General features: G+C 61.0%; 106 protein-coding genes, 1 pseudogene and 1 riboswitch (2 of these 108 running past the window's edge). Of the genes and pseudogenes, 56 read left to right on the top strand and 51 right to left on the bottom strand.

The features are described from left to right. Together KVQ82_RS03190 and KVQ82_RS03185 are read right to left on the bottom strand one after the other, a co-directional pair. Window positions 1-420, bottom strand: partial view of a GlxA family transcriptional regulator gene (locus KVQ82_RS03190; RefSeq protein ID WP_007949927.1) — the 5' end (the start) only. 684 nt of this gene lie to the left of the window's left edge; the window shows 420 of its 1,104 coding nt (coding positions 1-420); its start codon is at window positions 418-420; its stop codon lies off the left edge, out of view. A 601-nt stretch (window positions 421-1,021) separates the two neighbouring features. Next, window positions 1,022-2,398, bottom strand: a complete 1,377-nt coding sequence (locus tag KVQ82_RS03185; RefSeq protein ID WP_041063379.1) for an L-serine ammonia-lyase — start codon at window positions 2,396-2,398, stop codon at window positions 1,022-1,024. Between the two features lie 436 nt (window positions 2,399-2,834). Between KVQ82_RS03185 and KVQ82_RS03180 the strand changes: the two genes are divergently transcribed. The 3 genes from KVQ82_RS03180 to choV all read left to right on the top strand — a co-directional run bounded on the left by KVQ82_RS03180 (window position 2,835) and on the right by choV (window position 5,869). Further along, window positions 2,835-3,782, top strand: coding sequence for a choline ABC transporter substrate-binding protein (locus KVQ82_RS03180; RefSeq protein ID WP_041063381.1), 948 nt, complete (start codon window positions 2,835-2,837; stop codon window positions 3,780-3,782). A 66-nt stretch (window positions 3,783-3,848) separates the two neighbouring features. Continuing rightward, a complete protein-coding gene (gene choW, locus KVQ82_RS03175; RefSeq protein ID WP_041063383.1) occupies window positions 3,849-4,694 on the top strand; it encodes a choline ABC transporter permease subunit in 846 nt (281 codons plus the stop codon). After that, window positions 4,691-5,869 carry a choline ABC transporter ATP-binding protein gene (choV, locus tag KVQ82_RS03170; protein ID WP_041063385.1) on the top strand — a complete coding sequence of 393 codons (1,179 nt, stop codon included), beginning with the start codon at window positions 4,691-4,693 and terminating at the stop codon, window positions 5,867-5,869. Before choW ends, choV begins: the two co-directional genes overlap by 4 nt. A gap of 178 nt (window positions 5,870-6,047) precedes the next feature. Here the strand turns inward: choV and KVQ82_RS03165 are convergent, their stop codons facing one another. Beyond that, a complete protein-coding gene (locus KVQ82_RS03165; RefSeq protein ID WP_260688110.1) occupies window positions 6,048-7,988 on the bottom strand; it encodes a BCCT family transporter in 1,941 nt (646 codons plus the stop codon). Window positions 7,989-8,473: 485 nt separating this feature from the next. Between KVQ82_RS03165 and betI the strand changes: the two genes are divergently transcribed. From betI to yccS, 9 genes are all read left to right on the top strand, one after another. Then, on the top strand, window positions 8,474-9,094 hold the full coding sequence (gene betI / locus KVQ82_RS03160) for a transcriptional regulator BetI (RefSeq protein WP_041063389.1): 621 nt from the start codon (window positions 8,474-8,476) through the stop codon (window positions 9,092-9,094). Window positions 9,095-9,156: 62 nt separating this feature from the next. Next, window positions 9,157-10,629 (top strand): betaine-aldehyde dehydrogenase, encoded by a 1,473-nt coding sequence (gene betB / locus KVQ82_RS03155; protein ID WP_027610639.1) that lies wholly within the window; start codon window positions 9,157-9,159, stop codon window positions 10,627-10,629. A gap of 236 nt (window positions 10,630-10,865) precedes the next feature. Beyond that, window positions 10,866-12,569, top strand: a complete 1,704-nt coding sequence (gene betA, locus KVQ82_RS03150) for a choline dehydrogenase (RefSeq protein WP_086793597.1) — start codon at window positions 10,866-10,868, stop codon at window positions 12,567-12,569. A gap of 283 nt (window positions 12,570-12,852) precedes the next feature. Beyond that, window positions 12,853-14,295 (top strand): TldD/PmbA family protein, encoded by a 1,443-nt coding sequence (locus tag KVQ82_RS03145; RefSeq protein WP_222017974.1) that lies wholly within the window; start codon window positions 12,853-12,855, stop codon window positions 14,293-14,295. Then, window positions 14,295-15,632, top strand: coding sequence for a TldD/PmbA family protein (locus tag KVQ82_RS03140; RefSeq protein WP_222017973.1), 1,338 nt, complete (start codon window positions 14,295-14,297; stop codon window positions 15,630-15,632). Before KVQ82_RS03145 ends, KVQ82_RS03140 begins: the two co-directional genes overlap by 1 nt. Window positions 15,633-15,833: 201 nt before the next feature. Beyond that, the gene (gene mdtD / locus KVQ82_RS03135; protein ID WP_222017971.1) at window positions 15,834-17,273 is read left to right on the top strand and encodes a multidrug transporter subunit MdtD; all 1,440 of its coding nucleotides are present in this window, start codon (window positions 15,834-15,836) and stop codon (window positions 17,271-17,273) included. A 332-nt stretch (window positions 17,274-17,605) separates the two neighbouring features. Continuing rightward, window positions 17,606-18,943 (top strand): ATP-dependent RNA helicase DbpA, encoded by a 1,338-nt coding sequence (gene dbpA, locus KVQ82_RS03130; RefSeq protein ID WP_260688109.1) that lies wholly within the window; start codon window positions 17,606-17,608, stop codon window positions 18,941-18,943. A 148-nt stretch (window positions 18,944-19,091) separates the two neighbouring features. Continuing rightward, entirely contained in the window at window positions 19,092-20,270 is a 1,179-nt protein-coding gene (locus tag KVQ82_RS03125; RefSeq protein ID WP_222017966.1) for an NAD(P)/FAD-dependent oxidoreductase, read from the top strand. Window positions 20,271-20,417: 147 nt separating this feature from the next. Beyond that, complete coding sequence (gene yccS, locus KVQ82_RS03120) at window positions 20,418-22,601, top strand: YccS family putative transporter (RefSeq protein ID WP_086793607.1); 2,184 nt, start codon at window positions 20,418-20,420, stop codon at window positions 22,599-22,601. 127 nt (window positions 22,602-22,728) lie between these two features. Here yccS and KVQ82_RS03115 read toward each other — a convergent pair whose 3' ends face one another. Then, window positions 22,729-23,466, bottom strand: coding sequence for an ABC transporter substrate-binding protein (locus tag KVQ82_RS03115; RefSeq protein WP_047297090.1), 738 nt, complete (start codon window positions 23,464-23,466; stop codon window positions 22,729-22,731). Window positions 23,467-23,723: 257 nt separating this feature from the next. On the opposite strand from KVQ82_RS03115, the gene KVQ82_RS03110 reads away from it, so the two are divergent. After that, the gene (locus KVQ82_RS03110; RefSeq protein WP_041063410.1) at window positions 23,724-24,176 is read left to right on the top strand and encodes a GNAT family N-acetyltransferase; all 453 of its coding nucleotides are present in this window, start codon (window positions 23,724-23,726) and stop codon (window positions 24,174-24,176) included. A gap of 122 nt (window positions 24,177-24,298) precedes the next feature. Here the strand turns inward: KVQ82_RS03110 and KVQ82_RS03105 are convergent, their stop codons facing one another. From KVQ82_RS03105 to KVQ82_RS03095, 3 genes are all read right to left on the bottom strand, one after another. Continuing rightward, window positions 24,299-24,595 (bottom strand): helix-turn-helix domain-containing protein, encoded by a 297-nt coding sequence (locus tag KVQ82_RS03105; RefSeq protein ID WP_007913779.1) that lies wholly within the window; start codon window positions 24,593-24,595, stop codon window positions 24,299-24,301. Window positions 24,596-24,666: 71 nt separating this feature from the next. Continuing rightward, a complete protein-coding gene (locus tag KVQ82_RS03100; protein ID WP_222017964.1) occupies window positions 24,667-25,158 on the bottom strand; it encodes a M48 family metallopeptidase in 492 nt (163 codons plus the stop codon). A gap of 43 nt (window positions 25,159-25,201) precedes the next feature. After that, a complete protein-coding gene (locus tag KVQ82_RS03095) occupies window positions 25,202-27,325 on the bottom strand; it encodes a bifunctional diguanylate cyclase/phosphodiesterase (protein WP_222017962.1) in 2,124 nt (707 codons plus the stop codon). A gap of 334 nt (window positions 27,326-27,659) precedes the next feature. Here KVQ82_RS03095 and KVQ82_RS03090 point away from each other — a divergent pair, with 334 nt between their 5' ends. The 3 genes from KVQ82_RS03090 (at window position 27,660) to KVQ82_RS03080 (ending at window position 30,143) form a co-directional block, all read left to right on the top strand. Continuing rightward, window positions 27,660-28,328 carry a polysaccharide lyase family 7 protein gene (locus tag KVQ82_RS03090; protein WP_222017959.1) on the top strand — a complete coding sequence of 223 codons (669 nt, stop codon included), beginning with the start codon at window positions 27,660-27,662 and terminating at the stop codon, window positions 28,326-28,328. A 389-nt stretch (window positions 28,329-28,717) separates the two neighbouring features. After that, complete coding sequence (locus KVQ82_RS03085) at window positions 28,718-29,038, top strand: hypothetical protein (RefSeq protein WP_222017957.1); 321 nt, start codon at window positions 28,718-28,720, stop codon at window positions 29,036-29,038. Window positions 29,039-29,528: 490 nt separating this feature from the next. Beyond that, the gene (locus KVQ82_RS03080; protein ID WP_222017955.1) at window positions 29,529-30,143 is read left to right on the top strand and encodes a hypothetical protein; all 615 of its coding nucleotides are present in this window, start codon (window positions 29,529-29,531) and stop codon (window positions 30,141-30,143) included. Window positions 30,144-30,397: 254 nt separating this feature from the next. Here the strand turns inward: KVQ82_RS03080 and KVQ82_RS03075 are convergent. Continuing rightward, a pseudogene (locus KVQ82_RS03075) lies at window positions 30,398-30,736 on the bottom strand (class II fructose-bisphosphate aldolase); the annotation flags it as partial. A 122-nt stretch (window positions 30,737-30,858) separates the two neighbouring features. Between KVQ82_RS03075 and KVQ82_RS03070 the strand changes: the two are divergent. Together KVQ82_RS03070 and KVQ82_RS03065 are read left to right on the top strand one after the other, a co-directional pair. Continuing rightward, window positions 30,859-31,110, top strand: coding sequence for a helix-turn-helix transcriptional regulator (locus tag KVQ82_RS03070; protein ID WP_222017953.1), 252 nt, complete (start codon window positions 30,859-30,861; stop codon window positions 31,108-31,110). After that, the gene (locus KVQ82_RS03065) at window positions 31,107-32,306 is read left to right on the top strand and encodes a type II toxin-antitoxin system HipA family toxin (protein WP_222017951.1); all 1,200 of its coding nucleotides are present in this window, start codon (window positions 31,107-31,109) and stop codon (window positions 32,304-32,306) included. Before KVQ82_RS03070 ends, KVQ82_RS03065 begins: the two co-directional genes overlap by 4 nt. An 80-nt stretch (window positions 32,307-32,386) precedes the next feature. Here KVQ82_RS03065 and fba read toward each other — a convergent pair whose 3' ends face one another. From fba to tkt, 6 genes are all read right to left on the bottom strand, one after another. Then, window positions 32,387-33,451: a class II fructose-bisphosphate aldolase gene (gene fba / locus KVQ82_RS03060; RefSeq protein ID WP_041063423.1), complete on the bottom strand. Its 1,065-nt coding sequence runs from the start codon at window positions 33,449-33,451 to the stop codon at window positions 32,387-32,389. A gap of 269 nt (window positions 33,452-33,720) precedes the next feature. Next, complete coding sequence (locus KVQ82_RS03055) at window positions 33,721-34,053, bottom strand: MliC family protein (RefSeq protein ID WP_041063425.1); 333 nt, start codon at window positions 34,051-34,053, stop codon at window positions 33,721-33,723. Window positions 34,054-34,110: 57 nt separating this feature from the next. Beyond that, on the bottom strand, window positions 34,111-34,332 hold the full coding sequence (locus tag KVQ82_RS03050; RefSeq protein WP_007961876.1) for a hypothetical protein: 222 nt from the start codon (window positions 34,330-34,332) through the stop codon (window positions 34,111-34,113). Between the two features lie 34 nt (window positions 34,333-34,366). After that, entirely contained in the window at window positions 34,367-35,530 is a 1,164-nt protein-coding gene (locus tag KVQ82_RS03045) for a phosphoglycerate kinase (RefSeq protein ID WP_222017948.1), read from the bottom strand. Between the two features lie 26 nt (window positions 35,531-35,556). Beyond that, window positions 35,557-36,615 (bottom strand): erythrose-4-phosphate dehydrogenase, encoded by a 1,059-nt coding sequence (gene epd / locus KVQ82_RS03040; RefSeq protein WP_041063431.1) that lies wholly within the window; start codon window positions 36,613-36,615, stop codon window positions 35,557-35,559. A 154-nt stretch (window positions 36,616-36,769) separates the two neighbouring features. Next, window positions 36,770-38,767 carry a transketolase gene (gene tkt / locus KVQ82_RS03035; RefSeq protein WP_041063434.1) on the bottom strand — a complete coding sequence of 666 codons (1,998 nt, stop codon included), beginning with the start codon at window positions 38,765-38,767 and terminating at the stop codon, window positions 36,770-36,772. A 258-nt stretch (window positions 38,768-39,025) separates the two neighbouring features. On the opposite strand from tkt, the gene KVQ82_RS03030 reads away from it, so the two are divergent. From KVQ82_RS03030 to KVQ82_RS03015, 4 genes are all read left to right on the top strand, one after another. After that, a complete protein-coding gene (locus KVQ82_RS03030; RefSeq protein WP_041063436.1) occupies window positions 39,026-40,021 on the top strand; it encodes a metalloregulator ArsR/SmtB family transcription factor in 996 nt (331 codons plus the stop codon). 18 nt (window positions 40,022-40,039) lie between these two features. Continuing rightward, entirely contained in the window at window positions 40,040-41,230 is a 1,191-nt protein-coding gene (gene metK, locus KVQ82_RS03025) for a methionine adenosyltransferase (RefSeq protein WP_027610621.1), read from the top strand. A 243-nt stretch (window positions 41,231-41,473) separates the two neighbouring features. After that, window positions 41,474-43,150, top strand: a complete 1,677-nt coding sequence (gene ligB, locus KVQ82_RS03020) for an NAD-dependent DNA ligase LigB (protein WP_222017946.1) — start codon at window positions 41,474-41,476, stop codon at window positions 43,148-43,150. Between the two features lie 94 nt (window positions 43,151-43,244). Next, complete coding sequence (locus KVQ82_RS03015) at window positions 43,245-43,640, top strand: DUF1090 domain-containing protein (RefSeq protein ID WP_003229029.1); 396 nt, start codon at window positions 43,245-43,247, stop codon at window positions 43,638-43,640. Between the two features lie 180 nt (window positions 43,641-43,820). Here KVQ82_RS03015 and KVQ82_RS03010 read toward each other — a convergent pair whose 3' ends face one another. Beyond that, on the bottom strand, window positions 43,821-44,270 hold the full coding sequence (locus KVQ82_RS03010; protein ID WP_222017944.1) for a cytochrome c: 450 nt from the start codon (window positions 44,268-44,270) through the stop codon (window positions 43,821-43,823). Window positions 44,271-44,398: 128 nt separating this feature from the next. Here KVQ82_RS03010 and KVQ82_RS03005 point away from each other — a divergent pair, with 128 nt between their 5' ends. Further along, complete coding sequence (locus KVQ82_RS03005; protein ID WP_222017942.1) at window positions 44,399-45,571, top strand: murein transglycosylase A; 1,173 nt, start codon at window positions 44,399-44,401, stop codon at window positions 45,569-45,571. A gap of 96 nt (window positions 45,572-45,667) precedes the next feature. On the opposite strand, the gene KVQ82_RS03000 is transcribed toward KVQ82_RS03005, so the two are convergent. Then, window positions 45,668-46,051, bottom strand: coding sequence for an MAPEG family protein (locus KVQ82_RS03000; protein WP_027610617.1), 384 nt, complete (start codon window positions 46,049-46,051; stop codon window positions 45,668-45,670). A 39-nt stretch (window positions 46,052-46,090) separates the two neighbouring features. After that, window positions 46,091-46,924 (bottom strand): EamA family transporter, encoded by an 834-nt coding sequence (locus KVQ82_RS02995; RefSeq protein WP_086793617.1) that lies wholly within the window; start codon window positions 46,922-46,924, stop codon window positions 46,091-46,093. A gap of 151 nt (window positions 46,925-47,075) precedes the next feature. Between KVQ82_RS02995 and KVQ82_RS02990 the strand changes: the two genes are divergently transcribed. Beyond that, window positions 47,076-48,341, top strand: coding sequence for a sodium:proton antiporter (locus tag KVQ82_RS02990; RefSeq protein WP_041063449.1), 1,266 nt, complete (start codon window positions 47,076-47,078; stop codon window positions 48,339-48,341). On the opposite strand, the gene KVQ82_RS02985 is transcribed toward KVQ82_RS02990, so the two are convergent. Further along, window positions 48,342-49,247, bottom strand: coding sequence for a formate/nitrite transporter family protein (locus KVQ82_RS02985; RefSeq protein WP_086793620.1), 906 nt, complete (start codon window positions 49,245-49,247; stop codon window positions 48,342-48,344). 152 nt (window positions 49,248-49,399) lie between these two features. Next, on the bottom strand, window positions 49,400-49,807 hold the full coding sequence (locus tag KVQ82_RS02980) for an acyl-CoA thioesterase (protein WP_003229043.1): 408 nt from the start codon (window positions 49,805-49,807) through the stop codon (window positions 49,400-49,402). Between the two features lie 196 nt (window positions 49,808-50,003). Beyond that, a riboswitch (S-adenosyl-L-homocysteine riboswitch) is annotated at window positions 50,004-50,102 on the top strand. A 23-nt stretch (window positions 50,103-50,125) separates the two neighbouring features. Between KVQ82_RS02980 and ahcY the strand changes: the two genes are divergently transcribed. The 4 genes from ahcY to KVQ82_RS02960 all read left to right on the top strand — a co-directional run bounded on the left by ahcY (window position 50,126) and on the right by KVQ82_RS02960 (window position 55,595). Then, window positions 50,126-51,535: an adenosylhomocysteinase gene (ahcY, locus tag KVQ82_RS02975; RefSeq protein WP_007961892.1), complete on the top strand. Its 1,410-nt coding sequence runs from the start codon at window positions 50,126-50,128 to the stop codon at window positions 51,533-51,535. Between the two features lie 174 nt (window positions 51,536-51,709). After that, window positions 51,710-52,555: a methylenetetrahydrofolate reductase [NAD(P)H] gene (gene metF, locus KVQ82_RS02970; RefSeq protein WP_222017940.1), complete on the top strand. Its 846-nt coding sequence runs from the start codon at window positions 51,710-51,712 to the stop codon at window positions 52,553-52,555. Between the two features lie 148 nt (window positions 52,556-52,703). Next, the gene (locus KVQ82_RS02965) at window positions 52,704-53,516 is read left to right on the top strand and encodes an ABC transporter substrate-binding protein (RefSeq protein ID WP_041063457.1); all 813 of its coding nucleotides are present in this window, start codon (window positions 52,704-52,706) and stop codon (window positions 53,514-53,516) included. Window positions 53,517-53,738: 222 nt separating this feature from the next. Then, a complete protein-coding gene (locus KVQ82_RS02960) occupies window positions 53,739-55,595 on the top strand; it encodes a DEAD/DEAH box helicase (RefSeq protein WP_222017938.1) in 1,857 nt (618 codons plus the stop codon). A gap of 334 nt (window positions 55,596-55,929) precedes the next feature. Here KVQ82_RS02960 and KVQ82_RS02955 read toward each other — a convergent pair whose 3' ends face one another. From KVQ82_RS02955 to KVQ82_RS02945, 3 genes are all read right to left on the bottom strand, one after another. Continuing rightward, window positions 55,930-56,523: a YceI family protein gene (locus KVQ82_RS02955; protein WP_047596554.1), complete on the bottom strand. Its 594-nt coding sequence runs from the start codon at window positions 56,521-56,523 to the stop codon at window positions 55,930-55,932. Window positions 56,524-56,554: 31 nt separating this feature from the next. Further along, window positions 56,555-57,106 (bottom strand): cytochrome b, encoded by a 552-nt coding sequence (locus KVQ82_RS02950; protein ID WP_041063464.1) that lies wholly within the window; start codon window positions 57,104-57,106, stop codon window positions 56,555-56,557. A gap of 346 nt (window positions 57,107-57,452) precedes the next feature. Next, window positions 57,453-59,240, bottom strand: coding sequence for a flavin monoamine oxidase family protein (locus tag KVQ82_RS02945; RefSeq protein ID WP_222017936.1), 1,788 nt, complete (start codon window positions 59,238-59,240; stop codon window positions 57,453-57,455). Between the two features lie 224 nt (window positions 59,241-59,464). Between KVQ82_RS02945 and KVQ82_RS02940 the strand changes: the two genes are divergently transcribed. Together KVQ82_RS02940 and KVQ82_RS02935 are read left to right on the top strand one after the other, a co-directional pair. After that, complete coding sequence (locus KVQ82_RS02940) at window positions 59,465-60,871, top strand: adenosylmethionine--8-amino-7-oxononanoate transaminase (RefSeq protein WP_086793625.1); 1,407 nt, start codon at window positions 59,465-59,467, stop codon at window positions 60,869-60,871. 207 nt (window positions 60,872-61,078) lie between these two features. Continuing rightward, the gene (locus KVQ82_RS02935; protein ID WP_222017934.1) at window positions 61,079-61,798 is read left to right on the top strand and encodes a 16S rRNA (uracil(1498)-N(3))-methyltransferase; all 720 of its coding nucleotides are present in this window, start codon (window positions 61,079-61,081) and stop codon (window positions 61,796-61,798) included. Between the two features lie 4 nt (window positions 61,799-61,802). On the opposite strand, the gene KVQ82_RS02930 is transcribed toward KVQ82_RS02935, so the two are convergent. Continuing rightward, the gene (locus tag KVQ82_RS02930) at window positions 61,803-62,705 is read right to left on the bottom strand and encodes a transporter substrate-binding domain-containing protein (RefSeq protein ID WP_047297116.1); all 903 of its coding nucleotides are present in this window, start codon (window positions 62,703-62,705) and stop codon (window positions 61,803-61,805) included. A 41-nt stretch (window positions 62,706-62,746) separates the two neighbouring features. After that, entirely contained in the window at window positions 62,747-63,988 is a 1,242-nt protein-coding gene (locus tag KVQ82_RS02925) for a D-amino acid dehydrogenase (RefSeq protein ID WP_041063473.1), read from the bottom strand. Between the two features lie 108 nt (window positions 63,989-64,096). On the opposite strand from KVQ82_RS02925, the gene KVQ82_RS02920 reads away from it, so the two are divergent. Then, on the top strand, window positions 64,097-65,053 hold the full coding sequence (locus KVQ82_RS02920; protein WP_222017932.1) for a LysR family transcriptional regulator: 957 nt from the start codon (window positions 64,097-64,099) through the stop codon (window positions 65,051-65,053). Window positions 65,054-65,104: 51 nt separating this feature from the next. Here KVQ82_RS02920 and KVQ82_RS02915 read toward each other — a convergent pair whose 3' ends face one another. Further along, window positions 65,105-65,722, bottom strand: coding sequence for a hemolysin III family protein (locus KVQ82_RS02915; RefSeq protein ID WP_007964065.1), 618 nt, complete (start codon window positions 65,720-65,722; stop codon window positions 65,105-65,107). 167 nt (window positions 65,723-65,889) lie between these two features. On the opposite strand from KVQ82_RS02915, the gene KVQ82_RS02910 reads away from it, so the two are divergent. Then, window positions 65,890-66,804 carry a LysR substrate-binding domain-containing protein gene (locus KVQ82_RS02910; RefSeq protein ID WP_222017930.1) on the top strand — a complete coding sequence of 305 codons (915 nt, stop codon included), beginning with the start codon at window positions 65,890-65,892 and terminating at the stop codon, window positions 66,802-66,804. 137 nt (window positions 66,805-66,941) lie between these two features. On the opposite strand, the gene madM is transcribed toward KVQ82_RS02910, so the two are convergent. The 16 genes from madM to pilG form a co-directional block, all read right to left on the bottom strand. Continuing rightward, window positions 66,942-67,706: a malonate transporter subunit MadM gene (gene madM / locus KVQ82_RS02905; RefSeq protein ID WP_047297120.1), complete on the bottom strand. Its 765-nt coding sequence runs from the start codon at window positions 67,704-67,706 to the stop codon at window positions 66,942-66,944. Between the two features lies 1 nt (window position 67,707). Continuing rightward, window positions 67,708-68,124: a malonate transporter subunit MadL gene (madL, locus tag KVQ82_RS02900; protein WP_027610595.1), complete on the bottom strand. Its 417-nt coding sequence runs from the start codon at window positions 68,122-68,124 to the stop codon at window positions 67,708-67,710. A gap of 66 nt (window positions 68,125-68,190) precedes the next feature. Then, window positions 68,191-69,111 carry a malonate decarboxylase subunit epsilon gene (mdcH, locus tag KVQ82_RS02895; protein ID WP_222017928.1) on the bottom strand — a complete coding sequence of 307 codons (921 nt, stop codon included), beginning with the start codon at window positions 69,109-69,111 and terminating at the stop codon, window positions 68,191-68,193. Beyond that, window positions 69,108-69,728 (bottom strand): malonate decarboxylase holo-ACP synthase, encoded by a 621-nt coding sequence (locus KVQ82_RS02890; RefSeq protein WP_222017926.1) that lies wholly within the window; start codon window positions 69,726-69,728, stop codon window positions 69,108-69,110. Before KVQ82_RS02890 ends, mdcH begins: the two co-directional genes overlap by 4 nt. Then, window positions 69,722-70,507, bottom strand: coding sequence for a biotin-independent malonate decarboxylase subunit gamma (mdcE, locus tag KVQ82_RS02885; RefSeq protein WP_222017924.1), 786 nt, complete (start codon window positions 70,505-70,507; stop codon window positions 69,722-69,724). Before mdcE ends, KVQ82_RS02890 begins: the two co-directional genes overlap by 7 nt. Then, complete coding sequence (locus KVQ82_RS02880) at window positions 70,504-71,355, bottom strand: biotin-independent malonate decarboxylase subunit beta (protein WP_222017922.1); 852 nt, start codon at window positions 71,353-71,355, stop codon at window positions 70,504-70,506. Before KVQ82_RS02880 ends, mdcE begins: the two co-directional genes overlap by 4 nt. After that, window positions 71,348-71,647, bottom strand: coding sequence for a malonate decarboxylase subunit delta (locus KVQ82_RS02875; RefSeq protein WP_222017920.1), 300 nt, complete (start codon window positions 71,645-71,647; stop codon window positions 71,348-71,350). Before KVQ82_RS02875 ends, KVQ82_RS02880 begins: the two co-directional genes overlap by 8 nt. Next, window positions 71,647-72,519 (bottom strand): triphosphoribosyl-dephospho-CoA synthase, encoded by an 873-nt coding sequence (locus KVQ82_RS02870; protein ID WP_222017918.1) that lies wholly within the window; start codon window positions 72,517-72,519, stop codon window positions 71,647-71,649. The genes KVQ82_RS02875 and KVQ82_RS02870 overlap by 1 nt, the downstream gene beginning before the upstream one ends. After that, window positions 72,519-74,189, bottom strand: coding sequence for a malonate decarboxylase subunit alpha (gene mdcA / locus KVQ82_RS02865; RefSeq protein ID WP_222017916.1), 1,671 nt, complete (start codon window positions 74,187-74,189; stop codon window positions 72,519-72,521). Before mdcA ends, KVQ82_RS02870 begins: the two co-directional genes overlap by 1 nt. Window positions 74,190-74,419: 230 nt before the next feature. Then, the gene (locus KVQ82_RS02860) at window positions 74,420-74,785 is read right to left on the bottom strand and encodes a hypothetical protein (protein ID WP_222017914.1); all 366 of its coding nucleotides are present in this window, start codon (window positions 74,783-74,785) and stop codon (window positions 74,420-74,422) included. 532 nt (window positions 74,786-75,317) lie between these two features. Then, window positions 75,318-75,788, bottom strand: a complete 471-nt coding sequence (locus KVQ82_RS02855) for a chemotaxis protein CheW (protein ID WP_108184081.1) — start codon at window positions 75,786-75,788, stop codon at window positions 75,318-75,320. Then, the gene (locus tag KVQ82_RS02850; RefSeq protein WP_222019354.1) at window positions 75,781-81,681 is read right to left on the bottom strand and encodes an Hpt domain-containing protein; all 5,901 of its coding nucleotides are present in this window, start codon (window positions 81,679-81,681) and stop codon (window positions 75,781-75,783) included. The genes KVQ82_RS02855 and KVQ82_RS02850 overlap by 8 nt, the downstream gene beginning before the upstream one ends. A gap of 11 nt (window positions 81,682-81,692) precedes the next feature. Then, window positions 81,693-83,747, bottom strand: a complete 2,055-nt coding sequence (locus KVQ82_RS02845; RefSeq protein ID WP_041063506.1) for a methyl-accepting chemotaxis protein — start codon at window positions 83,745-83,747, stop codon at window positions 81,693-81,695. A gap of 200 nt (window positions 83,748-83,947) precedes the next feature. After that, window positions 83,948-84,487: a chemotaxis protein CheW gene (locus tag KVQ82_RS02840; RefSeq protein ID WP_108184085.1), complete on the bottom strand. Its 540-nt coding sequence runs from the start codon at window positions 84,485-84,487 to the stop codon at window positions 83,948-83,950. 10 nt (window positions 84,488-84,497) lie between these two features. Beyond that, entirely contained in the window at window positions 84,498-84,863 is a 366-nt protein-coding gene (gene pilH, locus KVQ82_RS02835; RefSeq protein ID WP_047297146.1) for a twitching motility response regulator PilH, read from the bottom strand. A 60-nt stretch (window positions 84,864-84,923) separates the two neighbouring features. Beyond that, window positions 84,924-85,328: a twitching motility response regulator PilG gene (pilG, locus tag KVQ82_RS02830; RefSeq protein ID WP_041063509.1), complete on the bottom strand. Its 405-nt coding sequence runs from the start codon at window positions 85,326-85,328 to the stop codon at window positions 84,924-84,926. Window positions 85,329-85,553: 225 nt separating this feature from the next. Between pilG and gshB the strand changes: the two genes are divergently transcribed. From gshB to KVQ82_RS02795, 7 genes are all read left to right on the top strand, one after another. Further along, complete coding sequence (gene gshB, locus KVQ82_RS02825) at window positions 85,554-86,525, top strand: glutathione synthase (protein WP_222017912.1); 972 nt, start codon at window positions 85,554-85,556, stop codon at window positions 86,523-86,525. A gap of 107 nt (window positions 86,526-86,632) precedes the next feature. After that, entirely contained in the window at window positions 86,633-87,532 is a 900-nt protein-coding gene (locus KVQ82_RS02820) for an energy transducer TonB (RefSeq protein ID WP_007964106.1), read from the top strand. A gap of 236 nt (window positions 87,533-87,768) precedes the next feature. After that, a complete protein-coding gene (locus tag KVQ82_RS02815; RefSeq protein ID WP_011336368.1) occupies window positions 87,769-88,341 on the top strand; it encodes a YqgE/AlgH family protein in 573 nt (190 codons plus the stop codon). After that, complete coding sequence (gene ruvX, locus KVQ82_RS02810) at window positions 88,341-88,778, top strand: Holliday junction resolvase RuvX (protein ID WP_003229101.1); 438 nt, start codon at window positions 88,341-88,343, stop codon at window positions 88,776-88,778. Before KVQ82_RS02815 ends, ruvX begins: the two co-directional genes overlap by 1 nt. Before the next feature lie 80 nt (window positions 88,779-88,858). Beyond that, the gene (pyrR, locus tag KVQ82_RS02805; RefSeq protein WP_108184089.1) at window positions 88,859-89,365 is read left to right on the top strand and encodes a bifunctional pyr operon transcriptional regulator/uracil phosphoribosyltransferase PyrR; all 507 of its coding nucleotides are present in this window, start codon (window positions 88,859-88,861) and stop codon (window positions 89,363-89,365) included. 28 nt (window positions 89,366-89,393) lie between these two features. Further along, window positions 89,394-90,398 (top strand): aspartate carbamoyltransferase catalytic subunit, encoded by a 1,005-nt coding sequence (locus tag KVQ82_RS02800; protein ID WP_041063517.1) that lies wholly within the window; start codon window positions 89,394-89,396, stop codon window positions 90,396-90,398. After that, entirely contained in the window at window positions 90,395-91,666 is a 1,272-nt protein-coding gene (locus tag KVQ82_RS02795; protein WP_222017910.1) for a dihydroorotase, read from the top strand. The genes KVQ82_RS02800 and KVQ82_RS02795 overlap by 4 nt, the downstream gene beginning before the upstream one ends. Before the next feature lie 153 nt (window positions 91,667-91,819). On the opposite strand, the gene KVQ82_RS02790 is transcribed toward KVQ82_RS02795, so the two are convergent. Beyond that, entirely contained in the window at window positions 91,820-92,251 is a 432-nt protein-coding gene (locus KVQ82_RS02790) for a TM2 domain-containing protein (RefSeq protein ID WP_041063521.1), read from the bottom strand. Between the two features lie 248 nt (window positions 92,252-92,499). On the opposite strand from KVQ82_RS02790, the gene KVQ82_RS02785 reads away from it, so the two are divergent. Then, a complete protein-coding gene (locus KVQ82_RS02785; RefSeq protein ID WP_108184091.1) occupies window positions 92,500-93,126 on the top strand; it encodes a C40 family peptidase in 627 nt (208 codons plus the stop codon). A 98-nt stretch (window positions 93,127-93,224) separates the two neighbouring features. On the opposite strand, the gene KVQ82_RS02780 is transcribed toward KVQ82_RS02785, so the two are convergent. Beyond that, window positions 93,225-94,259: a type IV pilus twitching motility protein PilT gene (locus KVQ82_RS02780; protein WP_041063525.1), complete on the bottom strand. Its 1,035-nt coding sequence runs from the start codon at window positions 94,257-94,259 to the stop codon at window positions 93,225-93,227. Window positions 94,260-94,315: 56 nt separating this feature from the next. Between KVQ82_RS02780 and KVQ82_RS02775 the strand changes: the two genes are divergently transcribed. The 11 genes from KVQ82_RS02775 to KVQ82_RS02725 all read left to right on the top strand — a co-directional run bounded on the left by KVQ82_RS02775 (window position 94,316) and on the right by KVQ82_RS02725 (window position 102,019). Continuing rightward, window positions 94,316-95,002 carry a YggS family pyridoxal phosphate-dependent enzyme gene (locus KVQ82_RS02775; RefSeq protein WP_222017908.1) on the top strand — a complete coding sequence of 229 codons (687 nt, stop codon included), beginning with the start codon at window positions 94,316-94,318 and terminating at the stop codon, window positions 95,000-95,002. A gap of 28 nt (window positions 95,003-95,030) precedes the next feature. Continuing rightward, a complete protein-coding gene (gene proC / locus KVQ82_RS02770; RefSeq protein ID WP_222017906.1) occupies window positions 95,031-95,849 on the top strand; it encodes a pyrroline-5-carboxylate reductase in 819 nt (272 codons plus the stop codon). Window positions 95,850-95,859: 10 nt separating this feature from the next. Continuing rightward, entirely contained in the window at window positions 95,860-96,450 is a 591-nt protein-coding gene (locus KVQ82_RS02765; protein WP_041063533.1) for a YggT family protein, read from the top strand. Then, a complete protein-coding gene (locus tag KVQ82_RS02760) occupies window positions 96,447-96,740 on the top strand; it encodes a DUF167 domain-containing protein (protein WP_222017905.1) in 294 nt (97 codons plus the stop codon). Before KVQ82_RS02765 ends, KVQ82_RS02760 begins: the two co-directional genes overlap by 4 nt. Window positions 96,741-96,967: 227 nt before the next feature. Then, window positions 96,968-98,107, top strand: a complete 1,140-nt coding sequence (locus KVQ82_RS02755) for a homoserine O-acetyltransferase (protein ID WP_041063539.1) — start codon at window positions 96,968-96,970, stop codon at window positions 98,105-98,107. Between the two features lie 7 nt (window positions 98,108-98,114). Beyond that, window positions 98,115-98,735: a methionine biosynthesis protein MetW gene (metW, locus tag KVQ82_RS02750; protein WP_003229126.1), complete on the top strand. Its 621-nt coding sequence runs from the start codon at window positions 98,115-98,117 to the stop codon at window positions 98,733-98,735. A gap of 26 nt (window positions 98,736-98,761) precedes the next feature. Then, window positions 98,762-99,196: a DUF4426 domain-containing protein gene (locus tag KVQ82_RS02745; protein ID WP_027610575.1), complete on the top strand. Its 435-nt coding sequence runs from the start codon at window positions 98,762-98,764 to the stop codon at window positions 99,194-99,196. Further along, window positions 99,193-99,789 (top strand): RdgB/HAM1 family non-canonical purine NTP pyrophosphatase, encoded by a 597-nt coding sequence (rdgB, locus tag KVQ82_RS02740; RefSeq protein ID WP_041063545.1) that lies wholly within the window; start codon window positions 99,193-99,195, stop codon window positions 99,787-99,789. The genes KVQ82_RS02745 and rdgB overlap by 4 nt, the downstream gene beginning before the upstream one ends. Beyond that, on the top strand, window positions 99,786-100,988 hold the full coding sequence (gene hemW / locus KVQ82_RS02735) for a radical SAM family heme chaperone HemW (RefSeq protein WP_260687982.1): 1,203 nt from the start codon (window positions 99,786-99,788) through the stop codon (window positions 100,986-100,988). The genes rdgB and hemW overlap by 4 nt, the downstream gene beginning before the upstream one ends. Window positions 100,989-101,016: 28 nt before the next feature. Continuing rightward, window positions 101,017-101,340: a DUF3392 domain-containing protein gene (locus KVQ82_RS02730; protein ID WP_003229134.1), complete on the top strand. Its 324-nt coding sequence runs from the start codon at window positions 101,017-101,019 to the stop codon at window positions 101,338-101,340. Between the two features lie 130 nt (window positions 101,341-101,470). Beyond that, window positions 101,471-102,019 carry an RNA 2'-phosphotransferase gene (locus tag KVQ82_RS02725; RefSeq protein ID WP_222017902.1) on the top strand — a complete coding sequence of 183 codons (549 nt, stop codon included), beginning with the start codon at window positions 101,471-101,473 and terminating at the stop codon, window positions 102,017-102,019. Window positions 102,020-102,148: 129 nt separating this feature from the next. Here KVQ82_RS02725 and trmB read toward each other — a convergent pair whose 3' ends face one another. The 4 genes from trmB to KVQ82_RS02705 form a co-directional block, all read right to left on the bottom strand. Continuing rightward, window positions 102,149-102,874, bottom strand: coding sequence for a tRNA (guanosine(46)-N7)-methyltransferase TrmB (trmB, locus tag KVQ82_RS02720; RefSeq protein ID WP_222017900.1), 726 nt, complete (start codon window positions 102,872-102,874; stop codon window positions 102,149-102,151). A 9-nt stretch (window positions 102,875-102,883) separates the two neighbouring features. Continuing rightward, window positions 102,884-103,678, bottom strand: coding sequence for a thiazole synthase (locus KVQ82_RS02715; RefSeq protein ID WP_007964131.1), 795 nt, complete (start codon window positions 103,676-103,678; stop codon window positions 102,884-102,886). A gap of 60 nt (window positions 103,679-103,738) precedes the next feature. Further along, the gene (gene thiS / locus KVQ82_RS02710) at window positions 103,739-103,939 is read right to left on the bottom strand and encodes a sulfur carrier protein ThiS (RefSeq protein ID WP_161794890.1); all 201 of its coding nucleotides are present in this window, start codon (window positions 103,937-103,939) and stop codon (window positions 103,739-103,741) included. Window positions 103,940-104,019: 80 nt separating this feature from the next. After that, a complete protein-coding gene (locus tag KVQ82_RS02705; protein WP_041063556.1) occupies window positions 104,020-104,391 on the bottom strand; it encodes a DUF423 domain-containing protein in 372 nt (123 codons plus the stop codon). 74 nt (window positions 104,392-104,465) lie between these two features. Between KVQ82_RS02705 and mtgA the strand changes: the two genes are divergently transcribed. After that, window positions 104,466-105,188 (top strand): monofunctional biosynthetic peptidoglycan transglycosylase, encoded by a 723-nt coding sequence (mtgA, locus tag KVQ82_RS02700; RefSeq protein WP_108184096.1) that lies wholly within the window; start codon window positions 104,466-104,468, stop codon window positions 105,186-105,188. A gap of 205 nt (window positions 105,189-105,393) precedes the next feature. Here the strand turns inward: mtgA and rpoH are convergent, their stop codons facing one another. From rpoH to ftsY, 4 genes are all read right to left on the bottom strand, one after another. Then, window positions 105,394-106,248, bottom strand: coding sequence for an RNA polymerase sigma factor RpoH (gene rpoH / locus KVQ82_RS02695; protein WP_003229146.1), 855 nt, complete (start codon window positions 106,246-106,248; stop codon window positions 105,394-105,396). Window positions 106,249-106,363: 115 nt separating this feature from the next. Next, the gene (ftsX, locus tag KVQ82_RS02690; protein WP_007964135.1) at window positions 106,364-107,389 is read right to left on the bottom strand and encodes a permease-like cell division protein FtsX; all 1,026 of its coding nucleotides are present in this window, start codon (window positions 107,387-107,389) and stop codon (window positions 106,364-106,366) included. Next, window positions 107,386-108,057 (bottom strand): cell division ATP-binding protein FtsE, encoded by a 672-nt coding sequence (ftsE, locus tag KVQ82_RS02685; RefSeq protein ID WP_003229148.1) that lies wholly within the window; start codon window positions 108,055-108,057, stop codon window positions 107,386-107,388. The genes ftsX and ftsE overlap by 4 nt, the downstream gene beginning before the upstream one ends. Beyond that, entirely contained in the window at window positions 108,054-109,556 is a 1,503-nt protein-coding gene (gene ftsY, locus KVQ82_RS02680) for a signal recognition particle-docking protein FtsY (RefSeq protein ID WP_222017899.1), read from the bottom strand. The genes ftsE and ftsY overlap by 4 nt, the downstream gene beginning before the upstream one ends. Window positions 109,557-109,900: 344 nt before the next feature. On the opposite strand from ftsY, the gene KVQ82_RS02675 reads away from it, so the two are divergent. From KVQ82_RS02675 to KVQ82_RS02660, 4 genes are all read left to right on the top strand, one after another. Next, a complete protein-coding gene (locus KVQ82_RS02675; protein ID WP_098966083.1) occupies window positions 109,901-111,256 on the top strand; it encodes a pitrilysin family protein in 1,356 nt (451 codons plus the stop codon). Continuing rightward, window positions 111,249-112,736: a pitrilysin family protein gene (locus tag KVQ82_RS02670; protein WP_222017897.1), complete on the top strand. Its 1,488-nt coding sequence runs from the start codon at window positions 111,249-111,251 to the stop codon at window positions 112,734-112,736. The genes KVQ82_RS02675 and KVQ82_RS02670 overlap by 8 nt, the downstream gene beginning before the upstream one ends. Then, window positions 112,736-113,341, top strand: a complete 606-nt coding sequence (gene rsmD / locus KVQ82_RS02665; protein WP_041063575.1) for a 16S rRNA (guanine(966)-N(2))-methyltransferase RsmD — start codon at window positions 112,736-112,738, stop codon at window positions 113,339-113,341. The genes KVQ82_RS02670 and rsmD overlap by 1 nt, the downstream gene beginning before the upstream one ends. Before the next feature lie 113 nt (window positions 113,342-113,454). Next, window positions 113,455-113,939: the 5' end (the start) of a hydrolase gene (locus tag KVQ82_RS02660; protein WP_086792276.1), read on the top strand. 514 nt of this gene lie beyond the right edge of the window; the window shows 485 of its 999 coding nt (coding positions 1-485); it begins with the start codon at window positions 113,455-113,457; the stop codon falls past the right edge of the window.

The following is a 113,939-nucleotide window of genomic DNA, read 5'->3' as shown; positions in this document are numbered from 1 at the left end:
CCAGTGCACGCTGCAATCGAAACCGTCGAGCAGCCCGGCGCAAGCCAAGGCCCAGCTGCCGGTGCACACCGCGCCCAGCCGCTTGGACTGACGCGCCTGGCTCTGCAGCCATGACACGTGCTCGCGGGTCACGGTGCGTTGAATGCCGATCCCGCCGCAGACGATCACGGTGTCCAGGGGCGGGGCTTTGTGCATGGAGGCATCGGGGGTGATTTGCAGACCGTCACTGGCCCACACCTGGCCGCCATCGACGGTCAGGGTGCTCCAGCGATACAGCTCACGACCGGACAATTGGTTGGCCATGCGCAGGGGCTCGACTGCGGAGGCCAGAGAAATCAGCGTGAAATTGTCCAGCAGCAGAAAGCCGATGGATTGAGGCGCACGGTTCTGGGGTTGGGCCCCGGAGTTGAACGACGTCATCGCGGTATCTCCTCACACAAAGCGGGTGATGGCCTCAGGCGGAGGCTCTTGTTATTGCCGGCGTTCTCACGTGGGAGACGGGCTTTGTTATGACAGAGCAAATGCCATGCCTAAAATTGAATGGCCGTTCAATAACTCCTGAAAACGACGTCGCGACGTGTCTATTCAAGACGTCGGCCAACAGCTGTTTCGAAGTGCCATCAGCGGCGGTGAGCGCCCTGCCCCGCTGCCTGTGAGCAGATCGGTAGCACTTGTGGGAACTGGCCTGCGCGCAGTTTGTGGGGAGTGTCACCGCAGGCACGGGTGACGGACGGTAGGGAGTGCGAATGGCGCACTGCGAGTGGGAAAAGCTCTTATCTGATTGCGACGCGCTAAAAGGTGGCGTGATTTGATCAGCGTGTGCACTTGGTGAGCAGTTTTGACTGGTCTGGCACTTCCAAATCAAACATAAATCCTGTGGCGAGGGGATTTATCCCCGATCGGCTGCGCAGCAGCCGTAAAACCATTCAGCGCGGTGTGTCAGGCAACACTCGATTGCAGGATTTGGGGCCGCTTCGCAGCCCATCGGGGATAAATCCCCTCGCCACAGGACATCTCGGTCTCAGCACTCAACCGCGCTAACGGCCAAACCACCACGCGAGGTCTCTTTATATTTGTCATGCATATCCGCGCCGGTATCGCGCATGGTGCGGATCACCCGGTCCAGCGAGATGAAGTGCTGACCATCGCCGCGCAAGGCCATCTGCGCCGCGTTGATCGCTTTCACCGCCGCAATCGCATTGCGTTCGATGCACGGCACCTGCACCAGCCCGCCGACCGGATCGCAGGTCAGGCCGAGGTTATGTTCCAGACCGATTTCCGCCGCGTTGCACAGTTGCTCCGGCGTCGCGCCCAAAATCTCTGCCAGACCCGCTGCCGCCATCGCGCAGGCCGAACCCACTTCACCCTGGCAGCCGACTTCGGCACCGGAGATCGAGGCGTTCTTCTTGCACAGAATCCCCACCGCCGCCGCACCCAGAAAGTAGTCGACGACGTTGGCGTCGGTGACCGCTTCGCTGAACTTCATAAAGTAGTGCAACACCGCCGGAATGATCCCCGCCGCGCCATTGGTCGGCGCCGTGACCATACGCCCGCCCGCCGCGTTTTCTTCGTTGACCGCCAGGGCGAACAGATTGACCCATTCCATCGCGCTCAACGTCGAACCGATCACGTTGGGTTTGTTCAATTCCTGCAGGTTGCGATGCAACTTCGCCGCACGCCGACGCACATTCAAACCGCCGGGGAGGATGCCTTCGTGCTTGAGGCCCTGCTCGACGCAATCCTGCATCGCCCGCCACAGTTTCATCAGGCCGGCGCGGATTTCTTCTTCGCTGCGCCAGACCTTTTCGTTGGCCATCATCAATTCGGCGACGCGCAGATTGTTCTTTTGGCACAGCTGTAGCAGTTCCACCGCGCTGGAAAAGTCATAGGGCAATTCAGTGCGATCCAGATCGACCACACCGCTGGATGCCTGCGCCTGATCCACCACGAATCCGCCGCCGACCGAATAGTAGGTGTCGCGATGAATCTCGCCGTGATCGCCTTCGGCAATCAGGGTCATGGCGTTGGGGTGGAACGGCAGGTTCTCGTCGATCAGGCGCATGTCGCGCGCCCAGACAAACGGCACCGACAAACGGCCGTCCAGAAGAAGCGTGTGGGTTTCACGCAGGGCCTGGATTCGCGGGCCAATCTGCGACGGGTCGATTGCGTCCGGCCACTCGCCCATCAGGCCCATGATCACTGCGTTGTCGCTGCCGTGGCCGATACCGGTGGCCGACAGCGAACCGAACAGTTGCACTTCTATACGCCGCACCTGTTCGAGCAGGTGCCGGTCGCGCAGCGATTCGACAAACAGGGCCGCGGCGCGCATCGGGCCGACGGTGTGGGAACTGGACGGGCCGATGCCGATTTTGAACAGGTCGAAAACGCTGATAGCCATTGCTGCAGAGCTCCTGAGGATGCCGTTCCCGGGCGTTAAGCGCCCGCTGGCGGAGCTGCTACGCTCAAGCTGCGATCCGCCGGAATGCCCGCATCATCAGGCTTTTGTCAGGTCGCCCGGCGTCTGACACCGACGCACTCATGCCCACCAACGCCGTGCCGGTTTCCTCCCCTGTTTCCGCCGTTTTTATGCGGTTCAGATGGCCAAACGGGGTAGAAAAAAGCTGTAAACGACGTCACTGACACTGGATGCGACCATCCCTGTACTGGATACGACCCACCCTGTAGGCGTCAGATTTTCACTGGTACATGATCGTTATGACTCGATTGCAAGGCGCCGTGGTAGAGCTGTCTCCAGAACGCCATCCAACCGCAACCTATAAGTGCGGTGGTCCACAGTCGGAACACTGCCAAAAAAAACACCAAGGAGTCCATCCATGAAAGGTTCCCCGTCGTTGTTGTTGGCCGCCATGCTGAGTCTGCCGTTACTGGCTCACGCTGCAGAACCCGCTCAGTGCAGTACCGTGAACTTCTCCGATGTCGGCTGGACCGACATCACCGCCACCACCGCCACCACTTCGGTGGTACTCGACGCCCTCGGCTACAAGACCAAGACCACCATGATCTCCGTGCCCGTGACCTACAAGTCGCTGGCCGACGGCAAGAACATGGACGTGTTCCTCGGTAACTGGATGCCGACCATGGAAAACGACATCAAGGCCTACCGCGATGCCGGCACCGTCGAAGTGGTGCGCACCAACCTCAAGGGTGCCAAGTACACCCTCGCCGTACCGCAAGCCCTGTACGACAAGGGTCTGCATGACTTCGCCGATATCGCCAAATTCAAGAAAGAGCTCGACGGCAAGATCTACGGCATCGAGCCCGGCAATGACGGTAACCGCCTGATCCAGAGCATGATCGACAAGAACGCTTTCGGCCTGAAGGACGCCGGTTTCAAAGTCGTCGAATCCTCCGAAGCGGGCATGCTCTCGCAGGTTGACCGCGCACAGAAACGCGACACCGCCGTGGTCTTCCTCGGCTGGGCGCCGCACCCGATGAACAAGCGCTTCAAGATTCAATACCTGACCGGCGGCGATGACTTCTTCGGCCCCGATTTCGGTGCTGCGACCGTGGCGACCAACACCCGCAAGGGTTACACCACTGAATGCAGCAACGTCGGTCAGTTGCTGAAGAACCTGGAGTTCACCGTCGACATGGAAAGTACCCTGATGGGCAACATCCTCGACGACAAGATGAAGCCTGAAGCGGCCGCCAAGGCCTGGCTGAAAAAGAACCCACAGGTGCTTGATACCTGGCTCGCTGGCGTGACCACCATTGACGGTAAACCTGGCCTGGAAGCCGTGAAAGCCAAGCTCGCACAGTAATTGCCTTACGCCGGGCGAGTTCGCTCGCCCGGGCTGTTTATTCCTTGCATGCGGACGTTCACTACCATGCTGATTGATCAGAAAATCCCTTTAGGCCAGTACATCGCGGGCTTCGTTGAATGGTTGACGCAACACGGCGCCAGCACCTTCGACGCAATCGCCGTGACACTGGAAACGATGATCCACGGCGTGACGTTTGCGCTGACCTGGTTCAACCCGCTGGTGCTGATCGGCCTCATCGCCCTGCTGGCCCACTTCATCCAGCGCAAATGGGGGCTGACGGTGTTCGTCATCGCCTCGTTCCTGCTGATCCTCAATCTGGGTTACTGGCAGGAAACCATGGAAACCCTCGCCCAGGTCATGTTCGCGACCCTGGTCTGCGTGGTCATCGGCGTGCCGCTGGGCATCGTCGCCGCGCACAAGCCGATGTTCTACACTTTAATGCGTCCGGTACTCGATCTGATGCAGACCGTACCGACCTTCGTTTACCTCATTCCTACCCTGACCCTCTTCGGGCTGGGTGTGGTGCCGGGCCTGATCTCCACGGTGGTGTTCGCCATCGCTGCGCCGATCCGCCTGACCTACCTGGGCATCCGCGATGTCCCGCAAGAACTGATGGACGCCGGCAAGGCCTTCGGCTGCTCGCGTCGCCAATTGCTTTCACGGATCGAACTGCCTCACGCCATGCCGAGCATCGCGGCCGGCATCACCCAGTGCATCATGCTGTCGCTGTCGATGGTGGTGATCGCGGCACTGGTAGGCGCCGACGGACTCGGCAAACCGGTGGTCAACGCACTGAACACTGCTGATATCGCCCTGGGCTTCGAAGCGGGCCTTGCGATCGTACTGCTGGCGATCATGCTCGACCGTATCTGCAAACAACCCGACGCCAAAGCAGGGGGTGACGCATGAGCATAATTCGCTTCGATAACGTTGACGTGATCTTCACCAAGGATCCGCGCGAAGCACTGAAACTTCTCGATCAAGGTTTGACCCGCAGCGAGATCCTGAAAAAGACCGGGCAGATCGTCGGCGTGGAAAAGGCCAGCCTGGACATCAACAAGGGCGAGATCTGCGTACTGATGGGCCTGTCCGGCTCCGGCAAGTCGAGCCTGCTGCGCTGCATCAACGGCCTCAACACCGTGAGTCGCGGCAAGCTGTTCGTCGAGCACGAAGGCAAGCAGATCGACATCGCTTCCTGCACCCCCGCCGAACTGAAAATGATGCGCACCAAACGCATCGCCATGGTGTTCCAGAAGTTCGCCCTGATGCCGTGGCTGACGGTGCGCGAGAACATCAGTTTCGGTCTGGAAATGCAGGGCCGACCGGAAAAGGAACGGCGCAAGCTGGTCGACGACAAGCTCGAACTGGTGGGCCTGACCCAATGGCGCAACAAGAAGCCCGATGAACTCTCCGGCGGCATGCAACAGCGTGTCGGACTGGCGCGGGCGCTGGCGATGGACGCCGACATTCTGTTGATGGACGAACCGTTCTCGGCACTCGACCCGCTGATCCGCCAGGGCCTGCAGGACGAACTGCTGGAACTGCAACGCAAGCTGAGCAAGACCATCGTGTTTGTCAGTCACGACCTCGACGAGGCACTGAAACTGGGGAGCCGCATCGCGATCATGAAGGACGGCCGGATCATCCAGTACAGCGTGCCGGAAGAGATCGTGCTGAACCCGGCGGACGACTATGTGCGCACCTTCGTGGCCCACACCAATCCGCTCAACGTACTCTGCGGGCGCAGCCTGATGCGCACGCTGGACAACTGCAAACGCATCAACGGTTCGGTGTGCCTCGACCCGGGCGGCGACTCGTGGCTGGACCTGGCCGAAGGCAACACCATCAAAGGCGCGCGGCAGAACGGTTCGGTGCTGAACCTGCAGAACTGGGCGCCGGGCCAGGCCGTGGAAGGCCTGGAGCGCAAACCGACGCTGGTGGACTCGAACATCGGCATGCGTGACGCGCTGCAGATTCGCTACCAGACCGGCAACAAACTGGTGCTGCACGACAACAACCATGTGGTGGGGATTCTTGGCGACAGTGAGCTGTATCACGCGTTGCTGGGCAAGAACCTGGGGTAAGAACCCCGGACACAAAAACGCCGCGAGAGGATCGCGGCGTTTTTGTTTGAAGAGCAAAAGATCGCAGCCTTCGGCAGCTCCTACAGGGGGAATGCGATCCATGTAGGAGCTGCCGAAGGCTGCGATCTTTCAAAGGAACAACGCGGTGCTTCAGACTGAAACACCGCGCACTTGCTGTTTAGCTATACACCCGGCCAAGGAGCTGCCGATGGCTTTCAAACTGATCGAGCACATCGCGTGTGATCTGATCCTGCGTAAAGCCCATCAGGTCGTAGTCCTGGCTGCCGTTGTGCAGGTACACCTCGGCACGGTAATAGCGCTGGCGCGCCTCATCGGACTGGGCCGATTCGGTCGGGGTCGCCAGATAACCGTCCAGGCTCACTTCGTAGACGAAAGGGTTGCCCTCTTCCATCTCGACGCGCACGCCCATGCAGCGTTTGGACTTGCCCAGCAGCGTCTGCACTTGCAGACCCTGTGCACGCATTTGCGCGGCCGCATCTTCCAGCGCAGGGCTGACCTGCTTGTCCATGAAGCGCTGCACCACCGATTGGCTCGGCTGCAGATCCAGCTGGGTCAGACGCTCGCTGAAACCACGACGACCACGCTCAGCCAATTGCGCCTGCTCCTGTTCGATCTGCACATCCTGACGCATCGCCTTGTGCAGGCCGAACATGAAGAACACCAGCACCACCGAGAACGGCAGACCGGCCAGCACCACCATGGTTTGCATGGCTTCGAAGTTACCGGCGAACAGCAGACCGATAGTCACCAGCGTGATCACCACCGACCAGAAGATCCGCAGCCAGTGCGGCGCATCTTCATCGACGTTGCCGCCCTTGCAGGACAGATTCGCCATCATCACCGCGCCGGAGTCGGCCGGGGTCAGGAACAGCACGAAGCCAACAAAGATCGACACACCGATGACGACTTTCGACGCCGGGTAGTGTTCCAGCAACTGGTAGATCGCCATCGACGGCTGTTCCAGCGCCGTCTTGCCGAGTTCCACCGCGCCCTGGTTCATCACCAGATCCAGTGCCGAGTTACCGAAGATCGACAGCCACGCCAGGGTGAAACCCAGCGGAATCAGCAGCACGCCAGCCACCAGCTCACGCACGGTACGACCACGGGAAATACGCGCGATGAACATGCCGACGAATGGCGCCCAGGAAATCCACCAGGCCCAGTAGAACAGAGTCCACAGGCCCAGCCAGCGGTCGGACTTGGCGCTGTCGCCTTCATAGACGTACAGGTCGAAGGTCTTCAGCACCACGCCGTTGAGGTAATCGCCGATGTTCTGCACGAAGCCGTTGAGCAGGTGCAGGGTCGGGCCGAACAACAGGACGAAAATCAGCAGACCGCTGAACAGCACGATGTTCAGGTTGGACAGACGACGGATGCCGTTTTCCACACCGGACACGGCAGCGATGGTCGCCACGGTGCTCATCACGATGATCACGATCAGCAAGTTGGTGTTGCTGTGTTCCATGCCGAACAGGTTTTCCAGGCCGGAGGACACTTGCAGCGAGCCGATCCCCAGGTTGGTCACCAGACCCAGCAGGGTCACGAACATGCCGAAGCCGTCCACTGCGTGACCGGCCGCGCCTTTGACCCAACGCTCGCCCACCAGCGGATACAGCGCCGAACGCAGGGCCAATGGCTGGTTATGACGGTAAGCGAAGTACGCCACGGCCAGACCGACCAGCGCATAGATCGCCCAGCCGTGCAGGCCCCAGTGCAGGAACGTCAGTTGCACCGCCTGACGCGCAGCCAGATTGGTGGCCGCTGCGCCTTCCGGCGGATTGAAGTAATGGTCCAGCGGCTCGGACGCGCCGAAGTACAGCAGCGAAATACCGATACCCGACGAGAACAGCATCCCCGCCCAGGCGCCGTAACTGAAATCCGGGGTATCGTCCTTGCTGCCCAGTTTGAGTTTGCCGTAGGAGGAAAACGCCAGGCCCACCACAAACACCAGGTAGGCGGCGATCACCACCATGTAGTACCAGCCGAAGCTGCGCGACAACCAGGCCTGAGCCATACCCAACATTCTGCCGGCCTCTTGCGGGGCGATGATCAGAATGGCGGTCAACAACAGAATCAACGCGGTCGAGGTGTAAAACACCCAACCGTTGACCGTCACCTTCTCGGGCGGGGTCTTTATAAGCGAGGCAGAACTCATGGCACAAATGCTCCAGGCAGTGCGAGAGAAGAACACAAGGCAACACGGAACCCGACCAATCGGTTAGTTGGCAGCCGACCGGCGGGTGATATAAAGACACCCCGAAAAAAGCCCGAACCTGCCGAAATGGCGTTGCGAATCGCTTTCGTGGCCAAAGCTGTGCGGACGTTCATCCGAAACCTGGCCCCGAGCGTCTTGCCCATTCAGCACGTCCATCGAATAGCGAACCGCGCCATGCCCCACGCAGGTTTCAAGGATTTCCGGAGGTCGTTTTATCGCCATTTACAAGCAGAAAAAATCTGTAGGCAGCGACGATTTGTCGCAGATCTTATTCTTTGTTGATTGAACGTTCAATCAAAACAAAATAGACTGGCCCTCAATCCGATTGGCGTTTATCGCCCGTCGGAAGGCCTAAGGAGATGTGCAAGATGCCCAAGGTCGGTATGCAACCCATCCGCCGCCAACAACTGATCGAAGCCACGTTGCAGGCGGTCGATCAGGTCGGTATGGGGGACGCCAGCATTGCGCTGATCGCCCGTTTGGCCGGTGTCTCGAATGGCATCATCAGTCACTATTTTCAGGACAAGAACGGCCTGATTGCCGCCACGATGCGGTATCTGATGAATGTCCTCAGCGAGAACGTCACCGCGCGCCGGCAGGCGCTGGCAGACAGCAGCCCACGGGCGCATCTGCAGGTGATCATCGAAGGCAACTTCGACGCCAGCCAGGTCAATGGCCCGGCAATGAAAACATGGCTGGCCTTCTGGGCCACCAGCATGCACCAGCCGTCTTTGCACAGGTTGCAGCGGATCAACGATCACCGTCTGTATTCCAACCTGTGCTGCGAGTTCCGCCGTGTGTTGCCGCTCGAAGATGCGCGCAGCGCTGCGCGTGGACTGGCAGCGTTGATCGACGGTTTGTGGTTGCGCGGCGCGCTGTCGGGAGACGCTTTCGACACCGCGCAGGCGCAACAGATCGCTTACGAATACATGGATTTCCAATTGGCCAAGCAGGTGAGCCAGAGCACACAGAAAACGCTCGGTACCTGAACCGCCACCGCAGTTTCAGCGCGGTGGTCGACGCCAACCACTAATGCACTTGCGAGGACACTATGGCCCGTTTCGAACTGCAAAAACTCTACATCGATGGCGCGTACTCCGACGCTGGCAGCGATGCCACTTTCGAAGCCATCAACCCGGCGAACGGTGAAGTCCTCGCCCAAGTGCAACGCGCGACCAAGGAAGACGTCGAGCGTGCTGTGGTCAGCGCTGAAAAGGGCCAGAAGATCTGGGCCGCGATGACCGCCATGGAGCGTTCGCGCATCCTGCGTCGCGCCGTCGACATCCTGCGCGAGCGCAACGATGAACTGGCTGCTCTGGAAACCCTGGACACCGGCAAAGCCTTCTCCGAAACCAAGTACGTCGACATCGTCACCGGTGCTGACGTGCTGGAATACTACGCAGGCCTGGTGCCGGCGATCGAAGGCGAGCAGATTCCGCTGCGCGACACTTCCTTTGTCTACACCCGTCGCGAACCGCTGGGCGTGGTTGCCGGTATCGGCGCGTGGAACTACCCGATCCAGATCGCGCTGTGGAAATCCGCACCCGCCCTGGCCGCTGGTAACGCGATGATCTTCAAGCCAAGCGAAGTCACTTCGCTGACCACCCTGAAACTGGCCGAGATCTACACCGAAGCCGGCCTGCCAAACGGCGTGTTCAACGTCCTGACCGGCAGCGGCCGTGAAGTCGGCACCTGGCTGACCGAGCACCCGCGCATCGAGAAAGTTTCCTTCACCGGCGGCACCGACACCGGCAAGAAAGTCATGGCCAGCGCTTCGGCTTCCTCGCTCAAAGACGTGACCATGGAACTGGGCGGCAAGTCGCCGCTGATCATCTGCGACGACGCCGACCTGGATCGCGCCGCCGACACCGCAATGATGGCCAACTTCTACAGCTCCGGTCAGGTCTGCACCAACGGTACTCGCGTGTTCGTACCGAGCCACCTGAAAGCCGCGTTCGAAGCCAAGATCGTCGAGCGCGTAGCGCGCATCCGCATCGGCAACCCGGAAGACGAAAACACCAACTTCGGCCCACTGGTTAGCTTCGCCCACATGGAAAGCGTGCTGGGTTACATCGCCAAGGGTAAAGAAGAAGGTGCCCGCGTGCTGTGCGGCGGCGAGCGTCTGACCGACGGCGAATTCGCCAAGGGCGCTTTCGTCGCACCGACCGTGTTCACCGATTGCACCGACGAGATGACCATCGTCCGTGAAGAAATCTTTGGCCCGGTGATGGCGATCCTGTCCTACGAAACCGAAGAAGAAGTGATCCGCCGCGCCAACGACACCGACTTCGGCCTGGCCGCCGGTATCGTCACCAAAGACCTGAACCGCGCACACCGCGTGATTCATCAACTGGAAGCCGGTATCTGCTGGATCAACGCCTGGGGCGAGTCCGACGCAAAAATGCCGGTGGGCGGTTACAAGCAGTCGGGCGTGGGCCGTGAAAACGGCATCAGCTCGCTGACCAACTACACACGCATCAAATCGGTACAGGTCGAGCTGGGCGATTACGTCTCGGTGTTCTGATCTGACTCAGAGTCTGGATGGGGCCTTTGTGGTGAGGGGATTCATCCCCGACGGGCTGCGAAGCAGCCCCCATCCAGACCCTGCAACTCTCCAGACAGAACTCATTCGCTGGCTTTACGACTGCTGCGCAGCCGGTCGGGGATAAATCCCCTCACCACAGAGGATTCTCTCCTCACCACTGGTTTTGCAGCGTCCCGGCGATCTTGACCTGACCAACCTCTAAGAGGGTGCATTCAATGTCCCAAGAATTCGATTACATCATCATCGGTGCCGGCTCGGCCGGTAACACCCTGGCGACCCGTCTGACTGAAGACGAAGGCGTCACCGTGCTGCTGCTCGAAGCAGGCGGCCCGGACTATCGTTTCGACTTCCGCACGCAAATGCCGGCCGCGCTGGCATTCCCGCTGCAGGGTCGTCGCTACAACTGGGCGTACGAAACCGATCCGGAGCCACACATGGACGGTCGCCGGATGGAATGCGGTCGCGGCAAGGGCCTCGGCGGTTCCTCGCTGATCAACGGCATGTGCTACATCCGTGGCAACGCGATGGACTACGACGGCTGGGCGAAACTGCCAGGCCTGGAAGACTGGACCTACCTCGACTGCCTGCCGTACTTCCGTAAAGCGGAAACCCGTGACATCGGCCCGAACGATTACCACGGTGGCGACGGCCCGGTCAGCGTGACCACGCCGAAAGCCGGCAACAACCCGCTGTTCCACGCCATGGTTGAAGCCGGCGTGCAAGCCGGTTACCCGCGCACCGAAGACTTGAACGGCTATCAGCAGGAAGGCTTCGGCCCGATGGACCGCACCGTGACGCCGAACGGCCGTCGTGCTTCCACTGCCCGAGGCTACCTCGACGTCGCCAAAAAACGCTCGACCCTGACCATCGTTACCCACGCCCTGACCGACAAGATTTTGTTCGAAGGCAAGCGTGCGGTCGGTGTACGTTACCTGGTCGGTTCGGCGGAAGAGCGCGTTGAAGCCAAGGCACGCAAGGAAGTTCTGCTGTGCTCCGGCGCCATCGCTTCGCCGCAGATTCTGCAGCGCTCCGGCGTCGGCCCGGCGAAACTGCTGGAAAGCCTCGACATCCCGGTCGTCCATGACCTGCCGGGCGTCGGTGAAAATTTGCAGGATCACCTTGAGCTGTACCTGCAATACGCTTGCACCCAACCGGTCTCGCTGTACCCGTCGCTGCTCTGGTACAACCAGCCAGCCATCGGTGCCGAGTGGCTGTTCAACGGCACCGGCATCGGCGCCAGCAACCAGTTCGAAGCCGGCGGTTTCATCCGTACGCGCGAAGAATTCGAATGGCCGAACATCCAGTACCACTTCCTGCCGGTGGCGATTAACTACAACGGCAGCAACGGTGTGAAAGAGCACGGTTTCCAGGCGCACATGGGTTCCATGCGTTCGCCGAGCCGTGGCCGCATCCAGGTCAAATCCAAGGACCCGCGTCAGCACCCGAGCATCCTGTTCAACTACATGGCCACCGAGCAGGACTGGCAGGAATTCCGTGACGGCATCCGCCTGACCCGCGAAATCATGCAACAGCCTGCGCTGGACGCCTTCCGTGGCCGCGAAATCAGCCCGGGCATCGACGTGCAAACCGATGAGCAGCTGGACAAGTTCATCCGCGAGCACGCCGAAACTGCGTTCCACCCGTCCTGCTCGTGCAAGATGGGCACCGACGAGATGGCGGTTGTGGATGGCGAAGGCCGCGTGCACGGCATGCAGAGCCTGCGTGTGGTCGATGCTTCGATCATGCCGATCATCACCACCGGTAACCTGAACGCGCCGACGATCATGATGGCCGAGAAAATCGCCGACAAGATCCGTGGCCGCAAGCCGCTGCCGCGTAGCAATGCTGCCTACTATGTTGCTGGCGGTGCGCCGGTGAAGGGCAAGCCGATGCGTGATATCACGCCTGTTGCCCAGTAAGACTTGATACCGCGTCACGGCAAATCGCTGGCAAGCCAGCTCCCACAGGGTTTTGCGTCGTTCACAGATATTGTGGTCACCGAGAAACCTGTGGGAGTCTGGCTTGCCAGCGATGAGGCCCTGCAAATCAGCATCCATTTCCCTGCTGCACAGTAAATCCTCCTATACCCCCTCTTCACTTGATCCTACCCCCACGCAGGCCTACTCTAGACCTCGCGCAATCGTTTCACCCCTCCCCGCCGAATCGCGTCACCCCGCAACTCCATAACAAGGAGGTTCCCGAATGTTCGATTTCCACCCCCAGCTCAAGCAGCGCTTCGCTGCCTTGCGCACGGGCGCCGAGTTTTTTTCCTTGCGGTATGTACGCGAGTCCGGCCAGTACCTGTCGGTGCGCAAGAATGTCGCCGAACCGCCGAGCCTGAGCCGCGACGAAGGCGCGATGCTCACCGTCCGCGTCAATGGCGTCGAAGCCTACGCCGCGACCAATGACCTGTCGCAACAAGGCCTGCAAGCCGCCCTGGAGCGCGCCGAACAGCAGGCCCGTCGGCTCAAGCCCCACGCCTTGCTCGACCTGCGCGATCAGCCGGTATCCAGTGACCGCGCTGATTACTTTTCGCCCAATCTCGATCAACCCTTCCCGTCCCTGAGCGAATGCTTCGAGCTGCTCGGCGCGGAATCCGCCGCGGTGCCAAAGGATGAGCGCCTGGTGCATTGGCAAGCGAGCATCGGCATCACCCACGTCGAACAGATTTACCTGAGCAGTGCCGGCGCCGAATTGCGCCAGGCCCAGCGCTTCGTTTATCCAAGTCTCGATGTCACCGCCTACGACGGCAACGACAGCCAGACCCGCTCCCTGGGCCGCGAGAACTTCGGTCAGCAGGGTGGCGCCGACGTGATCAGCCGTTGCGGTCTGGTCGGCGCCGGCCCGCAAGTGGCCGATCAGGCCCTGCAACTGCTGCTCGCGCCAAATACCCCGCAAGGCCCGCGCGATCTGTTGCTGATGCCCGATCAGATGATGCTGCAGATTCACGAGTCGATCGGGCACCCGCTGGAGCTCGACCGGATCCTCGGTGACGAACGCAACTACGCCGGCACCAGCTTCGTCAAAACCAGCGACTTCGGCAGCCTGCAATACGGTTCGAAGCTGCTCAACGTGACCTTCGACCCGGACATTCCCGAAGAGCTGGCCAGTTACGGCCACGATGACGACGGCAGCAAGGCCAGCAAACAATTCCTGATTCGCCAAGGCTTGTTGTTGCGGCCATTGGGCGGCGCACTGTCGCAGTTCCGCGCCGGCCTCGACGGCGTTGCCAACAGCCGCGCCTGCGGCTGGAACCGGCCGCCGATCGACCGCATGGCCAACCTCAACATCGAGCCGGGCGATCAGTCGCTGACGCAACTGATCAGCGGCATCGAGCATGGCATTCTGATGAGCACCAACCGTTCGTGGTCGATTGACGATGCACGTAACAAATTCCAGTTCGGTTGCGAGTGGGGTCAGTTGATCGAGAACGGTGAACTCAAGGGTGTGGTGAAAAATCCGAATTACCGAGGCATTTCCGCGCAGTTCTGGAAGAGTCTGCGCGCGGTCGGCGATGCCGGCACCCGTAAAGTGCTGGGCACGCCAAACTGCGGCAAGGGCGAGCCGAACCAGGTGATCCGCGTCGGCCACGCTTCGCCGGCCTGCGTATTCAGCAACGTTGATGTGTTTGGGGGAGACGCCTGATGAGCATTTCGAAGAGTCAGTCCGACGCCTTCAAGATCATGGTCAATTGGCTGCGCGACAGCGTGCGCGAGCCGGAACAATTCACCCTCAGCTATGCCGCCGAATCTTCGGCGTTCGTGCGCTTCAACCACGCCAAGGTGCGGCAGGCCGGTCAGGTGCAGCAGGCCGATGTCGGGTTGAAGCTGATCAATGACGGCCGCCATGCCGACCTGCACATCACCCTGTCTGGTGATCAGGAAGCCGATCTGCAACGCCTCGCCGAAGGCCTGCAACAACTGCGCGAAACCCTGCCGCTGCTGCCACAGGATCCGTACCTGCTGCTCAACCACAACGGCTGGCAGAGCAACAACGTGCAGCAACATCCGCTGCCGGACACCGAGCAAGTGGTCGAGGAAATCTGCACCGCGGCTGAAGGTCTGGATCTGGTCGGCTTCTATGCTGCCGGCCCGATCAGCCGTGGTTTCGCCAGCTCCTCGGGAGCGTTTGGCTGGCATCAGGCCAACAGCTTCAACTTCGACTTCAGCCTGTTCCACGAAAACGGCGAAGCGGTCAAGGCCAGCTACGCCGGGCACGAATGGAGCAGCGAAGGCTTCGCCCGGCGCTTCCAGCAGGCGCGCGAGCAACTGGCGTTTCTCGGTCGACCGTTGCGCACCCTCGCACCGGGGCAATATCGGGCGTATCTGGCGCCGGCCGCACTGGAAGAAATCATGGGCATGCTTAGCTGGGGCGGTTTTTCCGCACAGTCGATCGCCAGCAAGAGCAGTCCGCTGCAGAAGCTGTATGTCGGTGATCAGGCGTTCAGTCCGCTGGTATCGCTGGATGAGCAAGTCAGCGGATCGTTGAGCCCGGCGTTCTCCGGCGAGGGTTATCCGCGCAGCGATCTGCGGCTGGTCATCGAAGGCAAGGCCGGCGATCAACTGGTCGGCTCGCGCAGTGCCGCCGAATACGGCCTGACCGCCAACGGCGCCAGCGGCGGTGAAATGCCGAGTGCACTGAACATGGCCGCCGGTGATCTGTCACAGGCAGAAATTCTCAAGCAGTTGGGCACCGGGCTTTACATCAGCAACCTGTGGTATCTGAATTACTCCGATCAACCGGCGGCGCGACTGACCGGCATGACCCGCTTCGCGACCTTCTGGGTCGAGAACGGCGAGATTCAGGCGCCGGTCAGCACCATGCGTTTCGACGACAGCGCCTACAGCCTGCTGGGTTCGCAGCTGGAAGCACTGACGGCCGAGCGTGAGTTGCTGCTGTCGGCGAGCACGTATAGCCAGCGCAATACCTCGTCGGCGTTGCTGCCGGGGGCGCTGGTGAGCCGATTGACCTTGACCCTGTAACTGAAAACCTCCAGTACCCCCAAGGATCAAGTGCTGGAGTGGACCCTGTGGCGAGGGGATTTATCCCCGATGGGTCGCGTAGCGGCCCCGCTTTTAAAATCAAATGCAGGGGACTGCTGCGCAGTCCATCGGGGATAAATCCCCTCACCACAGGGTTTCTTCACGACAAGCCATTTGGATTAACCACCCACCCGAGGTTCCATGCCCACACGCCCGCCTCTCGACGCCATCACCGCCCGCTGGTTGCCGTGGGTCGTCGCCATTGCGTTCTTCATGCAGTCCCTCGACGGGACCATCCTCAACACCGCCCTGCCGGCCATGGCCCGGGATCTGGCCGAAGACCCGTTGCGCATGCAAGGCGTGGTCATCGCCTACATGCTCACCGTGGCCTTGCTGATTCCGGCCTCGGGCTGGATCGCCGACCGCTTCGGCACCAAGAAAATCTTCTTCGGCGCGATCCTGCTGTTCAGCATTGGCTCGCTGCTCTGTGCGCTATCGAGCAGCCTGAGCATGCTGGTCGGCGCGCGGGTGATCCAGGGCCTGGGCGGCGCATTGATGTTGCCGGTCGGACGGCTGGTGGTGCTGCGTGCCTATCCGCGCTCGGAACTGGTGCGGATCATGGGTTTCATCACCATTCCCGGCCTGCTCGGCCCGTTGATCGGTCCGACCATGGGCGGCTGGATGGTGCAATACCTGACGTGGCACTGGATCTTCCTGATCAACCTGCCGGTCGGCGCCATCGGCTGCTATGCGGTGTGGAAGTTCATTCCCGACCTGCGCGGCAGCGAACGCACGCGCTTCGACAGCCTCGGTTTCCTGCTGTTCGGCGCAGCAATGATCCTGATCACCATCGCCATGGAAGGTCTGGGCGAACTGCACTTGCCGCACCTGCGGGTGATGTTGCTGCTGTTCGGCGGCCTGGCCTGCCTGGCGGCGTACTGGCTGCGCGCCGGGCGTGTGGAAAATCCGCTGTTCGCCCCTTCGTTGTTCAAGACCCGGACCTTTGCCGTCGGCATTATCGGCAACCTGTTCGCCCGCCTGGGCAGCGGCGCCCTGCCGTTTCTGGTGCCGTTGCTGCTGCAAGTGGCGCTGGGTTATTCGCCATCGCAAGCGGGGATGAGCATGCTGCCGCTGGCGGCGGCCGCGATGTTTGCCAAGTGGATGGCGCGACCGCTGATCGAACGCCTCGGCTATCGCATCGTGCTCACCGGCAACACCCTCGCGCTGGGGATCATGCTGGCGAGCATGGGCCTGGTCAACGAGCAGACGCCGTACTGGCTGCTGCTGTGCCTGCTGGCGGTTCTCGGCGCGATCAACTCGCTGCAATTCACCGCGATGAACACCGTGACGCTGATTGACCTCGACGACGCCAGCGCCAGCAGCGGCAACAGCTTGCTGTCGGTGGTGGCGCAGTTGTCGCTGAGCCTGGGCGTGGCCTGTGCCGGCGCCTTGCTGGGCGGCTTCACGGCGGAGATCGGCAACGACGGCGTCGAGACCGTGCTGGGGGCGTTCCAGCTGACGTTTGTGACCGTCGGAGTGATGGCAATGCTGGCGGCGACGATCTTCTCGCAACTGTCGAAAGAAGACGGTCGCCGGGTCAAACGCCCGGATGAACATCCCGACGAACACATCGAACACTGAGCTTGAATTGAGCAGTGAAGGCCCTGTGGTGAGGGGATTTATCCCCGATGGGGTGCGAAGCGCCCCCTAGAAAGGTTGAATGCGATCAGCCTGATGTACTGAAGTGACAGATTCTGGGGCTGCTGCGCAGCCCATCGGGGATAAATCCCCTCACCACAGAGGAATCCACTCACCACGGTTGAACCCTCTCGCCTCGGGATTCAGGCACTGTTCGTCCAGAACTTTCGAGGAAAGTGGCACGGGGCTGCTACACTGCGCGACATTTTGTTTTGCAGGCCAGTCCCGTGACCACCATCGCCACCGCTTTTAATACTCTGCCGCTGTCCGCCGCCATGCTGGCTAACCTCGACTCCCTCGGTTATGCCCAGATGACGCCGATCCAGGCGCAGAGCTTGCCGGTGATCCTCAAGGGGATGGACCTGATCGCCCAGGCCAAGACCGGCAGCGGCAAGACTGCCGCGTTCGGCATCGGCCTGCTGAACCCGATCAATCCGCGCTACTTCGGTTGCCAGGCGCTGGTGATCTGCCCGACCCGTGAGCTGGCCGACCAGGTCGCCAAGGAAATCCGTCGCCTGGCCCGCGCCGAAGACAACATCAAGGTCCTGACCCTGTGCGGTGGCGTGTCGTTCGGCCCGCAGATCGCCTCGCTGGAGCACGGCGCACACATCATCGTCGGCACCCCGGGGCGTATCCAGCAGCACCTGCGCAAGGGTTCGCTGGTCCTCGACGGCCTGAACACGCTGATCCTCGACGAAGCCGATCGCATGCTCGACATGGGTTTCTACGACGCCATCGAAGACATCATCGAGCAAACCCCGGCCCGTCGTCAGACCCTGCTGTTCTCGGCCACCTACCCGGTGGGCATCAAGCAGCTGGCGTCGAAGTTCATGCGCGATCCGCAAACGGTGAAAGCCGAAGCGTTCCACGACGACACCCAGATCGAGCAGCGCTTCTACGAGATTTCCCCGGAAGAGCGCATGAGTGCGGTGACCAAGGTCCTGCACCACTTCCGCCCGGCCTCCACCGTGGCCTTCTGCTTCACCAAGCAGCAAGTGCAGGAAACCGTTGACCACCTGACCTCCAAAGGCATTTCCGCCGTCGGCCTGCACGGCGATCTGGAACAGCGTGACCGCGATCAGGTACTGGCGATGTTCGCCAACCGCAGTACGTCGGTTCTGGTCGCCACCGACGTGGCCGCTCGTGGTCTGGACATCGATGCGCTGGACATGGTGATCAACGTCGAACTGGCCCGCGACTCGGAAATCCACATTCACCGCGTTGGCCGTACCGGTCGCGCTGGCGAGAAAGGCATCGCGGTCAGCCTCGTCGCACCGTCCGAAGCGCATCGTGCGCAAGCCATCGAACAGTTGCAGAAGGCTCCGCTGAACTGGGATCAGGTCGACAACCTCAAGTCCCAAGGCGGCGCCCCGCTGCAGCCACCGATGAGCACGCTGTGCATCGCTGGCGGGCGCAAGGACAAGGTGCGTCCGGGCGACATCCTCGGCGCACTGACCGGTGACGCCGGCATCCCGGGTGCCCAGGTCGGCAAGATCGCGATCTTCGACTTCCAGTCCTATGTGGCCGTCGAGCGCACCGTGGTCATGCAGGCGCTGCAGCGCTTGAACAACGGCAAGATCAAGGGCCGTTCGCTGCGCGTGCGCGTCCTTTAAGAACAACGCACACCCCCTGTAGGAGCTGCCGCAGGCTGCGATCTTTTGACTTTGTTTTTAAAGAGCAAGATCAAAAGATTGCAGCCTCGTTTCACTCGACAGCTCCTACAACAGTTGGTTTTGTGGTGATATTTCAGAGGACACCGTTTTGCGCTCTACCGAAGTCGTGATCATTGGCGCTGGCGCCGCAGGGTTGATGTGTGCACTGACCGCCGCCGGGCGTGGGCGTCAGGTGCTGCTGCTCGACCATGCGAACAAGGCCGGCAAGAAAATCCTGATGTCCGGCGGTGGCCGCTGCAATTTCACCAACATGTACACCGAGCCGGGCAATTTCCTCTCGGGTAACCCGCATTTCTGCAAATCGGCACTGGCACGTTATACCCAGTGGGATTTCATCGGCATGGTCGCCAAGCATGGCGTGCCCTACCACGAGAAAAAACTCGGCCAGCTGTTCTGCGATAACAAATCCAGCGACATCCTCGGCATGCTGCTCGACGAGTGCGATCAGGTCGGCGTCGAGCTGCACCTGGACACCTCGATCCAGACCATCGAGAAGGTCGAAAGCGGTTACCTGCTCGACACCACCCTCGGCCAGGTTCAGTGCCAATCGCTGGTGATCGCCACCGGCGGGCTGTCGATCCCGACGCTGGGCGCCACCGGCTTCGGGTATCAGGTCGCCAAACAGTTTGGCCATGAACTGCTGCCGACCCGCGCCGGCTTGGTGCCGTTCACCATCACCGATCAGCTCAAGGAACTGTGCACCGAGTTGTCCGGTACGTCGGTGGATTGTCTGGTCAGCTGCAACGAGCAGAGCTTTCGCGAGAACATTCTGTTCACTCACCGCGGCCTCAGTGGCCCGGCGATTCTGCAGATCTCGTCGTTCTGGGAGCCGGGTGACACCGTGGAGATCAACCTGCTGCCGGATCACGACACCGCCGCATGGCTGCAACAGCAAGTGGCCGAACGCCCGAACAGTGAACTGAAAACCCTGCTCGGCGAGATCTTCACCAAGAAGATGGCCAACCTGTTGGCGGACAACTGGTTCGTCTCCAAACCGATGAAGCAGTACACCCACGCCGAACTGGCGCAGATCGCCGACAAGCTCGGCAGCTGGAAAGTTGTCCCGGCCGGCACCGAAGGCTACCGCACCGCCGAGGTCACGCTGGGCGGCGTCGATACCCGCGAAGTGTCGTCCAAGACCATGGAATCGCTGAAAAGCCCGGGCCTGTATTTTGTCGGCGAAGTGCTCGACGTCACCGGGCATCTGGGCGGTTTCAACTTCCAGTGGGCCTGGGCCTCCGGCTACGCGGCTGCGCAGTACGTCTGACTGAAACAACACTCCCCTGTAGGAGCTGCCGAAGGGGTAGCGGGCAATCAAGGAACACTTTTTGCTGTCAGATGTGATCGGCGCCATTGCGTCGGCGTCATTACTGGCTCAATTTAGCGGCATCGCCTCGGAAGGCCTTCGCACTTCATGTCCTCGACCTCGTTTCGTCAGTCTTTGCGGCGCCTGTGGGCGCTGGATAAATTCAGCTACAGCGTGCGGGTGTTCATCGCCCTGACCGGCAGCATGGCGCTGTGTTGGTATCAGGATGAAATGGGCTTGCTGATCCCGTTGTTCCTGGGGATCATCGCCAGCGCCCTGGCCGAGACCGACGACAGCTGGCAAGGCCGCCTCAATGCCCTGGCAGTGACACTGGTGTGTTTCAGTATCGCCGCGCTGTCGGTGGAACTGCTCTTCCCCTACCCCATCGTATTTGCCATCGCCCTGGCATTGGCCAGCTTCGCCCTGACCATGCTCGGTGCGCTCGGCGAGCGTTACGGTGCGATTGCTTCGGCAACGTTGATCCTGTCGGTCTACACCATGATCGGCGTGGATCAGCGCGGCGGCGCGGTCACCGATTTCTGGCACGAACCCATGCTGCTGGTGGCCGGCGCGGCGTGGTACGGCCTGCTCTCGGTGCTGTGGCAGGCGCTGTTTTCCAACCAGCCGGTGCAGCAGAGTCTGGCGCGGCTGTTCCGTGAACTGGGCTTCTATCTGAAGCTGAAAGCCTCGCTGTTCGAGCCGATCCGTCAGCTGGACGTCGAAGCACGACGGCTGGAACTGGCGCAGCAGAACGGTCGGGTGGTGGCGGCGCTGAACAGTGCCAAGGAAATCATCCTGCACCGGGTCGGCAACGGTCGCCCGGGCTCGAAAGTCAGCCGTTATCTGAAGCTGTACTTCCTCGCCCAGGATATTCACGAACGCGCCAGCTCTTCGCACTATCCTTACAACGCGCTGGCCGAGGCGTTCTTCCACAGCGACGTGCTGTTCCGCTGCCAGCGCTTGCTGCGCCAGCAGGGCAAGGCCTGTCGCGCGTTGGCCGAATCGATCCAGATGCGCCAGCCGTTCGTCTACGACGCCAGTTTTGCCGAAGCGCTGACTGACCTCGACGCATCTCTTGAACACCTGCGCATCCAGAGCAACCCGGCGTGGCGCGGCCTCCTGCGTTCGCTGCGTGCTCTGGCCGCCAACCTCGGCACCCTCGACCGCTTGCTCAGCGACGCGAGCAACCCTGACGCGCTGGCAGATGCCACCGACAGCAGCCTGCTCGACCGCTCGCCGCGCAACCTCAAGGACGTGTGGATTCGTCTGCGCACGCAGCTGACACCGACGTCCTTGCTGTTCCGCCACGCCCTGCGTCTGCCGCTGGCATTGAGTATCGGCTACGGCATGGTGCACCTGATTCACCCGTCGCAGGGCTATTGGATCATTCTCACCACACTGTTCGTCTGCCAGCCGAACTACGGCGCAACGCGGCGCAAACTCGGGCAGCGGATTCTCGGCACCGCCATCGGTCTGACCGTGGCCTGGGCGCTGTTCGATCTGTTCCCCAGCCCGCTGGTGCAGTCGTGCTTCGCCATTGCCGCCGGGGTGGTGTTCTTTACCAACCGCACCACGCGTTACACCGTGGCGACGGCGGCGATCACGATCATGGTGCTGTTCTGCTTCAACCAGATCGGTGATGGCTACGGGCTGTTCCTGCCGCGCCTGTTCGATACCCTGCTTGGCAGCCTGATCGCCGGTCTGACGGTGTTCCTGTTCCTGCCGGACTGGCAGGGTCGACGCCTGAACAAAGTGCTGGCCAACACCCTGACCTGCAACAGCATCTACCTGCGCCAAATCATGCAGCAATACGCCGCCGGCAAGAGCGATGACCTCGCCTATCGCCTGGCCCGACGTAACGCGCACAACGCCGACGCGGCACTGTCGACGACGCTGGCGAACATGCTGATGGAGCCGGGGCATTTCCGGAAGGAAGCGGATGTCGGTTTCCGCTTTCTGGTGCTGTCGCACACCTTGCTCAGCTACCTGTCCGGGTTGGGCGCACATCGCGAAACGCAGCTACCGGCGGAAGTCCGCGAACACCTGATCGACGGTGCTGGAGTGAAACTGGCCGCGAGCATCGATGAAATCGCCCAGGGCCTGGCGAACAAGCAGCCAGTGGCGATCCAGAGCGACGACGAGGAAGCGCTGGCCAATGAGCTGGAGCAGATGCCGGACGAGATCGATGAAGGGCAGCGGCTGGTGCAGACGCAACTGGCATTGATCTGCCGGCAGCTGGGGCCGTTGCGCACGTTGGCGGCGCATTTGATCAAAGACACCAGCGAGGCTTAAGGTGACCGGACTGGCCCCATCGCTGGCAAGCCAGCTCCTACATGATTTGTGTACACCGCAATACCTGTGGGAGCTGGCTTGCCAGCGATGAGGGCATCAGCAACAACGCAACTCCGGGATCAGATGCTCACATTCCATGCTGCCTCAGCAACTTGTCATAACTGCCATCCGCCTTCATCGCCGCAATTGCCTTGTCGAACCCGGCCACAATCTGCTCATGCTCGGGGTTCTTCAGGCTCACCAGAATATGCAGGCTGTTCTCGCTCAACGGCTTGGGCAGGAACTCCACGGCGTTGCGTACCTTGGGTGATTCGCGCGCCAGGTAATAGCGTGCGACATACTCATCTTCCAGCGTCAGCTTGACCCGATCCGCCGCCAGCATGCGCACCGCCATTGCAAAGTTGTGCACCGGTACTTTCTGCAACGCCGTGTCGGCATCGAACGCCTGCGAGTAGGCATAACCGCGCACCACCGCCACCGGGTAGGTGTGCAGTTGCTCCAGGCTGTTGTATTCGAGCGGAGTGTCCTTGCGCTTGAGAAAGCGGATGCGGTTGAGCAGGTATTCGCCAGAGAACTGGCCGATCCGGGTGCGCTCGTCGTTGTACCAGGCGTTGACCAGCACGTCGTACCGGCCCTCGCCCACCCCCAACAACGCCCGCGCCCACGGCACCTGCTCATAGTCGCTGGCATAACCGGCCCGCGCCAGCGCGGTGCTGACGATGTCGGTGGCCAGGCCACCGTTGACCAGGGTGTCGTCGGTAAAGGGTGGCCAGATATCAAATACCAGTCGCAGCTTGTCCGCAGCGGCGGGTTGGGCCAGCAAGAGCAGTCCGATCAAGGCAAAGGCTCGATGCAGTCGCGGCATGCTTGAAAATCCTTAGCGGGCGGTTGGCCCGGCGTGTTTTCCAGTCAAAACCCCAAGGCCCCGTACCGGCGAAACCCAGGCCCTAACAGTAGCTCATTGAAGCCAGTGCACAGCGCTTTCCAGCAGATTACACAAAGCGGCCGCCACCGCGAGAAAGGAATGATGGCATTTTGACCTTTGTCACAGACTCTTCCGCCATACAGACATTCAGCGCCTGTGCACTTAGTATCGGGCGACGGAGTTCAAGGAGTCGGAAAATGACAATCGAGTGGATCTGCAAGCATCACAGCGATCTGGGCAAAGAGCAGTTATACGCACTGCTGAAACTGCGCTCGGACGTATTTGTGGTCGAACAGCAATGCGCCTACCCAGACCTCGACGGCCAGGATCTGGACGGCGATACCCACCATTTGATGGGCTGGGAAGACGATCAGTTGATGGCCTATCTGCGCCTGCTCGATCCAGAATCCCAAGGCGGTGACGTGGTGATCGGCCGCGTGATCATTGCGCCACAGGGCCGCGGCAAGGGGCTGGGGCACGAGATGATGGAGCAGGCGCTGAAACAGGCCGAGAAGCATTGGCCGCAGGTGCCGATCTACCTGTCGGCGCAGGCGCATTTGCAGGGGTATTACGGCAGGTACGGGTTTGTGGTGGTGGGTGAGGAGTATCTGGAGGATGACATTCCGCACATAGGCATGCGTCGTCCCTGAGGCCCTCATCGCTGGCAAGCCAGCTCCCACAGGTTCATCCGTTGCTCACAACAACGTGTTGACTGGAGACCCTTGTGGGAGCTGGCTTGCCAGCGATTGCGTCAGCTCAAACACTGCAAAACTCAGGGATATTCCAGCACAGCCTTGATCTGCCGCAGATTGCGCTCGATCCACCCGCGATCAATCGCCCCCCACTCGCGAATCCGATAGCGCCCGGCATGGTTGCGCGCGCCCTCTTCCTGTTCGAATTCGCAGACGATATCCAGATCTGCCAGCGCGGCGATCGTGTCCTGCGCCGTGCGCCGGGGCATGCCGGTCACTTCGGTCAGCGTCGGGACGCTCGGGGCCAGGCCGCTGTCGATCAGGTAGGCCACGTACAGGCGCCGGTAAAAGCTGCTTTTGGTCTTGCTTACGTCCATCTAAACACTCCCAACGTTAAAAGATCGCAGCCTGCGGCAGCTCCTACAGTTGGAATGCGATCTTTTGATCTTCATTGCAAATCCCGCCACGTCAGGTACACCCTCAAGTCGAACTCGACCTGGTGATACCCCGGCAGCATGTGTTCACACAACTTATAGAAGGCCTTGTTGTGATCCGATTCCTTGAAGTGCGCCAGTTCATGCACGACGATCATCTTCAGGAACTCCGGCGCCGCCTCCTTGAACAACGAGGCGATGCGAATCTCTTTCTTGGCTTTGAGCTTGCCGCCCTGCACCCTTGAGACCGTGGTGTGCAGGCCCAGCGCGCGATGCGTCAGGTCGAGGCGGTTGTCGAACAGCACTTTGTCGATGGCCGGCGCGTTACGCAGGTATGCCTGCTTCAGGTCCAGCGCGTAGCTGTACAGCGCCTTGTCGCTCTGCACATCGTGACGCCCCGGATAGCGTTGGCTCAGGTAGTCACCCAGACGCTGTTCGGCGATCAGTTGGCGCACCTGATCCTGCAGTTGCGCGGGATAGGCCTGGAGGTATTTCAACGCAGTCATGGACACGGCAGCACGGTTCGAAAAGAGCGCCAGTGTAGCGAATTCAAACCGGCAGCGCGCTCCAGTCAAAGGGTTTGGCAAAGCTGACGGCGTCCTCGGAGGTCAGCGGACGCGCCACCAGGAAACCCTGCACGTATTCGCAGCCATGCGCCTGCAGCCATTGATACTGTTCAACGGTTTCCACGCCTTCGGCGATCACCAGCAAACCGTACTGTTTGCATAGATTGATCACGTTGCTGACCAGCGCCGCGTCGCGCGTCGAGTCCGGCAGCCGCGCAATCAGGTGTCGATCCAGCTTGAGCGTATCCAGCTCCAGATCACGCAGATACGCCAGCGAACACGGGCCCGAACCAAAGTCATCCAGCGCCACCCGCACCCCGAGATTACGCAGCAGGCGCAACTGTTTGCGGGTCTCGTCAGGGTGGTGCATCAGCGCGTCTTCGGTGACTTCCACCTCCAGTTGCCGCGGCTGCAGCGAATGCCGCTCCAGCACCTGACGCAACTCGGTGACCAGGTTCGGCAGACCGAACTGGGTGTTGCTCAAACTCACGCCAAGCACCAGATCCTCGGCGAACAGGGTTTCCCAGGCTTTGCGCTGGCCGGCGCCACGGTGATAGATCCAGCTACCGAGCCGACTGATCAGCCGTGCTTCCTCCAGCAATGGCAGGAACAACCCCGGCGGCACATCGCCAACGCTCGGGTGCTGCCAGCGCAGCAACGCCTCGAAACCGCGAATCTGCCCGCTGTCGATCGCCACTTGCGGCTGATACACCAGATTGAAATCCCGGTTTTCGATGGCGTTGCGCACGCTCTCTTCGAGCATCAGCCGCGAGCGGGCGCGGCCGTTCATTTCGTGATCATAAAAACGATATTGCTGCCGCCCGGCGCGCTTGGCTTCATACATGGCGATGTCGGAGGCGCGCAGCAAACCGTCGAGGTTCGCGCCGCAGTCCGGGTAAGTGGCAATACCGATACTCGCGCCGAGAGCGATGTCCAGTCCTTCGATCTGCTGACAGATCGACACCCTTTCGATGAGCTTCTCGGCAATTTTTGCTGCCTGCTCGGGAAACTCCAGATCGAGCAACGCGGTGAACTCGTCACCGCCCATGCGCGCGAGAATGTCGAACGGTCGCAGACAGGCTTTCAACTGCTCGGAGACCCAGCGCAGCACCCGGTCGCCGGCATCGTGGCCAAGGGAATCGTTGACCCGTTTGAAGCCATCCAGATCCAGATACAGCAGCACCCAACTGCTGTCGCTGCGTTCACCGCGCAGCAGCAGGTTTTCCACCGTCTGATAAAAGCCCCGGCGATTGAGCAGACCGGTCAGCGGATCGGTGACCGCTTGAAATTCCAGCTGCTGATGCAGGTGACGCACCACCGACATGTCCAGCACCGTCACCACCATCGCCCGCTGCTCGGCGGGCAACGGCGCACAGGACAACGCCACCGGCACCTGCTGCCCCGGTGCCGTGCGCAACAACGCATCGTGCAGACGCAAGGTCTCACCGCGTTTATAGCCGGCCAGCAACTCGGAACCGGCCCATAGCGGGATATGCGGTTTCTGCAGAAAATCGAGAAATTCCTTGCCCTCCAGCTCTTTCACCGGCGCATTCAGCAATCGCGAAATCGCTGGGTTGGCGAAGCGGATCAGGCCGTCCTCGCCGAGCACCAGAATGCCTTCCGCCGCGTTGTCCAGCACCGAGGCATTGAAGGCCCGCGCGACCTCCAGATCATGACTCAGACGCTGCAAGGCGCGGCGGTTGCGCTGGTGTTCGAGCAATGCCTGGACTTTCGGCTTGAGGATCTGCGGATCGAACGGCTTGAACAGGTAATCCACCGCGCCACTGGCGTAACCCTTGATCACGGCGTCCTGTGATTGCTCGTTGGCGGTAAGGAAAATGATCGGTGTGAGACGCGTGCGCTGGCTGCCGCGCATCAGCCGCGCGACTTCGAAGCCGTCCATGCCCGGCATCTGCACGTCCAGCAGCACCAGATCGACGTCGTGTTCGAGCAGCAGATTGAGCGCCTCGAAACCGGAGGCGGCGGTCATGACGTGCCAATCCTGACGCTGCAGCAACGCGCGCATGCTGATCAGGTTTTCAGGGTAGTCATCAACGATCAAAAGGACAGAGCTGCCTTCACCTGGCTGGGGTTGCGCGCATTCCATGCTGCTTCTCTTGTCGGGACATCTCTTGTCGGACTATCGGCCGGTTTTTTGTGAAAACCGTACAGTTACTGAGCCATCACTCTAGTCCCGGATCTGTGAAAGCAGAAGCTGCCACGCCGCCATCATTTAGCCAAAGCTGTAATTTACCGACTAACGGTCACCCCTGCAGCCCCCGAAAACCGGCACAGATGGCATTTCGACAGGATGTTGACGCCAATCATCTGCCAAACGGGCGTTAACAAAAAACACCTCTACGCTTATAACTGCCGCCTGAAAAAGCGCGGGCTAGAGCTTCTGGCACTCGCGTACAGGAAAATTGAGTGGAAGAACCGACATGATCGATCTCGCAACCTGGAACCTCAGCGTTCCCGTCGGCAGTCCGCCGTACACCGTCGAAACCTCCAAACTGGTGAATGGCTTCAAGGATCAGTACTTCCATTCCGACACCGGCACCTTGTTCTTCTGGTCGCCGGTGACCGGGTCAAAAACCGAAAACGCCATTTACCCGCGCACCGAACTGCGCGAAACCTTCAGCAACGGCTCCCTGCGCAACTGGTACTACCCCGACGCCGACAACACCCTGCGCGCGACCCTCGCCGTGAACAAAGTGCCCAGCTCCGGCAAGATCGTCATCGGCCAGATCCATGCTTATGAAAGCCAGCGCCCGATGGTCAAGCTCGAATACCAGTACAAGGAAAAAACCCAGAACGGCAACCTGGTGATCAAAGTCCGCATGCACCCCGACGATCAGGAAAGCCGCGTTATCACCCTCGCCACCGGGATCAAGCTGGATCGCGAATTCAACTACCTGATCCACCTCAGCCCCGGCGGCGCACTCGGCGTGAGCGCGGCGGGTTACCAGTGGGATTCACAGATCAGCGCGACCTGGCGCAACAAGCCGTTGTACTTCAAGGCCGGGGTATATGTGCAGGACAACACCGGCTACACCAGCGAAGGCGGCCAGGTCACCTTCAGCAAACTCGACATCGACCACGATACCTAAGGCGACTCGCCCCCCCCCCTGTAGCAGCTGCCGAGCCCGCGAGGCTGCGTTCGGCCGCAAAGCGGTCGCAATCCGGCGCATACGTTTTACCTGAAATAACGCGGCGTCTGACTTTACGACTGCTGCGCAGCCGAACGCAGCCTCACGGGCTCGATAGCTGCTACAGGCAAGGAACGAACTTGGCATCTACAAAACCCGTAGGGCTGCTCCCTCGCCACAGGTTCTTTATGTCCGACTCCATCTCTTTACTGACCGGCATCAGGCCCCACTTAAACGCCAACGTTTAAAGACACTCAGCGTTACTTCATGAAGCCTACAACGGCTTGCGTCACCGCCTACAGGTACGCCAGAATCCGCCGGCTTGTATGCCTTGACGCCCACGTGCGCGGATGGTTGAACATGCCCAAGATTATCCTTGGTCCAGCTTTCATCTTCGTCTCAACGAAACCACCGGGAACCATTGGCTGGATGAGGACCCATGCTTCAACGAACTCGGCGAGACCGATGCGAAGCGTCGTGCAATCTATAAGTCTTTTGTGGAACAGTGTATTCCAACGCCCGAACTACAATTGATCAGAAACGCCCTTCAACGCAGTCAACTCACCGGAAATAAATTCTTTACGGATGAAGTCGAAGAGATCACCGGCCGACGAATATTGCAGCGAGGACGCGGTAGGCCGCAAAGCGACTCTAAGAAGCCGATTAAATGACGATTAAATAAATCTGTCTCTCATTTACTCTATAGCGTTTCTTAATTTTCGTTATACCAAATAAATCTTAGTAACTGTCAGATTTTACAGGTGACCTCTCATCTTGTATGTCCTAACCTTCTTCTAAGGATCACGAAAAAGGACAGGGCGACAAATTTATCAGTCCCTTTTAGTCCTCTTCTCCTTTTTAAATGGAGCAAACAACATGGCTAAAAACTATATTTTTGCAACATTCAGTATCTGGCGTCCGTATGGCTGTGAATGCAGGCTCGACAAAAATTACGCTCCCTGTGGATGTTTGATACGGGCATGTGGGCTAGTGGGCCTTTGAGTCCAACAAAATACATTGCAGAGTTGGCCAGAGCTAAAACACAGCCTGAGCAACAGGCCATGGACGCTGAGGCTAAGGAGCGAGCCAAACCAGCTAAAACCGCCGAAGAGCTGGACTTTTACAAAGAATTCGGCACGATACTCGCGAAGGGGAAATGGAATGAATAACTCAGACGAAAACGTAGCGGAATCTTTCTTAGCAAGGCTTTGTATTACAAATTTACATGGAAGCGTACCAGTCTCTGCGGCGATAGGTTTTGAAGAAGCATTCATGGATACTTCATCATCGACCATTAACAATGCCGGTGCTGGAAAAGCTAGTGCAGGGGGATACGGAAACGAATACACCCCCTCCCTAGCATTTAAAAAAACCGATTACTTACGCGCCAACACTTATAGAAACTCAACAGCCGTACAATTTTATTTTGCATACAGAATAAAGGAAGACAACTACATAATATACAGCAGAGACAGGAATTTTCACTACGGAAAGTGCCTTACACTTACTAATCTTGGTTACTTCACCATAGGCCCTCCAGCGACTAATAGCCGATTTACAATACGACAGGGTGAAAAAACACTTCACCTCAGCGACTTGACTTCAGACATAGTGAATGTGCAGATTGCTTGTAAAGGAATGCGATTAGAACTTTATGATAAAAAAAATATAACCGAAAGCAATATTAACTATACAGCTTACCTGGTTAGCAGAGGAGGAGACGGAATAGCCACGTTCACTATGCAAATTGACGAAAGGAACTTCGATTGGTTATAAAAATGGCGCCCCTAAGAAAGGTTTTTTTATCAAACAAACCTATACATTCACAGGTGACATCTTTCCGTCAACATCCGCCGGGCGATGGGGGAAATGTCACCCATCTCGGACTCTTTGAGTAAAAATCTAAAAATGTCCGTTTTAGTGGGCATTTTTATGTCGCGAATCGTTAATTTTTCTCAATGAGAAAATCACCACCTATAAGAAACCCGCCTCACGGCGGGTTTCTCAACAGCGCGGTTTGACGCTCAGGCTCAGTTGACCTTAGCGTTCAACTCACCCTTCAGATAACGCTGATACATCGCTTCCAGCGAGATCGGCTTGATCTTCGAAGCGTTACCGGCGGTGCCGAACGCTTCATAACGCGCGATGCACACATCACGCATCGCCGTCACGGTCGCGCCGAAGAATTTACGTGGATCGAATTCGCTCGGGTTGGTGGCCATCAGACGACGCATGGCACCGGTGGATGCCAGGCGCAGGTCGATGTCGATGTTGACCTTGCGCACGCCGTACTTGATGCCTTCGACGATTTCTTCAACCGGTACGCCGTAGGTTTCTTTGATGTCGCCGCCGTACTGGTGGATGAGCGCTTGGCTATTCAGATAGCAACCAAAGGGAACCGTGCTCCATCCGGTGACGGCAGCAAATCACCCACGTAGATAAAATGTCCTGTATACGCTACATTCAACGAAAAATGTAACGGTGACAGAACATGGATCACACCTTGGTAATCAGCCGACTAGGTACCCAGATTCGCGAAAAACGCCTGAGCCGCGGCTTGACGCAAGCACAGCTTGCCGAACTTGCGAGCCTGACGCGCCACAAAGTCATTGCCGTAGAAAAAGGCACCCTGTCCGTCGGGATGATCGCCTATGCGCGAGTCCTGGGTGCTTTGGATTGTGAACTGGCTGTCATTCCAGCAGCAATGCCGACACTTGAAGAGCTAGGGGACTTGTTTGAATGAAAATGACCTCGCTCAAAGTGAGTACACCTGAAGGGGCTAGCGGCAGGCTTTTCAGCGATACCGAGAACTACACCTTCCGTTATCACGAAGATGCGTTACCAGAGATGGCCATCAGCTTGTCGATGCCAGTAAGGCATGAAGAATTCCGACGGCACGAGCTTCATCCTGTTTTTCAGATGAACCTGCCAGAAGGCTACGTGCTGGAACAACTACGCAATCGCTTGGCGAAAACTGTGAATTTCGACCCGATGTTGTTGCTGGCACTGACCGGCAGCACCTCGCCAATTGGCCGGGTTCAGGTGCGATCTGAAACAGTTGATGCCCTGCTGGAGATGCAACAATTTCCGGGCGAAAAACTTGAAGAAATCCTGACTTGGGATGGCACCGAAGATATCTTCGCTGACATGCTTGACCGCTACATCCTGCGAGCAGGGATTTCTGGCGTTCAACCCAAGGTATTGGTGCCTGAGCGACAAGAAACCGCCCAGCCACGAGTGACATCGAAGACCTCGGATCTGATCATCAAAAGTGGCCGCGACGAATTTCCCGGCTTGGCGATCAACGAGTTCATTTGCATGTCCATTGCCAAAGAAGCTGGCATTCCGGTTCCACCGTTTTACCTTTCCGATAATGCCCAGCTGTTTGTCATGCGCCGCTTTGACCGCGACGATCAGCTCAACCCGCTCGGGTTTGAAGACATGGCGGTATTGATGGGGTTATCGACCAGCCAGAAGTACAGCAAGAGTTATGCAGCCATCGCCAAGGCGATTCGTCTGTTCTGCCCGGCAAAAAATCTGCGCAGCTCTCTTGATCAGCTCTTCGATAGCGTCGCCCTAAGTTGCATTGTCGGGAATGGCGACGCTCATTTAAAAAACTTCGGCTTACTCTACTCCGACCCGACAAAACGTGATGCGCACCTCTCTCCGGCGTACGACATCGTCAATACCACCGCCTATATCCCGGAAGATGTTCTAGCGCTGGATCTGCTCGGAAACAAATCAATGTTTGCCTCACGGCAAGGACTCCTGGAGTTCGCACACACCTGTGAGATCGAGCGGCCGAGGGAGCGCATTCAGAACTTGCTCAACGCAGTAGAAACAGTACTTAAGCGCTACTCCCAGTATCGGGAGCAAGCAGCTCATGTGATTTCTGCAATTGAGCAGTCAGCAGCACCATTTTCCCGTACCTTTGGATAGAGGGATTACTCAAAAAATCATCGACCACAAAAAACCCGCCTCTCGGCGGGTTTTTCATAAAAGCAGCTCAACACCCAGGCTTAGTTCACCTTAGCGTTCAACTCACCCTTCAGATAACGCTGGAACATCGCTTCCAGCGAGATCGGCTTGATCTTCGAAGCATTACCGGCAGTACCGAACGCTTCATAACGAGCGATGCACACATCACGCATCGCCGTCACGGTTGCGCCGAAGAATTTACGTGGATCGAATTCGCTCGGGTTGGTGGCCATCAGACGACGCATGGCACCGGTGGATGCCAGGCGCAGGTCGGTGTCGATGTTGACCTTGCGCACGCCGTACTTGATGCCTTCGACGATTTCTTCAACCGGTACGCCGTAGGTTTCTTTGATGTCACCGCCGTACTGGTTGATGATCGCCAGCCACTCTTGTGGCACGGACGAGGAACCGTGCATCACCAGGTGGGTGTTCGGGATGCGCTTGTGGATTTCCTTGATGCGGTCGATCGCCAGCACGTCACCGGTAGGTGGCTTGGTGAACTTGTAGGCGCCGTGGCTGGTGCCGATGGCGATGGCCAGGGCGTCGACCTGAGTCTTCTTGACGAAGTCAGCGGCTTCTTCCGGGTCGGTCAGCATCTGGCTGTGATCCAGAACGCCTTCAGCGCCGATGCCGTCTTCTTCACCGGCCATGCCGGTTTCCAGCGAACCCAGGCAGCCCAGCTCGCCTTCAACCGAAACGCCGCAGGCGTGAGCCATGGCGACGGTTTGTTGGGTCACACGGACGTTGTAGTCGTAGTCGGTCGGGGTCTTGCCGTCTTCGCCGAGGGAGCCGTCCATCATCACCGAGCTGAAGCCCAGTTGAATCGAGCGCTGGCAGACGTCAGGGCTGGTGCCGTGGTCCTGGTGCATGCACACCGGGATGTGCGGGAATTCTTCGATCGCGGCCAGGATCAGGTGACGCAGGAACGGCGCGCCGGCGTATTTGCGAGCGCCGGCCGAAGCCTGGACGATCACCGGGGAGTCAGTCTTGTCAGCGGCTTCCATGATGGCGCGCATCTGCTCAAGGTTGTTGACGTTGAAGGCTGGAACGCCGTAGCCGAACTCGGCTGCGTGGTCCAGCATCTGACGCATGCTGATAAGTGCCATTGTGTGTGTCTCTCCCGGTTGAGGGTCGTTAATCGTGCCAGCCTGCCGGAGCGGCGGCGGCTATTCAAGTGATTGCAGATCGGGGGTTGAGGCCCGGCCTGGTGATTCGATAAAGCAAATTCTGAGAACTACGCAGAACTCTGTGGGAGCGAGCTTGCTCGCGAATGCATTTCAACATTCAACACAACTGCAAGCTGAACCAGTGTTTTCGCGAGCAAGCTCGCTCCCACATTGGGATCCGCTTCCACATCAGATCGGTGGTGTGTCAGTTACTGCGCCTTGCAGCCGCGGCCAATCAGGTCATTGGTGGCGACCCAGTACACCAGGCCTTCGTCACCCTTGACGTGAAACGCCAGCATGCCGTCGCTGTACAGCACGCCCGAGGCGCCCGGCTCTTCTTTCAGGCGATAGACCTGATCACCGCCGCCCAGTCGAACATCGACTTCCTTCTGGCCGGCATCGGCGTAACGCCACAGCACTTTGGCCTGGCTGTCGCAGGTCCAGGTGGTCCAGTTGTCCGCAGGCGCGGACGACTGAAACAGGTTCATCTGCGCGCAACCGCCCAACAATGCCAACGCCGCAATGGCGATCAAGCCTTTCATCCGTGTTCCTCGACTGACAGCGCACGCCGCCAGCCCTGCGTTAAAGAGTCAGACCGGTCAAGGACAACCATGTTCCTTGGCCGGGGTTTGCGTCTCATATTTGTCCAGGCCGTCCGGCCCCGAGCGCTTGTTCAGCACCGGGTTGGTTTCAGCCTGCCAGTCGGCCTGGTAGCAGCCTTTCTGCGCTGCATCCGGCGCGGGCGTGGCCTCGGCCTTCGGGTTACTCCCGCAGGCCGCCAGCGTACCGGTCAGCAACAGCAGCGCTAACGACTTGACCATCTGAACACTCCTTTGCCTGGCCAAACGGGCGGCCTCAGGCCTTGGCCCGGTTTTCCAGGACCTCAACAGCTGGCAGCACCTTGCCTTCGACGAATTCGAGGAACGCGCCACCACCGGTGGAAATGTAGGAGATTTGCTCGGCCACGCCATATTTATCGATGGCCGCCAGGGTGTCGCCACCGCCGGCAATGGAGAACGCGGCGCTGTCAGCGATGGCCTGGGCCAGCACTTTGGTGCCGTTGCCGAACTGGTCGAATTCGAACACGCCGACCGGGCCATTCCACAGAATGGTTTTCGACGATTTCAGCAGTTCGGCGAAGTTGGCCGCGGTTTGCGGGCCGATGTCCAGAATCATGTCGTCAGCGGCAACGTCAGCGATCAGCTTGACGGTGGCTTCTGCGGTTTCGGCGAATTCTTTGGCGACGACTACGTCCACCGGCAGCGGCACGCTGACCTTGTCGGCGATGGCGCGCGCGGTGTCCAGCAGGTCCGGCTCGTACAGCGACTTGCCGACCGGGTGACCGGCGGCCGCCAGGAAGGTGTTGGCGATGCCGCCGCCAACGATCAGTTGATCGCAGATCTGGCTCAGGCTGTTGAGGACGTCGAGTTTGGTCGACACCTTGGAGCCGGCAACGATCGCAGCCATTGGCTTGGCCGGTGCGCCCAGCGCCTTGCCCAGTGCATCCAGCTCAGCGGCCAGCAGCGGGCCAGCCGCGGCGACCTTGGCGAACTTGGCAACACCATGCGTCGAACCTTCAGCGCGGTGAGCAGTGCCGAAGGCGTCCATCACGAACACATCGCACAGGGCGGCGTATTGCTGGGCCAGGTCGTCGGCGTTCTTTTTCTCGCCCTTGTTGAAGCGCACGTTTTCGAACAGCACGATGTCGCCGGCCTTGACGTCAACGCCGCCCAGGTAATCCGCCACCAGCGGCACTTCGCGGCCCAGAGCCTTGCTCAGGTAGTCAGCGACTGGCTTGAGGCTGTTCTCGGCGGAGAACTCGCCTTCGGTCGGACGGCCCAGGTGCGAACACACCATCACCGCCGCGCCTTTTTCCAGGGCCAGCTTGATGGTCGGCAGCGAAGCCAGGATACGCGCATCGCTGGTGACAACACCGTCCTTGACTGGGACGTTGAGGTCTTCGCGGATCAATACGCGCTTACCTTGCAGATCGAGGTCGGACATCTTCAACACGGTCATGGGTCGCACTTCCTGAGTAACTGTTCTTAGAGAGCAGGTTTTTTTGAAATCGCTGTTTGCAGATAGTGGTCTGCAACGTCCAGCATTCGGTTGGCAAAACCCCATTCGTTGTCGAACCAGGCCAGGATGTTCACCAGTTTGGGGCCGGAAACACGGGTCTGACTGGCATCGACGATGGCCGAATGTGGGTCATGGTTGAAATCACAGCTGGCGTGCGGCAACTCGGTGTAGGCCAGCAGTCCCTTGAGCGGGCCGCTGGTGGCGGCTTCACGCAGGATCCGGTTGACCTCGCCCGCATCGGTCGCGGTGGCGGTCTGCATCGTGATGTCGAGGCAGGACACGTTGACCGTCGGCACGCGTACGGCTTTGGCCTGAATTCGCCCGGCAAGTTCCGGCAGCAGGCGCTCGATGCCACGCGCCAGACCAGTGGACACCGGGATCACCGACTGGAACGCCGAACGGGTGCGGCGCAGGTCTTCGTGGTGATAGGCGTCGATCACCGGCTGATCGTTCATCGCCGAGTGAATCGTGGTGATCGACACGTAATCCAGGCCGATCGCCTTGTCCAGCAGACGCAACAGCGGCACACCGCAGTTGGTGGTGCAGGAGGCGTTGGACACCAGCAGTTCATCGCCGGTCAGGCAATCCTGATTGACACCGTAGACGATGGTGGCGTCGACATCCGCCTCGCTGGCCATCGGTTGCGAGAACAGCACGCGGGGCGCGCCGGCGTCGAGGAAACGCTGGCCGTCTTCACGGGTGTGGTAGGCGCCGGAGCATTCGAGCACCAGGTCGACGCCCAGCGCCGCCCAGTCGATGCCTTCGGGGGTGGCACTGCGCAGGACCTTCACGCAGTCGCCATTAATATGCAGACAATCGCCTTCTACACGCACTTCGCCGGGAAACCGGCCGTGAGTGGAATCAAAGCGTGTCAGGTATTCGATGCTGGCCATGTCCGCCAGATCATTGATCGCGACAATTTCAAACCCGGCCTTCTCGCCACGCTCGAACAACGCACGCAAGACGCAACGACCAATCCGGCCGTAGCCGTTGAGTGCAACTTTGTAGGGACGCGGTTGAGGCATGGGGTTCTCGATAGTATTCGCTAACAACACAACCCCATGTAGGAGCTGCCGGAGGCTGCGATCTTTTGATCCTGTTTTTAGATCAAGATCAAAAGATCGCAGCCTCCGGCAGCTCCTACAGGGAACGCGGCGACTTGGGTCGCCGCGCTATGTTTTAGTCTTCCAACAGCTCTTCAGCCTGACCCAGGATGTTGTCCAGGGTGAAACCGAATTCTTCGAACAGTGCCGAAGCCGGCGCCGATTCGCCGTAGGTGGTCATGCCGATCACGCGACCTTCCAGACCCACGTACTTGAACCAGAAGTCGGCGTGAGCCGCTTCGATTGCGATACGTGCGCTGACCTGCAGCGGCAGAACCGATTGCTTGTAGCCGGCGTCCTGCGCATCGAACACGCTGGTGCAAGGCATGGAAACTACGCGCACCTTGCGGCCTTGCCCGGTCAGTTTGTCGTAGGCCTGAACGGCCAGACCGACTTCCGAACCGGTGGCGATCAGGATCAGCTCAGGCTCGCCTGCGCAGTCCTTCAACACGTAACCACCGCGGCTGATGTCGGCGATCTGGCCGGCATCGCGTTCCTGATGCTGCAGGTTCTGACGCGAGAAGATCAGCGCCGATGGGCCGTCCTTGCGCTCCAGCGCGTTTTTCCAGGCCACCGCCGATTCAACGGCATCGGCTGGACGCCAGGTGTCGAGGTTCGGCGTGGAACGCAGGCTGGTCAATTGCTCGATCGGCTGGTGCGTCGGGCCGTCTTCGCCCAGACCGATGGAGTCGTGGGTGTAGACGTGGATCACGCGCTTCTTCATCAACGCCGACATGCGCACCGCGTTGCGCGCATATTCCATGAACATCAGGAAGGTCGCGCCGTAAGGCACCAGACCGCCGTGCAGGGACACGCCGTTCATGATCGCGGTCATGCCGAATTCGCGCACGCCGTAGTACATGTAGTTGCCGCTGGCATCTTCAGCGCTGACGCCTTTGCAACCTTTCCACAGGGTCAGGTTGGAACCGGCCAGGTCAGCCGAACCGCCGAGCAGTTCCGGCAGCAGCGGGCCAAACGCGTTCAGGGTGTTCTGGCTGGCTTTACGGCTGGCGATGGTTTCGCCTTTGGCCGCGACTTCAGCGATGTAAGCCGAGGCTTTTTCCGCGAAGTCAGCCGGCAGTTCGCCGCTCAGACGACGGATCAGTTCGTTGGCTTCGGTCGGGAATGCAGCAGAGTAGGCAGCGAAGCGCTGATCCCATTCGGCTTCGGCGGCACGACCTTTTTCCTTGGCATCCCACTCGGCATAGATGTCGGCCGGGATTTCGAACGGGCCGTGGTTCCAGTTCAGCGCCTGGCGGGTCAGAGCGATTTCCGCGTCACCCAGTGGGGCGCCGTGGCAGTCTTCCTTGCCCTGCTTGTTCGGCGAACCGAAACCGATGGTGGTCTTGCAGCAGATCAGGGTCGGCAGCGGGCTCTTGCGCGCGGTTTCGATGGCGGTCTTGATCTCTTCCGGATCGTGACCGTCGACGTTGCGGATCACCTGCCAGTTGTAGGACTCGAAACGCTTTGGCGTGTCATCGGTGAACCAGCCTTCGACTTCACCATCGATGGAAATACCGTTGTCATCGTAGAAGGCGATCAGCTTGCCCAGGCCCAGCGTACCGGCCAGGGAAGCGACTTCGTGGGAAATGCCTTCCATCATGCAGCCATCACCGAGGAACACGTAGGTGTGGTGATCAACGATGTTATGGCCAGGACGGTTGAACTGCGCGCCCAGAACCTTTTCAGCCAGCGCGAAGCCGACGGCGTTGGCCAGACCCTGACCCAGCGGGCCGGTGGTGGTTTCGACGCCCGGGGTGTAGCCGAATTCCGGGTGACCCGGGGTGCGGCTGTGCAGTTGACGGAACTGCTTGAGGTCATCGATCGACAGGTCGTAACCGGTCAGGTGCAGCAGCGAGTAGATCAACATCGAGCCGTGGCCGTTGGACAGCACGAAGCGGTCACGGTCGGCGAACGACGGGTTGCTCGGGTTGTGCTTGAGGTAGTCGCGCCAAAGTACTTCGGCGATATCTGCCATACCCATAGGGGCACCGGGATGGCCGCTGTTGGCTTTTTGCACGGCATCCATGCTGAGGGCACGAATGGCGTTGGCACGCTCACGACGGCTAGGCATCGCTGATCTCCTGGGTGTGAATAGATTGAAACGGAAAAAAGGAGGGCATTTTCCCTCACCGGAGCGCCTCGGGGCAATGACAGATAGTCATCCGAAGGCGTTTTTCCCGTGCTGGACGGCGGTTTCGTCTGGTGAAACCTTTCCGCTGTTCGTTTGTAGAGTTAACCAGTCAGTGAGAAGTGCCATCTATCGAGCAATATCAAAACTTTTTGATATTGCCCTTGCAGCGATTTCCCACCGTCACTAGACTGCCGCCCCATGAACTTACGCGTGCCTTCCATTCGCCATGACGATTGCGACGAGCTGGCGGCCCTGTGCAAGGCCGGTGGCGACCCGCTGCGCCTGAATGTATTGCGCGCGCTGGCCAACGATTCGTTCGGCGTACTGGAGCTGGCGCAGATTTTCGGCATTGGTCAGTCAGGCATGAGCCACCACCTCAAGGTGCTGGCCCAGGCCGATCTGGTAGCGACGCGCCGCGAGGGCAACGCGATTTTCTATCGTCGCGCCCTGCCCCACACTGAATTGCTGGGCGGCAAGTTGCATGCAGCACTGTTAGAAGAAGTCGACAATCTGGCGCTGCCGGAGGACGTGCAGGCACGGATCGCTCAGGTCCACGGACAACGTGAAGCCGCCAGCCAGGATTTTTTCGCCCGGGTCGCAGAAAAATTCCGCGCCCAGCAAGACTTGATCGCAGGCCTGCCGCAGTACCGCGACAGCGTGCTGGCCCTGCTCGACAAACTGAACTTCAATGGTGCTGCCACGGCCATTGAAGTCGGCCCCGGCGATGGTGCTTTTCTGCCGGAACTGGCCCGCCGCTTCGGCACCGTAACCGCGCTGGACAACAGCCCGGCGATGCTCGAACTGGCGCGTCAGGTATGTGAACGTGAACGGCTGGCTAACGTCAGCCTGCAATTGGCCGATGCATTGAATGGCACAAGCCTGACGGCCGATTGCGTGGTACTGAACATGGTGTTGCACCATTTCGCCGCGCCGGCCGAAGCGCTCAAGCACATGGCCGGCCTGCTGCAACCGGGCGGTAGCCTGCTCGTGACAGAGTTATGTAGCCACAACCAGAGTTGGGCCAGGGAGGCCTGCGGTGATCTGTGGTTGGGGTTTGAACAGGACGATTTGGCCCGTTGGGCCACCGCTGCGGGACTCGTTCCCGGGGACAGCCTCTATGTAGGCTTACGTAATGGTTTCCAGATCCAGGTTCGCCACTTTCAGCGACCGGCTGGCGACACTCACCATCGGTAAATTCAGGAAAACATCGAGATGAGCGAATACTCCCTCTTCACCTCCGAGTCCGTGTCTGAAGGACATCCGGACAAAATCGCCGACCAGATTTCCGATGCGGTGCTGGACGCCATTATCGCCCAGGACAAACACGCACGCGTTGCCGTGGAAACCCTGGTCAAGACTGGCGTTGCCATCGTGGCCGGTGAAGTGACCACCAGCGCCTGGGTTGATCTGGAGCAGATCGTTCGTGACGTGATCTGCGACATCGGCTACACCAGCTCCGAAGTCGGCTTCGACGGCGCTACCTGCGGCGTGATGAACATCATCGGCAAGCAGTCCCCTGACATCAACCAGGGTGTTGACCGCGCCAAGCCTGAAGATCAGGGTGCCGGCGACCAGGGCCTGATGTTCGGCTACGCCAGCAACGAAACCGACGTGCTGATGCCAGCGCCGATCACCTTCTCGCACCAGCTGGTGCAGCGTCAGGCCGAAGCCCGCAAATCGGGTCTGCTGCCGTGGCTGCGTCCAGACGCCAAGTCGCAAGTGACTTGCCGCTACGAAGGCGGCAAGGTTGTCGGTATCGACGCCGTTGTACTGTCGACCCAGCACAATCCTGAAGTGTCGTACAAAGACCTGCGCGAAGGCGTGATGGAGCTGATCGTCAAGCACGTGCTGCCTGCCGAACTGCTGAGCAAAGACACCCAGTTCCACATCAACCCGACCGGCCAGTTCATCATTGGCGGCCCGGTAGGTGACTGCGGCCTGACCGGTCGCAAGATCATCGTCGACAGCTACGGCGGCATGGCCCGTCACGGCGGCGGCGCGTTCTCCGGTAAAGATCCATCGAAGGTTGACCGTTCGGCCGCCTACGCCGGCCGTTACGTTGCCAAGAACATCGTCGCTGCCGGCCTGGCCGAGCGTTGCGAGATCCAGGTGTCCTACGCCATCGGTGTCGCTCAGCCGACTTCGATCTCGCTGAACACCTTCGGCACCGGCAAGATCAGCGATGACAAGATCATCAAACTGGTGCGTGAAGTGTTCGACCTGCGTCCATACGCAATCACCACCATGCTCGATCTGCTGCACCCGATGTACCAGGAAACTGCAGCCTACGGCCACTTCGGTCGTGCTCCGCAGACCAAGACAGTTGGCGAAGACACCTTCTCCACCTTCACCTGGGAAAAAACCGACCGCGCCGACGCTCTGCGTTCCGCTGCTGGTCTGTAAGCCCTCCCCGGCTGCAAAAAAAGCCCCGCACGGTTCACGCCGCGCGGGGCTTTTTCATGCTTGCCAGGATCAAAAGATCGCAGCCTTCGGCAGCTCCTACACAACGCATCCCCCTGTAGGAGCTGCCGAAGGCTGCGATCTTTTGACTTTAACGCTGCGCAACACCCCGCAAAACACCCAGGCTACCCGACCCGCAATCCTCGCCTAGCCTTCAAACATTCCCCCTGAGCAAGGACGCTCAAAATGCTTGCCACGCTGCGCCTGTTTTCCGCTGTTCTGCTGAGCTTCATCACTCTGATCGCTTACTCAGCCTGCCCCGACTGGTCTACCAGCAGGGCAAAAACTGAAATCACCGCCCTGCAACAGCAGATCGACCAATGGGACGACGCCTACCACCGCCAAGGCCGCTCGCTGATTGCCGACGAGCTCTACGATCAATCGCGCCTGCGGCTCAACCAATGGCGACAGTGCTTCCAGCAGCATTCAGCGCCCGAACCTTTGCGCACTGCCTCAGGCGCCATCGCTCATCCAATCGCCCACACCGGTCTGGACAAGCTTCACGAAGCCGTCGCCGTTCAAGCGTGGTTGAAGAATCGGCAGGATGTCTGGGTACAACCCAAGGTCGATGGTGTGGCCGTCACGCTGATCTACCGTCGCGGCCTGTTGCAGCAAGCGATCAGTCGCGGTGACGGCATCAGCGGTCAGGACTGGACAGCATCGGCGCAAAAGATCGGCGCCATTCCGCAACATCTGACTCAACCGCTGGACTTGCTGGTGCAAGGCGAACTCTACTGGCGCCTGCAGCAACATGTGCAAGCCAGCGCCGGCAGCGTCAATGCCCGCGCCACCGTTGCCGGGCTGATGAACCGCAAAACCTTGAATGCAGAACAGGCAGCCGGAATCGGCCTGTTTGTCTGGGACTGGCCACAAGGGCCAGCGAGTCTGCCGGAAAGAATATCGACGCTGGCAACCTTGGGATTCGCCGCAACGGCGCCATTCAGCCAGGCCATCGCCAACTTTGCCGATGCACAAAAATGGCGCGAGCATTGGTATCGATCGCCTCTGCCCTTCGCCACCGACGGCATTGTCCTGCGCCAGAGCCAGCGCCCACTGGCCGAGCGCTGGCAGGCAAGCGCGCCCTACTGGGCCGTCGCCTGGAAATACCCGTTTACCCGAGCGCTGGCCGAGGTGCGCAAAGTGAATTTCAAGGTCGGCCGCAGCGGACGCATCACCCCGGTATTAGAGTTGTCGCCGGTGATGCTCGATGACCGCGAGATCAAACGCGTCAGCGCCGGCTCCCTCAAGCGCTGGCAGACGCTGGATATCCGCCCCGGCGATCAAGTGGCAATCAGCCTGGCCGGCCTGACCATCCCGCGACTCGACAGCGTGGTGCTGCGCACTACCGAACGAGCCGCTCTCGATATTCCTGACAAGCGTGATTTCCACGCCCTGAGCTGCTGGCAACCGACTCCCGGTTGTGAAAGCCAGTTTCTCGCGCGCCTGACCTGGCTCAGTGGCAAACAAGGGCTGGCGCTGCAGAATGTCGGACGCGGCACCTGGGAGAAACTTCTGGAAACAGGCCGCCTGAACAACCTGCTGGATTGGTTGACCCTCGACGAGCCAGAGCTTGCTAACATTGCCGGCTTCGGCGAGCGCAGCAGCGCACGTCTGATCAACAGTTTTCACAGCGCCCGCCAACGGCCGTTCACCCAGTGGCTCAAAGCCTTGGGTTTACCGCCAACCGGTCAGGCACAGCTGGCCGACTCGTGGCAGGCGCTGGCACAACGCGACACCGAACGATGGCAGGCAGAGGCTGGAATCGGCCCGGGCCGCGCGGCGCAATTGAGCGCATTCTTCCGCGATCCGCAGGTGCTGGCCTTGAGTGAAACCTTACGCGCCGCCGGAATCGACGGTTTCTGATCACGCAATCCCCGGCAGCCGGGAACCCAAGGGCCGTCAGACGCTCAAACAGCGCAGTGCCCCCGACCCGACTGCCTTTGCACATGGAGCTTTTATGAAATTTCTTGCACCGCTCGCCTTGCTGACTCTCTGTGGCGTTCTGGCCGCGCCTGTGATGGCTGACGAAGATGCACCGGGCCTGACCGGTTGCGCCGCGAAGAAGCAGGGCATCATCAATCAGCTCGAACAGGCCAAATCCCGGGGCAACACCGATCAGCAGGCCGGTCTGCAAACCGCTCTGGATGAAGTGACCAAGAACTGCACCGATGCCGGCCTGAAGAAAGAACGCGAAAACAAGGTGCTGGAAGCCAAGCACGAAGTCAGCAAACGTCAGGCTGATCTCGACAAGGCGATGAAGAAAGGTGATCCGGAGAAGATCGACAAGCGCAAAAACAAACTCGCCGAGTCGCGCAAAGAACTGCAGGATGCGCTGGACCAGATCGATAAGTAACCGAAGGTTTGGTGAGGGAGATTTATGTGGTGAGGGGATTTATCCCCGATGGGCTGCGCAGCAGCCCCAAAACCATTCAACCGAGTCTTTCAGAAAGAACAGCAGGTTCACGACGGCTGCGCCGCCGATCGGGGCGGTGCGACGTTTCGCTAAATCCCCTCGCCACAATTGCTCAGCAGTTCAATGATCTCGAAACTCTTTATGGCAAGCGCTGCAGGCATCTTCGACTTTCTGCACCGCCGGTCCCAGGTTGCCGGCCTTGTACGGCTGAACCTTGCTGGCGATCACCAGTTCACCGGTGGCCGCCTCAAGGTTACGGGCCAATTCCTGAAAGCGGGCCTGACGCAGCCAGACATCGTCCTTGGCGCTGGTGTGATCTTCTTCGCGCACCTGCGGGAAATGCTTCCACGGTTCATGAGACAACGCATCAAGCTTCACCGCGCCTTCGGCGAATTTCGGCCCGTCGAACGGAATGCGTCCGCGCAACATGCCGCCCAGGTCTTCACCGGTCTTGAGCATCTGCTTGAAGATCGACTTACGTTGACCCAGCGGCGAATTCGGATCGACGCCGCCACAGGCGGACAAGGTCAGACAGGCCAGCAATACAACAGTAATTCTTTTAAGAGTCATGGTGGCTTCAGGTCACGGAATTCGGCGGCCAGTATCCTCGCGTCGCCGTCAAACACCAATAGCCCTATTAAAAATACGGGTTGCCCGAGCGCATGGAGCACTCGGGCAACCGGCACAGGAATCACTCCATGAACAGCCGTTTCAAGGCCTGGCGTCACCCGCTGATCGCAACCCTGCCGCTGCTGGCAATCCTTGCTGGCTGTACGGGCGGCGACAATGCCAAACCGAAAACCCACGCCTTGGCGACTTATTCCAGCGCCACCTGGGAAGCCCTGCCGGCGGTGTCCGACAGCGACCTGGTCGCCGGTTTCGGCTCGTGGCGCAGCGCCTGCACCCGACTCAAGGCTGATCCGATCTGGGGCGGCACCTGCGCGGCAGCTGCCAACGTGCCGCAGAGCGCCGGCGAAATTCGCGCGTTTCTCAAGCAGAACCTGGATGTGTTCGGGTTGCGCGCCGAACACGACAACCCCAACGGCCTGATCACCGGTTACTACGAGCCGGTCTACCCCGGCAGCCTGACCCCCACCGCAACAGCCAACGTGCCGGTCTATGGTGTGCCCGAAGACATGATCATCGTCTCGCTGGACAGCATTTACCCCGAACTCAAGGGCAAGCGCCTGCGCGGTCGCCTCGAAGGTCGGGTGCTCAAGCCGTATGACGACGCCGCAACCATCGAATCCAAAGGCGTCAAAGCCCCGGTGGTGGCGTACCTGACCGATCCGATGAACCTGCAATTCCTGCAGATTCAGGGCTCCGGGCGAATTCAGACGACGGACGGCAAACAACTGCGCATCGCCTACGCCGACCAGAATGGCCACCCGTACCGGCCGATCGGCCGCTGGCTGGTGGAACAGGGCGAGTTGAAGAAAGAAGACGTGACCATGAGCGCGATCAGCAATTGGGCCAAGGCCAACCCGTCGCGCATTCCGGAGCTGTTGGGCAGCAACCCGAGTTATGTGTTCTTCACCCGTAACCCGGACAGCAACGAAGGCCCACGTGGTTCACTGAACGTACCGCTGACCGCCGGGTACAGCGCGGCGGTGGATCGCAAGGTGATTCCGTTGGGCAGTCTGCTGTGGTTGTCGACCACCCGTCCGGATGGCACCGCTCTGGTTCGCCCGGTCGCGGCGCAGGACACTGGCGGCGCGATTGCTGGCGAGGTGCGCGCGGACTTGTTCTGGGGCACCGGCGACGCAGCCGGGCAACTGGCCGGGGACATGAAACAGCAGGGGCAGATCTGGATGCTCTGGCCTAAAGGTGCGGCGTTGCCGCAAGTGCCCCAGGTCGCCGACAAACCTTGAAAAGCAAAAGATCGCAGCCTGCGGCAGCTCCTACAGGGGACATGTATCAACCTTGTAGGAGCTGCCGCAGGCTGCGATCTTTTGATCTTGCTTTACCTATACCGATACAAAGAAGAACGCAGCAATCAGCCCCATCCCGACAAACCACACCAGCGACCGCAAGATCGCCCAGTCCGCCAGGTAGCAGATGATGTACAGCAGCCGACTGGTGATAAACAGCACTGCCAGCACATTCACGGTCACTAGCTGCGCCGTTCCCACCAGATGCGCAACAATCACTGCGGCAGCAAATGCCGGCATCACTTCGAAGCTGTTCAGCTGCGCCGCATGCGCCCGTCGGGCGACGCCGCCCACGCTATCGAGAAAATCCCGAGGATCATGATTGTCACTGAGCCTAAAACCGCCCGAGACCTTGGCCACAATCGTGCACACATACGGCAGGAAAATCGCGATCAATACACACCACAGAGCCACCGTCATAACGCCGTCCTTTTTTCGAGTGTTGGAAATGGCGGGCGGTCAGAACTTCATCACCAGCATGCCGATCAATACCAGCCCACAGGCTAAGAGCCGCGGCCTGCCGAAAGGTTCTTTCAGGTAGCGCATGCCGAACAGCACCACCAGAATCACGCTGATCTCACGCAAGGCCGCCGCTTCGGCAATCGAGCCCAACTGCATTGCCCACAGCACCAGAGCGTAGCTGAACAACACACAGAACCCGACCGCCAGCCCCAGCTTCCACTGCTCGCGCCAGAACACCAGAAATGCCGGGCGTTTGGCGACCCACGCCAGCAACGGAAACGGCCAGGCGCTGAGCAGCGTGACCCAGACCAGGTAATCCAGTGGATGCGACCAGCGCCGCAAGGCCTGGCCATCGATGTAGGTGTAGCAACCAATGCACAGCCCGATCAGCGCCACCACCGGCAGCATCGACCACGGCAAATGTTTACCACCACCGCCCTGCCAGAGCAGACAGACCATGCCCAGCGGAATCAGCATGATCCCGAAGATCTGCTGCGTGGTGAGCACTTCACCGGCGAAGATCAGGGTCAGCGCCAGCACCACCAGCGGCGACAAGCCGCGCATCAAGGGATAGACCAATCCGAGGTCGCCGACCCGATAAGCCTGGATCAGCAGATAGCGATACAGCAGCTCGAATGCTGCCGACGCCAGAATCCACGGCCAGATGTGCGCCGGTGGCAGGCTGATGAATGGAAAGGCCAGCGCCACGAACAACAGCGCCACCGTGTCCATGCACGCCACCACCAACAGCCGTTCGGCACTGAACTTGATCAGGGTATTCCACGTCGCATGCAACAGCGCCGCCATCAACACCAGAACTGTCGCCGCCACGTCCCACTCCTTGATTTTTTGTTGACCCTACACCAATGCGTACCACTGACCAACCGAGGGATGTGATTGTGTCCCCACCCCGAAACAGCCCATCCAACTTTCGCGCCGAAGAATCGGGGCGCTGTCTTTCCCCCCATCCAATGGAGCCCGGATGCTAGAACTTGTAGCCGCTTTTATCTGCCTCACCACCCTTCTCACCTTCGTCAATTACCGCTTCATCGGCCTGCCGCCGACCATCGGCGTCATGGTCACCGCGCTGATGTTCTCCCTGTTGCTGCAAGGCCTGAGCGTGCTCGGCTACCCCGGCCTCGAAGAACGCGTGCAGCAACTGATCGGCCAGATCGACTTCGGCGACCTGCTGATGAACTGGATGCTGTCGTTCCTGCTGTTCGCCGGCGCCCTGCACGTCAACCTCAACGATTTGCGCAGCTATCGCTGGCCCATTGGCCTGCTGGCGACGTTCGGCGTGCTGATTGCCACCGCTGTGATCGGCAGCCTCGCCTATTACATTTTTGCCCTGTTCGGCTGGCACGTGAGCTTCCTCTACTGCCTGCTGTTCGGCGCGCTGATTTCGCCGACCGACCCGATCGCGGTACTCGGCGTACTGCGTACCGCCAATGCCTCGAAACCGCTGAAAACCACCATCGTCGGCGAGTCGTTGTTCAACGACGGCACGGCGGTCGTGGTGTTCACCGTGCTGCTGGGCATCGCTCAGTTGGGTGAGACGCCGACCCTCAGCGCCACGGCCATGCTGTTCGTCCATGAAGCCCTTGGCGGCGTGCTGTTCGGCGGGCTGATCGGTTATGGGGTGTACCGGATGATCAAAAGCGTCCAGCAGCATCAGATCACGGTGATGCTGACCCTGGCGCTGGTGATCGGCGGTTCAGCGATGGCCACCGAGCTGCACGTCTCGGCGCCGATTGCGATGGTGGTGGCCGGCCTGATCATCGGCAACCTGGGGCGCAACCTGGCGATGAACGACATGACCCGCAAGTACCTCGACGGCTTCTGGGAGCTGCTCGATGACATGCTCAACGCCCTGCTGTTCGCGCTGATTGGCATGGAGCTGTTACTGCTGCCGTTCAACTGGGCGCATGTGGCGGCGGCCAGTTTGCTGGCACTGGCGATCCTGCTCTCGCGCCTGCTCACCGTGGCCCCGGCCATCGTCCTGCTGCGGCGTTGGCGCACAGTGCCACGCGGCACCATCCGCATCCTGACCTGGGGCGGTTTGCGCGGTGGTGTTTCGGTGGCACTGGCGCTGGCCCTGCCGCTGGGCCCGGAGCGCGACTTGCTGTTGAGCATCACCTACATCGTGGTGCTGTCGTCGATCCTGTTGCAGGGCCTGACCATCGGCAAACTGGTCAAGCACGCCACCCGCGACGAGCCGGCCACAGCAGCCGAGCCCGCGCACCACTGATCATTTTCTGATCTGCTGCGGGTCAGGCTTTTCGGCCTGATCCGCAGCCCCTTTGGCCTTGCCTGTTTCCTTTGGCGCACCGCTTTCGCTGCGGATCTGCGCATGGCTGATCAGGGCAAAGATGCAACTGCCGCCGATGATATTCCCCGCCAGCGTCGGACCGGCAAACACCATCCAGAAATCACTCCACGGCAACTCGCCGGCAAACACCAGATACGAGACTTCTGCCGAACCGACCACGATGTGGGTGAAGTCGCCCAACGCCATCAGATAAGTGATGAGGATGATGATCCACATCTTCGCGCTCTCCATGGACGGGATCATCCAGACCATGGTGGCGATCATCCAGCCGGAGACGATGCCCTTGGCGAACATCTGGCTGGCGTGGTTCTCCATGACCTTGCGGCCGATTTCAAGGAAGGCGTGATCGGTCTTGGTGTCAAAGATCGGCAGCTCGAGCATCACGTACGCCACCAGAATCGTCCCGCACAAATTGCCGAACAGGACGACGCCCCACAAGCGGATCAACCGGCCAAAATTGGCCAGGGTCGGTTTGGTCATCACCGGGAGGACGGCGGTCAGGGTGTTTTCGGTGAACAGCTGCTGGCGGGCGAGAATCACCGCGAGGAAACCGGCACAGTAGCCGAAACTGGCGATGACCTTGAATTCGTCGCCCTCGGGCAGGCGCGAATTGAGCAGGCCCATGCCCATCAGCGACAGGCCCATGGTCAATCCGGCCGCGAGCGCCGACCACCACAACGCGGCGATGCTGCGCTCCAGTTCCTGATCGCCCTGCGTGCGGATGATTTCATGCAGAACCGCTGCGCGAGGCGGCTGGTTTTTCTCGACTTCATGTTGTTCATCGGTCGAGAGGTTGGGGGTCTTGCCGTCTGTCGGGGTGGTCATGGCGTGGGAACCGGGTGGGGGGCTTTTAGCTACGACCCTTGCCGTTCGGAATACGTTCTGTAGGAGCTGCCGAAGGCTGCGATCTTTTGATTTTGCTCGACCAAAACAAAGTCAAAAGATCGCAGCCCTCGGCAGCTCCTACAGGGCTTGCATTACTTGGTGACGAGCTCATCTTCCTTGAACTGATCTTTGACGTACTTGATCTCGGTCCGCCCGTGCGGCGCTGGCAGGCCGTCTTCACCGAGGTTGACGAAGACCATCTTTTCGACGGTGAGGATGCTCTTGCGAGTGATCTTGTTGCGAACCTCGCAGGTGAGGGTGATCGAGGTGCGGCCGAACTCGGTGGCGGTGATGCCCAGTTCGATGATGTCGCCCTGGCGCGAGGCGCTGACGAAGTTGATTTCGGAAATGTACTTGGTCACCACGCGCTGATTGCCCAACTGGACGATCGCGTAGATCGCCGCCTCTTCGTCGATCCAGCGCAGCAGGCTGCCGCCAAACAGGGTGCCGTTGGGGTTCAGGTCTTCGGGTTTTACCCATTTGCGGGTGTGGAAATTCATGTTCACTCCTGAGCGTTTGCCGAAAGATGGCGCCATCTTGGCAGACCGGGCGGTCAGGCTCCATGAGCCTTCTACTATGGTCGCTATTAACGATCTTCATCTGGCCGACAGAAACCCTTTGGAAGATCAGTCTAGACGGCTATAATCGCCCCCGTTTCAAAACGGTAACCTTCACTTGTTACCGTTTTCCCGCCACCTGTCCGAGGGGCGCTGCAGCAGGATCAACCTGTCAGGCTCGGATGGGGCGTTGACTGGCCACGGCCGGACACTAAACGCACAACGGCGCCCATTCGCATACATTACGAATGGAGGCTCTTCATGAGCGCTGTTATCACGCCTGCAGATTTTAACGATTACAAAGTTGCCGACATGTCCCTGGCTGCCTGGGGCCGTCGCGAAACCATCATCGCCGAATCGGAAATGCCGGCCCTGATGGGTCTGCGCCGCAAGTACGCCTCCGAGCAGCCGCTCAAGGGCGCGAAAATCCTCGGCTGCATCCACATGACCATTCAGACTGCCGTGCTGATCGAAACCCTGGTTGCCCTGGGTGCCGAAGTGCGCTGGTCGTCCTGCAACATTTTTTCGACTCAGGATCAGGCCGCTGCGTCCATCGCTGCCGCCGGCATCCCGGTTTTCGCCTGGAAAGGCGAGACTGAAGAAGAGTACGAGTGGTGCCTGGAGCAGACCATCCTGAAAGATGGCCAGCCATGGGACGCCAACATGATCCTCGACGACGGCGGCGACCTGACCGAGCTGCTGCACAAGAAATACCCACAGGTGCTGGACCGCGTTCACGGCGTGACCGAAGAAACCACCACCGGCGTTCACCGCCTGCTGGACATGCTGGCCAAGGGCGAGCTGAAGATCCCGGCGATCAACGTCAACGACTCGGTGACCAAGTCCAAGAACGACAACAAGTACGGCTGCCGTCACAGCCTGAACGATGCGATCAAGCGTGGTACCGACCACCTGCTGTCCGGCAAGCAAGCGCTGGTCATCGGTTACGGTGACGTGGGCAAGGGCTCCGCGCAGTCCCTGCGTCAGGAAGGCATGATCGTCAAGGTTTCCGAAGTTGACCCGATCTGCGCCATGCAGGCCTGCATGGACGGTTTCGAACTGGTTTCGCCGTTCATCGACGGGATCAACGACGGCACCGAAGCGAGCATCGACAAAGCGCTGCTGGGCAAGATCGACCTGATCGTGACCACCACCGGTAACGTCAACGTTTGCGACGCGAACATGCTCAAAGCTCTGAAGAAGCGCGCTGTTGTCTGCAACATCGGCCACTTCGACAACGAAATCGACACCGCTTTCATGCGCAAGAACTGGGCATGGGAAGAAGTGAAGCCACAGGTACACAAGATCCACCGTACCGGCCCGGGCGCTTTCGACGCGCAGAACGACGACTACCTGATCCTGCTGGCCGAAGGCCGTCTGGTGAACCTGGGCAACGCCACTGGTCACCCGAGCCGCATCATGGACGGCTCGTTCGCCAACCAGGTACTGGCGCAGATCTTCCTGTTCGGCCAGAAGTACGCCGACCTGTCGCCAGCCCAGAAAGCCGAGCGTCTGACCGTTGAAGTACTGCCGAAGAAACTCGACGAAGAAGTGGCCCTGGAAATGGTGCGCGGCTTCGGCGGCGTGGTCACTCAACTGACCAAGCAACAGGCTGACTACATCGGCGTCACCGTCGAAGGCCCGTTCAAGCCGCACGCTTACCGCTACTGATTGGCTGAGCGTCAACGCGGTGTGCCTGGCGCACCGCGTTGCCTGACTGGCGCTGCTGACCGCTCTGTGTAGGAGCTGCCGCAGGCTGCGATCTTTTGATCTTCAAAGATCGCAGCCTGCGGCAGCTCCTACAGGGGTACAGCGTCCGGCTTACGTGTTTCCAAGGGTATGACCATGTCCCAAGACCGTCGCTACAGCTTCGAGTTCTTCCCGACCAAGACCGATGCTGGGCATGAAAAACTGCTCAACGTTGCCCGTCAGTTGGCAACGTACAACCCCGATTTCTTTTCCTGCACCTACGGCGCTGGCGGTTCGACCCGTGATCGCACCCTCAACACCGTTCTGCAGCTGGAAAGCGAAGTCAAAGTACCGGCCGCACCGCACCTGTCGTGCGTCGGCGACAGCAAGGACGACCTGCGCGGCCTGCTGAACGAGTACAAGGCTGCCGGCATCAAGCGCATCGTTGCGCTGCGCGGTGACCTGCCGTCCGGCATGGGCATGACCAGCGGCGAGCTGCGTCACGCCAACGAACTGGTTGAATTCATTCGTGAAGAAACCGGTGATCATTTCCACATCGAGGTTGCCGCTTACCCGGAGATGCATCCGCAAGCGCGCAATTACGAAGACGATCTCGCCAACTTCGTGCGCAAGGCCCGCGCCGGCGCCGACAGCGCGATCACCCAGTACTTCTTCAACGCCGACAGCTACTTCTACTTTGTCGACCGTTTGCAGGTGCTGGGCGTGGACATCCCGGTGGTACCGGGGATCATGCCGATCACCAACTACAGCAAGCTGGCGCGTTTCTCCGATGCCTGCGGTGCGGAAATCCCGCGCTGGATCCGCAAGCAACTGGAAGCCTACGGCGACGACAGCCAGAGCATTCAGCGCTTCGGCGAGCAGGTTGTCAGCGAAATGTGCGAACGCCTGCTGCAAGGTGGCGCACCAGGGCTGCACTTCTATTCCATGAACCAGGCCGAGCCTAGTCTGGCGATCTGGAATAACCTGAAGTTGCCGCGCTAAAAAGCATCTAAGCAAAATCAAAAGATCGCAGCCTTCGGCAGCTCCTACAGGGGTGTCGTTGCTGCGATTTTTTGTTTTTGAATCCCCGAATTAGAGCTTGTGCAGGCACTTTCTGGCTCTTTCGCGTTTCTCGTCGTAATCTCAAGCCATGCCTTTGATCGCGCAATTATTCACGGTGCTGGTTTTTGCTTGCCTGAGCTTTGCCGCTCGGGGCGAGAAGTTGCGTATTGTCACCGAGCCATGGGCGCCGTACGTGTACGAAGAGGACGGCAAGAACCTCGGGCTGGATTACGAAACCACGGCCATCGTGTTCAAGCGTCTGGGAATCGAGGTCGAATGGCAATTTTTGCCGTGGAAACGTTGCCTGTCGATGCTCGAAACCGGTCAGGCTGACGGCGCACTGGACATCTTTCACAGCGACGAGCGCGACGCCACCCTGCTCTACCCCATCGAACCGCTGTCGGACGTCGAGTTCGTGATGTTCTACGCCAACGACCGGCCACACCCGTTCAGCAAACTCGAAGAACTCAAAGGCCTGACCATCGGCACCTCGCCGGGTTATCTGTACAGCCCTGACTTCAGCGAATCGACACTGTTCACCCGCGAACCGGCGCCAACCCACGAAGCCAACTTCGGCAAACTGCTGCGCGGGCGTATCGACTTGCTGATCACCGATCGCCGCGTCGGTCAGCATTTGCTCGATCAGTTGAATATCCGCGATCAAATCAGCGAAAACCCTACAGTTATCAGCCGCCAGAGCCAATATCTGGCCGTTCGCCGCAATGCCGGGATGGATCTGCTGGTGGCGCGTTTTGGCGCCGAGCTCAAGCGCTTCAAGCGCGAACCGGCCTACGCCGAGCTCAGCGCACGCTACGGCGCAGCCCCGGTCGATGCCGCGCCAATGAGCAACGTCTCGGCCAGCCGCAAAACCGTTGAGCAGCAGGAAAGCAGCGCGCAGTGATTGCTCTGTTATACTCCGGCGTTCCCGCCAGGCTCACGCCCGGACGCCCGGAACCGTAACAGGCCTCCAGTCCCGCTACAGCGCAGCTTTTCAGCCCGCGCGAGCGCTCCTGACGTGCCTTCGAGACCGCAGCAGGACCGGACGGGATCGCGTCCTCTTAAACGCGATTCGCGCCAGGCAAGACTCCCATTGGGCCAAGCCCTAACTAAAACAGGATTACTCATGTCCTTTGCTTCCCTCGGTCTCTCCGAGGCTTTAGTCCGTGCCATCGAAGATGCGGGCTATACCGAGCCTACTCCGGTGCAACAGCGGGCCATTCCCGCCGTGTTGCAAGGTCGCGACCTGATGGTTGCGGCACAGACAGGTACCGGTAAAACCGGCGGTTTCGCCCTTCCGATCCTGGAGCGGTTGTTCCCCAACGGTCACCCGGACAAATCCCAGCGTCATGGCCCGCGCCAACCGCGCGTCTTGGTCCTGACCCCGACCCGCGAACTCGCGGCCCAGGTTCACGAGAGCTTCAAGATCTACGCCCGTGACCTGAAATTCGTCAGCGCCTGCATCTTCGGCGGTGTCGGCATGAATCCTCAAGTCCAGGCCATGTCCCGTGGCGTTGACGTCCTCGTCGCCTGCCCGGGTCGCCTGCTTGACCTCGCCGGCCAAGGCAGCGTTGACCTGTCCCACGTCGAAATCCTCGTCCTCGACGAAGCCGACCGCATGCTCGACATGGGTTTCGTGCACGATGTGAAGAAAGTCCTCGCGCGTCTGCCGGCCAAGCGTCAGAACCTGCTGTTCTCGGCGACCTTCTCCAAAGACATCACCGATCTGGCCGGCAAACTGCTGCACAACCCGGAACGTATCGAAGTCACGCCGCCGAACACCACGGTCGAGCGCATCGAACAACGCGTGTTCCGTCTGCCGGCCAGCCACAAGCGTGCCCTGCTGGCGCACCTGATCACCGCCGGCGCCTGGGAACAGGTGCTGGTGTTCACCCGCACCAAGCACGGCGCCAACCGTCTGGCCGAATACCTGGACAAACACGGCCTGCCGGCTGTGGCGATCCACGGCAACAAAAGCCAGAACGCCCGCACCAAAGCCCTGGCCGACTTCAAGGCCGGTGAAGTGCGCATTCTGGTAGCGACCGACATCGCTGCTCGCGGTCTGGACATCGACCAGTTGCCACACGTGGTCAACTTCGAGCTGCCGAACGTCGATGAAGACTACGTGCACCGCATCGGCCGTACTGGCCGTGCCGGTCGTTCGGGCGAGGCGATCTCGCTGGTCGCGCCGGACGAAGAAAAACTGCTGAAAAGCATCGAACGCATGACCAAGCAGAAAATCGCCGACGGCGACCTGATGGGCTTCGATGCCAGCACCATCGAGGCCGAGAAGCCTGAAGTGCGCGAGCGTCCGGACATGCGCAACCCGCGCAACTCCCGCGGTCCGCGCGGCGACGGTCCGAATGGCGGCGGCGGTCGTAAAGACAAAGGCAAAGACAAGGGCAAGGAAAAACCCGCCGGCGAACGCGGCGAGCGCCCTGCCCGTCAGCAGAAACCACGCGAAGGCACCCCGGCCCGCGAACAGCGTCCGAGCCAGCCACCACGCGCGGCGGCTGATCGTGCACCGGACGAGTTCCTCGACGACGATATCGATAACTTTGGTAACCGCGTTGACTACGTGCCCAAAGCCGCTCCGGCCGGTGGTCGTGGCCGTCGTCCGGGTGCTCCGGCACAAGGTGCAGGTGCCGGCGCTCCACGCGGCGGTCAGTCGCAGGGTCGCCAGAACGGCCCGCGCAACAGCAATGGTTCGAGCACCGGCACCCCGCCGGGCAAACGCAACGGTCCGCGCAACGGCGCTCCACGTGACGGCCAGGGCCGTCGTGACGAGTCCTCGCGCAACCGCCGTCCGGCTCGCGACGATCAGCAACGCGCCGAACCGGCCGTGCAGAACCCGCGCAGCACCGGGCCGAAGATCATGCACAAGGAATCGAAAGCCGACCGCTTCCCGACGCCTGAGCAACTCGATCAACTGCCGACCCGTCCGCGCGGCGAAAAACCAGCCTTGCTGACCCGCAATCGCTGAGTTATCGCTGCAATGAAAAATGCCCCGGTTCGAAAGAGCCGGGGCATTTTTTATGCCGTCACGAATATCCCTGAATCACTGCATATCCCCCTGTGTAGACCCAACACTGTGGAGAGGGGATTTATCCCCGATCGGCTGCGAAGCAGTCGCCAAACCATTCAACGCGGTATGCCTGATACCCCTCGGTTGACGGTCATGGGGCCGCTGCGCGACCCATCGGGGATAAATCCCCTCGCCACAAAAGCCCGTACCACAGGGTGGATGTGTGCGTGTGGTGGGCAATAAAAAACGCCCCCGGCCTTGCGACCGGGGGCGTTTTTGTGTGGCGGCGAAGTTATTTCGCTTTCACACCTTCAAACGAGATGTACAGGTCGACGTTGTCGGACTGTGGACCCAGGTCCATCATCTTGCCGAAATCAGAGCGCTTGATGCTGGTGGTGCCCTCGAAACCGGCACGGTAGCCGCCCCATGGATCCTTGCCCTCACCCAGGAATACAGCCTTGACCACGATTGGCTTGGTCACGCCGTGCAGGGTCAGGTCGCCGGTCACGTCTGCAGTGTCTTTGCCAGCGGCGTTCTTGCCGGTGGATTTGACGCTGGTGGAGACGAACTTGGCGTCAGCGTATTTGCCCACGTCCAGGAAGTCTTTGCTGGAGATGTGCTTGTCGCGCTCGGCGTGGTTGGTGAACACGCTGGCGGTCTTCACGTTGAATTCGATTTTGCTGTCTTCAGGCTTGGCAGCGTCAAAGCTGAACTTGCCGTCGATGTCCTTGAAGGTACCGGTGATGTAGCTGTAGCCCAGGTGGCTGATCTTGAAGTCGACGAAAGCGTGCTGGCCTTCCTTGTCGACGGTGTAATCAGCAGCCATCACGTTCGCGGACAGTACGGCCGAACCGATTGCCAGAGCGGCCAGAGTCTTTTTCAACATGCTTTCTTTTCCTTTGAGTCGAGGTTGAATATCAGGATTTGCGACCGAGCATTCGCGTCAGGGTCGCATCACGATCGATAAAGTGGTGCTTCAATGCTGCCAACGCATGGAGACCGGAAAAAATTACCAGCGCCCATGCCAGCCAGAGATGAATCACCCCTGCGGTGTCTGCCTGATCCGGTAGCCCGGAAACCAGTGCAGGCACTTCAAACAGACCAAACACCGGAATCCCGACACCGTCTGCGGTGGAAATCAGGTAACCGGCAAGCATCACAGCGAACAGCCCGACGTACAGAAACCCGTGGCCGAATTTGGCGCCGATGCGGGTCATGCGGCTGTAGCTTTGCAGCGTCGGTGGCGGTGGGCTGATAAAGCGCCACAACACCCGCAACACCATCACACCCAGCAGCACCAGACCGATGCTCTTGTGCAGATCCGGCGCGTCTTTGCGCCAGCTGCTGTAGTAATCCAGCCCCACCATCCACAGACCCAGCGCAAACAGTCCGAAGACCGCCAGCGCCACGCCCCAGTGCATGAAGATGCTGACCCAACCATAGCGTGAAGCAGAGTTACGTAGCTGCATTGCCCAAATCCTGTGAGAACTGCGAACCAAGACTAGCGAGTTATCTATCGAATTAAAGCGGAAAATTTTGCTTTGAAATATCGAGAAATACGATCAAGAGTCTGTAAGTGGCTTGTTAAGGAAAGATTAAACGGGAAAAGTGTGGCGGGATGTCAGGTGGAAGATCCTGATGATGTGCTGTATGAACAGGCCTCATCGCGGGCAAGCCCGCTCCCACAGTGGACAATAGCGCACACAAACTCTGCGCCCACCGCAAAATCTGTGGGAGCGGGCTTGCCCGCGATGAGGTTCTCACAGGCAATAAAAAAGCGCGGCCGGAGCCGCGCTTTTCATTCACCGCAAAGCCTTACTGCGCTTTGCTGTCCGTGCCTGCCGCCGGAGCCGGCACTGCAGCAGGTTTCGCCGCTGGCTTCTTCGCCGGCTCAGCCTTTTTCGCCGCCGGTTTGGCCGCAGGTTTCTTCGCCTCGGTTTTCGCTGCAGGCTTCTTCGCCGCAGGCTTGGCTGGCGCTTTCTTCGCCGGCTCGGTTTTCACCGGAGCAGCGGGTTTCGGCGCTTCCACCGGAGCTGGCGCAGGTGCCGGAGCCGGTGCAGGCGCTGGGGCCGCTGGCGCTGGAGCCGGCTCAGGCGCCTTCGCAGGCTCTGGCTTCTTCTCGTCGTCCGAACCGCCAAACAGGTTGCTGAAGAAGTTACCCTTCTTCGCCGCCACGGCACCCGCCGCGCCCGCCGCTGCTGCAGCCGGAACCACTTTGACCGGCTCAAACGACTTGCCGGCGGCCAGGTCTTCAACCTGACTGGCCGCACGCTGACCGGTGCGCAGCGCACCTTCCAGGGTGCCCGGATACAGGGTGTCGGTGTGCTCGCCCGCGAAGGTCACGCGTTGCAGCGGACGCTCCCACAGGCGCCAGAACTTGCTGATCTGGCCCGGACCGTAAGCCAGGTAAGCGCCGCCCATCGACGGATCGGTGCTGTAACGACGGATTTCATAACCGGTGAACGAGCCACGGGCCTGTGGATAAAACGCGTGCAGACGGATCAGCACCTGATCGACCATCTGCTTGTCGCCGAACGCCTGCATCACGCGGGCGTTGTCGCCGGACAGGTTGATCACCACATTGGCGCCGCCCTTCAGCGCCGGCTCGATCCAGAGCATGCCGAGGCCGGCGTTGCTGTAGATTTCACCGGACATGCGCGCCTTGCTTTCCCACACCGGCGTCTTGAACTTCAACATGATCTGGTCGCGCCAGCCGTAGTTGGTGCCCTTGATCGCGGCCAGATGCTGGGCGTCCAGTGCCGGGGTCAGCGCAATCTTGTTCAGCGCGCGCAATGGCACGGCCAGCACCACGTAATCAGCCTGGTAGCCGACACTGCCGACCTTGACGGTCACGCCATCCTTGTCCTGAGTGATCGCCGACACCGGCGAGTTGGTCTTGATGGTCTTGATCTGTTTGACGAACGCCTGGGCCAGCACCTGGCTGCCGCCGACCAGACGCGAAGCACGCAGGTCGCGGTCGGAGACGCCGCGATACACACGGTTCTGCTGGGCGAAATACAGCAGCGACAGACGCGAAGGCTCGTCGTAGTGGGTGCGGATGTCCTGGTTGATCAACTGACGCGCGGTGGCCGGCAGGTTCTGCTTGTCGAGCCAGCTCGACACGTTGATCTGGTCCAGCGCATGCAGGGTGTTGGTCGCGGCCGGGTTCTGCGGGTCGTCGATCGAACGGGCCAGATCGTCGAGGGTTTTCTGGTAGCGCTTCAAGGCATCGGCGGTGGCCGGTTGCTTGGTCGCCAGATCGGCTGCGGAGAAATACTCGCCGTCGATCAGATAACCCGGTGTACGCACGAATTCAGGGGCCGGCGTGGTGCTCAGCTTGAAGGTCGAGACGTATTTGTTCAGCACCGGCTGGGTCTTGTCGTTGCCGATCCACTCGCTGGTGGCCATGCCCGAGCGACCGCCCAGGCTCGGCTTGGCTTCCAGCAGGGTGACCTGCCAGCCCTTGTTTTGCAGCTCGTAAGCCGCGGTCAGGCCCGACAGGCCGCCGCCGATCACGATTGCGGTTTTATCCTTGGCCAGCGCCGTAACGCTGAACAGCCCCAACATCACCAGCGCACAGGCGCGCAGCCAACCGACAGACATTCAGCGAACTCCGGAAATACACGTAGGAAAAAGCAGTTTTTGCGGGTCAGACGACCCAAAGAACCGCGAAGAATACGTCAGCCATCAAAACGCCGCCAGCGACGTCTATCGGCCCATACAAAGTAGCTCAATCGACACAATGGGTTGTTCCGACGCGATGCATTGCATAGGCTTGCGCGATTGTTTGCCCGCGCCTGACGCGAGCCGCCTCGAGGAGACTGTAAATGGGCCTGAATAACCAGTGGATGCAACGCGACCTCGCGGTGTTGTGGCATCCCTGCACCCAGATGAAAGACCACGAACAGCTGCCGCTGATCCCGATCAAGCGCGGTGAAGGCGTGTGGCTCGAAGACTTCGAAGGCAAGCGCTACCTCGACGCCGTCAGCTCCTGGTGGGTCAACGTGTTCGGCCACGCCAACCCGCGCATCAACCAGCGCATCAAGGATCAGGTCGATCAGCTGGAGCACGTGATTCTCGCCGGTTTCAGCCATCAACCGGTGATCGAGCTGTCCGAGCGTCTGGTGAAGATGACCCCGCAAGGCCTGAACCGGGTGTTCTACGCCGATAACGGTTCGTCCTGCATCGAAGTCGCGCTGAAAATGAGCTTTCACTACTGGCTCAACCGTGGCCAGCCGAACAAGAAGCGCTTCGTCACCCTGACCAACAGCTACCACGGCGAAACCATGGCGGCGATGGCGGTCGGTGACGTGCCGCTGTTTACCGAAACCTACAAAGCGCTGCTGATGGACACCATCAAGGTGCCGAGCCCGGATTGCTACCTGCGCCCCGAAGGCATGAGCTGGGAAGAACATTCGCGCAACCTGTTCGCCGCCATGGAACAGACGTTGGCAGAGCATCATGACAGCGTGGCGGCAGTTATCGTCGAACCGTTGATTCAAGGCGCCGGCGGCATGCGCATGTATCACCCGGTGTACCTCAAGCTGCTGCGCGAAGCCTGCGACCGCTACGGCGTGCACCTGATCCACGACGAAATCGCCGTCGGCTTCGGCCGCACCGGCACCATGTTCGCCTGCGAACAGGCCGGCATCCGCCCGGACTTCCTCTGCCTGTCCAAGGCCCTGACCGGCGGCTACCTGCCACTGGCGGCGTGCCTGACCACCGACGAGGTCTACAGCGCGTTCTACGACGACTACCCGACCCTGCGCGCCTTCCTGCATTCGCACAGCTACACCGGTAACCCGCTGGCCTGTGCGGCGGCGCTGGCGACCCTGGATATCTTCGAGCAGGACAACGTCATCGAGAACAACCAGGCACTGGCCCGGCGCATGGCCTCGGCCACTGCGCATCTGGTCGATCACCCGAACGTCAGCGAAGTGCGGCAGACCGGCATGGTCCTAGCCATCGAAATGGTCAAGGATAAAGCCACCAAAGAGGCCTACCCTTGGCAGGAACGTCGCGGCCTGAAGGTGTTCCAGCATGCGCTGGAGCGTGGCGCGCTGCTGCGGCCGCTGGGCAGTGTGGTGTATTTCCTGCCGCCGTACGTGATCACCCCGGAGCAGATCGACTTCCTCGCCGAAGTCGCCAGCGAAGGCATCGACATCGCCACTCGCGACAGCGTCAGCGTGGCGGTGCCGAAGGATTTCCACCCCGGTTTCCGTGATCCGGGCTGATGTCCATCAAAAGTTTGAGAAGAACCCTGTGGCGAGGGGATTCATCCCCGATGGGTGGCGAAGCCGCCCCAAAATCAGCAATCGCGGTGATTCAGAATAACCGCGCTCTATGATTTCACGACTGCTGCGCAGCCGATCGGGGATAAATCCCCTCTCCACAAAGCTCTGCACTACAGCCAATACGTGCCAATTTTCTAGAGACCCACCATGAGACTGTCCCGCTTCTTTATCGACGCCCCCCTGAGCACCGGCGAACACGAACTGCCGGAAGCCCAGGCGCATTACATCAGCCGCGTGCTGCGCATGGCCGAGGGCGATGCGGTGCAGTTGTTCGACGGTTCCGGCCATGAGTTTCGCGGCGCGCTGGTGGAAGTCGGCAAGAAACGCGTCGTCGTACAGATCGACGAGCAGTTCGCCGGGCAGATTGAATCGCCGCTGCAGATCCACCTCGGCCAAGGCCTGTCCCGGGGCGAACGGATGGACTGGGCGATCCAGAAAGCCACCGAGCTGGGCGTGACGGAAATCACCCCGATCTTCAGCGACCGCTGCGAAGTGCGCCTGAAGGACGAACGCGCCGACAAGCGCCTGCTGCACTGGCGTCAGGTGGCGATCAGCGCTTGCGAGCAATGCGGTCGCTCGCGGGTGCCGGTGATTCATCCGCCGGTGTTGTTGGCCGACTGGCTGAAGCAAACCCAGGCCGAGTTGAAACTGGTGCTGCACCCGGTGGCCGAGCCGCTGGTGAGCCATGCCAAACCGGCGACCCTGGCGTTCCTGATCGGCCCCGAAGGCGGCTTGTCCGACGCCGAAGTCGAGCAAGCCAAGGCCAACGGTTTCCACGCCGCCCGACTCGGCCCACGCGTGCTGCGCACCGAGACCGCACCGGTTGTGGCACTGGCAGTGGCGCAGCAACTGTGGGGTGATTTCTAACCCGTCACTGCACCGGATCACTGATCGGTTTGGCGATGATTGCCTTGAGTTCGCTGGTCATCGGGAACTCAAGGTTCAAGCCTTTCGGCGGGATCGGCTGTTCGAACCACTTACGGTAGATCCCGTTGATCTCCCCCGAACTGTACAGATCGGCCAGCGCGCCGTTCACCAGCGCGAGGAATGGCGGATCATCCTTGCGCACCATGCAGCTGTAGATTTCCCGCGATTGCTCCTCCCCCACCACGACCCAGTTGTGCGGGTCCCGCGCCTTGGCCCGCTCGCCGTAGAGCAATGCGTCGTCCATGTAGAAGGCCGCTGCCCGTCCCGACTGCAGCATCTGGAACGCCTCGCCGTGATCCTTGGCGCTGATCACGAACATGTTCAGTTTGTGGTCAAGGTTGTAGCTCTTCAGATAGCGCTCATTGGTGGTGCCGGCGGTGGTCACCACGTTCTTGCCGCGCAGGTCATCGAAGCTGTGGATGCCGCTGTCCTTTGCGGTCAGCAACTGCCCTTTGACGTAGATGAAACCGTAGGAGAACGCCACCTGTTTCTGCCGCTCGGCCGTCACCCCGGTGGAGCCGCACTCAAGATCAACCGTGCCGTTCTGCACCAGCGGAATCCGCGTCTGCGACGTCACCAGGTTGTACTTTACCTTCAGCTCCGGCAACGCCAGTTGCTGCTTGATCCGCTCGACAATCTTGCCCGCCAGCTCCACCGAATACCCCATCGGCTGCCCGGTGTGATCGCCCACATACGAGAACGGCACCGACGCATCGCGATAGCCCAGGGTGATGCTGTTGGCGCTGGCGATCTTGCCAAGCGCGCCGGTCAGCGGCACTTCATTGGCCTGTGCCTGGGCGCCGATGAACAGCGCCAGTGTGCAGCCGAGCAACGTGATTTTTTGCATTGTTATTCTCCGTTGTGGTTGGGGTGTTTTAGCAGAAACTGTCACGCCGCACGGGGATTGAGCCCGTGCAGGTCAATGGATGTACGCTGCTGACCGATCAGTTCGCTGAGCAACTGCCCGCTGCCGCAGGCCAGGGTGAAACCGAGCGCGCCGTGGCCGAGGTTGAGCCACAGATTGCGATACGCCGTGGCGCCCAACAACGGTACGCCGGTGGGGGTGGCCGGGCGCATGCCCGCCCATTCCACAGCCGCGTCGTAATTGCCGGCATCGGGAAAGGTGTCGCGGGCCTGGCGCTTGATCAGTGCCAACCGCTCGGGATCTACCGCCGGGTCGAAACCGACGATGTCGACCATCGCCGCCACCCGTAACTGTTCGCCGATGCGCGCGTAGACGATCTTGCGGTCGTAGTCGGTGATGCTCACGTCCGGCGCCCGATGCTCATCGCCGATCGGCACGGTCAGGCTGTAACCCTTCAGCGGATACAGCGGCAGGCGCAGGCCGGGCAGCGCCAGCAAAGGGCTTCGGTGCCCGGCGGCGATCACCAGTTGTTCAACTGGCAGGGTTTCGTTGCCAAGCTCAATCGCCGTAACGACGCCGTGGCTGTGGCGAATGCCGGTGACTGCCTGACCGAGGCGAAACTCGCAGCGACCCGACGCCGTCAATCGCGCCGCCAACTGCTGGCAGAAGGCGTGACAGTCGCCGACTTCTTCATCCGGCGTGTAGATCGCGCCTACAAACGGCGCATCGGTCAGTGCCGGTTCCAGCTGCGCACATTCGGCGGCGGACAACACCTGTTGTTGCTGCGGATCGGCCAAGCCCTTGCGCGCATGGTCGAAGCTGGCGGCATTGCGGAAGGTCACCAGTTTGCCGTTGCGCCGCCAGTTGAAACCGATGAGCCCGTCATCCTCGCGCCAGCGTTTCAGCGTGCTCTGGCTGAACAGCGCCAGACGCAACAGATGCGCCGCGTTTTCCCGGTTGACCGAGGTGCGGCAGGCGGCGAGAAACGACGCCATCCAGCGCCACTGCGCCGGGTCCAGACGCGGGCGCAGCTTGAGCGGCGAGTCGCCGCGCAGCATCCAGCCGATCGCCTGCAACGGCACGCCGGCATCGGCCAGCGGCGCCACATAGCGGTAGGACAACTGGCCGCCGTTGGCGAAGCTGGTTTCGCTGCCCAGCGACTGCCGCGCCTCGACCACTGTTACTTCGAAACCGTCGCGCACCAGCGCATAGGCCGTTGCCAACCCGATCACGCCGCCGCCGATGATGCACACACGCTGAGCCATGTCCGTCCCTATTTCTATGTGAAGACGAGGCTGAGGTTAGGATGAGGTGACAGGCGCCGAACAATGAATAAAGATGCCAGACCTATAAACAACGGTTATGGACTCGCCATGCGCCTTCGCCACATCGAGATTTTTCAGGCCATTCGCCAGACCGGCTCGGTCAGCGCCGCTGCGCAATTGCTGCACGTCTCTCAGCCGGCGGTGACCAAAGTGCTGCAGCACGCCGAGCAGCAGTTGGGCTTTCCGCTGTTTCTGCGGGTGCGCGGTAAATTGCAGGCGACTCCGGAAGCGCTGGAGCTGGAGCGCGAAGTCGACAAGGTCACGGAAAGTCTGCAAGGCGTGCGACGCCTGGCCCAGAGCCTGCGCCGCGAGCCCGGCCACAGCCTGCGGATCGGCGCGACCCCGGCGCTGGCGCTGTCGTTGCTGCCGCCGGCGATCCGGCAATGGACGGCACAGTTCCCGGACATCGCCTGCGAACTCTCCAGCGCCCACAGCCGCGAGCTGATGCAGAACCTGCTGATGCGCGAAGTGGACGTGGCCCTGACGTTGCAGTTGCCGGATCATCCGGGATTGAAGGCGCAGGCATTGGCCTCGGGCGTGTTGGTGGCGCTGGCGCCGAAAGGTTACTGGCCGGAGGAAGAAGCCGGTCAGCCGTTGCCGCTGATGGCGTTGGCGGGAGCACCGCTGATCGGGCTATCCAGCGCCGACCCGCTGGCTGCCCGACTCGACAGCTACCTGGAAGCGGTCGTGCCACCGCCTCGCGTGCGGATCGCCGTGCAGACGTATTCGCTGGCGCGGGCGATGGTGGAGTCTGGCGCCGGGGTGGCGGTGATCGACCCTTTCACGGCACTCGGTGCTTCGCCGACCAGCACCGTAATCCGCCCGTTGGCGCCGCCCTTGCCGATCACGTTGTACGCAGTGACCCGCGCCACCGAACCGCCACCGCATACCCTCGGCGACTTGTTGCAGATATTCAGCAGACGCGCGCAGATACAACTGCAAACCCTGGTCCCTGTGGGAGCTGGCTTGCCAGCGATTGCGGTGGCCCCATCAACACATGAGTGACTGACAGTCCGTCATCGCGGGCAAGCCCGCTCCCATAGGATTTGTGATGTTCTAAAGGACATAAAACAGAATCGCCACAAAGTGCAGCAGACTCCCGGCGATCACGAACAAATGCCAGATCCCGTGCGCATGCCGTAACCGGTGATCCAGGGCAAAAAAGATGATCCCCACGGTGTACAACACCCCGCCCGACGCCAGCCAGGCAAACCCTGCCGTGCCCAACGCCGCAATCAACGGTTTGACCGCCACCAACACGATCCAGCCCATCACCGCGTAGATCACGATCGACAGGATCCGTGCTTCCGAGCGTGGCTTGATCTCCTGCAGGATGCCGATCAGCGCCAGCCCCCAGACAATCCCGAACAACGTCCAGCCCCACGGCCCGCGCAACGTCACCAGGCAGAACGGCGTGTAGCTGCCGGCGATCAGCAGATAGATGGAAAAGTGATCGACCTTCTTCATGATCGCTTTCTTGCGCCCGCGCACGCTGTGGTACACGGTCGAAGCGCTGTAGAGCACCAGCAAGGTAAAGGCGTAGATCGCCACGCTGACGATCTTCCACGGACTGCCGTCGAGGCTGGCAATCACCAGCATCCACACGCCGCCGATAAACGCAGCCACGGCCCCGACCAGATGCGTCCAGGCGTTGAGTTTTTCCCCGTGATACATGTGTCGCTCACCTCAAGATTCGTTACCGCAACGCGCAAGGCTCGGGCCTTGAGCGTAAAAGCGCAATGTTTCCGTTTAAAAGATCAAAAGATCGCAGCCTTCGGCAGCTCCTACAAAGAGCGGCGCATACCGGGCACAATCGACGCATTCTAAAAAGAGTCCGCGCCATGCTGATCGACGAAGAATTGACCCTGAAAAAACTCGAGGTGTTCCTCGCCTTCATGCGCACCGGTAATCTGGCGCGTGCCGCAGCCGAGTTGCAGACCAGCAATGTCAGCGTACACCGGGCGATCCATTCGCTGGAAAGCGCCCTGCGCTGCCCGCTGTTCAAGCACGAAGGGCGCAACCTGACGCCACTGGAAAGCGCCTACGTGCTCGAAGAACGCGCGCAGAAGCTGATCCAGGACGTGGTCGAGAGTGTGCGCCTGACCCGCGAGGCCGCCGGGTTCTCCGCTGAACGCTTCAAACTCGGCTCGCTGTACTCGCTGACGGTGAAAACCGTACCGCAACTGATCATGGGCCTGAAGATCCGCCGCAGCGAACTCAACATCGACCTGATCCTCGGCTCCAACATCGACCTGCTGTACAAGCTGAAGAACATGGAAGTCGATGCGATTCTGGTGTCGCTGGACGACACCGTCAGCGACCCGGACTGCGAGCAGATCCCGCTGTTCTCCGACGACATTTTCCTCGCCACACCGGCAGATTCAAGGTTCGCCCAACGCAGTGAAGTCGATCTGGCCGAGGTGCGCGACGAAACCTTTATCACCCTGACCCAAGGCTTCGCCACCCATCAGGACGGCATTCGGGTATTCAAGCAAGCGGGGTTCGAGCCGAAGGTGGCGATGCAGGTCAACGACATCTTCACCCTGCTGAGCATGGTCAGCTCCGGGGTCGGCTATGCGCTGCTGCCAGGAAGGATTGCGGCGGTGTACGAGAATCGGGTGAAGCTGATCCCGTTGCAGGAGAAGTACCGCTTGCAGCAGCACATTGGCGTGGTGTTCTTGAAGGCCAAGGAGCGCGATCCGAATCTGCTGGCGTTGCTGGCGGAGTGTCGGATGTATGCCAATCGCCAGGTTTGAGACCGCGTCGCCTGCATCGCTGGCAAGCCAGCTCCCACAGGGTTTTGTGCTGATTCAGAAATCTTCTTACAACACAAAACCTGTGGGAGCTGGCTTGCCAGCGATGGCGTTAGACCCGACAACACAGAATCCGAAAGTCAGCCCACAATCCCGCGAACAATGAAGAACAACAGCGAAGGCCCCAGCAAGCACCCAAGCCCGGTGTGGAACGTCGCCGTCAACGCACCATAAGGCACCAACCGCCGATCCGTCGCCGCCAGGCCCGCCGTCACCCCGCTCACCGTCCCGGCCAGACCACCGAACACCATCGCCGAACGCGGATTATCCAGGCCCATCCAGCGCGCCGCGACCGGCGTGCCGACCATCACCAGAATCGCCTTGATCAACCCGGTGGCAATCGACAGCGCCATCACATCCGATGTCGCGCCAATCGCTGCGCCAGTCACTGGGCCGACGATGTAGGTCACCGCGCCCGCGCCGATAGTGGTCATGCTCACCGCATCGCGATAGCCGAAGGCCCAGGCCATGCACGCGCCGACAATGAACGGCAACACCGTACCGAGCAGCAGCGCGATCACGCCGATCAACCCGGCCTTCTTCGCCTCGGTCGCCTGCACTTCGAACGCCGTGGCGACAATCGCGAAATCACGCAGCATCGCCCCACCCATCAGGCCGATGCCGGAGAACAGCGTCAGATCCGCCAGGCCTTTCTGGCCGCCCGTCAGGGTGCCGCCGACCCAGGCCAGCACCAGACCGATGACGATGGCAATCGCCGAGCCGTGAATGCGCCCGAAGGTCAGGCGTTTGGAGAGAATCACCGAGACCCACATGATCACGCCGACGAAAGCGAACGCGGTGATCAGGCCGTTGTGTTCCAGACCGTTTTCAATGAGAGCCCACATGTCAGCGACCTCCTACCGGGGTGCCGACCGGGGTGACTTCCACCGGTTCGTCAGGCAATGGCTCACCTTTATGAGTGCGGCTGATCAGGGCAATGGTGCAGCCACAGACCAGCACCGAACCGATGGCCGCCAGCACCGCCACCGGGCCGCCGTGCAGGGCGGTGACGACGTTCTGTTGCGCGGCCATCGCCACCACCACCGGAATGTACATTGCGCCCCAGAAGCCGACGCCCATCTCGCAATCCTTGGTCATGCCGCCGCGTTTCTGCATCCACAACCGCGCGCAGATCAGCAGGATCATGGCGATGCCGACCCCGCCGACGTTGGATTTGACGCCCAGCAACACGCCGAGCATGTCGCCCATGATCACCCCTGCCAGCGTACAGATCGCCAACAGCGCCACACCGTAAATAATCATTGTTGTAGTCCTCAAAGTGCATCGTCGAATGTTGTTTTTGTTGTTCGAAGCCTGAGTCGCGGCGGTTTAGGGTCGGCGGTCTCCCTCCTCTCGCAACAGCGCCTGCAGGGTATCGAGCCGCGCACTGTCGAAAGCAGTGACCGTGCCCGATTCGAACACCCGGCGCGCCAGCCCGGTCAGCACCGCACCGGGCGGCAGTTCGATTTGTAAACGTACACCGCGCTCGTAGGCGCTTTGTACGGTGCCGCGCCAGTCCACCACGCGGCACATGTTGAAAGCGAGGTCGTCGCGCAAGGCATCTGGCTTGACCAGCGGACGCGCGCGACTGCCACTCAGGTAAGCGATTTTCGGAGTCTTCAGTTCAACTTTGGCGAAAGCCTCGGCGAGGGTTTGCGCAGGTTTTTCCAGTAACGGGCAGTGCGACGGCACGCTCACCGCCAGGCGTTTCGCCAGACCGGCGCCACAACTGCGCGCCAGCTCCGCCACCGCTTGCATCGCCGCGTCGCTGCCGGCAATCACCACCTGGTTATCGGCATTGATATTGGCCAGGTACACCGGCGACTCCGCGCTGTGCACCTGCGCCAGCAGCGTTTCGACGGTGGATAACTGCAGACCGATAATCGCGGTCATGCCATAGCCCTGTGGATAAGCCTGCTGCATCAACTCGCCACGCAGGCTGACCAGGTGCAACGCATCGCTGAAGCTCAGGGCTCCGGCGACCACCGCTGCCGGGTACGCACCGATGGACAGGCCGGCGACGTAATCCGCCGTAAGTCCGTCCTGCAGCAACTGCCGCGAGGCGGCGACCCCGGCGATCAACAGGCACAGCTGAACCGCCCGGGTGCTGCGCAACGCATCGGCAGAGTCGAGCAGCGAGATATCCTCACCGAGCACGTCGCTGGCCTCGGTCAAGGTTTCCCGAGGCAAACGCTGGAGCATGCCCGGTTGCTGCGCGCCCTGGCCGGGGAACACCAACAGTCTGCTCACGCTGCCTGCTCCTGCAGGTTCCACGGATCAGCCACCAGACAGGCTTGATGGGCGTTTTTCAGCAGCACCCGTGCAGACCCGCCGGCCCATTCGCGCAACGCGACCGCACCGAACGGCGTCTGCAATTGCATGTCGACCCGGCACACGGCTTGATCAAAAACCGCGACCAGTTTGCGTGCCTGATTACGCGTGATCAGCTGCGGGGTACGCAGAATCAGATCGAGATCGCTGGCCTCATGCATCGCGACAAAACCACTGGCCAACTCAAACCCGACACTGCCGCTGATGCCCCAGACCCAACCGCAATCATCGAGCATCGGCCGCAGTTGTTTGAGTGCCTGCATCACCAGTAAATCGCGCTCGCACTCAACATGACACAGCGCCTCAGGACTAACGCGACAGGCAATCGAATCGACCGGCATGAACGCCGCCAGCCGCTGCTCACGCAACACACCGCGCACGCCCACCGCGACCCAACCTTCAGCGCTCACCGCCCGCCGCACCACCACCGGTTGCCCGGCAGCCAGCGACTCGATCGCCCACCGCGGCGCATCCGCCGGCAACTGCGCCGGGGTCATGCCCCACAGCAGGTCATGGGCCAGTGGCTGGTTCACCACTGCGCCCTCAGCAGTTCACGCACGCGGCTGGACGCTTCACGATTTTTCGCGCCGAGACGCTTGCGCAAGTCAGTGCTGGAGATATCGTCGATGGCCTGTTTCAGGCATTCGGTCACCCGCGCCAGATCCTCCGTTGTCGGCTGCTCGATCTGCTGCACCGAGAGGGTTTCCCAGAGCAATCCGAGGCTGGCGTAGCTGTCGATGTCATAGGCCATTGGCGGCACGCTGGCGGCCAGTGCTTCCAGTTCCTCGACACTGCGCAGCGTCACTCGCGCCGCCGAGGCCTTGCCCATCGCATGCACCATCACCCCGGGATCGCGCAGGGCAATCAAGCGGTTGGCCTGATAACCGTGGGCAAGAAACGCCCCGGACATGGCCTTGCCCACCAGCAGTGCAATCACCGGATGCCCGGCCAAACGGGCGCGGGCATAACTGTCCGCCGCACCGGCCAGGGCCTGATGAATGCCGAGGGCTTCTTCGCGACGACCGTAAGCCTGGCTCGGTACGTCGACGATGGCGATGATCGGGCGTTTCTGTGTGTTGTCGCGATCCGCCGTGATCGCGTCATCCACAGCCTTGGCCAAGCCCCAGCCTTCGAGCAATCCGACTTCGCCGTTGCGAGCCCGTGGGAAACGGTTGTCGGGGTCAGCGACCACAGCGATCAATCGTCCGAGTTCACCGTCAGCAACCTTCAACGAGGGCGGCAAACCTTCGACCGCTTTCGTACCAACGCTCAGGGCGTTGAACCAGTTCAAACCGCGCACGGAATAACCACTCATGAGCGCTCTCCTTGATACAGATCGCGAACCACCGCAGGCTCGATTTGCTTATCGGTGTCCAGGCTCGCCAGACGTTGCAGAAACCAATCGGCACTCTGACTGCGCGGCTTACCGGGCAAACCCTGCTGCAGCAATTCACCAACCTGCTGGCGAATCTGCGCCACATCATCAGCGACATAACGATCCACCAGCTCACTGGCGAACCGCTGCTCGCCACCGGTCAGGCTCCAGATGAAGGGCCGGTCGCGGGAGTCGTATTCCTCGATCCCGGCTTCCTGCTCGATCACCTGTGGGCCGTTCAACCCAAGGCGCGCTTCCTGGGTCACCAGCAAATAACTGCACAGCGCAGCGGCAATCGACATGCCGCCGAAACAACCAACACTGCCCGCGACCACACCGACCACCGGTTGGTACTGCTGCAAATCGACAATCGCCGCATGAATATCGGCAATCGCCGCCAGCCCGAGATTGGCTTCCTGCAAACGCACGCCACCGGTTTCCAGCAGCAACACGGCGCGGGTCGGGATGCCTTTGCGGTTGTCTTCGGCGGCCAGTTCCAGCGCGCCGGCAATCTTCGCCCCGCCGACTTCGCCGAGGCTGCCGCCCTGGAACGCGCCTTCGATGGCGGCGATCACCACCGGCAAACCGTCGACGCTGCCCTTGGCGATCACCACGCCGTCATCGGCTTGCGGTACCACGCCCTGGCGTTCGAGCCACGGCGACATGACCCGTTGAAACGGGTCGAGCAATTCGCGGAAGGTTCCGGCGTCGAGCAAGGCTTTCGCCCGTTGCCGCGCACCGAGTTCGACAAAGCTGTGCTTGTGCAACAGCGCTGTGCTGTCAGTCATAGTCGATCTCCTCGAAACCTTGTTCCAGACGCAGGCGCACCACACCCGGCGTGGCGCCGAAATCGTGAATATCGATGGCCATCGCCGGTGGGGTGGTGCCGTCGAACATCCGCGCAAACAGATGCTGCCAGCGCTGCTGCGCACCGTTGACCGAGGTCTGCACATTGATCGTCAGCTTGCCGGCCAGCCCCGGTTCGATCAGCACTTCCAGATCGCCCGAGCCGACACAACCGACCAGCGCGCGCCCGCGTGGCGGCTGCCCGGCGGGAAATTCAAAGGATAAGGTTTCCATCAAAACGCTCCCTGAAGGATGCCGTCGCGCTCGATTCGATCGAGCAGCAGCGTGGCGGCGAGCAAGTCGGCGGCGCCACCGGGCGAGGCATTCAATGCGATGAGTTGTTGATCCAGTGCGTGCAGGCGCCGACGCCCGCTGAGGCTGGCGCTGCCGCCGGCATCGAGCACCGCTTGCGCACCGTGTTGCATGGCCTGCAGGCCTTGTTCACCGGCGCGGTAGAGCACGCAGGTGTCGGCCAGATCGGTCATGATCGCCAGCAGCGCATCGAGCCGGGCGTTCTGTTCGCCGTGACCGTTGGCGCGGCTGCGTTTGAGTTGCGGCAGACCACGTTGCAGCACGGACGGGAAGCCGAGTTGCGCTTCCTCCCGAGCGCCGCGTGCGCCGTAACGCAGGGCGACCTGAGCGCCGTGGCTCAGCGGTTTTGGTGCGTAGCGATCATCCAGCAAGGCCAGACGTGCGGCGCGAACAGAGACGGCGTTGGCACTTGAGGATTTCGGTTCCAGCGCAGCGGCGGTCACCAGTAAACCCAGTGCCCAAATTGCCCCGCGATGAGTATTCACCCCGTCGGTGGTCGCGAGCATGGCTTGCTCGCCTTCGCGACCGATGCGGCCAATCGTTTCGCGCAACGTTGAATCGACTTCGCCGATTTCAACCGCCGCTTCAGCCATTTCCTTGAACGCCGGCCATAACGACAACGCCGAAGCGTGCATCAGGCCCAAGTGCAGATCGGTGTGCGCGCCATTGCCACGTCGGTCGACCAGCGCCGGTTTCGGTGACAGATCGGCTTCGTCGATCAGCGCATCCACCGCCAGATCGGCCAGGCGTTCGCTCAGGCTCAGGGGTTTCGCTTGCAGGTTGAGTGCGTGCATCACCAGCTCCTGAATTTGGCGGGCGGGTTGTACAGGCCGCCGGACCACTCGACCAGATCGGCCACGCTTTTCGCCGCCAGCAGTTCGCGGGTGGCGTCGGTGCGGCGGATGCCGAGGTCTTCGGGCAAGGCGATCAGGCCTTCGCGGCGCATGCGTTCAGTGTCTTTCGGGTTGTGGCGCAGGCCGATGGCAGTCACGCCCGCAACCGCAGCGATCATCGCTTGGCGTTCTTCCAGCGAGCGCGCCTTGTACAGGTAGGCGATGCCCTCTTCGGTGAGCAGGTGGGTAACGTCGTCGCCGTAGATCATGATCGGCGCCAGCGGCATACCGCTTTTCTTCGCCACTTCCACCGCGTCGAGGGTTTCGACGAAGGTCGGTTTGCCGCCCTCCTGGAAGGTCTCGACCATTTGCACGACAAGTTTCTTGCCGCGTTCGAGTATCGGTTGCGGCGCGTCGTCGTGGCGCATGTCGAGCCACGCCGGGGTGCCGTGACGCCGACCGCGCGGGTCGTGGCCCATGTTCGGCGCACCACCGAAACCGGCGAGGCGACCACGGGTCACGGTCGAGGAATGGCCGTCGCCATCGACCTGCAACGTCGCGCCGATAAACAGATCCACCGCGTATTGCCCGGCGAGTTGGCAGAACATCCGGTTGGAACGCAGCGAGCCGTCGCGGCCGGTGAAGAACACGTCCGGGCGCGCGGCGATGTAGTTTTCCATACCGAGTTCGGTGCCGAAGCAATGCACGCTTTCGACCCAACCGCTCTCGATCGCCGGGATCAGGGTCGGGTGCGGGTTGAGCGTCCAGTTGCGGCAGATCTTGCCTTTGAGGCCGAGGGATTCGCCGTAGGTCGGCAGGATCAACTCAATGGCAGCGGTGTTGAAACCGATGCCGTGGTTCAGCGACTGCACGTTGTGTTTTTCGTAGATCCCGCGGATCGCCATCATCGCCATCAACACGTGCACCGGTTTGATGTGCCGTGGGTCGCGGGTGAACAGCGGTTCGATGTAAAACGGCTTGTCGGCCACCACCACGAAGTCGACCCATGAGGCAGGGATGTCCACGCGGGGCAGCTCGCTGACGTCATCCACCAACTGGTTGACCTGGACGATGACGATGCCGTCGCTGAACGCGGCCGGTTCGATCAGCGCCGGGGTGTCTTCGGTGCTGGGGCCGGTGTAGATGTTGCCGTTGCGGTCGGCCATGAACCCGGCCGAAAGCACGACGTTGGGGATCAGGTCCACCACCAGCCGCGCGTAGAGTTCGATGTAGGTGTGAATCGCGCCGACTTCCAGCAGGCCGTCTTCGAGCAACTGGCTGATGCGCAGGCTCTGGGTGCCGGCGAAGGAGAAATCGAGCTTGCGGGCGATGCCGCGTTCGAACAGATCCAGATGCTCGGAGCGACCGACGCTGGGCATGATCATGTGCAGATCATGCAGCTTGGCCGGATCGGCTTTGGCCAGCGAACGGGAAAGGAAATCCGCCTGCTTCTGGTTGTTGCCCTCCAGCACCACCCGGTCGCCGGGATGAATCAGCGCTTCGAGCGCGGCGACGATCTTGTCGCTTGGCAGTACCACACCGTCGGCCAGCCCGCGCACCTTGTCGAGACGCCGCTGCTTCTCGTCACGCCGCCGCGTCCAGCGCGAGTCGGGGGAAATTGTTGTTGTCATGCTCACTCCACGGGGTTCGCTGTCGTGGAGCTACCTTAGGAGTGTCGGGTGGGGGCATCAATCAAGCGCGGTGGTGAATCATTACGCTGAGCGTAACGTTCACTGGCCTCATCGCTGGCAAGCCAGCTCCCACAGGTTTTTGGGTAATTATCAGAATCCGAAAACAACTCGGACACTGTGGGAGCTGGCTTGCCAGCGATAGGGCCGGTCAACACACCGCAACGACTGGATCAGTCTGCGGGCACCCACTTGTCCAACACCCGATTCACCGCCATCTCCGCCACCATCACCACCTGAGCAATGCCCTGCAGCGTCTTGCGGTGCGTGCCTTGCACCAGCGCCGCATGATTGTTGAGCATGACCGTGGCCGAGCCGAGGGATTCACTGGCGTCGGCCAGCAGGGATTCGCTGTCGGCGTCGGGGTTGGCCATGTACAGCGTGTTGGGGGTGTAGGGCGTGGCCATGAGGTCGGGTTTTGGCGGGCCGAGGTAATGGTCGAGGGCGCGTTCGGCGGCTTCGTGGAATTTCTTTGATTCGGGGGCTTCGTAGGGGGATGCCGTGTCGGTGACCGGCGGGTTAGGTGTTACTTTGAACATCGGAATGTACCTCTGTGAGGCCGCACCATCTCGCTGCTAAACGGTAGGGTGGCGGCTGTGCGCAAGTTAGCAGACCGGTCATTCCGGAACCCGGCGCACCCGAAGGTGCCATGCACACAGCCACCATCAAGCGCAGGCGAATGCCTGACCGGATGAGACTTGTACGACCGGAATAAAACGAAGCCGGGCTGCTAAACCCGATCACTGGGAATCAGTGACGCAATCAAGTTACGCAGGCTGCCGAGGGCGCACAAGCCGGCGGATTCTGGTGCATGCGTAGGCAGTGGCGCAAGGATTTGTAGGCTGGTGAGGCGTAACACTGAGTGTCTTTAAACAGCTGTGCCAGAATGTGTTTATTGCACTGCAGAAATTGAAGATTTGCCTGTAAGAATTTGCTGATTCAACTGGCCCCATCGCTGGCAAGCCAGCTCCCACAGGGTTTTGTGTGACTCACAAAATCCGAATACGACGCGGACACTGTGGGAGCTGGCTTGCCAGCGAAGAGGCCAGTCAGGGCAGCACAAAGGCTGGATCAGTGAACCAGCCCAGCCTTCACCAACAACTGCTCCAACCCCAACAAATCCGGGACCTTGGCCACCTGTTCCCCGACCTGCACCGCCGCCTGCTCCAGCGCACACAACGGCACATCGACATAACTCAACTGACTGTCGAGCTTGTATGAACGCGGGATCCCCTGCACCAGCAGCGCGATGAATTTCAGCTGCGGCAACCCACCGAGAGCATTGAGGATGACGATCCGCGCGCGTTCGCCGATAACGATTTTCTGCCCGCACGCCGACTCGAAACTCAGCAGCGGAATCTGCCGCTCCCGCCAGCTCACCCGCCCCAGGTACCACGGCGGCGTGTCGAGGTCGAAGGCGCTGGCCTGGTAGTCGATCAGCTCGGCGACGGCGACGTTAGGCAGGATCAGGTTGCGGTCGGCCAGTGGCAGCAACAGGCCTGTGAGTTGGCTGCTGCGCGCGTTGTGGCGGCGCTCATGCATGTTTCTTGCTCCAGTGGGCAATGCTTTCGAGCAGCACCGATTCCTGATACGGCTTACCGAGGTAATCATTGACGCCGATGGCCATCGCGCGGTCGCGGTGTTTCTGCCCGGTGCGCGAGGTGATCATGATGATCGGCAGGTGTTGCAGACGTTCGTCGTGGCGCACCTGGGTGGCGACTTCGAAGCCGTCCATGCGCGGCATTTCGATGTCGAGCAGCATCAGGTCGGGCATGTGTTCTTCGAGCAGCAGCATCGCGTCGACGCCGTCCTTGGCGGTCAGCACGTTCATGCCGTGGCGCTCGAGCAAACGGCTGGTGACCTTGCGCACGGTGACCGAGTCGTCGACCACCAGCACCAGCAGGGGTTTTTGCGGCTCACTGTCGATGTCCGCCTGCGCCGGATGCTGGGCGATCCGCGCCTGCATCGCGCGGATCGGCGCGAGCAAATCAAGAATCAGCACCACCCGACCATCGCCGAGAATCGTCGCCCCGGACACGCCCTGCACCGCCGCGAACTGCGGGCCGAGGCTCTTGACCACAATCTCGCGAGTGCCGGCCATCGCATCGACCTGCACCGCGATGTGCCGGTCATTGCACTGCACCAGCAGCACCGGCAATGGCAGGCTCTGGCCGAGCAGTTTGGGGCGTGGCACGGTTTTCAGCAGCTCGCCCAGATAGCACAGTTCGTAGCGCTGACCGGCGTAGTGGTAGCTCGGCGGATCGTTGCGATAGTGCGCTTCCAGATCATTCGGCAACACCCGGACGATGCCTTCGATGGTGTTCAGCGGAATCGCATACTGATCCTCCCCGCACTGCACCATCAGCGCGCGGTTGACCGACACGGTGAACGGCAGACGAATCCGGAAATGCACGCCCTGCCCCGGCACCGAGTCGATGCTCATGGTGCCGCCGAGCTGACGGACTTCTTCGTGAACCACGTCCATGCCGACGCCGCGCCCGGAAATCTGGGTGATCTTTTCCGCCGTGGAGAAACCCGGCTGCAGGATGAACTGCAGCACGTCGCGGTCGCTGAGTTCGGCATCCGGTGCGAGCAGGCCACGCTTGATCGCCTTGCGCCGCACCGCTTCCAGCGGCACCCCGGCGCCGTCGTCGCGAATATCGAAAACGATGTCGCCACCCTCGCGGGTCAGGTCCAGGGTGATCGTGCCCTGCGCCGGTTTGCCCGCCGCCAGCCGCACTTCGGCCGACTCCAGACCATGGTCGACGGCGTTGCGCAGCATGTGCTCCAGCGGCGCGGCCATGCGCTCCAGCACGTTGCGATCCATCTCGCCTTCGGCGTTGCCGATGATGAAGGCGACGTCCTTGTTCAGCTCTTCGGCGACCTGCCGCACGATGCGTTTCAGGCGCGGCAGCATCCGCTCGAACGGCACCATGCGCGTGCGCATCAGGCCTTCCTGCAATTCGGTATTGATCCGCCCCTGTTGCTGCAACAGGTTCTCGGCGTCATGGTTGCGGCGCTCGAGGGTTTCCTTGAGATCGAGCAAGTCGGAGGCAGACTCGAACAGCGCCCGCGACAGTTGCTGCAACTGCGAATGGCGGTCCATTTCCAGCGGGTCGAACTCTTCGTAACCGAGGCGTTCGGCATCGACTTGCTGACGGCTGAGGATCCGCCCCTGGGTTTCGGTGTCGAGCCGGCGCAACTGATCGCGCATGCGTTCGATGGTGGTTTCCATCTCGTTCAGCGCGGTTTGCGCATCGCTGACTTGCTGCTCGATACGCCCACGGAAAATCGAGGTTTCCCCGGCCAGGTTGACCAGCTCATCGAGCAGTTCGGCGGAGACCTTGACCATGTCCGCGCCGGCATCAGCGGCGGGTGCCGCAGGCTCGGTCTTGGCCGGAATCGGCAGCAACGGCGGCGTGTCGGGGGTCGCCGGATGGCTGAAATTCTGGATCGCATTGATCAGCCGATCCGCCGGCGGGCAGGGCTGCCCGGCGCGCACGCCGTCGAGCATCTGCGCCAGGCGGTCATGCCCGCGCTGCACCAGCGCGAACAGTTCGGCGGACGGCTGCAGCACGCCGGTGGCGAGGCTTTCGTAAAGGAATTCGAGCTCATGGGCGAGGTCGCCGATCGGGCCGATCTCGACCATCCGCGCGCCGCCCTTGAGCGTGTGCAGATCGCGCAGCAGGGTTTCCACTTCCTGCCGATTGCCAGGCTCGGCCTGCCAGCGCAGCAACGCCGCGCCGGAGCTTTCGATGATGTCGAAACCCTCTTCGAGGAAGATGTCCAGCAGCTCCGGATCATGCGCCGCGCTGTCGGATTCAGCCGTCGGTTGCGCCGCTTCGGCAGTACCGGCGGCGCCCTGGCGGAACTGGCGGATCGTCTCGATCAGATCCTGCGCCGGGCGCAATGGTTGATGCGCCTGCAACTGCTCCAGCAACAAGGCCAAGCGGTCATGGCCCTTGTGCAGCAAGCGGCCCAGCGCTTCGCTGTGACTGTAGCGACGATCCACCAGCCCTTCGTAAAGGCTTTCCAGCTCATGGGCCAGATCGCCGATGGCGTCGACCTCGGCCATCCGCGCGCCACCCTTCAGCGTGTGCAAATCGCGCTGCAACGACGACAGCGGCGCAGCGTTGTCCGGGTCGCTCAGCCAGCGTTGCAAGGCTTGCCCGGCGCTGTCGAGAATGTCTACCGCTTCTTCGAGGAAAATCTCGACGATCTCGTCGTCCGGCGCCGTCTCGGCATTGGCGCGGGACAGTTCGGCGGTGGCGGCACCCAGTTCGCTGATGCTCAAAGTGCGGCTGCCGTCGCTGCGGATCAGCCCCATCGCCGTCGGATCGAGGCTTTCATCGAGCAGTTCGTGCAAGGCGCGGATGCGCTGCGGCTGCGGGGTAATTTCCTGGCCGGCAGCCAGTTCGTCGAGCATGTTGATCAGCGCTTCGTGGGCGCTCTGGGCTTCGTGGAAAAACCTGTCGCTGACCGCCAGGCTGCTTTCTTCGACCGCGCCGTAGAGGTCGAGCAAGGCTTCGCACAACACATCCACCGGCAGCAGATCGGCGAGGTGCGCGCCTTCGCCCAACGTGGTCAGCTCATCCAGCAGCGCACTGAGTTCCTGGCGCTCGCCGGGGTGTTGCTGCCAGCGTTGCAACAGGCCTTCGGCGTCGAGCAGGATGTCCATGCCCTGGGCGAGGAAGTTGTTGATCAGTTGCGGATCGCGCTTGATCCGCAGGCCAGTATTGGGCGAGCTGAGGATCGCTTCCAGACGTTCGGCGAGCAGCGTTTCGGTGCGTTTGATCAGCGACTGCGCACCGACAATCGGCGCCAGCGGATCGTGCTTGAGCTGGCGCAGACCGACGCGGAACAGGCCTTCGGCTTCGAGGAGCAATTCCACTTCATCCAGATCCAGTGGCAACTGATGCGCCTTGAACTCGCGCGCCAGTTTATCCAGCGGTGCGGCCAGTTCGGCAATCGGCAATACGCCGGCCATCGACGCACTGCCCTTGAGCGTGTGCAAGGCGCGCTGCAATTCGTCGCTGGCCGGCAGCGGCACATGCTCGGCGGCCTGATCGAGGAAGCGGTTGAGGCTGGCGAGGTGGGTTTCGGCCTCGTTGCGAAAGATCTCCAGCAACAGCGGATCGAGGGCCGCCACATCGTCGACGTCTTCGGCCGCCAGCGGCTCGACACCTTTGGCCAGCGCATGCGCGCGGGCCGCCAGTTGATCGACATCGCTGCGCTGACGCTGGCGCTGAGTGGCGAATTCACTGATCAGTTCCGGCAGCAGCAACACCGTGTCGGTGAGCAACTGCTGCACCTGCGCACCGGGCTCGACGCTGTGTTCCAGCACGCGGTTGAGCAGGTTTTCCACCGCCCAGGCCAGTTCGCCAAGGATCAGCGCACGAACCATGCGCCCGCTGCCCTTCAAGGTGTGAAAGGCCCGACGCAGTTCGGTCAGGGCGGCGCGGTCATGGGTGTCAGCCGACCAGCGCGGCAGGTATTCGTGCAGGACTTCGAGGACTTCGTCGGTCTCTTCGAGGAACACTTCGCGCAGTTCATCGTCCACCGGTTCTTCATCGGCCGGTGGTGGCATCAGGCTGCCGGGGGTGATCAAGGCCGGCGGGTTGACCGCCGAGACCGGGCTGGCCAGCACGTCGGCCAGCGACTGCACGGTATCGGGGTCATCCAGCGCTTGCAGATCCTGCATCACCAGCGCTTCGCTGGGGCTGAGCACATCGTCGAGCAGCGGCACGTGCTGCTCATGTGGAAAGAACCCCAGGCTGGCAAGGCTCTTTTGCGCGACATCCAGCAGTTGTTCATTCGGCGCCTGCGGGTCGTCGCTCAGGCGTTCGAGGTAATACTCGAGGCTGGTGATGACGTCGGCGAGATGATCCAGTTGCTGCCAGCCCGGCTCGTGCGGATCGAGCAGCAAATGCTCGCGAATAAAGCTGTTGCAGGCCTCGACCAGACCCGCCGCACGGCTTAGCGGAATCATCGCCAGCGCGCCGCGCACCTGGGTCAGCAACTCCGGCAACGGTTGCAGTTGCTGGCGATCCCAGTCGGCGTCGATGTAATCGACGATCATGTCCTTGGCCTGTTGCAGGCAGATGCGCGCTTCCTTGATCACGATCTGATGGATCTGCGTCAGGTCGGTGGTCGGCAGGCGCGCGTCTTCGGGACTTTCCGGCTCGACGGTGCCGACCATTCCGGCGAGGTTGGCTTCGACGTAGAGCAGCGCGCCGGCCACGTCCATCAGGGTCGCGTCATTCGGCTCGCGCTGGCCCTGAGCGAGGCTGAGGACCACCGCCAGTTGATCGATGATGACTTTGCGCGGCTGGCCAAAACCGAGCACCGCGAGGGTGTCGGCGATCTGCCGCAGCGGCGCCAGCAGGCTCTCCAGATCAGCAGTGTGCTGACGGTCGCTGCGCACGAACAGGTCGAGGCGCTCCTTGACCCGCACCAGCTCTTCGCACAGCGCCGCCAGCACCGAGCGCATCGCATCGCGGTCGGGGCCGGCCAGGCGCGCGCGTTCTTCGTCGACCATCGCGCTGTCGGGCAACGCGTCGTCCAGGGAGTAGCGATCTTTCATGGTCAGCATCTGCCCGGTGGGATGTTCGGCTTTGGCAATATAGAACAGCAGGCTTTTCAGCAACTCCGGCGGGGGCGGCTGATTGAGGCCGCGCGGGCCTTGTTCGAGCAGGCGCTTGAGTTCCTTGTCGGCGTCCTTGAACAGGCTGCGCAGCGCCGGACTGTTGGCGATGGCGCCTTCGCGCATGCCTTCGACCAGCGCTGAAGCGACCTGCCACAGCGGGCTCAACGGCGCATTGGCGCTGAGCGCTTCGAGGCGCTGGAAGACTTTCGCCAGGTAGTCGAGGTGGGTCAGGTCGTCCTGCTCGCGCAGCAACCCGACCAGCGCCATCTGCAGCATCTGGCGCAACTTGCGCAATACGTTGGGCCATTCGGCCGGCTCCAGCGCGGCCAGCGCTTCTGCGCTCAACGGCGGCAAGTCCGGCAGTGGCGGGCTGAACAGGCTGGTTTCCGAGAGCAGGCTTTCACCGTGCGCACTGCGCAGGTCGTTGATCAGCGGCAGCACCACCAATGGCAGATCGCGGCGGGCACTCTGCACCCGATCAAGATAGATCGGCAATTGCCCGAAGGCTTGCAGCAGCAAGTGCAGGGCTTCGTCGCGGTGGCTGACGCGCCCCTGCTGCAAGGCTTCGACCAGATGCTCCATTTCTTCGGCCAGCAACGCCGCGCCGTAGAACTCGACCATCTGCAAACTGCCGTGCACCTGATGGATATAGCCCAGGCACTCATCCAGCCCCGGCGCGGCCTGCGGGTCATCGAGCACGGTTTCAATCGCTTGATGCGCCTGCCTCAGCGTTTCGGCAATTTCACCCTTGACCCATTCGAGGGCCACGTAGTCGTGCCGGTCACCCATAACCACTCCACTCACGCCTTGTCCGTCGCGGACGCCGACGGCAAGGTGAAACCGGATACCGAACGGCGCAGCTGACTGGCCATCTTCGCCAGGTTGCCGATGCTCTCGGCGGTGGCGGTCGAGCCAGACGAAGTCTGCGAGGTGATCTGCTGGATCACGTTCATCGTCAGCGAGATTTGCCCGGCCGACGAGGTCTGCTGCTGTGCCGCGTTGGAGATGCTCTGGATCAGCGCCGCAAGGGTTTTCGAAACGCCTTCGATTTCTTCCAGCGCCACACCGGCATCCTGCGCCAGTCGCGCGCCACGCACCACTTCGGTGGTGGTCTGCTCCATGGAAATCACCGCTTCGTTGGTGTCGGTCTGAATCGCCCTCACCAGCGTTTCGATCTGCCGGGTGGCGGCGGACGAACGTTCGGCCAGTCGCTGCACTTCGTCGGCGACCACGGCAAAACCGCGTCCGGCATCCCCGGCCATCGACGCCTGAATCGCCGCGTTGAGCGCGAGGATGTTGGTCTGGTCGGCAATGTCGTCGATCAGGCTGACGATGTCGCCGATTTCCTGGGACGACTCGCCGAGACGCTTGATGCGTTTGGCGGTGTCCTGAATCTGTTCGCGGATATTGTCCATGCCGTGGATGGTGTTGTGCACCACCTCGTTGCCCTTGTTGGCGATTTCCACGGAACGCTCGGCCACCGCCGAGGACTCAGCGGCGTTGGCCGACACCTGATCAATGGACTGGGCCATGTCGCTGATCGCGGTCGAGGCTTCGGAAATCTGCTGCGCCTGATGCTCCGAGGCCTGGGCCAGATGCATGGCAGTGGCCTGGGTTTCCTGCACGGCGGCAGCCACCTGGCCGGCGGTGAGGTTGATGGTCGCGACCAGATCGCGCAGTTGGTCGACCGAATAGTTGATCGAGTCGGCGATGGTCCCGGTGAAGTCTTCGGTCACCGAGGCGGTCACCGTCAGGTCACCGTCGGCGAGGTCTTCGATCTCGTCGAGCAGGCGCATGATCGCGTTCTGGTTACGCTCGTTCTTCTCGGCGGTCTCGCGCAACTGGCGGTTGGTTTCGCGGACCATGACCATGCCGATCAGGATGATCGAGGCCAGTGCCAGCAAGCCCAGGACGTAGCCGCCAATGGTGTCGGTGCTGCGTCCGCCGGCAAGGTTTTCGAAACCGCTGGCGAGGTGCGAAGCCTCATCGAGCAGGGTCTGCGACAGGCTGAAGATGTTGCTCGCCGATTCACGGACCTTGAACAGCTCCGGCGAGGTTTCGAGGATTTCGTCCACGGAGCCTGAGACGAACTGGAACAGCTCGGAAATTTCACTCAGGCGCGCACGGGCATCGCGGTCTTCGACCTGGCTGATTTTCAGGGTCGGGTTGCCCTGCAACATACCGTTGAGCACCTGGCCGAAACGGGTGGCGTCGCGGCCAAAAGCGTCGGCCGCCTGCTGCGAGTTTTCGTCGCCAGCGAGCACGGTGTTGACCGCGCCGAGAATGCGTTCGGCCAGCAGCGATTGACGCTGGGCCATCGCCACTTGCGCCGCCGGGGCGCCGCGTTGCAGGAGAATTTCGACGACTTTTTCGTATTCGATCTGCAACTGCGGCACGGTTTCGGCCAGGGTCGCGGCGACCTGATGCAGCGAGAGTACGGTCTGTTCGCTGGAGAGAATCGCGTCGGTGTTTTTCAGCAGGCGTTCCCAATCCAGCTGCACCGCGCGCATTTCCGGGCGCACGGCGGCTGGCGCGGGTGGCAGGCCGGTGGCCGGGTCGCCCTTCTTCAGGTAACCCCAGCGCTGGGCAAAATCGTTGCGCGCATCGCTCAGCAGCTTGAACGCAGCGGCCTTGCCGGCGGCGGCCTCGGTGGCGTTCTTGGCGATGCGTTGCGACAGCACCCGCAGTTCACCGGCGTGGCCGATGTACTGCTTGTCGTAATTGGCCTGGGTGTTGAGATAGGCGAAGTTGGCGAACAGCAGCATGATGAACACGATCAGTGCGATGAACAGCACGATGATCTGCGAACGACTGCGCGACCCTTCTGCCGACTTGCCTGTTTTTGCTTTTGTCATCGGTCCTCGCCTATGAAACCTGCCACGGTCCACTGTGGGATTTGTGGTGAGGGGATTTATCCCCGATGGGTCGCGCAGCGGCCCCAAAACTGAGTGGTATCTGGAACATCGCGAATGCAGGTTTTGGGTTGGCTTCGCCAACCATCGGGGATAAATCCCCTCGCCACAGACTCCCACCCCATAGATTTATGGTGCTTCGGCTATATCGCGACGCTCATGAACACCGGCGACCTGGCCAGCGCAAACAGGCTGAACACCCGCCAGTTCTGCTCGCGCCGGAAATAGCCTTTGACGAACTCGGCCTTGGAACCCTGGCGTTTGCTGATCGAGATCGGCTCGAAGCTGTCCTGCTCGAAGTGCTGCAGACCGAACACCTCATCCACCAGCAACCCGGCGAACACATCGTTGTGCTCCACCACCAACACACGCCGCTGTTTGCGCAACGGCGACAGCTCGTGACCGAAGAAGCCGCACAGGTCCATGATCGGCAGCAAGCGCCCACGCAGGTTAGCCACCCCTTTGACCCACGGCTTGACCCCGGGCAACTGCGTGCAGCGCGGCTCGTGCAGCACTTCGCTGACTTCGCCCATCGGCGTCACGTACCAATGCTCACCGAGGCGAAAGCCGATGCCGCTCCAGCGATCCTGACGGCCGGGCTGCGACGGCAGATCCGCCGCCAGCAGACGGCAGCGCTGGTCGATCTGCCACAGCAGCTCGAACGCGGTCAGCGACTGGTTCATGGCCGCGCGATCAACCGGCCAGCACGTTGTTCAGGGTCTTGATCAGCATGTCTTCTTCGACCGGTTTGGTCAGGTAATCCCTGGCGCCCTGGCGCGTGCCCCAAACCTTGTCGGTTTCCTGATCCTTGGTGGTGATGATGATCACCGGAATATGGCTGGTCTCGGCATCCTTGGTCAGTTGCCGGGTGGCCTGGAAGCCGTTGAGGCCGGGCATGACGATGTCCATCAGCACGGCGTCGGGTTTTTCCTGACGGGCCAGGGCCACGCCGTCGGCGCCGTTCTCGGCCTTGAGCACTTCATGGCCGTGCTTTTCCAGCATGCCGGTGAGTTTGTACATTTCAGTCGGCGAATCATCGACGATCAGGATACGTGCCATGGTCTTCCCCATTTTTCTTGTCGACACCCGGCCCGCTGGCCGAGCGTCACTGTACGTGTCTTACTGCGGCAAAACGGCGGCAAAGCCCGGAACGTGGGCCTGAATCGCGTCGAGCAGTTCTTCCTTGCTGAAAGGCTTGGTCAAAAATTGATCAGAACCGACAATCCGCCCCTTGGCCTTGTCGAACAGCCCGTCACGCGACGACAGCATGATCACTGGCGTGGCCTTGAACGCACTGTTGTTCTTGATTAAAGCGCAGGTCTGATAACCATCCAGACGCGGCATCATGATGTCGACAAAAATGATCCCGGGGTGGTTGTCGGCGATCTTGGCCAACGCGTCGAAGCCGTCGATGGCCGTGATGACCTCGCAGCCCACATTCTTCAACAGCGTTTCGGCGGTGCGACGAATCGTTTTCGAGTCGTCGATCACCATGACCTTCAAGGCGCTGGACTGCTGTTCCATAAGGGGGCTCTACCGTCGCCTTTGCGAATCAAATTGTCCGTTTTGCGATGAGTAATGGCTGGAAACCCTTGATGCTCAAGGGCCAGCACGCTATGCCAGCCTTTTTAGCACAGTCTCCAGATGCAATCTATCGACGGGTTTTTCCTTGACCGAAAACCCTGCCAGCGCCACTCTGGCGGCACTTTTTCAATACCGATCCGGTAGCCAATTGTCGAGGAAAACCCAATGAGCGTTCGCGTCGGGATTGTCATGGACCCTATCGCCAGCATTTCCTATAAAAAGGATAGCTCGCTGGCCATGCTGCTGGCCGCGCAGAAACGTGGCTGGGAACTGTTCTACATGGAGCAGCGCGACCTGTATCAGGCCGAAGGTCAGGCCCGGGCGCGCATGAAGCCGCTGAAAGTCTTCGCCAACCCGGAAAAATGGTTCGAACTGGACGCCGAGCAGGACAACCTGCTGAGCGACCTGGACGTGATCCTGATGCGCAAGGATCCGCCGTTCGACATGGAGTTCGTCTACTCCACCTACCTGCTGGAACAGGCCGAAACCGCCGGCGTGCTGGTGGTCAACAAACCGCAGAGCCTGCGCGACTGCAACGAGAAGCTGTTCGCCACGCTATTCCCGCAGTGCACGCCGCCGACCATCGTCAGCCGTCGTCCGGACGTGCTGCGTGAATTCGCCGACCACCATGGCGACGTCATCCTCAAGCCGCTGGACGGCATGGGCGGTTCGTCGATCTTCCGTCATACCGCCGGTCACCCGAACCTGTCGGTGATCCTTGAAACCCTGACGCTGCACGGCAAGCAGCAGATCATGATTCAGGGCTACCTGCCGGCCATCGTCGACGGCGACAAACGTATCCTGATGATCGACGGCGAGCCGGTGGATTACTGCCTGGCACGGATTCCGGCCCAGGGCGAAACCCGTGGCAACCTCGCGGCCGGTGGTCGTGGCGAAGCGCGGCCGCTGACCGACAAGGATCGCTGGATTGCCGCCCAGGTCGGCCCGACCCTGCGCGAGAAAGGTCTGCTGTTCGTCGGTCTGGACGTGATCGGCGAAAACCTCACCGAAATCAACGTCACCAGCCCGACCTGCATCCGCGAAATCGACAACGCTTTCGGTACCGATATCGGCGGCATGCTGATGGACGCGATCGACAAGAAGCTGCAAGCCGCCGGCAAAAAGCCACAAGCTTGATGCACGTCACATGCAGTCTGTCGCTTGAAGCGTGAAGCCCAAGGCGTGAAACCAACATTGCGTTATCATGCGCAGCCTCTGAAAAACGCGATGTTGGTTTTCTTGTCATGACCCTCCCGTCCGATCTGCCCGCAGAACTCGCCCACCGTGGCGTGCGCCCGGCCGATCGCCTCGGATTTACCCTGTTTCTCGCGGCGCTGATTCATTTGGCGCTGCTGCTTGGCGTGGGCTTCACCATGGTCGAGCCCAAGCAGATCAGCAAAACCCTGGAAATCACCCTCGCCACCTTCAAGAGCGAAACCAAGCCGAAAAAGGCTGACTTCCTCGCTCAGGAAAACCAGGAAGGCAGCGGCACCCTCGACAAGAAGGCGATTCCCAAGACCACAGAAGTCGCGCCGTTCCAGGACAATCAGGTCAAGAAGGTCACCCCGCCCCCGGCCGCCAAACCGGAAGTGCGCGAAGCCGCGCCAAAGGCTGCGGTGACCACGGTGGCGCCGAAACAGCAAAAGGCGCCGACCAAGAAAGAAGAAACCAAAACCGAGACCAAACCCGCGGTCAACGCGCCGACGTTCGACAGTTCACAGCTGTCCAGCGACATCGCCAGCCTCGAAGCCGAACTGGCCAACGAACAGCAGCTGTACGCCAAGCGCCCGCGGATTCACCGCTTGAGCGCGGCCTCGACCATGCGCGACAAGGGCGCCTGGTACAAGGATGACTGGCGCAAGAAGGTCGAGCGCATCGGCAACCTCAATTACCCGGAAGAAGCGCGGCGCAAGCAGATTTACGGCAACCTGCGCCTGATGGTTTCGATCAACCGCGACGGCTCGCTGTATGAAGTGCTGGTGCTGGAGTCCTCCGGCCAGCCGCTGCTGGATCAGGCGGCGCAGCGCATCGTCCGACTGGCGGCACCGTTCGCGCCGTTTACCGGCGATCTGTCGGATATCGACCGACTGGAAATCATCCGCACCTGGAAATTCGCCCGGGGCGACAAACTCTCCAGTAACTGACCGCCGGCATACAGTTTTTTTGTGGTGAGGGGATTTATCCCCGATCGGCTGCGAAGCAGTCGCAAAACCAGCACACGCTGGTATGTCAGGCATATCACGTCAATGGATTGAGGGCCGCTTCGCACCCCATCGGGGATAAATCCCCTCACCACAAAGGTTCAACTTCAACAATGGATCTGCGTTGTTCTCTGATCCTCAGCTTGTCAGTTCGCCCCTTGAACGCCACACTATCGCTCATGAAAAACGTCAGCCCCAGCTACCTCAAGCATCACTTCCTGATCGCCATGCCGCACATGGCCGACCCGAACTTTGCCCACACCTTGACCTACATCGTCGAGCACACGGCCAATGGCGCCATGGGGCTGGTGGTCAATCGACCGCAAGAGCTGAATCTGGCTGACATCCTCGAGCAATTGCGCCCGGATATCGATCCGCCAGCGCTGTGCCAGCATGTGCCGATCTTCATCGGCGGCCCGGTGCAGACTGATCGCGGTTTCGTCCTGCACCCGGCCGGCAAGACCTTTCAGGCCACCGTTGAGCTCGAAGGTGATCTGGCGCTGTCCACTTCGCAGGACGTGCTGTTCGCCATCGCTGACGGCGTGGGCCCGGCGAAAAGCGTGATCACCCTCGGCTACGCCGGTTGGGAAGCCGGGCAACTGGAGGCTGAACTGGCCGACAACGCCTGGCTGACCTGCCCGTACGACGCCGACATCCTGTTCAACACCAGCAGCGAGCTGCGTCTGGAAGCGGCGGCACGGCACCTGGGGATCAACCTCAGCCTGCTGACCAGCCAGGCGGGGCACGCCTGATGGCCCTGCGCCTGATTCTCGGCTTCGACTACGGCACCAAACAGATCGGCGTTGCGGTCGGCCAGGTGATTACCGGCCAGGCCCGCGAGCTGTGCACCCTGAAAGCGCAGAACGGCGTGCCCGACTGGAATCAGGTCGAAGCGCTGTTCAAGGAATGGAAGCCCGACGCCGTGGTAGTCGGCCTGCCGCTGAACATGGACGGCACGCCCAGCGAGATGTGCCTGCGTGCGGAGAAATTCGCCCGCCGCCTCAATGGCCGCTTCAATGTGCCCTTCTATACCCACGACGAACGCCTGACCACCTTTGAGGCCAAGGGTGAGCGACTGGTGCGCGGCGGGCAGAAAGGCAGTTACCGCGACAACCCGGTGGACGCCATCGCCGCCGCTCTGCTGTTGCAGGGCTGGCTCGACGAAAACACTGCATTGTTTGAATCCTGACAAGCGCTTCGGCGCTTTTCTTTTGAGCTACGACCCGAGCCGCGTCCAAGGACCCGGCTCGGCCCCAAGAAGGAGCAACCATGAGTCTGCCCAATCCCGCCGATCTGATCAGCCAGATGGCGACCCGCCTCAAGGCGCACCTTGCACAGCGTGATATCCGCGAGCCGCGTTACATCGGCATTCGCACCGGTGGTATCTGGGTCGCGCAGGCCCTGCTCAAGGAACTGGGCAGTGACGCGCCGCTGGGCACGCTGGATGTTTCCTTCTACCGCGACGACTTCAGCCAGAACGGCCTGCACCCGCAAGTGCGTCCGTCGGCCCTGCCCTTCGAGATCGAAGGCCAGCATCTGGTGCTGATCGATGACGTACTGATGAGCGGCCGCACCATCCGCGCCGCCATGAACGAACTGTTCGACTACGGCCGCCCGGCCAGCGTGACCCTGGTCTGCCTGCTCGACCTTGACGCCGGCGAGCTGCCGATCCGCCCGAACGTGGTGGGTGCGACCCTGTCGCTGGCCGCCAATGAGCGCGTCAAGCTGTCCGGCCCGGAGCCGCTGACGCTCGAACTGCAAGACCTGAATCCTTAACCCGCCCTTATTGAGAGTCCCCCTCGCGATGACGCCTCTAGATACCAAGCGCCCGCTGCAGCTCAATGATCAGGGCCAGCTGCGCCACTTCCTCTCGCTCGACGGCCTGCGCCGCGAGTTGCTGACGGAAATCCTCGACACTGCCGACTCGTTCCTCGAAGTCGGTGCCCGGGCGGTGAAGAAGGTCCCGTTGCTGCGCGGCAAGACCGTGTGCAACGTGTTCTTCGAAAACTCCACCCGTACCCGCACCACCTTCGAACTGGCGGCCCAGCGGCTGTCGGCGGACGTGATCACCCTGAACGTGTCGACTTCGTCGGCCAGCAAAGGTGAAACCCTGCTCGACACCCTGCGCAACCTCGAAGCGATGGCCGCCGACATGTTCGTCGTGCGCCACGGTGATTCCGGCGCCGCGCACTTCATCGCCGAGCATGTCTGCCCGCAGGTGGCGATCATCAACGGCGGCGACGGCCGTCATGCGCACCCGACCCAGGGCATGCTCGACATGCTCACCATCCGTCGGCACAAGGGCGGTTTCGAAAACCTCTCGGTGGCAATTGTCGGCGACATCCTGCACTCGCGGGTCGCGCGCTCGAACATGTTGGCCCTGAAGACCCTGGGCTGCCCTGACATCCGCGTGATCGCGCCGAAGACCCTGCTGCCGATCGGCATCGAGCAGTACGGCGTCAAGGTCTACACCGACATGAACGAAGGCCTCAAGGACGTCGACGTGGTGATCATGCTGCGCCTGCAGCGTGAGCGCATGAGCGGCGGCCTGCTGCCGAGTGAAGGCGAGTTCTATCGCCTGTTCGGCCTGACCACCGCACGTCTGGCCGGAGCCAAGCCTGATTGCATCGTCATGCACCCGGGGCCGATCAACCGTGGCGTGGAAATCGAGTCCGCGGTGGCCGACGGCCCGCACTCGGTGATCCTCAATCAAGTCACCTACGGCATCGCGATCCGCATGGCCGTGCTGTCGATGGCCATGAGCGGGCAAACAGCGCAACGTCAATTCGAGCAGGAGAACGCCCAGTGAAGCTCAGCATTCTCGGCGCCCGCGTCATCGATCCAAGCAGCGGCCTGGATCAAATCACCGATATCCACGTTGAAGCCTGCAAGATCGTCGCCCTCGGCGCCGCACCCGCCGGTTTCACTGCCGTTGAAACCATCGACGCTCAAGGCCTCGTTGCCGCGCCCGGGCTGGTCGATCTGAACGTCGCCCTGCGCGAACCGGGCTACAGCCGCAAAGGCAGCATCGTCAGCGAAACCCGCGCGGCGGCGGCGGGCGGCGTGACCAGTCTGTGCTGCCCGCCGAAAACCAAACCGGTACTCGATACCTCGGCCGTGGCCGAACTGATCCTCGACCGCGCCCGCGAAGCCGGCAACACCAAGGTGTTTCCGATCGGCGCGCTGAGCAAAGGCCTGGACGGCGAACAGCTGGCAGAGCTGGTGGTGCTGCGCGACGCCGGGTGTGTGGCGTTCGGCAATGGCCTGGAGAGTTTCCGCAACACCCGCACCCTGTGCCGGGCACTGGATTACGCGGCCACTTTCGACCTGACGGTGATTTTCAATTCGCAGGATCACGATCTGGCCGATGGCGGTCTGGCCCATGAAGGTGCCGTTGCCAGTTTCCTTGGCTTGCCGGGCATTCCGGAAACTGCGGAAACCGTGGCCCTCGCTCGCGATCTGCTGCTGGTCGAGCAGACCGGCGTGCGCGCGCACTTCAGCCAGTTGACCAGCGCGCGCGGCGTGGCCCTGATCGCTCAGGCGCAGGCCCGTGGCTTGCAGGTCACTGCAGATGTCGCCCTGTATCAGCTGATCCTTACCGATGAAGCGCTGATCGACTTCAGCAGCCTGTATCACGTGCAACCGCCGCTGCGCACCCGCGCCGACCGCGACGGCCTGCGTGAGGCGGTGAAGTCAGGGGTGATTTCGGCGATCTCCAGCCATCACCAACCGCACGAACGCGATGCCAAACTGGCGCCGTTCGGCGCAACCGAGCCGGGCATCAGCAGTGTGGAGTTGCTGCTGCCGCTGGCGATGACGCTGGTTGAGGATGGTCTGCTGGATCTGCCGACCCTGCTGGCGCGCCTGAGCACTGGGCCTGCGGACGCGCTGCGTTTGCCGGCGGGCAAACTGGAAGTCGGTGGTGCGGCGGATATCGTGCTGTTCGACCCGAAAGCCTCCACCGTGGCCGGCGAAGGCTGGCTGTCGAAGGGCGAGAACTGCCCGTTCCTCGGGCACAGTCTGCCGGGTGTGGTGCGCTATACGCTGGTGGACGGGCGGATCAGCCACCAGGCGTAACCGGCTGCTGAGGGACATTGTGGCAAGGGGATTTATCCCCGATGGGCTGCGCAGCAGCCCTCGATCTACAACCGCGGTGATTTCAGTTCCTCCGCGGTTGAATGTTTTAGGGCCGCTACGCGCCCCATCGGGGATAAATCCCCTCGCCACAGGTTACTGAAAGGCGCCGCGATTCTGCGCGTTGCGCACCGACACCTGATCATTCAGCGTCCAGAAGTCATACAGCACCCCGACAAAGAACAACCCGCCGGTCAGCAGATACAGCAATCCACTGATCCACTTGCCCTGGTACATCCGGTGCACGCCGAACACGCCCAGGAACGTCAGCAGAATCCACGCCACGTTGTATTCGATCGGCCCTGCGGTGAAACGCAGATCCGCCTCGCGATCCATTGCCGGGATCAGGAACACGTCGATCAGCCAGCCAATGCCCAGCAGACCGAAGGTAAAGAACCAGATCGTCCCGGTCACCGGCTTGCCGTAATAGAAGCGGTGAGCGCCGGTGAAACCAAAAATCCACAGCAGATAACCGATGATTTTGCTGTGCGTATCCTGCGGTGCAGCGACCTGCTGATAGCGGTTCATGAAGACCTCGATTCACACGATAGATAAATTTTCTTTAATTCTTTGTGACTTTTTTACAGGGAGCCGACGTACGGCAAATGTTAATGTGTCGTCCGTCAAAGCCTTATACCACCGGACTTCTGTCGGACAATCGCGTCCATTTGCCGCTTGTTTGGTTCCGTTGCCTCCCGATTGAATCGACCAACGGCCTCGGAAGGGACAAAAAAGCTGTTATAAAGTTGCGCGCTACCACCTAAGAGCCACGCCTAATGCGACCATTTTTCAAGACATGGCTAACTATTTGCCTATTAATGCCACTGGCCGCCCACGCCACCAATCGTGAGCAACGTCTTCCCAACGTTAACGGTTTCACCCCTAAATCCCATGCTTCGGCTCCTTCGAGTAAAAGCAGCAAACAAACGAAACACACCACGCTCGCCAGCAAGAGTCACGGCAAGCTGGTGCCACCGATGGCCAACAAGGAAAGCAGCAACGTCCTGAGCCGTGCGGTGAACGTCCTCGGTACTCCCTACCGTTGGGGCGGCAGCAGCCCAAGTAAAGGCTTCGACTGCAGCGGTCTGGTCAAATATGCGTTCAACGACGCCACGTTCGACCTGCCACGCACCTCTAACGCCATGGCCAGCGGGCATGGCGAGAAAGTCGAACGCAAGGACCTGAAACCGGGCGACCTGATTTTCTTCAACATCAAGAGCCGCCGGGTCAACCACGTTGCCATCTACCTGGGCAACGACCGCTTCATCCACGCACCACGCCGTGGCAAAGCGGTCAGCATCGATACGCTGAACAAGCCGTACTGGGAACAGCACTACGTGGTTGCCAAGCGTGTGCTGCCGAAAGAACCGGGCGGCAAGCAGATGCGCGTGGTTCAGCGCTAAGCTTTCTAATCAAGATCAAAAGATCGCAGCCTTCGGCAGCTCCTACACAAATCACTGTAGGAGCTGCCGAAGGCTGCGATCTTTTGCTTTTGGCCTTTTTAGAAATTATCCGGCGTACGCGCCTTCTCCCGCGCATGCTCGCGGCTGATCAAGCCCTTGGTCACCAGCTCCTTCAGGCACATGTCGAGTGTCTGCATCCCCAACGACCCACCGGTCTGAATCGCCGAATACATCTGCGCCACCTTGTCCTCGCGGATCAGGTTCCGGATCGCCGACGTTCCCAGCATGATTTCATGCGCCGCCACCCGCCCGCCGCCGATCTTCTTGATCAGCGTTTGCGACACCACCGCCAGCAGCGACTCGGACAACATTGAACGCACCATGGACTTCTCGTCGCCCGGGAACACATCGACAACTCGGTCGATGGTCTTGGCGGCCGACGTCGTGTGCAGCGTGCCGAATACCAGGTGCCCGGTCTCGGCGGCAGTCAGTGCGAGGCGGATGGTTTCCAGGTCGCGCATCTCCCCCACCAGGATCACGTCCGGGTCTTCGCGCAGCGCCGAGCGCAATGCCGTGGCGAAACTGCGGGTATCGCGATGGACTTCGCGCTGATTGATCAGGCATTTGCGCGATTCGTGGACAAACTCGATCGGGTCTTCGATGGTGAGGATATGGTGATGGCGATGGGTATTGAGGTAATCGATCATCGCCGCCAACGTGGTGGATTTGCCGGACCCGGTCGGCCCGGTCACCAGCACCAGCCCGCGTGGCGCATCGGTGATCTTGCGAAACACATCGCCCATGGCGAGGTCTTCCATGCTCAGAACTTTCGACGGAATGGTGCGGAACACAGCGCCGGCGCCACGATTCTGGTTAAACGCATTGACCCGAAAGCGCGCGACGCCGGGGACTTCGAACGAGAAATCCGTTTCCAGGTGTTTCTCGAAGTCGACGCGCTGGGTGTCGTTCATGATGTCGTAGATCAATTCGTGCACTTGCTTGTGATCCAGCGCCGGCAGATTGATCCGCCGTACATCGCCATCGACGCGGATCATCGGCGGCAGACCGGCCGACAGGTGCAGGTCGGAAGCGCCCTGTTTGGCGCTGAACGCCAGCAGTTCAGTGATATCCATAGCGTCCCTCAATTCCAGTAGAATGCCGCGAACCTTCAGACCGCCGGCGCCTCTTGATGTCCACGATAGCAGACAACATTCTCCAGGTTAGTTCGCGTATCCAGGCCGCGACCAGAGCGGCCGGTCGTGACGAACACAGCGTCCAGTTGCTCGCCGTGAGCAAAACCAAACCGGCGCAGGCCCTGCGTGAAGCCTACGCCGCCGGCCTGCGTGACTTTGGCGAGAACTATCTGCAGGAAGCCTTGGGCAAACAGCTCGAACTGGCCGACCTGCCCTTGATCTGGCACTTCATCGGCCCCATTCAATCGAACAAGACTCGCGCTATCGCCGAGCATTTCGACTGGGTGCACTCCGTGGATCGCCTGAAAATTGCCCAACGCCTGTCCGAACAGCGCCCGGCCGACCTGCCGCCGCTGAACATCTGCATTCAGGTCAACGTCAGCGGTGAGGCCAGCAAGTCCGGCTGCACCCCGGCCGACCTGCCGGCGCTGGCCGAGGCCATCAGCACCCTGCCCCGGCTGAAATTGCGCGGGCTGATGGCGATTCCCGAGCCGACCGAAGATCGCGCCGAACAAGACGCCGCTTTTGCTGCCGTGCAACGTTTGCAGGCCAGCCTGAATCTGCCGCTCGACACACTTTCCATGGGCATGAGCCACGACCTCGAGTCGGCCATCGCCCAAGGCGCCACCTGGGTGCGGATCGGTACCGCCCTGTTTGGTGCCAGAGATTACGGTCAGCAATGACCGACAGCCATCTGAAAAAGGACCTGACATGAGCAACACACGTATTGCCTTTATCGGTGCCGGCAACATGGCCGCCAGTCTGATCGGCGGCCTGCGCGCCAAGGGTCTGCAAGCCAGCCACATCCGCGCCAGCGATCCGGGCGAAGAAACCCGCCAACGCGTCAGCGCCGAACACGGCATCGAAACCTTCGCTGACAACGCGCAGGCCATCGACGGTGTCGACGTGATCGTGCTGGCGGTCAAGCCACAGGCGATGAAAGCCGTGTGCGAAGCCATCCGTCCAAGCCTGAAACCGCAGCAACTGGTGGTATCGATCGCCGCCGGCATCACCTGCGCGAGCATGACTGCGTGGCTCGGCGAGCAGCCGATCGTGCGCTGCATGCCGAACACCCCGGCGCTGCTGCGTCAGGGCGTCAGCGGTTTGTACGCCACCAGCGAAGTGACTGCCGAACAGCGTCAGCAGGCTGAAGAGCTGCTGTCCGCCGTGGGCATTGCGCTGTGGCTGGACGAAGAGCAGCAACTCGATGCGGTGACCGCCGTCTCCGGCTCCGGCCCGGCGTACTTCTTCCTGCTGATCGAAGCGATGACCGCTGCCGGCGTCAAACTCGGCCTGCCCAAGGAAATCGCCGAGCAACTGACCCTGCAAACGGCGCTGGGCGCCGCGCACATGGCGGTATCCAGCGATGTCGACGCCGCCGAACTGCGCCGCCGCGTGACGTCGCCAAATGGCACCACAGAGGCCGCGATCAAATCATTCCAGGCTGACGGCTTCGAAGCCCTGGTAGAAAAAGCACTCGGCGCCGCCGCGCACCGCTCGGCCGAAATGGCCGAACAACTGGGCAAATAAGGAGCCTTACATGATTGGATTGAACACCGCAGCGGTTTACGTGCTGCAAACCCTCGGCAGTCTGTACCTGCTGATCGTGCTGTTGCGCTTCGTTTTGCAACTGGTGCGGGCGAATTTCTACAACCCGCTGTGCCAGTTCGTGGTCAAGGCCACCCAGCCGCTGCTCAAGCCGCTGCGCCGGATCATCCCGAGCCTGTTCGGCCTGGATATGTCATCGCTGGTGCTGGCAATTCTGGTGCAACTGGCCTTGATGGCCCTGACCCTGCTGCTGACCTACGGCACCACCGGCAACCCGCTGCAGCTGTTCATCTGGTCGATCATCGGCGTGACCGCGCTGTTCCTGAAGATCTTCTTCTTCGCCCTGATCATCAGCGTGATCCTGTCGTGGGTCGCCCCAGGCAGCCACAACCCGGGCGCTGAACTGGTCAACCAGATCTGCGAGCCGGCGCTGGCACCGTTCCGCAAGATTCTGCCGAACCTCGGCGGCCTGGACCTGTCGCCGATCTTCGCCTTCCTCGCGCTGAAGCTGATCGACATGCTGGTGATCAACAATCTGGCGGCGATGACGATGATGCCGGAAATCCTGCGCCTGCTGATGTGAGCTGGTTTCGCTGGGACGGGGACGATTTGATCCTCGAATGTCATCTGCAACCGGCAGCCCGCAGCGATGATTTCGCCGGGCTGCACGGTGACCGCCTGAAGATCCGCCTCACCGCGCCGCCGGTCGAGGGCAAGGCCAATGCATATCTGATGGGTTTTCTGGCCAAGGCGTTTGGCGTGTCCAAAAGCCAGGTCAGCTTGCTCAGCGGCGAGCTGAACCGGCAGAAACGGGTGAAGATCTGCTCGCCGAAGAAGCTGCCAGATTTGCCTGATCTGACGCGTCCAGCCTGATCCACTGTGGTGAGGGGATTTATCCCCGATGGGTCGCGAAGCGGCCCCCTTGTTGTTGCCAACCCCATTCTTCCGGCACGGCCAAAGATGACAGGGCTGCTACGCAGCCATCGGGGATACCCCTCACCACAAGGACTTCGTTCAATCAACGATCAGGCCTTATCGTTGCTTGCCGCTAACCCCCCCGGTCTTTAGACTTACGCCTCATTTCAACGAGAGCAGGGTCGATGCCAGCTGCCTTTCCCCCCGATTCTGTTGGTCTGGTGACGCCGCAAACGGCGCATTTCAGTGAACCTCTGGCTTTGGCCTGCGGCCGTTCGCTGCCCGCCTACGACCTGATCTACGAAACCTACGGCACGCTGAACGCACAGGCGAGCAACGCCGTGCTGATCTGCCACGCCTTGTCCGGGCATCATCATGCCGCCGGCTATCACAGCGTCGACGACCGCAAGCCCGGTTGGTGGGACAGCTGCATCGGCCCGGGCAAACCGATCGACACCAACAAATTCTTCGTGGTCAGCCTGAACAATCTGGGCGGCTGCAACGGCTCCACCGGCCCGAGCAGTATCAATCCGGAAACCGGCAAGCCATTCGGCGCCGACTTCCCGGTGCTCACCGTGGAAGACTGGGTGCACAGCCAGGCGCGTCTGGCCGACCGGCTCGGCATTCGTCAGTTCGCCGCCGTGATCGGTGGCAGCCTCGGCGGCATGCAGGCCTTGCAGTGGACGATCACCTACCCGGATCGCGTGCGTCACTGCCTGGCTATCGCCTCGGCGCCCAAGCTGTCGGCGCAGAACATCGCCTTCAACGAAGTCGCGCGTCAGGCGATCCTCACCGACCCGGAGTTCCACGGTGGCTCGTTCCAGGAACAAGGTGTGATCCCCAAGCGTGGGCTGATGCTGGCGCGGATGGTCGGGCACATCACCTACCTGTCCGACGACTCCATGGGCGAGAAATTCGGCCGTGGCCTGAAGAGTGAAAAGCTCAACTACGACTTCCACAGCGTCGAGTTCCAGGTCGAAAGCTATCTGCGCTATCAGGGTGAAGAATTCTCCGGTCGTTTCGATGCCAACACCTACCTGTTGATGACCAAGGCGCTGGACTACTTCGATCCGGCAGCGAACTTCGACGATAACCTGGCGAAAACTTTCGAAAACGCCACGGCCAAGTTCTGCGTGATGTCGTTCACCACCGACTGGCGCTTCTCCCCGGCCCGCTCGCGAGAACTGGTGGACGCGCTGATGGCGGCACGCAAAGACGTCAGCTATCTGGAAATCGATGCGCCACAGGGCCACGACGCCTTCCTGATTCCGATCCCGCGCTATTTGCAGGCGTTCGGCAATTACATGAACCGAATTACGGTGTGAACAAGCCATGAGAGCTGATCTGGAAATCATCCAGGAATGGATCCCCGCCGGCAGCCGCGTGCTCGACCTCGGCTGCGGCGACGGCGAACTGCTGACCTGGCTGCGCGACAACAAGAACGTCACCGGTTATGGCCTGGAAAACGACGCCGACAACATCGCCGAATGCGTGGCCAAGGGCATCAACGTCATCGAGCAGGACCTGGACAAGGGCCTGGGCAACTTCGCCAGCAACAGTTTCGACATCGTCGTCATGACCCAGGCCCTGCAAGCCGTGCATTACCCGGACAAGATCCTCGACGAAATGCTCCGGGTCGGTCGTCAGTGCATCATCACCTTCCCCAACTTCGGTCACTGGCGATGCCGCTGGTATCTGGCAAGCAAGGGCCGGATGCCGGTGTCGGAATTTCTGCCGTACACCTGGTACAACACGCCGAACATTCACTTCTGCACCTTCGAAGACTTTGAAGAACTTTGTCGCGAACGTGATGCGAAGGTCATTGATCGGCTTGCCGTGGATCAACAGCACCGCCACGGGTGGGCCAGTAAGCTATGGCCTAATCTGTTAGGTGAGATTGGTATCTACCGCGTCAGCAGCCCGGTGCTTGCAGATCATCGGGTCGCGGTCTGAACCACGACATTTCGAGGAGAACGATCATGGGTCGCTTGATTACTGTGCTATTGGCCGCCTGCCTGAGTCTGTCGGCGGTGGCCGCCGATGCCATCAAGGGCGAACGCAAGGAAGTGTTCGGTGACGTTACCGTGCACTACAACACCTTCAACTCGACCTTCCTGACACCCGACATCGCCAAGGCAGCCGAGCTGATCCGCAGCAAGAACCAGGGCGTGATCAACGTCTCGGTGATCAAGGACGGCAAACCGCTGATCGCCAACGTCACTGGCACAGTCAAAGACCTGACCAGCCAGAGCGTGCCGCTGAACTTCCGCCAGGTCACCGAACAGGGCGCGATCTACTACATCGCGCAGTACCCGGTGGAGCAGCAGGAAACCCGCACCTTTGAAATCAAGGTGCAGAACGGCGACAAGATCAACACCATCAACTTCAACCAAGAACTCTTTCCCGGCGAATGATGAACCTCACGCAACTCGTACTGGCCAGCCATAACGCCGGCAAACTCAAGGAACTCCAGGCCATGCTCGGCGATTCGGTGCAACTGCGCTCGATCGGCGAATGGAGCAAGGTCGAACCGGAAGAAACCGGTCTGTCGTTCGTCGAGAACGCGATCCTCAAGGCGCGCAATGCCGCGCGCATCTCCGGGCTGCCGGCGCTGGCCGACGATTCCGGCCTGGCGGTGGATTTCCTTGGCGGCGCGCCGGGCATCTACTCGGCGCGCTATGCCGACGGCAAGGGTGATGCGGCGAACAACGCCAAACTGCTCGACGCGCTTAAAGACGTGCCGCAAGCCGAGCGCGGTGCGCAGTTCGTCTGCGTGCTGGCACTGGTGCGGCATGCCGATGATCCGCTGCCGATCCTCTGCGAAGGCCTGTGGCACGGGCGCATCCTGACCGCCGCCAGCGGCGAGCACGGTTTCGGCTACGACCCGCTGTTCTGGGTGCCGGAGCGTGACGTGTCCAGCGCCGAACTGAGCCCGGCCGACAAAAACCAGATCAGCCACCGCGCCCGTGCAATGGATCTGCTGCGCCAGCGTCTGGGTTTGAAATGACCGATAGTCACCCCGCGTCGTCGCTGATCATCGGCGGCGCCTCTTCGCCTCGGGCGCCGCTGCCGACGCTGCCGCCTCTGGCGCTGTACATCCACATTCCGTGGTGTGTGCGCAAATGCCCGTATTGCGACTTCAACTCGCACACCGCCAGCCCGGTGCTGCCGGAAGAGGAATACGTCGACGCGTTGCTGGCCGATCTCGATCAGGACCTGCACGCGGTGTATGGCCGTGAAATCAGTTCGATCTTCTTCGGTGGCGGTACGCCGAGTCTGTTCAGCGCCGAAGCCCTCGGGCGCCTGCTCAAAGGCGTCGAGCAGCGCATCCCGTTTGCGCACGACATCGAGATCACCCTGGAGGCCAATCCAGGCACCTTCGAGCAAGAGAAGTTCGTCGCGTATCGCAAGCTGGGGATCAATCGCCTGTCGATCGGCATCCAGAGCTTCCAGCAGCAGAAACTCGAAGCCCTCGGACGTATCCACAACGGCGACGAAGCGGTGCGCGCGGCAGGTATGGCGCGTCAGGCCGGGTTCGATAACTTCAACCTCGATCTGATGCATGGCCTGCCCGACCAGTCGCTGGACGATGCCTTGAGCGATCTGCGCCAGGCCATCGAACTGAAACCGACGCACATCTCCTGGTATCAGCTGACGCTGGAGCCGAACACGGTGTTCTGGAACCAGCCGCCGGTGCTGCCGGAAGACGACACGCTGTGGGACATTCAGGAAGCCGGACAAGCGCTGCTGGCCGCGCACGGTTACGCGCAATACGAGGTCTCGGCCTATGCCCAGCCCGGGCGTCCGGCGCGGCATAACCTCAATTACTGGAGTTTCGGCGACTTCATCGGCATCGGCGCCGGCGCCCACGGCAAGCTCAGCCATCCGGACGGGCGCATTGTGCGCACCTGGAAGACGCGCTTGCCAAAGGACTATCTCAACCCGGCCAAGAGCTTCCAGGCTGGCGAAAAAGCGCTGAGCAACGATGAGATGCCATTCGAGTTCCTGATGAATGCCCTGCGCCTGACGGCCGGGGTGGAATCGCGCCTGTATCCGGAACGCACCGGCCTGCCGCTGGAAAGTCTCGCCGAACACCGCCGCGAGGCCGAACAAAGCGGCCTGATGCAGGTCGAACCGTCACGTCTGGCGGCCACCGAGCGCGGACAACTGTTCCTCAACGACTTGCTGCAGAAATTTCTGAGCTGAGCCTGACGCCCGCCCCAAGGAAAAACCCATGGATTTGATACTCGACCTGCTCGCTACCGTGTCCCGCTGGAGTCGCAGCAATCTCTCGGAAATCGCCCTGGCCCTGGTGGGCTGCCTGCTGGTGCTGTTCGGTGCCGACTTCAAAGGCTGGGTCGAGCAACGCCTGGGCAGCATCGCCGGCGCCCTGCGCGTACCGTTGATGGCCCTGCTGTGCGTGATCGGCAGCGGTGCCGCGCTGATCTACGCGACGCCGTGGGTGGTCAAGGGCCTGAGCCAGTTCAACAACTACAGCCTGGCGCCGGTGTTGCTGGTGGTGCTGGTGTTGATAGGCGTAGTCGCCGACCGCCGCTGATCTTTCAGTACCCCCAAAACAACTGTAGGAGCTGCGGCACGCTGCGATCTTTTGATCTTCAAATCAAGATCAAAAGATCGCAGCGTGCCGCAGCTCCTACATTCGATTGCGTCAAGAGACAGGGAAGTTCATGAGCAAAAAACTGTTGGACGAAACAAGCAAATTTCTCAGCTTCGTATTGCGCCACGAACCTCAGGCGATCGGTCTGGTGCTGGATTCTGAAGGCTGGGCGAATATCGACGCACTGATCAGCGGCGCTGCGCGTGACGGTCGTGAACTGGATCGCGAACTGATTGAAGCGATCGTGACAAGTAGCGACAAGAAGCGCTTCTCGATTTCCGAGGACGGCCAACTGATTCGTGCGGTTCAGGGCCACTCAACGAAAAGCGTGGATCTGCAGTTCGAGCAGAAACAGCCACCGCAAACGCTGTATCACGGCACAGCAACGCGCTTTCTTGATTCAATCAAAGAACAGGGTCTGATCCCGGGATCACGCCATCACGTGCACCTTTCCCAAGACATCGGCACCGCTTCGGCCGTCGGGCAGCGCTATGGCACCGTGGTGATTCTGAAAGTCGCCGCACGGCAGATGGAAGAACAGGGTTTGAAGTTCTATCAGGCCGAAAACGGCGTTTGGCTGACAGAGCATGTACCGGTGCGCTTCATCTCTACCCTGTAATTTCTCGAACACCCAAAACAACTGTGGGAGCGAGCTTGCTCGCGAAGGCGTAGTGTCAGTCAACTCAGCGTTGAATGATCCATCGCATTCGCGAGCAAGCTCGCTCCCACCGTTTTTATTGCATGTTGCTTAAGCGATTTTCTCGAACTTCAGATCCCACACGCCATGCCCAAGACGTTCGCCGCGGCGTTCGAACTTGGTGATCGGGCGTTCGGCCGGGCGTGGTACGCATTTGCCGTCTTCGGCGAGGTTGCGGTAGCCCGGGGCGACGTTCATCACTTCCAGCATGTACTCGGCGTACGGTTCCCAGTCGGTGGCCATGTGCAGGATGCCGCCAACCTTCAGCTTGCTGCGCACCAGTTCGGCGAAGGACGCCTGAACGATGCGACGCTTGTGGTGACGGCTCTTGTGCCACGGGTCCGGGAAGAACAGCATCAGGCGATCGAGGCTGTTGTCGGCGATGCAGCGGTTGAGCACTTCGATCGCGTCGCAATCGTAGACGCGCAGGTTGGTCAGGCCCTGAGTCAGCACGCCGTTGAGCAGCGCGCCAACACCCGGACGGTGCACTTCAACACCGATGAAGTCCTCATCCGGCGCCGCCGCGGCCATTTCCAGCAACGAATGGCCCATGCCGAAACCGATCTCCAGCGAGCGCGGCGCCGAACGGCCGAACACTTGATCGTAATCCACCGGCGCGTCGGCCAGCGGCAGCACGTACAGCGGCGCGCCCTGGTCCAGACCACGTTGCTGGCCTTCGGTCATGCGCCCGGCGCGCATCACGAAGCTCTTGATGCGGCGGTGTTGGCGCTCGTCGCCCTCTTCCGTCTGGAGAGGCGTGTCGTTCGATTCAGTCATCAATGGCTCTTACTTGATCAGACCATCCAGCGGCGAAGAGGCGCTGGCATAGAGTTTTTTCGGCATGCGGCCGGCGAGATAGGCCAAGCGGCCTGCGACGATCGCGTGTTGCATGGCTTGGGCCATCATCACCGGTTGCTGAGCATGGGCGATGGCCGAGTTCATCAGCACGGCGTCACAGCCCAGTTCCATGGCGATGGTGGCGTCGGAGGCGGTACCGACACCGGCATCCACCAGCACCGGAATTTTCGCTTCTTCGAGGATGATCTGCAGGTTGTACGGGTTGCAGATCCCCAGACCGGAACCGATCAGACCGGCCAGCGGCATGACCGCGATGCAGCCGATTTCCGCCAGTTGGCGAGCGATGATCGGGTCATCACTGGTGTAAACCATCACGTCGAAGCCTTCCTTGACCAGCGTTTCCGCGGCTTTGAGGGTTTCGATCACATTGGGGAACAGGGTTTTCTGGTCGGCCAGCACTTCCAGCTTCACCAGGTTGTGACCATCGAGCAGCTCACGGGCCAGGCGGCAGGTGCGCACGGCTTCGATAGCGTCGTAGCAACCGGCGGTGTTCGGCAGGAAGGTGTAGCGATCCGGCGACAGCACTTCGAGCAGGTTCGGCTCGCCTTCGATCTGGCCGAGGTTGGTGCGGCGCACGGCGAAAGTGACGATCTCGGCACCCGAGGCTTCGATGGCCTGACGGGTTTCTTCCATGTCACGGTACTTGCCGGTACCGACCAGCAAACGCGACTGGTAAGTACGACCGGCCAGGACGAAAGGCTTGTCGCTACGAACGATGCTCATGGGGAATCCTCTTTAGGGGTGAGGGTCTTGCAGAATTCTGTGCCCTTGCGGGCCGGGCGACTAGCCGCCGCCGATGGCGTGCACCACTTCAACATGGTCGCCATCATTGAGAACGGTGTCGGCATGCTGACTGCGCGGGACGATATCCAGATTGAGTTCAACTGCCACCCGCCGACCGGTCAGGTCCATACGGGCAATCAGGGCCGCAACGGTTTCACCGTCGGGCAGTTCAAGGGATTCGCCGTTCAACTGAATGCGCATGCGCCAGGCCGCCATCATTTTTAGGGGGTGGCATTCTAGCCCGATCATGACCTAAAGGTCAGCACCAAGCGTCAAGCGGTTTACTGCAGGCGCCAGGCGGCAAGCCCAAGGCACAGCCAGCCGACCAGAAACGCCAGACCGCCGAACGGGGTAATGATGCCGAGCTTGCTGATGCCGGTGGTGGTCAGCACATACAGACTGCCGGAGAACAGCAGGATACCGAGGGTGAACGATGCCCCCGCCCAAGCGACGAGACGCCCCTGAATCTGCGAGGCCAACAGTGCAACACCAAACAACGCCAAAGCGTGCACCAGCTGATAGGTCACGCCAGTGTGGAAAATCGCCAGATACTCGGGGGTCAGGCGGTTTTTCAGGCCATGAGCGGCGAAGGCGCCAAGGCCCACACCGGTAAAACCAAAGAAAGCGGCCAGCATCAGAAAGCCACGCAGCATGTGGAACTCCAGTCAGACTCGTTCGGCAGGGTCTGTATAATGGCCCGCTCTATCGGTTCGGCCAAGCCATCTCTATGCTGCGTTCACTTTTGCGTCGTCTCACGAAGGCCCTGCTCTGGTTCGCGGGCGGCAGTGTGTTGCTGGTGTTGCTGTTTCGCTTCGTGCCGCCGCCGGGCACGGCGCTGATGGTCGAGCGCAAGATCGAATCCTGGGTCGACGGCGAGCCGATTGACCTGCAGCGCACCTGGAAATCGTGGGACGAAATCTCCGATGACCTCAAAGTCGCGGTCATGGCCGGCGAAGATCAGAAATTTCCCGAGCACTGGGGTTTTGACTTCGGCGCGATCCAGGCGGCGTTGGCCCACAACGAACTCGGCGGTTCGATTCGCGGCGCCAGCACCCTGAGCCAGCAAGTGTCGAAAAACCTGTTTCTGTGGTCGGGGCGCAGCTATCTGCGCAAAGGCCTGGAAGCCTGGTTTACCGGACTGATCGAAGTGTTCTGGCCCAAGCAGCGGATTCTTGAGGTTTACCTGAACAGCGTCGAGTGGGATGACGGGGTGTTTGGTGCCGAAGCCGCAGCACGTCATCACTTTGGTGTGAGCGCCAAGTCACTGTCGCGCCAGCAGGCCAGTTATCTGGCGGCAGTACTGCCCAATCCGCGAGTGTGGAGTGCGAGCCATCCGACAGCTTATGTATCGCGCCGGGCCGGGTGGATTCGCCAGCAGATGAGCCAGTTGGGCGGGACCAGTTATTTGCTGGGGCTGGATGATTCGCGTCGGGCGCCTTGGGCGCAATAGCCCTCACTGTTCTTATAGACACTGAAAATCCCTGTGGGAGCGGGCTTGCCCGCGATAGCGGTAGTTCAGCCACCATCTACATGACTGACCCGACGCCATCGCTGGCAAGCCAGCTCCCACAGAGATTAATGCCGCCCTGACATATGCGCATAAAAAACGCCCCGATCATCGCTGATCGGGGCGTTTTTGTTTGCCTGAGCGCCAGTTACGCGGCGATCGACAACTTGAGCTTGTTCATCGCGCTCTTCTCGAGCTGACGGATCCGCTCGGCCGACACGTTGTACTTCTGTGCCAGGTCGTGCAGCGTGGCTTTCTCTTCTGCCAGCCAGCGCTGGTAGAGGATGTCACGGCTACGCTCGTCCAGCACTTCCAGCGCTTCGTGCAGGTTGTGATTGGAGTTGTCGCTCCAGTCGGCATCTTCCAGCTGACGCGCCGGGTCGTACCGGTGGTCTTCCAGATAGTTGGCCGGCGACTGGAAAGCACTGTCGTCGTCAGCTTCTGCAGCCGGGTCGAAAGCCATGTCATGGCCGGTCAGGCGACTTTCCATCTCGCGCACTTCACGCGGTTCGACGCCGAGGCTTTCCGCCACACGGTGGACTTCCTCGTTGTTCAGCCATGCAAGACGCTTCTTCTGGCTGCGCAGGTTGAAGAACAGCTTGCGCTGGGCCTTGGTGGTCGCGACTTTCACAATGCGCCAGTTGCGCAGGATGAACTCGTGAATTTCCGCCTTGATCCAGTGCACGGCGAACGACACCAGACGCACACCCATTTCCGGGTTGAAGCGCTTTACAGCCTTCATCAGGCCGACGTTGCCTTCCTGGATCAGGTCAGCCTGAGCCAGACCGTAGCCGGAATAGCTACGGGCGATGTGTACGACAAATCGCAGGTGGGCGAGCACCATCTGCCGAGCCGCCCCCAAATCCTGCTCATAGTAGAGACTCTCGGCCAGTTCACGCTCCTGCTCCGGCGTCAGCAATGGAATGCTGTTGACGGTGTGCACATAGGCTTCCAGGTTCGCACCCGGAACCAACGCGTACGCAGGTTGCAAAGAATTGGTCATGCGAAAAAACCTCCCACTTACATACTCGTGCCTCTCGGCACTGCGAAAAATTGACCGGGAATTCAAGTGCAAGTTCCCAAAAAAACCGCAAGGTCAATCACGCGCAAAAAAGATTCTACTTCGGCGCCAGCTCCCTGAGATGACGTGCGACTGCAATCCATGCACCGATATAACCCAACAGCACCGCGCCAAGCAAGAGCGACAGACCGTCGGCAACTGGCACTCCGGCCAGCGCGAAATCACTGCCGTACAAGCCGGCCAATCCAACCACCGCGTCGTTCAGCCAGTTCAGGCCGAACGCCAGCACACCCCAGGACAGAACACCTGCACCGAAGCCATACAACGCGCCCATATAAAGGAAGGGGCGACGCACATAGCTGTCAGTGCCGCCGACGAGTTTAATCACTTCTATCTCTGTGCGGCGGTTTTCAATATGAAGACGAATGGTATTGCCTATCACCAAAAGTAATGCAGAAACCAACAGCACCGTCAGACCGAAGACAAAACGATCACCGAGCTTGAGGATGGCGGCCAGACGCTCGACCCAGACTAGATCAAGTTGCGCCTGTTGTACCTTGGGCAGCTCGGAAAGTTTTTGTCTTAATGCTTCCAGGGTCGGCTTGTCGACCTCGTTCGGGGTCACCAGCACCACGCCCGGCAGCGGGTTCTCCGGCAGCTCGCGCAGGGCTTCGCCCAGACCGGACTGCTGCTGGAACTCTTCCAGCGCCTGATCACGACCGACATATTCGGCATCAGCAACGCCGGGCATGCCTTTGATCTGCTCGCGCAACGACTCGCCTTGCGCGGGCGTGGCATCCAGTTGCAGATACAACGAAATCTGCGCCGCCCGCTGCCACGAACCGCCTAGACGCTCGACGTTGTTGATCAGCAGCGACAGGCCCATCGGCAAGCTCAGCGCCACGGCCATCACCATGCAGGTGAAGAAGCTGCCGATCGGCTGCTTGCCAAGGCGACGCAGGCTGTCGAGCAGGCTGGCACGATGGCTTTCGATCCACGAACGCAACAGCGTGGAGAAGTCCGGGCCATCGTCATCGTCGTGTTTTTTCTTCTTCGGCGGTTGCGGGTCGGCGGCCTTCGGGGCCACGCGCTCGGAAACCTTCGGACTGCGTGTCGCACTCATACGCCGGCCTCCCCGTCGCCGATCAGTCGGCCGCGTTGCAAGGTCAGCATGCGGTGCCGCATGCGCGCAATCAGGGCCAGGTCGTGACTGGCGATCAGCACGCTGGTGCCCAGCCGGTTGATGTCTTCGAAGACGCCCATGATCTCGGCCGCCAGGCGCGGGTCGAGGTTACCGGTCGGTTCGTCCGCCAGCAGCAGCGCCGGACGGTGGACGATGGCGCGGGCGATACCGACGCGCTGCTGTTGACCAGTGGACAGGTCGCCGGGGTACAGATCGGTTTTATCCGACAGCGCCACGCGCTCCAGCGCCGAATCGACGCGCTTGGCGATCTCGGCCTTGGACAACCCGAGAATCTGCAGCGGCAGCGCGACGTTGTTGAACACCGTGCGATCGAACAGCAACTGGTGATTCTGGAACACCACGCCGATCTGCCGGCGCAGGAACGGAATCTGCGCGTTACTGATGGTGCTCAGGTCCTGCCCGGCCAGCAGCAGTTTGCCGCTGGTCGGACGCTCCATCGCCAGCAACAGGCGCAACAGCGTGGATTTACCAGCACCGGAGTGACCGGTGACAAACAGAAACTCGCCACGACGGACTCGAAAGCTCAGCTCATGCAAGCCGACGTGACCGTTCGGGTAGCGTTTACCGACCTGTTCGAAACGAATCATGAACGCTCCCGCTCGGCAAACAGTGCCTGGACAAAGGGTTCGGCTTCAAAGGTACGCAGATCGTCGATGCCTTCACCGACGCCGATGTAGCGGATCGGCAGGCCAAACTGCTTGGCCAGGGCGAAAATCACCCCGCCCTTGGCGGTGCCGTCGAGCTTGGTCAGCGCCAGGCCGGTCAGTTCGACGGTCTGGTTGAATTGCTTGGCCTGGTTGATGGCGTTCTGACCGGTGCCGGCGTCGAGCACCAGCAACACTTCGTGCGGCGCGTCGGCGTCGAGCTTGCCGATCACCCGGCGAACTTTCTTCAGTTCTTCCATCAGGTTGTCTTTGGTATGCAGACGACCGGCGGTGTCGGCGATCAGCACGTCAATGCCACGGGCCTTGGCGGCCTGCACGGCGTCGAAGATCACTGAAGCCGAGTCCGCGCCAGTGTGCTGGGCGATCACCGGGATCTTGTTGCGCTCACCCCAGACCTGCAACTGCTCAACGGCAGCGGCGCGGAAGGTGTCACCGGCGGCGAGCATGACTTTCTTGCCTTCCAGCTGCAGCTTCTTCGCCAGCTTGCCGATGGTGGTGGTCTTGCCGGCGCCGTTGACGCCAACCACCAGAATCACGAACGGCTTGGTCTGCGAGGCGATTTTCAGCGGCTGTTCGACCGGTTTCAGCATCGCCGCCAGCTCGGCCTGCAGCGACTTGTACAGCGCGTCGGCATCGGCCAGCTCCTTGCGGGCGACCTTCTGAGTCAAGCGCTGGATGATCTGCGTAGTGGCTTCGACACCGACGTCGGCGGTCAGCAGACGGGTTTCCAGCTCATCTAGCAGGTCGTCATCAATGGTTTTACGGCCGAGAAACAGGCTGGCCATGCCCTCGCCGATGCTGGCGCTGGTTTTCGACAGGCCTTGCTTGAGGCGGGCGAAAAAGCCGACTTTGGTTTCTTCGCTGCGCGGGGCTTCCACTGGCGTTTCAGCGACGACTTCTACCGGCACCACCGGAGCAGCGACGACCGGTGCAGGTGCAGGCTGCTGAACGACCGGCGCAACAGGGGCGACGAACACCGGGGCCACGGGTTCGGGAACAACCGGCGCAGGCTCGACAACCGGCTCAACCACTGGCGCCGGAGCGACTTCAGGGACGAACGCGGCAGGCGCCGGAATCGGCGGCGTCACATGCGGCGCGGCCTCTTCGACCAACGCCACCGGCTCTTCCGCCACCGGCAAGGTCAGCCACGGCTCGACCGCCGGAGTCAGTGGCAGCTCGGCCGCCACCGGGGTTTCAGGTTCTGGCTCGGGCTCGACCGGTTGCAGCACCGGCTCGGCAATCGGCAGCACGATCGGCGCCGGCTCTTCTTCTATAGCAGGCGCTGGCGTCGGAGCCGGTTCAGGAATCGCGGGCGGCTGTTCGACGACGGGTTCCTGCGGTTTCTTACGCAGCCATCCGAACAGGCTTTTCTTCTCGCCAGCCGCAGCTGGGGTCTTCTTGTCGTCGTTGGAACCAAACATGGAGGACGGCTATCTCACGGTAGCGACGCGCCATAAGGGCGCCCCGGCAAATAAATATTCGATGCAGAACAGACTGTGTTTCATCCAGCTTGTTCACGCGCAACATTTTGTCGAGGCGCCAGCGGCACCCCAAAGATTCGTATTAACGAAGGACTAAACCGGCAAAATCGGCGAAAAAGCGAAGTCTAGTCGATAAACCGCAGCTTTCTGCCGCCAACCTATACAACCGGATCAGGCCTGAAAACCTGATAGGCGTGGTCGCCGGTAAAACGGATCAGTATCCTAGCACCCTCTCGCCCGCCGACGCTAAGACCAAGCGGGCAGCCCAACAGGTTAAAAAACGAATGAATGCTCTAGCCCGCCGCGCTGCAGGCCTGCTGCTCAGCACAGTCTGCCTGCCCCTTTCGGCCCTGGCGGCCGACCCGCAACCGACCCACGAATTCACCCTCGACAACGGCCTGAAGGTCGTCGTGCGCGAAGACCATCGCGCGCCAGTGGTGGTGTCGCAGGTCTGGTACAAGGTTGGTTCCAGCTACGAAACCCCGGGCCAGACCGGTCTGTCCCACGCGCTCGAGCACATGATGTTCAAGGGCAGCGAGAAAGTCGGCCCCGGCGAAGCCTCGCTGATCCTGCGCGACCTGGGCGCCGAAGAAAACGCCTTCACCAGTGACGACTTCACCGCCTACTACCAAGTGCTGGCCCGCGACCGTCTGGGCGTGGCCTTCGAACTGGAAGCCGACCGCATGGCCAATCTGCGCCTGCCGGCCGACGAGTTCGCAAAGGAAATCGAAGTCATCAAGGAAGAGCGTCGCCTGCGCACCGACGACAAGCCGATGTCCAAGGCTTACGAGCGCTACAAGGCGATGGCTTACCCGGCCAGCGGCTACCACACGCCGACCATCGGCTGGATGGCAGACCTTGACCGGATGAAGGTCGAAGAGCTGCGCCACTGGTATCAGTCCTGGTATGTGCCGAACAACGCCACGCTGGTGGTGGTCGGCGACGTCACCCCCGATGAAGTGAAAACCCTCGCCCAACGTTACTTCGGGCCGATTGCCAAGCGCGACGTGCCGCCAGCGAAGAAACCGCTGGAACTGGCCGAGCCGGGTGAGCGCCAGATCACCCTGCATGTGCAGACCCAACTGCCCAGCCTGATGCTCGGTTTCAACGTGCCCAGCATCGCCACTGCTGAAGACAAGCGCTCGGTCAACGCCCTGCGCCTGATCTCGGCGCTGCTCGACGGCGGTTACAGCGGGCGCATCCCGACGCAACTGGAGCGCGGCGAAGAGCTGGTTTCCGGCGGTTCGTCGAGCTACGACGCCTACACCCGTGGCGACAGCCTGTTCACTTTGTCGGCGACGCCGAACACGCAGAAGAACAAGACCATGGCGCAAGCTGAAGCCGGTCTGTGGAAACTGCTGGAACAGCTGAAAACCACCGCACCGTCCGCCGAAGAACTCGAGCGCGTGCGGGCACAGGTTATCGCCGGCCTGGTGTTCGAACGTGATTCGATCACCAGCCAGGCCACCGCGATCGGCCAACTGGAAACGGTCGGTCTGTCGTGGAAACTGATGGACACCGAACTCGCCGATCTGGAAAGCGTGACCCCGCAAGACATCCAGAACGCCGCCAAGCTGTATTTCACCCGCGAACGTCTCAGCGTCGCCCATGTCCTGCCACTGGAGACGACTCATGAGTGAGCGCAAATCCCCACGCCTGCTGCTCGGCTTGATCGCCATTGCCGTGATCGGCTCTGCCGCGTTCTATCTGATGCCCGGAGTCAAAACCGACGCCAGCGAAGCGCTGGATAACGCCAAGACCAACCAGAAGCTGCAATCGCTGGCCGAGCTCGACGGCAAGGCCCCGGCCAGCCGCAAGCTCGACGTGCAGACCTGGAACACCGCCGGAGGCGCCAAGGTGCTGTTCGTCGAAGCCCATGAGCTGCCGATGTTCGACATGCGCCTGATCTTCGCCGCGGGCAGCAGCCAGGACGGCAATGCGCCGGGCCTGGCAGTCCTGACCAATGCCATGCTCAACGAAGGCGTGGCCGGCAAGGACGTCGGCGCCATCGCCCAAGGCTTCGAAGGCCTCGGTGCGGATTTCGGCAACGGCGCCTACAAGGACATGGCGCTGGCTTCGCTGCGCAGCCTGAGTGCCGCCGACCAGCGCGAGCCGGCGCTGAAGCTGTTCTCCGAAGTGGTGGGCAAACCGACCTTTCCGGCCGACTCCTTCGCACGCATCAAGAATCAGATGCTCGCCGGTTTCGAATACCAGAAACAGAACCCCGGCAAACTCGCCAGCCTCGAGCTGATGAAACGTTTGTACGGCGACCACCCTTACGCGCATTCCAGCGACGGCAACCCGCAGAGCGTGCCGAAGATCACTCTGGCGCAACTGCGTGAATTCCACGCCAAGGCCTACGCGGCCGGCAACGTGGTGATCGCGCTGGTCGGTGACTTGTCTCGCGCCGAAGCCGAGGCGATTGCCAATCAGGTCTCCGGCGCCCTGCCTAAAGGCCCGGCGCTGGCGAAGATCGCCCAGCCGCAGGAACCGAAAGCCAGCGTCAATCACATCGAGTTCCCGTCGAAGCAGACCAACCTGTTGCTCGCGCAACTGGGCATCGATCGTGACGACCCGGATTACGCGGCGCTGTCGATGGGCAACCAGATCCTCGGTGGCGGCGGTTTCGGCACCCGGCTGATGAGCGAAGTGCGCGAGAAGCGCGGCCTGACCTATGGCGTGTATTCGGGTTTCAGCCCGATGCAGGCCCGCGGCCCGTTCATGATCAACCTGCAGACCCGCGCGGAAATGAGCGAAGGCACGCTGAAACTGGTGCAGGACGTGCTCGCCGATTATCTGAAGACCGGCCCGACCCAGAAAGAACTCGACGACGCCAAGCGCGAGCTGGCCGGCAGCTTCCCGCTGTCCACCGCAAGCAACGCCGATATCGTCGGCCAACTGGGCGCCATGGGCTTCTATAATCTGCCGTTGAGCTATCTGGATGACTTCATGCGTCAGTCCCAGAGCCTGACTGTCGAGCAGGTCAAAGACGCGATGAACAAACACCTGAGCACGGACAAACTGGTCATCGTCAGCGCTGGCCCGACCGTGCCGCAAAAGCCGTTACCGGCCCCATCTGATAAACCTGCCGAGCAACCGCTCGGGGTTCCGGAGCATTAATGGCTACTCGTCCTAAAAAACCTGCGCAGAACGTTCACAACGGTGTGAACCAGCTACGCATCATCGGCGGCGAATGGCGCAGCCGCAAACTGAGCTTCCCCGATGCGCCGGGCCTGCGCCCGACACCGGATCGCGTGCGTGAGACCCTGTTCAACTGGCTCGCGCCGTATGTGGCCGGGGCCAAGGTGCTGGATCCGTTCGCCGGCAGTGGCGCGCTGTTTCTCGAGGCACTGTCCCGTGGCGCGGCCATGGGTCAGGCGCTGGATGCCAGCCACGTTGCTGTTTCGAGTCTGAAAGAACACCTCGGTACCCTGCGCTGCACCAATGGTCAGGTGCAGACCGCCGATGCGCTGCGCTATCTGGAAACCCAGGTCGCCACGCCGTTCGACCTGGTGTTCCTCGATCCACCGTTCAACCAGAACCTGCTGCCGGCCGTTTGCACCCTGCTGGAAGAGCGCCAATGGCTGGCGCCGGATTCGTGGATCTACACTGAAAGCGAGACCGCGCCTTCGACGCTGGGCCTGCCGGGCAACTGGCGCCTGCACCGCGAGCAGAAATCCGGGCGGGTGTACTACGCGTTGTGGCAACGTATGGCCGTTAACTGAACATATTGAACAACCCTGTGGCGAGGGAGCTTGCTCCCGCTAGACTGCGCAGCAGTCCCCAAAAAGGGCCGCTTCGCGCCCCAGCGGGAGCAAGCTCCCTCGCCACAAAAGGTGTGTGTCCTCTGGAAACTGAACGCTTCACCCCCGCCTTCGGCCTCGGCAATCCGCACCTGCAAACCTTGTGGGGGCCGCTGTGGCGCAAAACCGTCCACCTTGATCGCGAGCGGGAACGCCTGTGGCTGGACGACGGGGATTTTCTCGATCTCGACTGGCATGGCCCGCACAGCGCCGAGGCGCCGCTGGTGCTGGTATTGCACGGGCTGACCGGTTCTTCCAATTCGCCCTACGTCGCCGGAATTCAGGCCGCGCTCGCCGCCCAAGGCTGGGCCAGTGTCGCGCTGAACTGGCGCGGCTGCTCCGGCGAACCCAATCTGCTGCCACGCAGCTACCATTCCGGTGCCAGCGAAGACCTCGCCGAAGCCATCAAACACTTGCGCGCCAAGCGCCCGCTGGCGCCGCTGTATGCGGTTGGTTATTCGTTGGGTGGCAATGTGTTGCTCAAGCATCTGGGCGAGACCGGCAGCGACAGCGGCGTGCT

The sequence above is a fragment of the Pseudomonas sp. AO-1 genome, from assembly GCF_019775695.1.
GTDB lineage: Bacteria > Pseudomonadota > Gammaproteobacteria > Pseudomonadales > Pseudomonadaceae > Aquipseudomonas > Aquipseudomonas parakoreensis.
This window is presented reverse-complemented; position numbering and strand designations above follow the sequence as displayed.

Bases quoted from the DNA above. Each gene is read 5' to 3' on its own strand.
- metF (WP_222017940.1), top strand. From the start codon at position 51,710: ATGTCCCAAGACCGTCGCTACAGCTTCGAGTTCTTCCCGACCAAGACC.
- KVQ82_RS03080 (WP_222017955.1), top strand. From the start codon at position 29,529: ATGAATAACTCAGACGAAAACGTAGCGGAATCTTTCTTAGCAAGGCTT.
- KVQ82_RS02945 (WP_222017936.1), bottom strand. From the start codon at position 59,240: ATGTCTGTCGGTTGGCTGCGCGCCTGTGCGCTGGTGATGTTGGGGCTG.
- pilG (WP_041063509.1), bottom strand. From the start codon at position 85,328: ATGGAACAGCAGTCCAGCGCCTTGAAGGTCATGGTGATCGACGACTCG.
- KVQ82_RS03010 (WP_222017944.1), bottom strand. From the start codon at position 44,270: ATGACTCTTAAAAGAATTACTGTTGTATTGCTGGCCTGTCTGACCTTG.
- KVQ82_RS03090 (WP_222017959.1), top strand. From the start codon at position 27,660: ATGATCGATCTCGCAACCTGGAACCTCAGCGTTCCCGTCGGCAGTCCG.
- proC (WP_222017906.1), top strand. From the start codon at position 95,031: ATGAGCAACACACGTATTGCCTTTATCGGTGCCGGCAACATGGCCGCC.
- KVQ82_RS02855 (WP_108184081.1), bottom strand. From the start codon at position 75,788: ATGCATGAGCGCCGCCACAACGCGCGCAGCAGCCAACTCACAGGCCTG.
- KVQ82_RS02875 (WP_222017920.1), bottom strand. From the start codon at position 71,647: ATGGAAACCTTATCCTTTGAATTTCCCGCCGGGCAGCCGCCACGCGGG.
- KVQ82_RS02870 (WP_222017918.1), bottom strand. From the start codon at position 72,519: ATGCACGCACTCAACCTGCAAGCGAAACCCCTGAGCCTGAGCGAACGC.
- KVQ82_RS02745 (WP_027610575.1), top strand. From the start codon at position 98,762: ATGGGTCGCTTGATTACTGTGCTATTGGCCGCCTGCCTGAGTCTGTCG.
- KVQ82_RS02965 (WP_041063457.1), top strand. From the start codon at position 52,704: ATGCCTTTGATCGCGCAATTATTCACGGTGCTGGTTTTTGCTTGCCTG.
- KVQ82_RS02755 (WP_041063539.1), top strand. From the start codon at position 96,968: ATGCCAGCTGCCTTTCCCCCCGATTCTGTTGGTCTGGTGACGCCGCAA.
- KVQ82_RS02765 (WP_041063533.1), top strand. From the start codon at position 95,860: ATGATTGGATTGAACACCGCAGCGGTTTACGTGCTGCAAACCCTCGGC.
- KVQ82_RS02960 (WP_222017938.1), top strand. From the start codon at position 53,739: ATGTCCTTTGCTTCCCTCGGTCTCTCCGAGGCTTTAGTCCGTGCCATC.
- tkt (WP_041063434.1), bottom strand. From the start codon at position 38,767: ATGCCTAGCCGTCGTGAGCGTGCCAACGCCATTCGTGCCCTCAGCATG.
- ftsE (WP_003229148.1), bottom strand. From the start codon at position 108,057: ATGATTCGTTTCGAACAGGTCGGTAAACGCTACCCGAACGGTCACGTC.
- fba (WP_041063423.1), bottom strand. From the start codon at position 33,451: ATGGCACTTATCAGCATGCGTCAGATGCTGGACCACGCAGCCGAGTTC.
- KVQ82_RS02985 (WP_086793620.1), bottom strand. From the start codon at position 49,247: ATGACCACCCCGACAGACGGCAAGACCCCCAACCTCTCGACCGATGAA.
- KVQ82_RS02910 (WP_222017930.1), top strand. From the start codon at position 65,890: ATGCTGATCGACGAAGAATTGACCCTGAAAAAACTCGAGGTGTTCCTC.
- KVQ82_RS02815 (WP_011336368.1), top strand. From the start codon at position 87,769: ATGAAAAACGTCAGCCCCAGCTACCTCAAGCATCACTTCCTGATCGCC.
- ahcY (WP_007961892.1), top strand. From the start codon at position 50,126: ATGAGCGCTGTTATCACGCCTGCAGATTTTAACGATTACAAAGTTGCC.
- KVQ82_RS02780 (WP_041063525.1), bottom strand. From the start codon at position 94,259: ATGGATATCACTGAACTGCTGGCGTTCAGCGCCAAACAGGGCGCTTCC.
- KVQ82_RS02725 (WP_222017902.1), top strand. From the start codon at position 101,471: ATGAGCAAAAAACTGTTGGACGAAACAAGCAAATTTCTCAGCTTCGTA.
- mtgA (WP_108184096.1), top strand. From the start codon at position 104,466: ATGCTGCGTTCACTTTTGCGTCGTCTCACGAAGGCCCTGCTCTGGTTC.
- dbpA (WP_260688109.1), top strand. From the start codon at position 17,606: ATGCTGGCTAACCTCGACTCCCTCGGTTATGCCCAGATGACGCCGATC.
- KVQ82_RS02990 (WP_041063449.1), top strand. From the start codon at position 47,076: ATGCTAGAACTTGTAGCCGCTTTTATCTGCCTCACCACCCTTCTCACC.
- KVQ82_RS03140 (WP_222017973.1), top strand. From the start codon at position 14,295: ATGAGCATTTCGAAGAGTCAGTCCGACGCCTTCAAGATCATGGTCAAT.
- hemW (WP_260687982.1), top strand. From the start codon at position 99,786: ATGACCGATAGTCACCCCGCGTCGTCGCTGATCATCGGCGGCGCCTCT.
- KVQ82_RS02925 (WP_041063473.1), bottom strand. From the start codon at position 63,988: ATGGCTCAGCGTGTGTGCATCATCGGCGGCGGCGTGATCGGGTTGGCA.
- KVQ82_RS02940 (WP_086793625.1), top strand. From the start codon at position 59,465: ATGGGCCTGAATAACCAGTGGATGCAACGCGACCTCGCGGTGTTGTGG.
- gshB (WP_222017912.1), top strand. From the start codon at position 85,554: ATGAGCGTTCGCGTCGGGATTGTCATGGACCCTATCGCCAGCATTTCC.
- betI (WP_041063389.1), top strand. From the start codon at position 8,474: ATGCCCAAGGTCGGTATGCAACCCATCCGCCGCCAACAACTGATCGAA.
- betA (WP_086793597.1), top strand. From the start codon at position 10,866: ATGTCCCAAGAATTCGATTACATCATCATCGGTGCCGGCTCGGCCGGT.
- trmB (WP_222017900.1), bottom strand. From the start codon at position 102,874: ATGACTGAATCGAACGACACGCCTCTCCAGACGGAAGAGGGCGACGAG.
- KVQ82_RS03000 (WP_027610617.1), bottom strand. From the start codon at position 46,051: ATGACGGTGGCTCTGTGGTGTGTATTGATCGCGATTTTCCTGCCGTAT.
- KVQ82_RS02955 (WP_047596554.1), bottom strand. From the start codon at position 56,523: ATGTTGAAAAAGACTCTGGCCGCTCTGGCAATCGGTTCGGCCGTACTG.
- KVQ82_RS02715 (WP_007964131.1), bottom strand. From the start codon at position 103,678: ATGAGCATCGTTCGTAGCGACAAGCCTTTCGTCCTGGCCGGTCGTACT.
- mdcE (WP_222017924.1), bottom strand. From the start codon at position 70,507: ATGAGTGGTTATTCCGTGCGCGGTTTGAACTGGTTCAACGCCCTGAGC.
- rpoH (WP_003229146.1), bottom strand. From the start codon at position 106,248: ATGACCAATTCTTTGCAACCTGCGTACGCGTTGGTTCCGGGTGCGAAC.
- KVQ82_RS03050 (WP_007961876.1), bottom strand. From the start codon at position 34,332: ATGGTCAAGTCGTTAGCGCTGCTGTTGCTGACCGGTACGCTGGCGGCC.
- KVQ82_RS03095 (WP_222017962.1), bottom strand. From the start codon at position 27,325: ATGGAATGCGCGCAACCCCAGCCAGGTGAAGGCAGCTCTGTCCTTTTG.
- metK (WP_027610621.1), top strand. From the start codon at position 40,040: ATGAGCGAATACTCCCTCTTCACCTCCGAGTCCGTGTCTGAAGGACAT.
- KVQ82_RS03005 (WP_222017942.1), top strand. From the start codon at position 44,399: ATGAACAGCCGTTTCAAGGCCTGGCGTCACCCGCTGATCGCAACCCTG.
- KVQ82_RS03065 (WP_222017951.1), top strand. From the start codon at position 31,107: ATGAAAATGACCTCGCTCAAAGTGAGTACACCTGAAGGGGCTAGCGGC.
- KVQ82_RS03045 (WP_222017948.1), bottom strand. From the start codon at position 35,530: ATGACCGTGTTGAAGATGTCCGACCTCGATCTGCAAGGTAAGCGCGTA.
- KVQ82_RS02670 (WP_222017897.1), top strand. From the start codon at position 111,249: ATGAGTGAGCGCAAATCCCCACGCCTGCTGCTCGGCTTGATCGCCATT.
- KVQ82_RS02775 (WP_222017908.1), top strand. From the start codon at position 94,316: ATGTCCACGATAGCAGACAACATTCTCCAGGTTAGTTCGCGTATCCAG.
- betB (WP_027610639.1), top strand. From the start codon at position 9,157: ATGGCCCGTTTCGAACTGCAAAAACTCTACATCGATGGCGCGTACTCC.
- KVQ82_RS02950 (WP_041063464.1), bottom strand. From the start codon at position 57,106: ATGCAGCTACGTAACTCTGCTTCACGCTATGGTTGGGTCAGCATCTTC.
- KVQ82_RS02800 (WP_041063517.1), top strand. From the start codon at position 89,394: ATGACGCCTCTAGATACCAAGCGCCCGCTGCAGCTCAATGATCAGGGC.
- KVQ82_RS03055 (WP_041063425.1), bottom strand. From the start codon at position 34,053: ATGAAAGGCTTGATCGCCATTGCGGCGTTGGCATTGTTGGGCGGTTGC.
- ftsX (WP_007964135.1), bottom strand. From the start codon at position 107,389: ATGAGTGCGACACGCAGTCCGAAGGTTTCCGAGCGCGTGGCCCCGAAG.
- KVQ82_RS02730 (WP_003229134.1), top strand. From the start codon at position 101,017: ATGGATTTGATACTCGACCTGCTCGCTACCGTGTCCCGCTGGAGTCGC.
- KVQ82_RS02840 (WP_108184085.1), bottom strand. From the start codon at position 84,487: ATGAACCAGTCGCTGACCGCGTTCGAGCTGCTGTGGCAGATCGACCAG.
- mdcA (WP_222017916.1), bottom strand. From the start codon at position 74,189: ATGACAACAACAATTTCCCCCGACTCGCGCTGGACGCGGCGGCGTGAC.
- ftsY (WP_222017899.1), bottom strand. From the start codon at position 109,556: ATGTTTGGTTCCAACGACGACAAGAAGACCCCAGCTGCGGCTGGCGAG.
- KVQ82_RS02675 (WP_098966083.1), top strand. From the start codon at position 109,901: ATGAATGCTCTAGCCCGCCGCGCTGCAGGCCTGCTGCTCAGCACAGTC.
- madL (WP_027610595.1), bottom strand. From the start codon at position 68,124: ATGATTATTTACGGTGTGGCGCTGTTGGCGATCTGTACGCTGGCAGGG.
- KVQ82_RS02820 (WP_007964106.1), top strand. From the start codon at position 86,633: ATGACCCTCCCGTCCGATCTGCCCGCAGAACTCGCCCACCGTGGCGTG.
- yccS (WP_086793607.1), top strand. From the start codon at position 20,418: ATGTCCTCGACCTCGTTTCGTCAGTCTTTGCGGCGCCTGTGGGCGCTG.
- KVQ82_RS02880 (WP_222017922.1), bottom strand. From the start codon at position 71,355: ATGACTGACAGCACAGCGCTGTTGCACAAGCACAGCTTTGTCGAACTC.
- KVQ82_RS02845 (WP_041063506.1), bottom strand. From the start codon at position 83,747: ATGACAAAAGCAAAAACAGGCAAGTCGGCAGAAGGGTCGCGCAGTCGT.
- KVQ82_RS02860 (WP_222017914.1), bottom strand. From the start codon at position 74,785: ATGTTCAAAGTAACACCTAACCCGCCGGTCACCGACACGGCATCCCCC.
- choV (WP_041063385.1), top strand. From the start codon at position 4,691: ATGAGCATAATTCGCTTCGATAACGTTGACGTGATCTTCACCAAGGAT.
- KVQ82_RS02850 (WP_222019354.1), bottom strand. From the start codon at position 81,681: ATGGGTGACCGGCACGACTACGTGGCCCTCGAATGGGTCAAGGGTGAA.
- ligB (WP_222017946.1), top strand. From the start codon at position 41,474: ATGCTTGCCACGCTGCGCCTGTTTTCCGCTGTTCTGCTGAGCTTCATC.
- KVQ82_RS02920 (WP_222017932.1), top strand. From the start codon at position 64,097: ATGCGCCTTCGCCACATCGAGATTTTTCAGGCCATTCGCCAGACCGGC.
- KVQ82_RS02980 (WP_003229043.1), bottom strand. From the start codon at position 49,807: ATGAATTTCCACACCCGCAAATGGGTAAAACCCGAAGACCTGAACCCC.
- mdtD (WP_222017971.1), top strand. From the start codon at position 15,834: ATGCCCACACGCCCGCCTCTCGACGCCATCACCGCCCGCTGGTTGCCG.
- madM (WP_047297120.1), bottom strand. From the start codon at position 67,706: ATGTGGGCTCTCATTGAAAACGGTCTGGAACACAACGGCCTGATCACC.
- KVQ82_RS03145 (WP_222017974.1), top strand. From the start codon at position 12,853: ATGTTCGATTTCCACCCCCAGCTCAAGCAGCGCTTCGCTGCCTTGCGC.
- KVQ82_RS03100 (WP_222017964.1), bottom strand. From the start codon at position 25,158: ATGACTGCGTTGAAATACCTCCAGGCCTATCCCGCGCAACTGCAGGAT.
- KVQ82_RS02785 (WP_108184091.1), top strand. From the start codon at position 92,500: ATGCGACCATTTTTCAAGACATGGCTAACTATTTGCCTATTAATGCCA.
- KVQ82_RS02705 (WP_041063556.1), bottom strand. From the start codon at position 104,391: ATGCTGCGTGGCTTTCTGATGCTGGCCGCTTTCTTTGGTTTTACCGGT.
- KVQ82_RS02935 (WP_222017934.1), top strand. From the start codon at position 61,079: ATGAGACTGTCCCGCTTCTTTATCGACGCCCCCCTGAGCACCGGCGAA.
- KVQ82_RS03070 (WP_222017953.1), top strand. From the start codon at position 30,859: ATGGATCACACCTTGGTAATCAGCCGACTAGGTACCCAGATTCGCGAA.
- KVQ82_RS03185 (WP_041063379.1), bottom strand. From the start codon at position 2,398: ATGGCTATCAGCGTTTTCGACCTGTTCAAAATCGGCATCGGCCCGTCC.
- pilH (WP_047297146.1), bottom strand. From the start codon at position 84,863: ATGGCACGTATCCTGATCGTCGATGATTCGCCGACTGAAATGTACAAA.
- KVQ82_RS03085 (WP_222017957.1), top strand. From the start codon at position 28,718: ATGGTTGAACATGCCCAAGATTATCCTTGGTCCAGCTTTCATCTTCGT.
- KVQ82_RS03015 (WP_003229029.1), top strand. From the start codon at position 43,245: ATGAAATTTCTTGCACCGCTCGCCTTGCTGACTCTCTGTGGCGTTCTG.
- KVQ82_RS03180 (WP_041063381.1), top strand. From the start codon at position 2,835: ATGAAAGGTTCCCCGTCGTTGTTGTTGGCCGCCATGCTGAGTCTGCCG.
- rsmD (WP_041063575.1), top strand. From the start codon at position 112,736: ATGGCTACTCGTCCTAAAAAACCTGCGCAGAACGTTCACAACGGTGTG.
- rdgB (WP_041063545.1), top strand. From the start codon at position 99,193: ATGATGAACCTCACGCAACTCGTACTGGCCAGCCATAACGCCGGCAAA.
- pyrR (WP_108184089.1), top strand. From the start codon at position 88,859: ATGAGTCTGCCCAATCCCGCCGATCTGATCAGCCAGATGGCGACCCGC.
- KVQ82_RS02915 (WP_007964065.1), bottom strand. From the start codon at position 65,722: ATGTATCACGGGGAAAAACTCAACGCCTGGACGCATCTGGTCGGGGCC.
- epd (WP_041063431.1), bottom strand. From the start codon at position 36,615: ATGCCTCAACCGCGTCCCTACAAAGTTGCACTCAACGGCTACGGCCGG.
- KVQ82_RS03030 (WP_041063436.1), top strand. From the start codon at position 39,026: ATGAACTTACGCGTGCCTTCCATTCGCCATGACGATTGCGACGAGCTG.
- KVQ82_RS02930 (WP_047297116.1), bottom strand. From the start codon at position 62,705: ATGCAAAAAATCACGTTGCTCGGCTGCACACTGGCGCTGTTCATCGGC.
- KVQ82_RS03105 (WP_007913779.1), bottom strand. From the start codon at position 24,595: ATGGACGTAAGCAAGACCAAAAGCAGCTTTTACCGGCGCCTGTACGTG.
- KVQ82_RS03110 (WP_041063410.1), top strand. From the start codon at position 23,724: ATGACAATCGAGTGGATCTGCAAGCATCACAGCGATCTGGGCAAAGAG.
- metW (WP_003229126.1), top strand. From the start codon at position 98,115: ATGAGAGCTGATCTGGAAATCATCCAGGAATGGATCCCCGCCGGCAGC.
- choW (WP_041063383.1), top strand. From the start codon at position 3,849: ATGCTGATTGATCAGAAAATCCCTTTAGGCCAGTACATCGCGGGCTTC.
- KVQ82_RS03115 (WP_047297090.1), bottom strand. From the start codon at position 23,466: ATGCCGCGACTGCATCGAGCCTTTGCCTTGATCGGACTGCTCTTGCTG.
- KVQ82_RS02790 (WP_041063521.1), bottom strand. From the start codon at position 92,251: ATGAACCGCTATCAGCAGGTCGCTGCACCGCAGGATACGCACAGCAAA.
- ruvX (WP_003229101.1), top strand. From the start codon at position 88,341: ATGGCCCTGCGCCTGATTCTCGGCTTCGACTACGGCACCAAACAGATC.
- thiS (WP_161794890.1), bottom strand. From the start codon at position 103,939: ATGCGCATTCAGTTGAACGGCGAATCCCTTGAACTGCCCGACGGTGAA.